Origin of the sequence: Flavobacterium sediminis, assembly GCF_003148385.1 — a bacterium.
GTDB lineage: Bacteria > Bacteroidota > Bacteroidia > Flavobacteriales > Flavobacteriaceae > Flavobacterium > Flavobacterium sediminis.
In genome coordinates this window covers 1671422-1786764 of the sequence record NZ_CP029463.1, presented here as the reverse complement: position 1 = coordinate 1786764, position 115343 = coordinate 1671422, and the positions used below count along the sequence as shown (strand labels likewise).

At 35.5% G+C, this 115343-nt stretch carries 100 protein-coding genes, 1 tRNA gene and 6 pseudogenes (1 of these 107 cut by a window edge); 41 read left to right on the top strand and 66 right to left on the bottom strand.

What is annotated here, in order from left to right; genetic code table 11:
- The 6 genes in view from DI487_RS08275 to DI487_RS16610 are tightly spaced (at most 27 nt apart) and all read right to left on the bottom strand, a layout consistent with a single transcriptional unit that may run on beyond the window.
- Nucleotides 1-170, bottom strand: partial view of an ABC transporter permease gene (locus tag DI487_RS08275; RefSeq protein ID WP_317046200.1) — the start only. Its footprint begins 2023 nt before the window's first position; 170 of the gene's 2193 nt are visible here — the first part of the coding sequence; the start codon lies at nucleotides 168-170; its stop codon lies off the left edge, out of view.
- A 27-nt stretch (nucleotides 171-197) separates the two neighbouring features.
- Nucleotides 198-992: a GIN domain-containing protein gene (locus DI487_RS08270; RefSeq protein ID WP_109569221.1), complete on the bottom strand. Its 795-nt coding sequence runs from the start codon at nucleotides 990-992 to the stop codon at nucleotides 198-200.
- 11 nt (nucleotides 993-1003) lie between these two features.
- A complete protein-coding gene (locus DI487_RS08265; protein ID WP_109569220.1) occupies nucleotides 1004-1705 on the bottom strand; it encodes an ABC transporter ATP-binding protein in 702 nt (233 codons plus the stop codon).
- Nucleotide 1706: 1 nt separating this feature from the next.
- Complete coding sequence (locus DI487_RS08260; RefSeq protein WP_109569219.1) at nucleotides 1707-3185, bottom strand: S41 family peptidase; 1479 nt, start codon at nucleotides 3183-3185, stop codon at nucleotides 1707-1709.
- Nucleotides 3186-3190: 5 nt separating this feature from the next.
- Nucleotides 3191-3718: an efflux RND transporter periplasmic adaptor subunit gene (locus DI487_RS16615; protein ID WP_317046199.1), complete on the bottom strand. Its 528-nt coding sequence runs from the start codon at nucleotides 3716-3718 to the stop codon at nucleotides 3191-3193.
- Nucleotides 3694-4434, bottom strand: coding sequence for an efflux RND transporter periplasmic adaptor subunit (locus DI487_RS16610; RefSeq protein WP_317046198.1), 741 nt, complete (start codon nucleotides 4432-4434; stop codon nucleotides 3694-3696). The genes DI487_RS16615 and DI487_RS16610 overlap by 25 nt, the downstream gene beginning before the upstream one ends.
- Nucleotides 4435-4576: 142 nt before the next feature.
- Here DI487_RS16610 and DI487_RS08250 point away from each other — a divergent pair, with 142 nt between their 5' ends.
- Together DI487_RS08250 and DI487_RS08245 are read left to right on the top strand one after the other, a co-directional pair.
- Nucleotides 4577-5923, top strand: coding sequence for a sigma-54-dependent transcriptional regulator (locus DI487_RS08250; protein WP_109570640.1), 1347 nt, complete (start codon nucleotides 4577-4579; stop codon nucleotides 5921-5923).
- Nucleotides 5916-7235, top strand: coding sequence for a sensor histidine kinase (locus DI487_RS08245; protein ID WP_109569218.1), 1320 nt, complete (start codon nucleotides 5916-5918; stop codon nucleotides 7233-7235). Before DI487_RS08250 ends, DI487_RS08245 begins: the two co-directional genes overlap by 8 nt.
- A 150-nt stretch (nucleotides 7236-7385) precedes the next feature.
- Here the strand turns inward: DI487_RS08245 and DI487_RS08240 are convergent, their stop codons facing one another.
- The 3 genes from DI487_RS08240 to trmB are packed head-to-tail and all read right to left on the bottom strand — an operon-like array spanning nucleotide 7386 to nucleotide 9019.
- On the bottom strand, nucleotides 7386-7715 hold the full coding sequence (locus DI487_RS08240) for an MGMT family protein (protein ID WP_109569217.1): 330 nt from the start codon (nucleotides 7713-7715) through the stop codon (nucleotides 7386-7388).
- A gap of 2 nt (nucleotides 7716-7717) precedes the next feature.
- Nucleotides 7718-8344 (bottom strand): LysE family transporter, encoded by a 627-nt coding sequence (locus tag DI487_RS08235; protein WP_109569216.1) that lies wholly within the window; start codon nucleotides 8342-8344, stop codon nucleotides 7718-7720.
- Entirely contained in the window at nucleotides 8345-9019 is a 675-nt protein-coding gene (trmB, locus tag DI487_RS08230; RefSeq protein ID WP_109569215.1) for a tRNA (guanosine(46)-N7)-methyltransferase TrmB, read from the bottom strand.
- Between the two features lie 145 nt (nucleotides 9020-9164).
- On the opposite strand from trmB, the gene DI487_RS08225 reads away from it, so the two are divergent.
- A complete protein-coding gene (locus DI487_RS08225) occupies nucleotides 9165-10220 on the top strand; it encodes a glycosyltransferase (RefSeq protein WP_109569214.1) in 1056 nt (351 codons plus the stop codon).
- Here DI487_RS08225 and DI487_RS08220 read toward each other — a convergent pair.
- Both DI487_RS08220 and DI487_RS08215 read right to left on the bottom strand, forming a co-directional pair.
- Entirely contained in the window at nucleotides 10203-11246 is a 1044-nt protein-coding gene (locus tag DI487_RS08220) for a sensor histidine kinase (protein WP_109569213.1), read from the bottom strand. The two genes, DI487_RS08225 and DI487_RS08220, sit on opposite strands and share 18 nt — an antisense overlap.
- Nucleotides 11246-11928, bottom strand: a pseudogene (locus tag DI487_RS08215) (response regulator transcription factor). Before DI487_RS08215 ends, DI487_RS08220 begins: the two are co-directional and overlap by 1 nt.
- Nucleotides 11929-12110: 182 nt before the next feature.
- On the opposite strand from DI487_RS08215, the gene DI487_RS08210 reads away from it, so the two are divergent.
- The 7 genes from DI487_RS08210 (at nucleotide 12111) to DI487_RS08180 (ending at nucleotide 21856) form a co-directional block, all read left to right on the top strand.
- The gene (locus DI487_RS08210) at nucleotides 12111-14870 is read left to right on the top strand and encodes a TonB-dependent receptor (protein WP_109569212.1); all 2760 of its coding nucleotides are present in this window, start codon (nucleotides 12111-12113) and stop codon (nucleotides 14868-14870) included.
- Between the two features lie 52 nt (nucleotides 14871-14922).
- The gene (locus DI487_RS08205) at nucleotides 14923-16131 is read left to right on the top strand and encodes a hypothetical protein (protein WP_245896315.1); all 1209 of its coding nucleotides are present in this window, start codon (nucleotides 14923-14925) and stop codon (nucleotides 16129-16131) included.
- A 109-nt stretch (nucleotides 16132-16240) separates the two neighbouring features.
- On the top strand, nucleotides 16241-16585 hold the full coding sequence (locus tag DI487_RS08200; RefSeq protein WP_109570638.1) for a T9SS type A sorting domain-containing protein: 345 nt from the start codon (nucleotides 16241-16243) through the stop codon (nucleotides 16583-16585).
- A 107-nt stretch (nucleotides 16586-16692) separates the two neighbouring features.
- On the top strand, nucleotides 16693-18348 hold the full coding sequence (locus DI487_RS08195; RefSeq protein ID WP_109569211.1) for a T9SS type A sorting domain-containing protein: 1656 nt from the start codon (nucleotides 16693-16695) through the stop codon (nucleotides 18346-18348).
- An 85-nt stretch (nucleotides 18349-18433) separates the two neighbouring features.
- Nucleotides 18434-19411: a hypothetical protein gene (locus DI487_RS08190; RefSeq protein ID WP_109569210.1), complete on the top strand. Its 978-nt coding sequence runs from the start codon at nucleotides 18434-18436 to the stop codon at nucleotides 19409-19411.
- Between the two features lie 11 nt (nucleotides 19412-19422).
- On the top strand, nucleotides 19423-20793 hold the full coding sequence (locus tag DI487_RS08185; RefSeq protein WP_109569209.1) for a M64 family metallopeptidase: 1371 nt from the start codon (nucleotides 19423-19425) through the stop codon (nucleotides 20791-20793).
- An 82-nt stretch (nucleotides 20794-20875) separates the two neighbouring features.
- The gene (locus DI487_RS08180) at nucleotides 20876-21856 is read left to right on the top strand and encodes a LuxE/PaaK family acyltransferase (protein ID WP_170108187.1); all 981 of its coding nucleotides are present in this window, start codon (nucleotides 20876-20878) and stop codon (nucleotides 21854-21856) included.
- A 2-nt stretch (nucleotides 21857-21858) separates the two neighbouring features.
- Here DI487_RS08180 and tyrS read toward each other — a convergent pair whose 3' ends face one another.
- A complete protein-coding gene (tyrS, locus tag DI487_RS08175) occupies nucleotides 21859-23163 on the bottom strand; it encodes a tyrosine--tRNA ligase (RefSeq protein ID WP_109569208.1) in 1305 nt (434 codons plus the stop codon).
- 125 nt (nucleotides 23164-23288) lie between these two features.
- On the opposite strand from tyrS, the gene DI487_RS08170 reads away from it, so the two are divergent.
- A complete protein-coding gene (locus DI487_RS08170; RefSeq protein ID WP_109569207.1) occupies nucleotides 23289-24290 on the top strand; it encodes an NAD-dependent epimerase/dehydratase family protein in 1002 nt (333 codons plus the stop codon).
- On the opposite strand, the gene DI487_RS08165 is transcribed toward DI487_RS08170, so the two are convergent.
- From DI487_RS08165 to DI487_RS08155, 3 genes are read right to left on the bottom strand one after another with little or no spacing between them, the layout of a single operon-like run.
- Nucleotides 24262-24714 (bottom strand): DUF4296 domain-containing protein, encoded by a 453-nt coding sequence (locus DI487_RS08165; RefSeq protein ID WP_109569206.1) that lies wholly within the window; start codon nucleotides 24712-24714, stop codon nucleotides 24262-24264. The two genes, DI487_RS08170 and DI487_RS08165, sit on opposite strands and share 29 nt — an antisense overlap.
- Nucleotide 24715: 1 nt before the next feature.
- Nucleotides 24716-26059 carry a dihydroorotase gene (locus DI487_RS08160; protein ID WP_109569205.1) on the bottom strand — a complete coding sequence of 448 codons (1344 nt, stop codon included), beginning with the start codon at nucleotides 26057-26059 and terminating at the stop codon, nucleotides 24716-24718.
- On the bottom strand, nucleotides 26059-26781 hold the full coding sequence (locus tag DI487_RS08155; protein WP_109569204.1) for a polyprenol monophosphomannose synthase: 723 nt from the start codon (nucleotides 26779-26781) through the stop codon (nucleotides 26059-26061). The genes DI487_RS08160 and DI487_RS08155 overlap by 1 nt, the downstream gene beginning before the upstream one ends.
- 143 nt (nucleotides 26782-26924) lie before the next feature.
- Here DI487_RS08155 and DI487_RS08150 point away from each other — a divergent pair.
- Both DI487_RS08150 and DI487_RS08145 read left to right on the top strand, forming a co-directional pair.
- Nucleotides 26925-27458: pseudogene (locus DI487_RS08150) on the top strand (DUF4271 domain-containing protein); the annotation flags it as partial.
- A gap of 102 nt (nucleotides 27459-27560) precedes the next feature.
- The gene (locus DI487_RS08145; protein WP_109570636.1) at nucleotides 27561-28310 is read left to right on the top strand and encodes a uroporphyrinogen-III synthase; all 750 of its coding nucleotides are present in this window, start codon (nucleotides 27561-27563) and stop codon (nucleotides 28308-28310) included.
- A 92-nt stretch (nucleotides 28311-28402) separates the two neighbouring features.
- On the opposite strand, the gene pckA is transcribed toward DI487_RS08145, so the two are convergent.
- Nucleotides 28403-30031, bottom strand: coding sequence for a phosphoenolpyruvate carboxykinase (ATP) (gene pckA / locus DI487_RS08140; protein ID WP_109569203.1), 1629 nt, complete (start codon nucleotides 30029-30031; stop codon nucleotides 28403-28405).
- 64 nt (nucleotides 30032-30095) lie between these two features.
- Entirely contained in the window at nucleotides 30096-30485 is a 390-nt protein-coding gene (locus DI487_RS08135; protein ID WP_109569202.1) for a DUF423 domain-containing protein, read from the bottom strand.
- 130 nt (nucleotides 30486-30615) lie between these two features.
- On the opposite strand from DI487_RS08135, the pseudogene DI487_RS08130 reads away from it, so the two are divergent.
- Nucleotides 30616-31987, top strand: a pseudogene (locus tag DI487_RS08130) (saccharopine dehydrogenase family protein).
- A 103-nt stretch (nucleotides 31988-32090) separates the two neighbouring features.
- A complete protein-coding gene (locus DI487_RS08125; protein ID WP_109569201.1) occupies nucleotides 32091-32561 on the top strand; it encodes an Lrp/AsnC family transcriptional regulator in 471 nt (156 codons plus the stop codon).
- Nucleotides 32562-32630: 69 nt separating this feature from the next.
- Here DI487_RS08125 and DI487_RS08120 read toward each other — a convergent pair whose 3' ends face one another.
- From DI487_RS08120 to DI487_RS08100, 5 genes are all read right to left on the bottom strand, one after another.
- Complete coding sequence (locus DI487_RS08120) at nucleotides 32631-33326, bottom strand: zinc metallopeptidase (RefSeq protein WP_109569200.1); 696 nt, start codon at nucleotides 33324-33326, stop codon at nucleotides 32631-32633.
- 169 nt (nucleotides 33327-33495) lie between these two features.
- Nucleotides 33496-34125: a hypothetical protein gene (locus DI487_RS08115; RefSeq protein ID WP_109569199.1), complete on the bottom strand. Its 630-nt coding sequence runs from the start codon at nucleotides 34123-34125 to the stop codon at nucleotides 33496-33498.
- A gap of 303 nt (nucleotides 34126-34428) precedes the next feature.
- Nucleotides 34429-34740: a hypothetical protein gene (locus tag DI487_RS08110; protein WP_109569198.1), complete on the bottom strand. Its 312-nt coding sequence runs from the start codon at nucleotides 34738-34740 to the stop codon at nucleotides 34429-34431.
- A gap of 80 nt (nucleotides 34741-34820) precedes the next feature.
- The gene (locus DI487_RS08105) at nucleotides 34821-35096 is read right to left on the bottom strand and encodes a hypothetical protein (RefSeq protein ID WP_146193403.1); all 276 of its coding nucleotides are present in this window, start codon (nucleotides 35094-35096) and stop codon (nucleotides 34821-34823) included.
- Nucleotides 35097-35204: 108 nt separating this feature from the next.
- On the bottom strand, nucleotides 35205-38294 hold the full coding sequence (locus DI487_RS08100) for a leucine--tRNA ligase (RefSeq protein WP_109569196.1): 3090 nt from the start codon (nucleotides 38292-38294) through the stop codon (nucleotides 35205-35207).
- 188 nt (nucleotides 38295-38482) lie between these two features.
- Here DI487_RS08100 and DI487_RS08095 point away from each other — a divergent pair, with 188 nt between their 5' ends.
- The 9 genes from DI487_RS08095 (at nucleotide 38483) to DI487_RS08055 (ending at nucleotide 44874) form a co-directional block, all read left to right on the top strand.
- Nucleotides 38483-39358 carry a cell division protein FtsX gene (locus DI487_RS08095; protein ID WP_109569195.1) on the top strand — a complete coding sequence of 292 codons (876 nt, stop codon included), beginning with the start codon at nucleotides 38483-38485 and terminating at the stop codon, nucleotides 39356-39358.
- Between the two features lie 18 nt (nucleotides 39359-39376).
- Nucleotides 39377-39619 (top strand): DUF3098 domain-containing protein, encoded by a 243-nt coding sequence (locus DI487_RS08090; protein WP_109569194.1) that lies wholly within the window; start codon nucleotides 39377-39379, stop codon nucleotides 39617-39619.
- 63 nt (nucleotides 39620-39682) lie between these two features.
- Nucleotides 39683-40471: an undecaprenyl-diphosphate phosphatase gene (locus DI487_RS08085; RefSeq protein WP_109569193.1), complete on the top strand. Its 789-nt coding sequence runs from the start codon at nucleotides 39683-39685 to the stop codon at nucleotides 40469-40471.
- Nucleotides 40471-41169, top strand: coding sequence for a tRNA pseudouridine(55) synthase TruB (gene truB / locus DI487_RS08080; RefSeq protein WP_109569192.1), 699 nt, complete (start codon nucleotides 40471-40473; stop codon nucleotides 41167-41169). Before DI487_RS08085 ends, truB begins: the two co-directional genes overlap by 1 nt.
- Nucleotides 41159-41779 carry a YiiX/YebB-like N1pC/P60 family cysteine hydrolase gene (locus DI487_RS08075; RefSeq protein ID WP_109569191.1) on the top strand — a complete coding sequence of 207 codons (621 nt, stop codon included), beginning with the start codon at nucleotides 41159-41161 and terminating at the stop codon, nucleotides 41777-41779. Before truB ends, DI487_RS08075 begins: the two co-directional genes overlap by 11 nt.
- 132 nt (nucleotides 41780-41911) lie before the next feature.
- Nucleotides 41912-42724 (top strand): hypothetical protein, encoded by an 813-nt coding sequence (locus DI487_RS08070; RefSeq protein WP_109569190.1) that lies wholly within the window; start codon nucleotides 41912-41914, stop codon nucleotides 42722-42724.
- A gap of 29 nt (nucleotides 42725-42753) precedes the next feature.
- Nucleotides 42754-43194 carry a hypothetical protein gene (locus DI487_RS08065; RefSeq protein WP_109569189.1) on the top strand — a complete coding sequence of 147 codons (441 nt, stop codon included), beginning with the start codon at nucleotides 42754-42756 and terminating at the stop codon, nucleotides 43192-43194.
- Between the two features lie 203 nt (nucleotides 43195-43397).
- Entirely contained in the window at nucleotides 43398-43721 is a 324-nt protein-coding gene (locus tag DI487_RS08060) for a hypothetical protein (RefSeq protein WP_109569188.1), read from the top strand.
- A 163-nt stretch (nucleotides 43722-43884) separates the two neighbouring features.
- Nucleotides 43885-44874, top strand: a complete 990-nt coding sequence (locus DI487_RS08055) for a phosphatase PAP2 family protein (protein ID WP_109569187.1) — start codon at nucleotides 43885-43887, stop codon at nucleotides 44872-44874.
- Here the strand turns inward: DI487_RS08055 and DI487_RS16735 are convergent.
- The 7 genes and pseudogenes from DI487_RS16735 to DI487_RS08025 all read right to left on the bottom strand — a co-directional run.
- Nucleotides 44861-45052, bottom strand: a pseudogene (locus DI487_RS16735) (IS1/IS1595 family N-terminal zinc-binding domain-containing protein); the annotation flags it as partial. The gene DI487_RS08055 and the pseudogene DI487_RS16735 overlap by 14 nt on opposite strands.
- 389 nt (nucleotides 45053-45441) lie before the next feature.
- The gene (locus DI487_RS08045) at nucleotides 45442-45885 is read right to left on the bottom strand and encodes a hypothetical protein (RefSeq protein ID WP_109569186.1); all 444 of its coding nucleotides are present in this window, start codon (nucleotides 45883-45885) and stop codon (nucleotides 45442-45444) included.
- Nucleotides 45886-45894: 9 nt separating this feature from the next.
- On the bottom strand, nucleotides 45895-46245 hold the full coding sequence (locus tag DI487_RS08040) for a DUF4844 domain-containing protein (RefSeq protein WP_109569185.1): 351 nt from the start codon (nucleotides 46243-46245) through the stop codon (nucleotides 45895-45897).
- The gene (locus tag DI487_RS08035; protein ID WP_109569184.1) at nucleotides 46245-49820 is read right to left on the bottom strand and encodes a DUF6443 domain-containing protein; all 3576 of its coding nucleotides are present in this window, start codon (nucleotides 49818-49820) and stop codon (nucleotides 46245-46247) included. Before DI487_RS08035 ends, DI487_RS08040 begins: the two co-directional genes overlap by 1 nt.
- 12 nt (nucleotides 49821-49832) lie before the next feature.
- Nucleotides 49833-53453 carry an RHS repeat domain-containing protein gene (locus DI487_RS08030; protein ID WP_170108186.1) on the bottom strand — a complete coding sequence of 1207 codons (3621 nt, stop codon included), beginning with the start codon at nucleotides 53451-53453 and terminating at the stop codon, nucleotides 49833-49835.
- A 46-nt stretch (nucleotides 53454-53499) separates the two neighbouring features.
- The gene (locus tag DI487_RS16310; RefSeq protein WP_245896313.1) at nucleotides 53500-53778 is read right to left on the bottom strand and encodes a T9SS type A sorting domain-containing protein; all 279 of its coding nucleotides are present in this window, start codon (nucleotides 53776-53778) and stop codon (nucleotides 53500-53502) included.
- Entirely contained in the window at nucleotides 53772-55133 is a 1362-nt protein-coding gene (locus DI487_RS08025; protein WP_245896311.1) for a T9SS C-terminal target domain-containing protein, read from the bottom strand. Before DI487_RS08025 ends, DI487_RS16310 begins: the two co-directional genes overlap by 7 nt.
- A gap of 564 nt (nucleotides 55134-55697) precedes the next feature.
- Between DI487_RS08025 and DI487_RS08020 the strand changes: the two genes are divergently transcribed.
- Nucleotides 55698-57134 carry a T9SS type A sorting domain-containing protein gene (locus DI487_RS08020; protein ID WP_109569182.1) on the top strand — a complete coding sequence of 479 codons (1437 nt, stop codon included), beginning with the start codon at nucleotides 55698-55700 and terminating at the stop codon, nucleotides 57132-57134.
- Between the two features lie 122 nt (nucleotides 57135-57256).
- Here DI487_RS08020 and DI487_RS08015 read toward each other — a convergent pair whose 3' ends face one another.
- Nucleotides 57257-57868 carry a thioredoxin family protein gene (locus tag DI487_RS08015; protein WP_109569181.1) on the bottom strand — a complete coding sequence of 204 codons (612 nt, stop codon included), beginning with the start codon at nucleotides 57866-57868 and terminating at the stop codon, nucleotides 57257-57259.
- 63 nt (nucleotides 57869-57931) lie between these two features.
- Here DI487_RS08015 and DI487_RS08010 point away from each other — a divergent pair, with 63 nt between their 5' ends.
- The 8 genes and pseudogenes from DI487_RS08010 to DI487_RS07975 all read left to right on the top strand — a co-directional run bounded on the left by DI487_RS08010 (nucleotide 57932) and on the right by DI487_RS07975 (nucleotide 68904).
- Nucleotides 57932-58726: a patatin-like phospholipase family protein gene (locus DI487_RS08010; RefSeq protein ID WP_109569180.1), complete on the top strand. Its 795-nt coding sequence runs from the start codon at nucleotides 57932-57934 to the stop codon at nucleotides 58724-58726.
- An 81-nt stretch (nucleotides 58727-58807) separates the two neighbouring features.
- Nucleotides 58808-59515, top strand: coding sequence for a UMP kinase (pyrH, locus tag DI487_RS08005; protein WP_109569179.1), 708 nt, complete (start codon nucleotides 58808-58810; stop codon nucleotides 59513-59515).
- Between the two features lie 33 nt (nucleotides 59516-59548).
- Nucleotides 59549-60112, top strand: a complete 564-nt coding sequence (frr, locus tag DI487_RS08000) for a ribosome recycling factor (RefSeq protein WP_109569178.1) — start codon at nucleotides 59549-59551, stop codon at nucleotides 60110-60112.
- Between the two features lie 71 nt (nucleotides 60113-60183).
- On the top strand, nucleotides 60184-62667 hold the full coding sequence (locus tag DI487_RS07995; protein WP_109569177.1) for a DUF5686 family protein: 2484 nt from the start codon (nucleotides 60184-60186) through the stop codon (nucleotides 62665-62667).
- A 100-nt stretch (nucleotides 62668-62767) separates the two neighbouring features.
- Nucleotides 62768-65178 (top strand): annotated as a pseudogene (locus tag DI487_RS07990) (efflux RND transporter permease subunit).
- A 90-nt stretch (nucleotides 65179-65268) separates the two neighbouring features.
- Entirely contained in the window at nucleotides 65269-66702 is a 1434-nt protein-coding gene (gene asnS, locus DI487_RS07985; RefSeq protein ID WP_109569176.1) for an asparagine--tRNA ligase, read from the top strand.
- Between the two features lie 82 nt (nucleotides 66703-66784).
- Entirely contained in the window at nucleotides 66785-68251 is a 1467-nt protein-coding gene (rpoN, locus tag DI487_RS07980) for an RNA polymerase factor sigma-54 (RefSeq protein WP_109569175.1), read from the top strand.
- Between the two features lie 41 nt (nucleotides 68252-68292).
- Nucleotides 68293-68904: a hypothetical protein gene (locus DI487_RS07975; RefSeq protein ID WP_109569174.1), complete on the top strand. Its 612-nt coding sequence runs from the start codon at nucleotides 68293-68295 to the stop codon at nucleotides 68902-68904.
- Here the strand turns inward: DI487_RS07975 and DI487_RS07970 are convergent.
- From DI487_RS07970 to DI487_RS07930, 9 genes are all read right to left on the bottom strand, one after another.
- Nucleotides 68899-69603, bottom strand: coding sequence for a porin family protein (locus DI487_RS07970; protein ID WP_109569173.1), 705 nt, complete (start codon nucleotides 69601-69603; stop codon nucleotides 68899-68901). The two genes, DI487_RS07975 and DI487_RS07970, sit on opposite strands and share 6 nt — an antisense overlap.
- 94 nt (nucleotides 69604-69697) lie before the next feature.
- Complete coding sequence (locus DI487_RS07965) at nucleotides 69698-70174, bottom strand: ExbD/TolR family protein (protein ID WP_109569172.1); 477 nt, start codon at nucleotides 70172-70174, stop codon at nucleotides 69698-69700.
- A 20-nt stretch (nucleotides 70175-70194) separates the two neighbouring features.
- On the bottom strand, nucleotides 70195-70806 hold the full coding sequence (locus DI487_RS07960; protein ID WP_109569171.1) for an ExbD/TolR family protein: 612 nt from the start codon (nucleotides 70804-70806) through the stop codon (nucleotides 70195-70197).
- A gap of 2 nt (nucleotides 70807-70808) precedes the next feature.
- Nucleotides 70809-71222: a hypothetical protein gene (locus DI487_RS07955; protein WP_109569170.1), complete on the bottom strand. Its 414-nt coding sequence runs from the start codon at nucleotides 71220-71222 to the stop codon at nucleotides 70809-70811.
- A 29-nt stretch (nucleotides 71223-71251) separates the two neighbouring features.
- A complete protein-coding gene (locus DI487_RS07950; protein WP_109569169.1) occupies nucleotides 71252-72061 on the bottom strand; it encodes a MotA/TolQ/ExbB proton channel family protein in 810 nt (269 codons plus the stop codon).
- Between the two features lie 75 nt (nucleotides 72062-72136).
- A tRNA-Ser gene (locus DI487_RS07945) sits at nucleotides 72137-72227 on the bottom strand.
- Nucleotides 72228-72303: 76 nt separating this feature from the next.
- Nucleotides 72304-73341, bottom strand: a complete 1038-nt coding sequence (locus DI487_RS07940; protein ID WP_245896559.1) for an asparaginase — start codon at nucleotides 73339-73341, stop codon at nucleotides 72304-72306.
- Nucleotides 73316-74461, bottom strand: coding sequence for a 1-acyl-sn-glycerol-3-phosphate acyltransferase (locus DI487_RS07935; protein ID WP_109569167.1), 1146 nt, complete (start codon nucleotides 74459-74461; stop codon nucleotides 73316-73318). The genes DI487_RS07940 and DI487_RS07935 overlap by 26 nt, the downstream gene beginning before the upstream one ends.
- A gap of 59 nt (nucleotides 74462-74520) precedes the next feature.
- Nucleotides 74521-75288 carry a TatD family hydrolase gene (locus DI487_RS07930; protein WP_109569166.1) on the bottom strand — a complete coding sequence of 256 codons (768 nt, stop codon included), beginning with the start codon at nucleotides 75286-75288 and terminating at the stop codon, nucleotides 74521-74523.
- Nucleotides 75289-75402: 114 nt separating this feature from the next.
- On the opposite strand from DI487_RS07930, the gene DI487_RS07925 reads away from it, so the two are divergent.
- Together DI487_RS07925 and DI487_RS07920 are read left to right on the top strand one after the other, a co-directional pair.
- Nucleotides 75403-75840: a retropepsin-like aspartic protease gene (locus DI487_RS07925; RefSeq protein ID WP_109569165.1), complete on the top strand. Its 438-nt coding sequence runs from the start codon at nucleotides 75403-75405 to the stop codon at nucleotides 75838-75840.
- Nucleotides 75841-75901: 61 nt separating this feature from the next.
- Entirely contained in the window at nucleotides 75902-76903 is a 1002-nt protein-coding gene (locus tag DI487_RS07920) for a hypothetical protein (RefSeq protein ID WP_109569164.1), read from the top strand.
- Nucleotides 76904-76975: 72 nt separating this feature from the next.
- Here DI487_RS07920 and DI487_RS07915 read toward each other — a convergent pair whose 3' ends face one another.
- Nucleotides 76976-77932 (bottom strand): NAD-dependent epimerase/dehydratase family protein, encoded by a 957-nt coding sequence (locus tag DI487_RS07915; protein WP_109569163.1) that lies wholly within the window; start codon nucleotides 77930-77932, stop codon nucleotides 76976-76978.
- Nucleotides 77933-78156: 224 nt separating this feature from the next.
- Here DI487_RS07915 and DI487_RS07910 point away from each other — a divergent pair, with 224 nt between their 5' ends.
- The 3 genes from DI487_RS07910 to mfd all read left to right on the top strand — a co-directional run bounded on the left by DI487_RS07910 (nucleotide 78157) and on the right by mfd (nucleotide 84519).
- The gene (locus DI487_RS07910) at nucleotides 78157-78765 is read left to right on the top strand and encodes a hypothetical protein (RefSeq protein WP_109569162.1); all 609 of its coding nucleotides are present in this window, start codon (nucleotides 78157-78159) and stop codon (nucleotides 78763-78765) included.
- Between the two features lie 30 nt (nucleotides 78766-78795).
- A complete protein-coding gene (locus DI487_RS07905) occupies nucleotides 78796-81081 on the top strand; it encodes a hypothetical protein (protein WP_109569161.1) in 2286 nt (761 codons plus the stop codon).
- Nucleotides 81082-81219: 138 nt separating this feature from the next.
- Entirely contained in the window at nucleotides 81220-84519 is a 3300-nt protein-coding gene (mfd, locus tag DI487_RS07900; RefSeq protein ID WP_245896564.1) for a transcription-repair coupling factor, read from the top strand.
- A 51-nt stretch (nucleotides 84520-84570) separates the two neighbouring features.
- Here the strand turns inward: mfd and DI487_RS07895 are convergent, their stop codons facing one another.
- The 13 genes from DI487_RS07895 to DI487_RS07835 all read right to left on the bottom strand — a co-directional run bounded on the left by DI487_RS07895 (nucleotide 84571) and on the right by DI487_RS07835 (nucleotide 98617).
- On the bottom strand, nucleotides 84571-85218 hold the full coding sequence (locus tag DI487_RS07895) for a hypothetical protein (RefSeq protein ID WP_109569159.1): 648 nt from the start codon (nucleotides 85216-85218) through the stop codon (nucleotides 84571-84573).
- A 64-nt stretch (nucleotides 85219-85282) separates the two neighbouring features.
- Nucleotides 85283-85684, bottom strand: a complete 402-nt coding sequence (locus DI487_RS07890) for a hypothetical protein (RefSeq protein WP_146193402.1) — start codon at nucleotides 85682-85684, stop codon at nucleotides 85283-85285.
- 339 nt (nucleotides 85685-86023) lie between these two features.
- Entirely contained in the window at nucleotides 86024-88090 is a 2067-nt protein-coding gene (locus DI487_RS07885; RefSeq protein ID WP_109569157.1) for a M48 family metallopeptidase, read from the bottom strand.
- Nucleotides 88091-88456: 366 nt separating this feature from the next.
- Nucleotides 88457-88918: a hypothetical protein gene (locus DI487_RS07880; protein ID WP_146193400.1), complete on the bottom strand. Its 462-nt coding sequence runs from the start codon at nucleotides 88916-88918 to the stop codon at nucleotides 88457-88459.
- Nucleotides 88919-89094: 176 nt separating this feature from the next.
- A complete protein-coding gene (locus tag DI487_RS07875; protein WP_109569155.1) occupies nucleotides 89095-89670 on the bottom strand; it encodes a hypothetical protein in 576 nt (191 codons plus the stop codon).
- Between the two features lie 42 nt (nucleotides 89671-89712).
- Nucleotides 89713-90291, bottom strand: coding sequence for a hypothetical protein (locus tag DI487_RS07870; protein WP_146193398.1), 579 nt, complete (start codon nucleotides 90289-90291; stop codon nucleotides 89713-89715).
- 12 nt (nucleotides 90292-90303) lie between these two features.
- Nucleotides 90304-91902, bottom strand: a complete 1599-nt coding sequence (locus tag DI487_RS07865; protein WP_109569153.1) for a hypothetical protein — start codon at nucleotides 91900-91902, stop codon at nucleotides 90304-90306.
- A 378-nt stretch (nucleotides 91903-92280) separates the two neighbouring features.
- Complete coding sequence (locus DI487_RS07860) at nucleotides 92281-93504, bottom strand: murein hydrolase activator EnvC family protein (RefSeq protein ID WP_109569152.1); 1224 nt, start codon at nucleotides 93502-93504, stop codon at nucleotides 92281-92283.
- A gap of 21 nt (nucleotides 93505-93525) precedes the next feature.
- The gene (locus DI487_RS07855; RefSeq protein WP_109569151.1) at nucleotides 93526-94302 is read right to left on the bottom strand and encodes a DUF4292 domain-containing protein; all 777 of its coding nucleotides are present in this window, start codon (nucleotides 94300-94302) and stop codon (nucleotides 93526-93528) included.
- Nucleotides 94299-95645 carry a tetratricopeptide repeat protein gene (locus tag DI487_RS07850; RefSeq protein WP_109569150.1) on the bottom strand — a complete coding sequence of 449 codons (1347 nt, stop codon included), beginning with the start codon at nucleotides 95643-95645 and terminating at the stop codon, nucleotides 94299-94301. Before DI487_RS07850 ends, DI487_RS07855 begins: the two co-directional genes overlap by 4 nt.
- Nucleotides 95645-96655, bottom strand: coding sequence for a sugar phosphate nucleotidyltransferase (locus DI487_RS07845; RefSeq protein ID WP_109569149.1), 1011 nt, complete (start codon nucleotides 96653-96655; stop codon nucleotides 95645-95647). The genes DI487_RS07850 and DI487_RS07845 overlap by 1 nt, the downstream gene beginning before the upstream one ends.
- A 69-nt stretch (nucleotides 96656-96724) precedes the next feature.
- Nucleotides 96725-97159, bottom strand: a complete 435-nt coding sequence (gene dut / locus DI487_RS07840) for a dUTP diphosphatase (RefSeq protein WP_109569148.1) — start codon at nucleotides 97157-97159, stop codon at nucleotides 96725-96727.
- Between the two features lie 3 nt (nucleotides 97160-97162).
- Nucleotides 97163-98617 carry an oligosaccharide flippase family protein gene (locus tag DI487_RS07835; protein ID WP_109569147.1) on the bottom strand — a complete coding sequence of 485 codons (1455 nt, stop codon included), beginning with the start codon at nucleotides 98615-98617 and terminating at the stop codon, nucleotides 97163-97165.
- Nucleotides 98618-98767: 150 nt separating this feature from the next.
- On the opposite strand from DI487_RS07835, the gene DI487_RS07830 reads away from it, so the two are divergent.
- Complete coding sequence (locus DI487_RS07830) at nucleotides 98768-100849, top strand: prolyl oligopeptidase family serine peptidase (RefSeq protein WP_109569146.1); 2082 nt, start codon at nucleotides 98768-98770, stop codon at nucleotides 100847-100849.
- Nucleotides 100850-100904: 55 nt separating this feature from the next.
- On the opposite strand, the gene atpG is transcribed toward DI487_RS07830, so the two are convergent.
- The 13 genes and pseudogenes from atpG to DI487_RS07760 all read right to left on the bottom strand — a co-directional run bounded on the left by atpG (nucleotide 100905) and on the right by DI487_RS07760 (nucleotide 112301).
- Complete coding sequence (atpG, locus tag DI487_RS07825) at nucleotides 100905-101762, bottom strand: ATP synthase F1 subunit gamma (protein WP_109569145.1); 858 nt, start codon at nucleotides 101760-101762, stop codon at nucleotides 100905-100907.
- Between the two features lie 76 nt (nucleotides 101763-101838).
- Nucleotides 101839-103413 (bottom strand): F0F1 ATP synthase subunit alpha, encoded by a 1575-nt coding sequence (gene atpA, locus DI487_RS07820; RefSeq protein WP_109569144.1) that lies wholly within the window; start codon nucleotides 103411-103413, stop codon nucleotides 101839-101841.
- Between the two features lie 34 nt (nucleotides 103414-103447).
- Nucleotides 103448-103885: a hypothetical protein gene (locus DI487_RS07815; protein ID WP_109569143.1), complete on the bottom strand. Its 438-nt coding sequence runs from the start codon at nucleotides 103883-103885 to the stop codon at nucleotides 103448-103450.
- 22 nt (nucleotides 103886-103907) lie between these two features.
- The gene (gene atpH, locus DI487_RS07810; RefSeq protein WP_109569142.1) at nucleotides 103908-104441 is read right to left on the bottom strand and encodes an ATP synthase F1 subunit delta; all 534 of its coding nucleotides are present in this window, start codon (nucleotides 104439-104441) and stop codon (nucleotides 103908-103910) included.
- A 2-nt stretch (nucleotides 104442-104443) separates the two neighbouring features.
- A complete protein-coding gene (locus tag DI487_RS07805) occupies nucleotides 104444-104944 on the bottom strand; it encodes a F0F1 ATP synthase subunit B (RefSeq protein ID WP_109569141.1) in 501 nt (166 codons plus the stop codon).
- Nucleotides 104945-105036: 92 nt separating this feature from the next.
- A complete protein-coding gene (locus DI487_RS07800) occupies nucleotides 105037-105231 on the bottom strand; it encodes an ATP synthase F0 subunit C (RefSeq protein ID WP_014165720.1) in 195 nt (64 codons plus the stop codon).
- A gap of 39 nt (nucleotides 105232-105270) precedes the next feature.
- Complete coding sequence (atpB, locus tag DI487_RS07795) at nucleotides 105271-106470, bottom strand: F0F1 ATP synthase subunit A (protein ID WP_109569140.1); 1200 nt, start codon at nucleotides 106468-106470, stop codon at nucleotides 105271-105273.
- A 491-nt stretch (nucleotides 106471-106961) separates the two neighbouring features.
- Nucleotides 106962-107183, bottom strand: a complete 222-nt coding sequence (locus DI487_RS07785) for an AtpZ/AtpI family protein (RefSeq protein WP_109569138.1) — start codon at nucleotides 107181-107183, stop codon at nucleotides 106962-106964.
- The gene (locus DI487_RS07780; protein ID WP_109569137.1) at nucleotides 107158-107550 is read right to left on the bottom strand and encodes a bactofilin family protein; all 393 of its coding nucleotides are present in this window, start codon (nucleotides 107548-107550) and stop codon (nucleotides 107158-107160) included. Before DI487_RS07780 ends, DI487_RS07785 begins: the two co-directional genes overlap by 26 nt.
- Before the next feature lie 26 nt (nucleotides 107551-107576).
- On the bottom strand, nucleotides 107577-110195 hold the full coding sequence (gene porW / locus DI487_RS07775) for a type IX secretion system periplasmic lipoprotein PorW/SprE (RefSeq protein WP_245896558.1): 2619 nt from the start codon (nucleotides 110193-110195) through the stop codon (nucleotides 107577-107579).
- Nucleotides 110196-110300: 105 nt separating this feature from the next.
- Complete coding sequence (locus DI487_RS07770) at nucleotides 110301-110966, bottom strand: aspartate kinase (RefSeq protein ID WP_109569136.1); 666 nt, start codon at nucleotides 110964-110966, stop codon at nucleotides 110301-110303.
- Between the two features lie 67 nt (nucleotides 110967-111033).
- On the bottom strand, nucleotides 111034-111393 hold the full coding sequence (locus tag DI487_RS07765; RefSeq protein WP_109569135.1) for a YraN family protein: 360 nt from the start codon (nucleotides 111391-111393) through the stop codon (nucleotides 111034-111036).
- 9 nt (nucleotides 111394-111402) lie between these two features.
- Nucleotides 111403-112301: pseudogene (locus DI487_RS07760) on the bottom strand (S66 peptidase family protein).
- Between the two features lie 182 nt (nucleotides 112302-112483).
- Between DI487_RS07760 and metG the strand changes: the two are divergent.
- Nucleotides 112484-114541, top strand: a complete 2058-nt coding sequence (metG, locus tag DI487_RS07755) for a methionine--tRNA ligase (protein ID WP_109569134.1) — start codon at nucleotides 112484-112486, stop codon at nucleotides 114539-114541.
- Between the two features lie 29 nt (nucleotides 114542-114570).
- Nucleotides 114571-115089 carry a ferritin gene (locus tag DI487_RS07750; RefSeq protein ID WP_109569133.1) on the top strand — a complete coding sequence of 173 codons (519 nt, stop codon included), beginning with the start codon at nucleotides 114571-114573 and terminating at the stop codon, nucleotides 115087-115089.
- The last annotated feature ends 254 nt before the right edge of the window (nucleotides 115090-115343 follow it).

Here is a 115343-nt window from a genome sequence, read left to right as displayed (position 1 = left end):
ACCTTTTCTTTTTCAGGATTCCAGGCGTCATAACTTTTTTCGTCATTATAATATAAAAGCGAAAAAACAAGTGCGGCAATACCGATACTCAATCCTAGAATATTAAGTATAGTAAATAACTTGTTGTTCTTGATGTGATAATAAAAAATATGTAACCAGTTGTTAAGCATAACTGTTCGTTTTTTGATGGATGATTATTATTTTTTAGTAACTGAGCCTGATGAGCTTTCTTTAATACGTATCTTATCCGGATCTCCGTAATAGATAATATCGGCACTGGATGATGCTTCTGCTTCTAACAATGCTGTTGCATGTATCATTACGTCGGCTGAACTATTTGCTTTTACATAAGCTTCTTTAGCTTCTAAATTTTTCAGATCGCAATCAGAAGAACTGCTACTTCCTACTTTTACTGTAGCTGCTTTTCCGGACACTTTTACGTCTGCTGAACTACTGGATTCTACTAATAGCATCGGAGTGTTTACCTGAATATCACAATCAGCACTGGATGAATTATCTATCGTTATTTTGTCGGCTTCAAAACTTCCTTCAATGCTACTCGACGAACTGCTTTTTAAGGTCACTTCTTTTGCCTTGTTCGTATTTAGAAGTTTGACTTCTGCGGAAGTACTGGTTGTAATTTCGTTTAAAAACGGACCGGAGATCTCAACTTTTAGAACCTCAAATGACACTCCGTTATTCCAATTTCTACCGCTTTTACTTTTTTTCTTTTTAGTATTTTTAAAATATTCTGTTGTATCAATATAAACCTTGAGCACACCGTTTTCAGTTTCTGTTTTTACGCAAGCTATTTTTTGAGCATCATCGGCATATACTTTAACTGATTGAATAGTACTGAATGTATAAAACACTTCAATAGTATTGGACACTTTTAATTTTGAAAAAGATTCCACCTGACGATTCTCTGAAACCTGAGCTCTAAGCATCAAGCTCATTAAACCAACCACTAAATAAATTATGATTCTGTACATGATCTCATTTTTTAAGAAATTAATATGTCTACTTTTTTGTTATTATTTTTCTCGGAAATAATCATTCCGTCTTTCATCACAATTGTTTTTTGTGAAAAAGAAGCATCATAATCAGAATGCGTTACCATTAAAATTGTAGCTCCCTGAGCATGCAGATCCGTTAATAACTCCATCACTTCATTTCCGTTCTTAGAGTCCAGATTTCCGGTAGGTTCATCGGCCAAAATGATTTTAGGCTCATTGATCAGAGCACGGGCTACCGCCACACGTTGCTGCTGTCCGCCGGATAATTGCTGAGGAAAATGTTTCAATCGGTGTGCAATGCCTAAACGTTCAGCAATTGCCTCTACTTTTTGTTTGCGCTGAGCTGCCGGAACATCATTATAAATAAGTGGTAATTCGATGTTATCAAAAACAGAAAGTTCGTCTATCAAATTGAAATTCTGAAAAATAAATCCGATGTTTTGTTTTCTCACTTTAGCTCTTTCCTGTTCTTTAAGGACAATCATTTCTTGCTCTAATAAAATGTAATGTCCTTCATCAGCGCTATCCAGCAGACCTACAATATTCAATAAAGTAGATTTACCGCTTCCTGAAGGCCCCATAATGGTTACAAATTGGCCTTGTTCTAATTGAAAAGAAACGTTATTCAATGCTTTTGTTTCCACTTCTTCTGTTCGGAAGGTTTTTGAAAGGTTTTTAATTTGTATCATATTATTCGTTTTTTGATTGATGTTGCTTTATGCTCTCTTCTACAAATTTTATCCATTGGTAATCCGGTATGGATTTATCAATATAATAATCGGGCTGAATTCCTTTTTCATCAATGGTCATGTCAGGAATTCGCATACTTCTCGACAAACAGTATCCCAGCTCAAACTCATCACAGGGAGAATTTATAAAATACATATTAGATATGTCTAAGACCCCGAGTGTTGTTGTTCCGAACAATTTTACTTTTTTACTTTGCTTAGCCGCTAATAAAAATTGTTCTGTTGTACTTCCGTTACCGTTATTTATTATAATTCCCACATTTTCAGGGTAAGGATAAACGGTGTCAAATTCTTTTATACTGACTACCTTATTATCGTCATTTAAATTGACAAAGTGACCTCTCGACTTCTCTAATTCATCGTATGCGCTTTTTGCCCATTTTTTATCTTCTTCATCAAAACCATACTTAGGATCATTGATAAAATCAAGCATTCTTTTGTTGTTCAGTTCTGTTGAATAGAATTCAACTCCTACTGTGCGAATCGGGTTGGTATACAACAAAGGTAAAATTTCAGCAAAACTTCCGTCGCTTCCTCCTCCATTGTTTCTCACATCGATGATGAGGTTTTCTGTTTCCTGTATTTTGTCTTTGTTTTTAAGGATTACACTGTCAATTGCTTTTTTGTATGATGCACTAAAGGAAGGTATTCTTAAAAATAGTGTATGATCGTCTAAGGCCTCAAGGTAAGGTTCTTTTGCCTGTAACGCCCTAAAATGTTCCTTGATCTCATGATCTTCTTCAAAAAGAGGTTTTTCTCTTTTTAATAAAAATCTATTTCCGAGTTGCAGGTGATTTTTCCCTATCAGTTTCACTTCTGAAAAAGGCATCTCGGACTTATCTCTCATATAAAACACGCCTTCTTTTTCTGAAAATCTCAGTTTTATTTCACCTCTTTTCCAGGTTTCTGCTGTCGTTGTAATAATAAATCCTATATAAGAATCTCCTTTTTTTTGTATCCCTATAGTGTAAGGGTCTGTGAACCATATCCCTTCGTAATCGGCTTCTTTTTTAGATTGTATCTTATTTTCAAATGCTAGTATTTTCTTCTCAGCTATCGTTTCCCAATTTTCACTTACTGATTTTGTTTGAGGCTCATTATCAGAATCACCTGCCATACTCCTTTTAGGTTTTATGGCTATATGCCCCGAACGGAAAAATGTCATCCATTCGTATAACAATTTCGTACATTCGACTTTGGTGGTTGCTTTCTTAATTTTCAAAAGCATTTGTTCACAATGCTTTTCATAGGCTTCTTTTCCTTTTCTGTCAACGGCATACTGGAAACCGGCATCATTTTTTTCAAAAGTATTTTTGACCCATTCATAATTTGATTCGCAATTACAATCTTGCGCCTGAACGGTTATTGCAAGTAATAAAACTATTGTGGTTAAAAATTTTGGTTTACGTAAAAAATTCATTCTGCTTATTTTTCTAAATTTAACACTTCAATCTCTTTATAATCCTGATAACCTGAAGTGATCACTTTATCTCCCGGCTTAAGTCCTTCCAATACTTCGTAATATAAAGGATTTTCTTTGCCTAATTTAATTGTTCTTCGTTCTGCCTTATTTTCTCCGGTTACTACAAATATCCATTTTCCTGAAGTTTCATTATAAAAACTACCTTTAGGCAAAACAGTTGTTTTTGTTTTTCCGGATAATACCAACCGAACTCCGAAGCTCAATCCTTGTCTCAGATCTAAGTTTTCTTGCTCCGGCAACTGTAATTCTACTTTGAATCGACCGTTTACAATTTCAGGAATAACCTTATCTACTATAACCTGAATTTTCTTACCGTTAAAATCTATACTCCCTTGCTGATCCTTTTTTATTTTACTGAGGTAAAACTCATCTACATCCGCTACTAATTTATACCCTTTCATCACATCAATTTTTCCTAAAACCTGCCCTTGAGTGTAACTCTGTCCTAAAACCGGCTCAAAAGAGGACAATCTTCCTGATAGCGGGCTAAGACTAAAAAATTCTTTTTATTATCCCGTAAAACGGCTAAGCTCTTTTCCATGGTAGTGATAGACTGGTTCAATTGTCCTATCTGAATAGTATTGGCTTGCTTTTCTTTGGCAACACTCTGTTTAATGATATTCATACGCTCTTTCTGAAAACGAAAGTTTTCCTGTGTCTTCTCCCAATCGTTCTTGGCAAGAATTTCCTGTTCGTATAACTTTTTATCTAAATCATATTGATTTTTAGCATCCTGATAATCATGTTCTATACCGATCAGGTCTTTAGACAAACTTAATTCCTGATTTCTCAGATCAAGCTTAGCTTTATTGAGGTTATTGATCTGCTCAATAATGGCCGTTTCCTGCTGCATGTAGTTCAATTCAGTATTCGGGTTATACAAGCGAGCCAAAGGCTGCCCTTTTTGAACAAAATCTCCGTTTTCTACAAAAATTTCCTGAACTGAACCTCCTTCTACAATATTTACTAAAATAGAATTCAAGGGTTCCGTCAAAGCCTGAAATACCATAAAATCTTCAAAATAATCATCTTGAACGGTTTTAATGGAAATCTCCCCTTTTTTTACGGTATAGCTTTTCTTTTTAGTAAAAGAGGCATACACTATGAATGTCAGGATTAAAATAATAATTCCTGCTATGGCTAGTTGCTTTTTTTTGTTATTTTTACGACTGATGATAGTGTCCATATATTGTTTTTAACTGAATATAAAGGAATTTTGTGCCAGAAACTTATATTTAACAAAAACACTGAAAACCAATATTTTACAAAGTAATTGTTTTACCCTACTGTTCATAAATGAACACTAAATGTCCGAAACCGTACAGCAGATGAAAAAGATACAAGCCAACATAGTAGTAATTGACGATCAAGAAGATATTCTTTTTGCAGCAAAAATGCTGTTGAAGAAACATTTTGAAACTATCATTACGCTTAACAATCCTAAAGACAGTATCAAAGTATTATCTGAAAACAAGATCGATGTTGTATTGTTAGACATGAATTATCGCATTGGTTACGAAGACGGAAAAGAAGGTATTTATTTTTTAAAAGAGATTTTACTCTTATCCCCTGCAACTAAAGTGGTTTTGATGACCGCTTTCGGTCATGTGGAAACCGCTGTAGAAGCCTTAAAGTTAGGTGCTTTTGATTACATCCTAAAACCCTGGGACAATTCAAAACTAGTTGAAGTTGTTAAAAAAGGAGTTACGCAAAGCAGAAAAGAAGTTAAAAGTACGGTATCCCAATCTGTAAATAATTTTTTCATTGGACAATCCAATGCCATTGTAAAAGCATACGATCTGGCGCAAAAAGTTGCCAAAACCGATGCTAACATCTTAATCTTAGGTGAAAACGGAACCGGAAAATATGTTTTGGCTCATTACATTCACCAACAATCTAACCGCAAAGATCAGGCTTTTATACATGTGGATCTTGGGTCTTTAAATGAAAACATTTTTGAGAGCGAATTGTTCGGCTATGCCAAAGGCGCCTTTACCGATGCCAAGAATGATACTGCCGGGCGATTTGAATTGGCCGAAAACGGCACGATCTTTTTGGATGAAATAGGGAATGTTCCTTTAACGTTACAGGCTAAACTATTGCAGGCAATACAAACTAAAACCATTACCCGCTTAGGAGAAGCCAAACCACGAAAACTAAACGTCCGGATTATTGCGGCTACTAACCTGGATTTAAAGACAGAAGTACAGCACAAGAATTTCAGGGAAGATCTTTTTTACCGGCTAAATACAATGCAGATCACATTACCTTCATTACGGGAACGAAGTGATGATCTAGTTGACCTTGCTAATTTCTTACTGGAAAAACTAAGCGCTAAATACGATAAGTACAACCTTCTATTTGATGAAAAAGCATTGGCACAAATTAAAAAGCATGCCTGGTTCGGAAACATCCGTGAAATGGAAAATCGAATTGAACGTGCTGTGATTCTTTGTGAAAATGAAAGTATTACAGTTGCTGATCTGGACTTAGAATCGATAGAGGTTTTTGAGACTGAAAAAGATGAGATCCAACTTTCCGATATTGAAAAGATCAGTATTGAAAAAGTATTGCAAAAACATCAGTTTAACATCAGTAAGTCGGCAGAAGAGCTTGGCTTGTCGAGAGCCGCTTTATACCGAAGAATGGAAAAATACCAGATTAAAAATGATTAAACGATTTGACATTTTCATTCGTTTGCTTTTGGTCTTGCTTTGTTTAGCAGGCAGTTTCTTTTTGTTTCAAAAAGAATACCATTACACTGCATTACTGTTCCTTATTATTGCTCTCGGGTTATTTTTAGAATTATTATCTTTTATCAGTTCTATCTTTGAATTTTATGACAAAACCATTTTGTCTATTCTGAACAAAGATTTTTCAGCCGATTTTAAAAGTAAAAAATACCAGGGATTCTATACTAATTTATTTGTCCTGTACGAACAATTAAAGTCTTCTCAAAAAGAGCAAATCACAAAAGACACCATTTATCATTCTATTTTTAACACCATTGAAACCGGAGTACTCATCTTAGAAAAAAAAGAATCCGATTGGCAGGTCACTTTAATGAATGATTATTTTTCTCATCATTTTAAAGCTCCTAAAGTTTCTAAATGGAGTTACCTCAACCAATATCTTCCGGCATTGTGTGAAATTATTGAAGAGCATCATTTTTCTGATTTTAAGACTCCCTTGCAAATACGTGTGGACAAACAGGATTACCAGACATTCATTTTACAAACAGCTCAAAGCAAGATCTATAACAAAGAGTATTATATTGTTTTGCTGGATTCTATTCAAAAGGTAATTGAGAAGAAAGAAAAAGAAGCCTGGATCAACCTGATGAAGGTGATTTCACACGAGTTAATGAACTCACTGACTCCTATTCATGCTTTAGCACAAAACTTACAGGAAACAACCTTGCAAGACACCCTTTCCCAAGAAGATATCAGTGACATTAAAGAAAGTGTTGGCACAATCAGCAACAGGACTCGTCATTTGCAACAGTTTGTTGAAAATTATCGCAAACTGGCGGCTTTACCTTCGCCTAAAAAGGAAAAGATTGCGCTACAAGAATTATTGAAGAACAGTCTTCAAATTATGCAGCCGCTACTTAAAAAAGAGCAAATCGCCGTCTCTAACGAAATTGGCTTTGATCGCTGGATTTCGGTTGACAGACAACAACTGGAACAGGTTTTGATCAATTTACTAACGAACAGCATTTATGCCCTTGCTGATAAAACAAACAAACAAATTACACTCTCGGGTGAAGTAAAAGAGAAAAGACTGTTCATTTACATTACCGATACCGGAAAAGGAATTGAAAAGGAAATTGAAGACAAAATCTTTTTACCGTTTTTTACCACTCGTAAAGAAGGAGCCGGAATTGGTTTAACACTTTCAAAAAATATCATTGAAGCTCACGGTGGTTACCTTACGTTTGAAAGCAATGAAAATGAGACTAAATTTACAATCTGTCTTTTGGAATAAACTGTTTTCTACTTATTGAAACTACCCAAAAGAAGAAATTCATGATCCGTATTATGTGATTTTCTCATGACGTTCGAAATGACCATTTGCACCTCTTTCGTTCAACATATTTTTTGTAGTCATTTGTTTTCTTCGAAAATCAGGAACTCATTACAGATCCGGTTCCCAAAAATGTTTGTCAAAATCTACAATTTTATTGTTCACTACTTTTATTCCTTCAGACTCTAATAGTTGCTGCATCAGATTAGTTCCTTCAAAATGATGTTTGCCGGTAAGCATTCCGTTCCGGTTTACTACTCTATGAGCCGGAACATCGTCCATACCATGAGAAGCATTCATTGCATAGCCTACCATTCTGGAAGATTGTGGCGAACCGATAGTTCTGGCAATTGCGCCATAAGAAGTTACTTTCCCGTAAGGAATCTGACGAACAATCTCGTAAACCTTTTCAAAAAAGCTTAATTCTTTTGGCTTTGCCATTTTTAAGAAAGTATTTTAATAAGAGAGGTTATAGCGACTATCCCTGTGACAATAGCTATAAAAAAATTAATATTCTTTGAAAGTAACGTTACCTTATGTTCTATTTTTTTAAAGAATACGGCATAGATATAGAAAATCGCAAAAGTTCCGATACTGGCTGCTAAAGAAAAGCTGATGATCTCAAGAATAGAGAAATGGAACAAATCTTTTGAAGCCAACATTAATCCCATTACAGCATAATACGGAACAGCAAACATGTTTAAGGATGACAACGTTACCCCGAATAAAAAGCGGTTGCGTTTGTCCTTTACTTCCACATTAATATTTTCTTTCTTTTTTGCTTTAATGCCATTATAAATGAAAAAGAACGTCAGTAAAATAAAAATAACCGTTCCAAATTTTTTCAACATTTCCGTCACATGTGGGTTGGTATCCAGAAATTTAGCAAAATAGGTTCCGACAAAGCTTTGAAAAAAAACAATTACTACTGAGCCTAAGGCAAATAGCAGCGCTTGTTTTTTGCTTTCCTCCACGCTCAAACGGGCAATGGTCATGTTCAACATTCCGGGGGCAACAATTCCTATTGCTGCAATTACAAATCCTGCTAAAAAAGCTATTACCAACTCCATCTATTTCAGTTTAAATTTAATATAGGTTATCGGTTTATTCTGTTCCAAATACTGACTTTCATAAAAAGTTTGAATTCCGGTTACTTCAGCCGGAGCGCCTTCGTTCCTGTAAATATTATGATTTGCATACAAAACCTCATGTCCTTCACCGTGTAATAATCCCAAAGTATATCCATGCATGAATTCGCTATCGGTTTTCAGATGCATGATTCCATCCGGTTTCAATATTCTTTTATAGCGTTGCAAGAACTCTGTATTGGTCATCCGATGCTTAGTTCGCTTGTATTTAATTTGCGGATCCGGAAAAGTGATCCATATTTCATCTACTTCATTCTCAGCAAAACAATGGTCAATCAGTTCAATTTGAGTACGAAGAAAGCCTACATTATGAATGCTATCTTCTACGGCCGTTTTTGCACCACGCCAAAAACGTGCTCCCTTTATATCGACGCCGATAAAATTTTTATCCGGAAACAATTGGGCTAAACCAACAGAATATTCTCCTTTTCCACAACCCAATTCTAAAACAATCGGATTATCATTCTTGAAAAAGTCGGTTCTCCATTTCCCTTTATAAGGTAAATTTCCTGAAACCACCTCATCCCGAGTCGGTTGTACTACATTGTCAAATGTTTCGTTTTCTCTAAAGCGTTTTAGTTTGTTTTTACTCCCCACAAGAAAAAATTTAATTTTTTGGTAAAATTAAGGAAATATGAGAAACCACAAATTATTTTTACTTTACAACTTGAAAAAGAATACCTTTACCTGTAGTTCAGATTCATTATGAATATAGCAGCTACACAAAACTAAGTTGATTCTATTGGAAACAAAAAAGAAAATTTTAGTTGCTCCTTTAAACTGGGGATTAGGTCATGCTACCCGTTGTATACCTATCATTAAAGCACTGCAAAGTAACGGATTTGAACCGATAATCGCATCTGACGGTGTAGCCTTGTCTTTACTACAAAAAGAATTTCCTGAATTATTACATTTAGAGCTTCCTTCTTACAATATTCGCTATGCGGAAAAAGGGAAAAATTTTAAATGGAAAATGTTAGCTCAGGTTCCGCAAATTGTTTCTGCCATCCAGAACGAAAGAGACACAGTAGCCAAGTGGGTTGAAGAATATGGAATAAACGGCATTATTTCAGATAACAGATTAGGAGTACATCACAAAAGGATCCCCTCTGTTTTTATAACCCATCAATTAACCGTTTTAACCGGATCAACTTCCTGGATTACGACCAAATTACATCATTTTTATATCAAAAAATTTAATGAATGCTGGATCCCTGATGTTGCCGGAACACCAAACTTAACGGGAAAACTGGGACATTTAAGCAATACTTCTTTAAAACATTTACGTTATATAGGTCCGCTTAGTCGTTTACACAAACGAGTTGTGGAACCAAAGTATGATGTTATGGTTATTCTTTCAGGACCTGAACCACAAAGAACCTTTCTGGAAGAAAAGCTACAACTTGAATTCAAAGATTATAATAAACCGGTACTCTTTATTAAAGGTCGCATTGAAAAGGAACAATCTATTCATATAGAAAAGAACATTACGTACTATAATTTCATGAATAGTGAGCAACTGGAACTTGCTTTTAATCAAAGTGACAAAATCGTATGTCGTTCAGGTTATACTACAGTAATGGATTTAGCTCAACTGGGTAAAAAAGCTTTTTTCATCCCGACTCCCGGACAATACGAACAAGAGTATTTGGCAAAGAAATATAAAGCTGAAGGGATTGCTCCAAGTTGTAAACAAGAAAAATTCACCGTAGATAAAATAGAAAAAATCCCCTTATACAGAGGATTACAAAATTTTTCAACGACTATTAGTTGGACTGAATTATTTCGCCTTTTCTAAGGTAAATGAAAATTCTGAGCCAACACCAAATTCACTTTCTACATAGATCTTTTCATTATGTCCTTCTATGATGTGCTTTACGATGGCCAGACCTAAACCGGAACCTCCTTCGCTTCTTGCCCCGCTTTTATCAACACGATAGAAGCGCTCAAACAATCTGGAAATATGGTGTTTTTCAATTCCTTCCCCATTATCTGTAATTCGGATAATTGCTTTATTACTCACAAGATCTTCAATACTCACCTCTGTCGTTCCTCCTTCTTTCCCGTATTTTATAGAATTTACCACTAAGTTAGTGATGACTTGTTGGATTTTTTCCTGATCAGCAATAACTTTAATCGGATGTTTATAATGAGTATCAAAGGTAAGCGTGATGTGTTTTTTAGCAGCGCGCATTTCAAGCAAATCAAAAACATTCTGAATCACTTCAATGATATTGAATTCAGAAAGATTTAAGTTCAAATCTCCTGTTTCTAATTTAGTGATCATATCTAAATCTTTCACAATATAGATCAACCTTTCAACTCCTTTTTCCGCTCGCTGTAAATATTTCTTGCGAATGTTCTTGTCATCCATAGCCCCGTCAAGTAAGGTCAGTAAATATCCCTGTACGGTAAACAAAGGCGTTTTTAGTTCATGAGAAACGTTGCCCAGAAATTCCCTTCGGTATTCTTCTCTGATCTTTAAGGTTTCAATCTCCAGTTTTTTATCACGTGCAAATTTCTGAACTTCTTTTGTCAATGTAGCCATATCTGTTGTTACTGGCTGATTGCGAAAAGAGACATTCTCTAATAATGATACATCATCATATATTTTTTTCACTCTTCTGTAAATAAAGTGCTCCACTCTGAATTGCAGTACAAAAAAGGAAAAAATAAAAAGCATTATAGCATATAATACAATATACCATAAACTCACTTTTAAAAAGTAGTAATTAAAGATGTATAATACACCAAAAGAAAATAAAGTTATGTAAGTTGAGGATTTAAGAGCGAATTTGTATGATTTCTTAAAATTAACTGTCATTAAAATTCAATTTTATAACCTACTCCTTTAATGGTCTTAAAGAAATCGTCTCCTATTTTTTCTCTTAGTTTTCTGATATGAACATCAATAGTTCTACCACCAACAACCACTTCGTTACCCCAGACTTTATCCAGAATCTCTTCGCGGGTAAAAACTTTACCCGGTTTAGTTGCTAATAAATAAAACAATTCAAATTCTTTACGGGCAGAACAATCTCTTCATCCTGACGAATGATCTTATATTCTTCTCTGTTAATTTCTATATCCCCAACTTTAATTATATCACTTGCCTGATCTTCATTTTTAAGCCTTCTTAACAATGCCTTAACTTTACTGATAAGAACTTTAGGCTTAATAGGCTTTGCAATATAGTCATCAGCACCGGCATCAAACCCAGCTACCTGAGAATAATCTTCTGAACGGGCAGTTAAAAAAGTAATGATGGTATTTTGTAATTCAGGGAATTTCCTGATATTTTCACAAGCTTCGATACCATCCATCTCAGGCATCATAACATCCATAATAATCAAATGAGGAAGTTCTTTTCTCGCTAAGACTATAGCTTCTTTACCGTTTGAAGCTGTAACTATTTGATATCCTTCCTGGGTTAAATTATACCCCACAATTTCTAGAATATCCGGTTCGTCATCTACCAGTAAAATCTTGATGTCTTTTTTCTTCATTTCTTGAGAATACATAATGTTACTGCTTGTAAAGGTAAAGATAATATAAAAAGTTTAATTGACTTAACAATTATTTAATCACTTTACATTTTGCTAACACCTTGAACACTATTTTATAACAAGTAGTTAACATTTCGATAATCTAACCGCCTTTCCTTTGCCCCAAAATAATAACACAACAAATGAAATTTAAATTAATATTATTACTGTCATTCTTTTCCCTATTAGGGTTCTCGCAAACCGGAACCGTTTCAGGTACTATTCTGGACAAAGAATATAATGACGAACCATTACCTTTTGCTAATGTGTCTGTTAAAGGAACAAGTAAAGGCGCCTCTACTGACGAAAACGGGAAATACACTATTAACAATTTAGAACCGGGCAACTATACTTTGGTAATCGGTTATGTAGGTTACGAAACTAAAGAAATTCCTTTTACACTAAGTGCAGGTGAGACAAAAGTTATCAACGAAACTTTAGCCGCAAGCGGTGTACAATTAAAAGATATTGTAGTTCAGGCTACTGTAAGCAAAGAAAAAGAGACCGCTCTTTTGATGGAACAACAAAAAGCTATTGAAATGAAACAGGCTATTGGAGCCGAAGAGCTTTCCAGAAAAGGAGTTAGTGATGCCACTGCTGCCGTTACTAAAACCACAGGAGTTTCTAAACAAGAAGGCGTAAAAAATGTTTTCGTAAGAGGTTTAGGTGACCGTTATAACTCTACATCTTTAAATGGCTTACCACTACCTTCTGAAGATCCGCGATATAAGAATATAGCTTTAAGTTTTTTTACAACAGATATTATTAAAAACATTAATGTAAATAAAACTTTCAGTGCCGACTTAAACGGAGATGTTGCCGGAGCAAATATTGACATTGCCTCAAAAGAATTAGAAAAAAGTAAAGTTTTCAGCATTTCTGCTGGAACAGGTTTTAACACTAATGCTCTGAACAACCAACTTTTAGTTGCTGATGGTTATAACTATTTCGGTTTTTTAGAAAATGGTAAAGAAGCTCCTATCAACTCTTTAAACTCAAATGCGTTTGACACTAAATTTAAACCTTTAGAAAAAAATAATGTTATTAATACGAACTTCTCTTTAAGTGGTGGTGGAAAAATTCATTTTTCAGATACTAAGAGCTTATCTTTATTTGCCGTTGTTTTATCAACCAGCGACTTCTCTTATAGATCAGGAAAAACAGGCTCTGTAAATTCAACAGGAGGCTCAATACAGAATTTAGCTTTTAAAAGAACTGACTATTCAGCAACACAAACCGCTTTAGGAAACATTAAATACAAATTCGGTTCTGGAAGAAGTATTGCCATAAACTCTTTATATATCCACGACAACAAGCAATTTGTTGGTGATTTTACTGGTTTTTCCAGAAGCGTAAATGACAATAGTGATGCTACAAATTCTTTTATCAGAAGACAACAGCTAAACAACAATAACTTATTTGTTAATCAAATTTTATTCGACTACGAATTCTCTACTAAGTTCAGCTTAAATATAAGTACTGGTTACAACATGATTAGAGGTTCTGAACCGGATCGTAAAACCAACTCATATGATTTCATTAATGGTCAATATGTTGTAGCGACCAACTCTTCTGTATTAAACCATCGTTATTTTTCAACATTAGATGAAAATGATTATTCTGCAAAGGCTGAAGGAAAATATACTCTTAACCCTGATAGTGAATTGAAACAAGTAATAACTGTTGGCGGAAATATCAGAAAAACAGAAAGAGATTTCAGTGCAATCCAGTTCAACTATAACTTCTTTACAAATACTAATATTGTAGACATTGATAATCCAGATGCTGTTTTTAATCAAGAAAATTTAGATAACGGAGTATATGACCTAAGAACAGGTAGAGGATATGGGAGCAACGCTTTTGTACCGTACACTTATAATGTAACCAGAGATAATTATGCTGGTTATGCTCAGATTTTATACCCTTTCAACGAAAAATTAACAGTACAAGCTGGTGCCCGTTTTGAGTCAATTCAACAAAAAATCAATTGGGATACTAACATTTCAAGTAGTGTAAACGATTTAACTGTTAATCCGGCTGAAATCAATAAAACTTACATACTCCCTAGTTTAAATGCAAAATATTCTTTAAACGAGAAAAATGCTATCCGTTTAGCTGCTAGCCAGACTTACACTATGCCACAATTTAAAGAAAATGCACCATTCTTATACGAAGATGTAACATTTAATGAATTCGGTAATCCTGATCTAGTTCCGTCAACTAACATTAATTTTGATTTAAAATACGACTGGTACATTGCTAATGGTGAACTATTCTCAATAGGAGGTTTTTACAAAAACATTCAAGATCCTATCAACAGAATCAGGGTCGCTTCTGCTGCAAATGAGTTCTCTTTCGTAAATACAGGAACTGCATTTGCTACAGGGGTTGAAGTAGAACTACGCAAAAACATCATTAAATCTGAAAGTGAAGTTAGAAACAACAACTTATCATTCGGCTTGAACGCATCCTATTTATATTCAGAACAAAAATTAGTTGATACTGACAAAGATCGCTTAACCGTTCTGTTTACTAACAGTAAAAGTAAGTTAGAAGGAGCTACTCCTTTGTTGATTAATTCTGACTTAAGTTATAATTTTAAAACAAATGAAAATGACTTAACCTCAACTTTGGTATTCAACTATTTCTATGATAAAGTTTACTCTATCGGAACTTCAGACAACCAAAACATCATTGAAAAAACAGTTCCAACCTTAGACTTTGTCAACAAATTTACATTTAAAGACAAAAAACTCACTATGAATTTAGGTGTTAAAAACATTTTAAACCCTAGGTTCAGATTTACTCAAGAGACTACAGACGGTACAACAACGACGGAATCATTAGTTCAAAGCTACAGAAAAGGACTGTTTGTAACTTTTGGTTTGAACTGGAATTTATAAAAAGAAAACTTAAAAACAAATTATCTATTATCTAACTATTAAATTTTAAATTATGAACACAATCAAAAAAACACTTTGGTTAGCATTAATTACAGCTTCATTAGCTGCTTGTAGCAGTGATGATAATTCTACTCCTACTACAAACTTAGATGGGAAAATCACATCATTAAACGATCCTGATTATGACGCTGCCAGCTTAAAAGGCAATGTTGAAGGAAACATTACTTTAGCAGCTGGAGAATACATCCTAGATGGTGCTTTAATTGTTAAAAGCGGATACACCTTAACAATCAACCCAGGTGCTACTATCAAAGCAAGACCAGGAGGAACAGACGTTTATTTGGCTGTTGAACAAGGTGCTAAAATAGATGCTGAAGGAACATCTGCTCAACCTATCTTGTTCACTTCAAATTCAGGAAATCCAAGATCTGGTGACTGGGGAGGTGTATTATTAATGGGTTATGCTCCAATCAGTGGCGGCGGTACTGCTGTAACAGAAGTTGTCGATTTCATTTATGGTGGTAACAATGCAAATGATAATTCAGGAACTTTAAAATATGTTACAGTTGAATATACTGGTGCTCGTATCAACGGAGATAAAGAATTCAACGGATTTACTTTCTACGGTGTAGGTAATGGTACAATTGTGGATAACATCGCTTCAATGTATGGTGATGACGATGCTATTGAGTTCTTCGGAGGAACAGTTGAAGTAACTAATTTATTAGTAGTAAATGCTAAAGACGATATGATTGACTGGACTCAAGGTTTCCAAGGTTCAATTGATAACGCTTACGCTATCAGAGAATTCGGTTTCAACGACGTTACTTCTGACCCAAGAGGTATTGAAGCTGATGGTAACTTAGATGGTTTATCTCCAAACCAATCGGGTCAGTCAAACCCTACTATCTCTAACTTAACTATTGTTTCTAATTCAGTGGTAGAATTAAGTGACATTGTTAAAATAAGAAGAGGAAGTGGTGTTACAATTACTAACGCTTTATTCTCTTTAGGAAGTAATGCCGTTGCTCCTGGTGATTTTATCGATCTAACTGACGGAGCTGGTTATGCAGCTGACAATTTAGTTTCTATTTCAGGTAATGCTACAGGTTCTAGCTTAGACATTAACGATATTAAATATGATGCTACAGAAACTCCAACAGACATTCCTGCTGTACAAGGAGCTACAATCAATGTAACTGCTGGAACTACAGGTGGTGCTGATACTACAGCTTTTGATTGGACAGGATATTCTTTCTAACATTTTTTATACATAAAAAAGTTAAAAATCCCTCAAAATTGAGGGATTTTTTTTTGGCATGTATTTTGTAAAAATATTTTTTGTAACTTTATACCGTAATTTTATGCCAATGACAAAAAAATACTTTTATCTTATCCTTTTTATACTTTTCTTTTCTTTGGGTTCTCAGGCACAGGAAAACAAAAGCTATACTGACAATGGCACAAAACAAGAACAGCCTGCTATTGACGGGTTATCTATATATCCAAACCCTACTAATACCGGAAAGATTTATATCACTTCTAAATCTTCTGTAGAAAAAAGAATTGAAATTTTTAACGTTTTAGGTAAAAAAGTATTAGATGTTGTTTTGACCTCTAAAGAAGTTAATGTGAGTAGTTTAGCACCGGGCGTTTATATTATAAAAGTAAAAGAAGGCGATGCCTCAGCCACCAGAAAATTGATCATCAATTAGTTTAACAGTCTTTACTATTTATTATTATTAACTATTTTTTTACATTGTGTAGTTGTTAACTACCTTTATTTGTTAATATCTTTGTATCGAATTAAATTCTTATAAAAATGAAAAAACTTTACTTGTTATCTATTTTATTCATTTCAACTTTGTCTTTCGGACAAAATCTAGCTGTAAATGGAGGTTTTGAAAACTGGACAGGAGGAGTTGTTGATAGTTGGACTACTATTGACCCTTACATAACCGTTGAAGAAGAATTAGCTTTCTTTACTGAAGGCTCAAAATCTGCTAAATTCACAGTAACAACCCAAACTCAGGCTGATACTGATTTCCGCCAAACAATAAACGTTGTTGCAGGTACCACTTATGATGTTTCATTTGACGTTTATCAATTAGACAATGAATCAAGAGCAAGATTATATGTAGATGGCTATTTAAACTATAGTGATGACACTCTATTAAACCAATGGCAAACTGTAACTAATACTTATACTGCTGCAACTACAGGAACAATTGAAATAGGATTACGTTTTTATGACACATCAGCTAACTGGACTGGTGCTGGATCAATTATGTACATTGATAACTTCCAATTTGTAGCTCAATCAACTCCTAGTATCGCAATTACTAATCCAGTTGACGGTTCATCTACCATCAATACTGACGTTAATATTGACCTTAGTATTCAAAATTTTAATGTTGCTACTGCCGGGAATGGTGATGGACATATCAGTTACACTGTTGACGGAGGTGCAGCAATAATGAAATATGATGTTACTCCTATTGCCTTAACAGGTCTATCTGTTGGGTCACATACAGTTTATGCAGAATTAGTTGATGACTCAGATGTTGCAATTATTCCTGCCGCTAACGCTACAGTCACTTTTGACGTAGTTGCTTTAAATGTTGTTACTGATTTGGCAGCGATGAGAGCTGATGTCATTGCAAATGGAGCAGGAAGCTATTACCAAATTTCTTCTAATCCGGTTATCTCTTATTCAAGAAGCAGCAGAAATCAAAAATACGTTCAAGATGCCTCTGCAGGAGTTTTAATTGACGACAATGATGGTATTATGCCTTACAATGACGGAACAGGTTCCGGACCGGTTCAGGGTGATGCTTTATCCGGATTACAAGGATATACTGTTGACTATAACGGAGTTCTTGAATTTATCCCTATAGCAACAGCAACAGTTGCTTCTTCAGGAAACAGTATTACACCACAGGTTGTTACTGCATCTGACATTACAAGCAACATAGAGGCTTACGAAAGTGAATTAGTTCAGATCAACTCTGCTACTTTTGCAGATGGCGACGGTACTGCTACTTTTGCTTCAGGTGCTAACTATATCGCTAATGACGGTACAGATATTACTTTCAGAACAATGTTCTCTGAGGCTAATTACATCGGAACTGTTATACCTACTACTCCGCAAACACTTGTTGTTTTAGTAGCAGAATATAACGGAACAGCTCAGGTTGTTGCAAGAAACTTGGCTGATATGCCACTTGAAACTAGGTCTTTCGATGCTGTTGATGGTCTAACAATGTATCCTAATCCTGTTTCAGGAGCTACTCTATACATCAATACTACTGCTAATACTTCAAAACAAGTACAAGTATACGATGTTTTAGGAAAGCAAGTTATCAACGCTACAGTCTCAAACAACACTTTAAACGTTGCTAACTTAAATTCAGGTATTTACATTGTAAAGATCACTGAAGAAGGAAAAACAGCTACCAGAAAATTGATCGTAAGATAATTTTTTAAATATCACAAAATAAGGAAAAGCCGTTAACAATGTTAACGGCTTTTTTTATTACCTTTATGTAAGCAAATTCGTTCTTATGAAAACAACACATCATCTCACAATCGTTTTTATGTTATCATTAGTAGTGGTAACAAATGCCCAAAACGTACAATCAGATGCATTAGCAACCAGTGGCGGTCTGAATGCAGGAACAACAACCTCAATTGGAGGAAATACTTTTTATGGATATAACAGCGGAAATAACAATCAAGTATACGGTAATGGCTTTAACAATACTTTCGTTGGTCATAGTTCCACCGTTACAACTGGAGGTCATTCAAACACTTGTATTGGAAATAATACTTCAGGACTTGCAGGTAACTACAATATATTTTTAGGAGCTTCTTCAGGAACACAAAATAGTGGTGACTCTAATATCTTTATTGGCTCTTCATCAGGAGGATATTTTGAAGGAAATGAAAACATTTTTATTGGAAGAAACACAGGATTTGAAGGAAGTGGCTCAAAAAATATATATATAGGAAACTACTTAGGAGAAGAATCAACAGAGCAAAACACTTTAAGAATCGACAACTTTAACCAAACCACATCATTAATCTGGGGTGATTTTGCTGAGGAGCAATTAAAATTCAATGGTAAAGTCGGTATCGGATATGGCTTTGGCAATTACCCGACAACTACCGGCACCGCAGATGTTTCCTCCTATAACCTTTTTGTGAACGGAGGTATCCTCACAGAAGAAGTCCGGGTCACATTACAAAGTACTTGGGCTGATTATGTCTTTAAAGAAGGTTATAAATTACCCTCTTTAGAAGAAGTGGAAAAGCACATTCAAGAAAAAGGTCATTTAATAAATGTTCCCAGTGCCGAAGAGATAGAAACAAACGGTATTGAATTAGGCGAAATGACTAAAATTCAACAAGAAAAAATTGAAGAACTTACTTTGTATCTTATCAAACAAAAAAAAGTTAACGAAGAGCAAGAAAAGGAAATTAAAGAATTAAAGAACCTCGTTCAGTCCTTATTACAGAAAGTGCAAGATTCCAACGAATAAAGCCTAAGAATATGAAAAATATCGCACTTATATTCCTTATGCTTTTTCTAACAAAAGTGAACAGCCAGGTTACACTGGAAACCTTTTATGAAACGAGCGATTCTCAGATAAACATCTTTATCGTTTCTCAGGGCTATGATAATGCTCACATGAGTGAATTCAACTCTTTTGTTAACGGTTTACTGAATAAACTTTGGTCTACAGTTCCTTTTAATGAATTTCAAAGCAATTTCAGAATAATATTGGTCAGAGACATAGCTACCACAAATGGTTTCCCAAGAGCCTTTAATCAATTTGACCCTCCTACATTATGTAGCGGTGGTAGTGTTAGCGGTGCAGAAGATTATGATACATTTAAAACCAGAATGGATAATCTGATTACTAACTACATTCCCGACTATGATGATAAATCATACCTCATAGCTGTTTTTAATAATGATTATTATACCGGTGGTGGTGGAGAATATGTTTTTGCAACAGAAAACTGCTACGGTTCTTATATGTATAATGTGATCATACACGAGTTCGGACATTCCTTCGGACTTTTAGGTGATGAATATGGTCCGACTACAGCTAGTGTAGACCCAAATGATTTTCCTCTTTTTCACAACAGGAATATTACCAATCTCTCTACACCTGAGGACATTCCCTGGAAATACCTCATCGCTCCGTCAACACCGATCCCGACATGTTCGTATGGCTCAAGCTGTTTCTATACAGTAACCGGCTTATATGAAAGCGCAAATTATACTAACATAGGTTGGTACAGACCCAAAAATAATTGTAAGATGAGAACTGTAACCCAATCCTTTTGTCCTACATGCCGGGATTTATTAAGAGAAACGATCATTAAACATTTATGCCCGACCAACTCAACTATTTCGGAAGATTTTATAAGCAGACACCAATATTTGATGCATTGGAGAAAAGCCAGTGAAAGCTTATCTTCAACCTCCACGATCGGAAATAAAATCAGCGTCACTTTTTTATCTCAGAATGAAATCTTGTTAACGCCCGGTTTTGAAGCTGTTAATGGAAGTGATTTCGCCGCTAAAGTTGGAGATTGTAGCTCTATTGACCTTCAAAACGAATATAAGATCCAACATAAAAAATTCCGCACGATCGAACAAGCTCCTGAAAATACTATTTCAGATTTACAAACGGAAATATATCCTAATCCATTTTCGGGCAATACATTATTCTTTAAAACAACCACTAATAGCTCCAAACAAATCCTAATATATGACATGTTAGGTAAACCAATCATTAACACCACTACGGAAAACAATTTCATAAATGTGACTAATCTGGCTTCCGGAGTTTATCTTGTAAAGATCATTGAAGCAGAAAAAACGGCTACCAAAAAATTAATAGTGGAATAATTTCCTTTTAAAAATACAGTATAAAAAAACGCCAACTAAAAGTTGGTACTTTTTTATTTCATAGCTTTGCAAAAAAATTGATTTGGTTTCATCTCACGACATATTTACTATTTCCGGAAAGAAAGATTTTGAAAAAATCACGATGAAAGTTTTTCGTTACCAATACGAAAACAATTCTGTATATCAAAAATTCTGTAACCTGATCAGAAAAGATCCTACTAACGTAAAAACTATTGAAGCCATTCCGTTTTTACCCATTCAGCTTTTCAAAAGTCATGATGTTTTAAGCTCATCAGACTCTATTCAACAGATATTTACCAGTAGTGGCACAACCGGTATGCAAACCAGTCGACATTTAGTTACTGATATTTCTCTATATGAAGAAAGTTACCGCAAAGGTTTTACTGAATTTTACGGAAATATTGAAAACTACTGTGTCTTAGCACTACTCCCTTCTTATTTAGAACGTGAAGGCTCCTCTTTGATCTATATGGTTGAGGATCTAATTAAACTAAGTAATCATCCCGATTCCGGCTTTTACCTGCACAATTATGACGAATTGATCGCAAAACTGGAAGATCTGGATAATTCCGGACAAAATGTATTATTGATAGGTGTAACGTATGCTCTCTTGGATTTAATTGAAAAACATCCGTTTCAACTAAACAATACCATTATCATGGAAACCGGTGGTATGAAAGGCAAAAGAAAAGAAATCATCCGTGAAGAGTTACATTCCATCCTTTGCAAAGGGTTCGGTGTATCTGCCATCCATTCCGAATATGGTATGACCGAATTGTTGTCTCAAGCTTATTCCTTAGGAAATGGCATATTTGAATGCCCTCCTTGGATGCAAATCCTTATTCGTGATACTGAAGACGCCTTAACCCTTATCCCCGAAGGAAAAACCGGAGGAATCAACGTAATTGATCTGGCTAATATTAATTCATGTAGTTTTATTGCTACTCAGGATTTGGGAAAAAAATATCCCAACCATTCTTTCGAAGTGTTGGGACGTTTTGATAATTCTGATATCAGAGGCTGTAATTTAATGGTCTTATAAAATTACTTCACTCTGATCACATAATAATTTTTCTTTCCTTTTTGAAGCAATACAAATTGATCGTTGATGAGATCTTCTTTTGTAATTACTTTATCCTCTCCTACTTTCGTTTTGTTTACCGAAATTGCATTTTGTTTCAATTCTCTTCGTGCTTCACCGTTAGAAGCTAAGAAATTGGTTTTGGCTGCCAAAGCTCCAATCATATCTAAACCGGCTTCTATTTCACTCATCGATAACTCAACCATTGGCACACCATCAAAAACTTCTAAAAAAGTTTTCTCATCTAACTTTTTTAACTCATCAATAGAATTACTAAATAAAGCATTTGAAGCCGCAATAGCATTATCTAAATCTTCTTGAGAATGTACAAACAACATCAATTCTTCTGCCAAACGTTTTTGCAACACACGTAAATGCGGTGCTTGCTGATGCTCCGCGATCAAAGCATCAATCGTTTCTTTATCTAAAAATGTAAAGATCTTAATGTATTTTTCAGCATCAACATCCGTTGTGTTTAACCAAAACTGATAAAATTTGTACGGTGACGTTTTTTCGGCATCTAACCATACATTTCCACCTTCACTTTTTCCGAATTTAGAACCATCTGCTTTCGTAATTAACGGACAAGTCATAGCAAAAGCTTTAGCTTGCTCGTCATTACCCACATTCATTCTGCGAATAATTTCCGTTCCGGTAGTAATATTACCCCATTGATCACTTCCTCCCATTTGTAATTTACATCCGTAGGTTTTGTGTAAATGGTAAAAATCGTAACCTTGGATCAACTGGTATGTGAATTCCGTAAAGCTCATTCCGTCTCCTACTTCTCCACTCAAACGTTTCTTTACCGAATCTTTTGCCATCATGTAGTTTACGGTAATACGCTTTCCAATATCACGGGCAAAAGCAATAAATGAAAACTCTTTCATCCAGTCGTAATTATTTACCAGAATCGGCGCATTGGCATCCGTTGCTTCAAAATCCAAAAAGCGAGACAAAACGCCTTTAATCCCTTCCACATTTTTATTCAATGTAGCTTCATCTAAAAGGTTTCTTTCATCTGATTTTCCTGAAGGATCACCAATCATTCCCGTTGCCCCACCTACTAATGCAATAGGTTTATGACCAAAATTGCGCAGGTGCTTTAACAAAATGATAGGCACCAAGCTTCCTATGTGTAAGGAATCCGAAGTAGGATCAAAACCAATATATGCTGTAGTAGATTCTTTTGTCAATTGCTCTTCAGTTCCGGGCATGATATCATGTACCAATCCTCTCCAACGTAATTCTTCTACTAAATTTTTCATCGTTTTACAATAATTTGCGCAAAGATAGTGGCTAAGTTCCAAAGTTTCAAAGTTTCAAACTTATAAAGTTGCATTTAATCTGATTTCTGTTACTCTCAAATCAAAGATTTCCCTATTTTTACATCATGATATTAGTAACAGGCGCAACAGGTTTGGTAGGCTCTCACCTACTTGTAAAACTGCTTCAGGAAAACGAAGCTGTGAAAGCCATTTACAGAAACAAAAAAAGTTTAGAAGCCGTTCAAAGAGTCTTTGTATATCATGATGCTTTGCCACTTTTTGAAAAGATCATTTGGGTAAAAGCTGATATCACTGATATTCCGAGTTTAAACAATACTTTTGAAAATGTTACTGAGGTTTATCATTGTGCTGCTCATATTTCTTTTGATCCCAAAGATGAAAACCTGCTTCGAAAAATAAACGAAGAAGGAACCGCTAATATTGTTAACTGTTGCATTGATTTCGGAGTTCGTAAAATTTGTCATGTTTCATCCATTGCCGCTTTAGGCGACCTGAAAGAGAACGAAACTGTAATTACTGAAGAAACGGAATGGAATACGGAATTTCCGCACAGTGATTATGCAATAACCAAATACGGTGCTGAAATGGAAGTATGGAGGGGCTATCAAGAAGGTTTAGAAGTCGTTATCGTTAATCCCGGAATTATTTTCGGTTATGGCTTTCCCGATAAAGGCAGCAGCCTGATTATAAAAAATATTAAGAAAGGGTTTCCGTTTTACTCAAAAGGTCTCGTTGCAATTGTTGCCGTAGCTGATGTAGTGGATTGTATGACCGCCTTAATGAAAAGTACTATTAACGGGGAACGCTATACCTTAGTTTCTGAAAATATTTCTCAGGAAGAACTATTTTATACACTTGCTGACCTACTAAAGGTTAAAAGGCCTTATGTGTATGCCAACAAGACTTTGACAGCGATTGGCTGGAGATTAGACTGGTTCTTGTCTTTTATTCTGGGCAAAAAGAGAATGTTTACCAAAACTATGGCTAAGTCTTCCCATAATACACACCAGTACGACAATAGTAAAATCAAACAAGCGCTTGGTTATGATTTTAAAACTATAAATGAAATTTTCACTTTTATTTCAAAGGAAGATTATTGTCGATAGTATCCCGATCTAAAAGACGATTTGTTTGCCTTCTCCTAGATTTAGTAGCAGAATCTTTCTTTTTAACGCTTGAATTTTTTTCCAACGGATCAGACGATTCACCCTCTTCTGGAATCTGGCTATTGATACGATCCAATACCGATTGATACATTTGTTTGTATTTACGAGCATCAGAAGCATAATAACGCTGGTTCTGGTAAAATGTAACACTGTCTATCTGATATTTCTCAAATAAATAAGCCTTTGTATCAACCCCGTTTTCTCTTAATGTTTTAGGACTAAAACTTTCTGTCGCCTGTAAGATAGCTAAATCGTATAAGATATTCTTCATCTGCTCTTCATCTAATAAGCGATCCGGCTTAGGAACCGGGTTAGAGTTACAAGCTATAATTAAAAAAGCACTCAGAATAATTATCTTTTTCATATTATTCTCTTTCAAACAATAATCGCTGTCCTACTTTAACGTCTTTCACTTTACCATTTGCATATACTAAAGCTCCATTCACAAAAGTATGGGTCACTCTTGATTTAAAATTAACGCCTTCAAAAGGAGACCAGCCACATTTATACAGAATATTTTCTTTCTTAACAACCCAAGGCAAATGAGCATTTACAATAACCAAGTCGGCATGATATCCTTCCCTGATAAATCCTCTTTTCTCGATCTTAAATATCTTTGCCGGATTGTGGCACATCTTTTCTACTATCTTTTCTACTGAGATCTTCCCTTTTACATGCTTTTCAAACATCGCTATCAAAGCATGTTGAACCAGTGGTCCTCCGGAAGGACAACTCGTGTACGGATTCATTTTTTCCTCTAAAGTATGCGGTGCATGATCTGTAGCGATAACATCAATCCTGTCGTCTAATAGTGCTTCCCACAATGCTTCCCTGTCGGATTCCGTTTTTACTGCCGGATTCCATTTGATCAGACTTCCTTTGGTATCATAATCTTTATCGGTAAACCAAAGATGGTGTACACAAGCCTCAGCGGTGATCTGTTTTTCCTCTAAAGGAATCTTATTGGTAAACAGACTCATTTCTTTTGCTGTAGACAAGTGGAAAACATGTAAACGAGCCCCTGTTTTTTTTGCTAATTCAATTGCTTTTGAAGACGAAATATAACAAGCTTCAGCACTTCGTATCAAAGGATGGCACTTCATCGGGATTTCATCGCCGTACTCGGCTTTGTAACGTTCCAGATTTGTTTTTATAGTTCCTTCATCTTCACAATGTACTGCAATCAGCATTTTAGTAGATGAGAATATTTTTTCTAAAACTTCCTGGTTATCGACCAACATATTACCGGTTGATGAACCTAAAAACAATTTGATCCCGGCAACATTTCGGGGATTTGTTTTTAAAACTTCTTTCAGGTTATCATTGGTTCCTCCCATCATAAAGGAATAATTCGCATAAGAAGTCTCGGCGGCAATCTCGTACTTTTGTTCTAAAAGTTCCTGAGTAACGGCATTCGGTATCGTATTCGGTTGTTCAATATACGATGTAATACCTCCGGCAACAGCAGCCCGACTCTCACTGGCAATATTTCCTTTGTGTGTCAAGCCCGGCTCTCTAAAATGTACCTGATCATCAATAACTCCCGGAATTAAATAATTCCCTTCGGCATCTACAATGATACAATCCGAAGATTTAGGGCTGATCTTCTCAGCTATTTCTTTAATAAAACCATTTTCTACTAAAACGTCGCCTTCAAAAATTTGGCCTTCATTTACAATTTTAGCATTTTTGATTAAATAAGTTCGCATTATATGGTGTTCAGTAATTTTTTTATCCTTAATAATATAACTCCAAAAATAGCCTCTCTGATGATCGAACCACTCATTTTGGATTGTCCTTTAGTCCGATCCGTAAAAATGATCGGAACTTCAACTAACCTCAGTCCTTTTACAAAGGCTCTGTATTTCATCTCTATCTGAAACGCATAGCCAATAAATTTTATTTTATCAAGTCCAATATTCTCTAACGCGTTTCGCTTATAGCATATAAAACCGGCTGTAGCATCATGAATCTTCATTCCTGTAATGATTCGCACATAAACCGAGGCGAAATAAGATAGTAATACTCTCGACAAAGGCCAGTTCACTACATTAACTCCTGTTGAATAACGCGAACCAATAGCGACATCCGCTCCGTCCTCACATGCTTTCAGCAATCTCGGCAAATCAGCAGGATTATGGGAAAAATCGGCATCCATTTCAAATATATAATTGTATTGATTGCTCAAAGCCCATTTAAATCCGTGTACGTAGGCTGTTCCTAATCCTGATTTCTTTTGCCTGATTTCAACAAATATCCTGCCATCATACTCTTGTTGCAAAGTTAATACCTTTTGTGCAGTTCCGTCAGGAGAATTGTCGTCCACTATTAAAACATGAAAAAAATCATCCAGAACCATAACCGCTCTAATGATGTTTTCTATGTTTTCAATTTCGTTATACGTGGGAATAACGACAAGTCCTTTTGGCATTCTGTTAAAATTTGGATACAAAAATACGCTATTTATCGACTTTATATCTTAATTATTTTATAATAATAGTCATGATAGTATTTTTTGTAATTTTGCGCTATGCACAAAATCTTCTTTACCGAGAGAATCATAGGTTTAAATGACTGGGCAACCATTCTTTTTCTGGTAGCTTTTGTAGCCATTGCTATCAATCGAAATATTTTCGGGGGCGCTTCAGTGAATTTCTTCGATTGGCTGTTTCAGACAAATATACTAAGATTTACAAAGAATCCTCTAATATAAGAAGCGGATTTACAGTATCTCTGTTCTTTGTACAAATGATTTCTTTTTCTTTCTTTATTTTACTCCTGTTAGCGCAGTTTTACGCAAAAGAAAAACACAATGCAATATTATACATTCAGATTTTTACTTTCCTGACCGTTTTTATTCTATGCAAATATCTGATTGAAAAAATAATTGCCACTTCTTTTAAAATTGAAGAATTTGCCGAACAGTTCAATTTGCTGAAAGTTACATACAGAACTTACATAGGACTCTTGCTATTACCTATTAATATTATCTTATTTTACAATGCTGTTAACAGTAATGCTGTCTATATCATACTCATATTATTAATCATAGCTTTTTCATCGATCACTTATCTGATAACTTTAAAAACATACCAAAGTTTAGTGTCTCGTAAAATATTCTATTTTATTTTATATCTTTGCACCTTTGAAATTGCCCCTATTATTTCATGTATTATTGGATTACAAAAAATTGAACATCTTATGTCAAATTTGAAAGTGAAAACAATTTTGGTTTCACAACCAGAGCCTAAAGTTGAAAATTCTCCTTATTTTGAACTTCAGAACAAACTAAAAGTTAGAGTAGACTTCAGACCTTTTATCCACGTAGAAGGCGTAAGCGCAAAAGAAGTTAGGGCTCAAAAAATTGACTTGAGTAAATTTACGGCTATCATTTTAACCAGTCGTAATTCTGTAGATCACTTTTTTAGGGTTGCCGAAGAAATGCGTTTTAAAGTACCGGAAGACCTGAAGTACTTTTGCCAATCAGAAGCTGTAGCATACTATTTACAACGTTATGTGGTATACCGCAAAAGAAAAATTTATGTAGGACAAAAAGAATTCTCAGATCTTGCTCCTTTAATTAAAAAATACAAAGACGAGAAGTTCTTATTACCTAATACCGACCAACTTAATTCTGATGTACCGCAAACATTAGACGCTTTAAAAGTAGACTGGACACAGGGTATCTTCTATCGCACGGTAATGAGTGACCTATCGGATCTGAAAGACGTTTATTATGATGTTTTAGTGTTCTTTAGCCCAACCGGGATCAAGTCTTTATTCAAGAACTTCCCTGACTTTCAACAGAACAATACCAGAATTGCCGTTTTCGGCGTTACCACTCAAAAAGAGGCTTTAGATCGAGGCTTACGCGTAGACATTATGGCTCCGACTCCCGAGATCCCTTCAATGACAGGTGCTTTAGAAAAATATATTTTAGAAGTAAACAAAGGAAAATAGGTCTTAAGATCTATTTTCTTTAGCTATTATACAATATAAAAAAAGGGTTTCTAATTATTAGAAACCCTTTTTCAATTTACACTTTTATCTAATTAACCCAATTGCGGCCCGGCAGCCACAAGTGATTTTCCTTCTTCGTTATCGGTATATTGTACAAAGTTCTTAATGAATTTTGCTGCCAGATCTTTCGCTTTTTCTTCCCACTCAGAAGCAGCTGCATAGGTATTTCTAGGATCTAAAATAGCAGTATCTACATTTTCCAAAGCTTTAGGCACTTCGAAGTTAAAGATCGGCACAATATGTGTTTCTGCTTTTTCTATAGAACCATCTAAAATTCTATCTATAATTGCTCGGGTATCTTTAATTGAAATACGTTTTCCTGTCCCGTTCCATCCGGTATTCACCATGTAAGCTGTTGCATTATGCTCTTCCATCTTCTTCACCAACTCTTCTCCGTACTTTGTCGGATGCAAGCTTAAAAATGCTTTTCCGAAACAAGCTGAAAAAGTAGGTTCCGGTTGTGTAACACCTCTTTCTGTACCTGCTAACTTAGCCGTAAAACCAGATAAGAAATAATATTTTGTTTGCTCCGGTGTTAATTTTGAAACCGGTGGCATTACTCCGAAAGCATCTGCCGTAAGGAAAATCACTTTAGTAGCGTGTCCTGCTTTAGAAACCGGTTTCACGATATTTTCAATATGATCAATAGGATAAGAAACTCTCGTGTTCTCGGTAACGGAACCATCTGTAAAATCAATCTTACCGTTAGCATCAACCGTTACATTCTCTAACAAAGCATCTTTGCGAATAGCATTATAGATATCAGGCTCATTCTCTTTGCTTAAGTTAATGGTCTTTGCATAGCACCCGCCTTCAAAATTAAAAACACCGTCATTATCCCATCCGTGCTCATCGTCTCCGATCAATTCGCGTTTCGGATCAGTTGACAATGTTGTCTTTCCAGTCCCTGACAAACCAAAAAACACTGCCACATCATCGTCTTTACCTTTATTGGCAGAACAGTGCATTGAAGCAATTCCCTGAAGTGGCAAATAGTAATTCATCATCGAAAACATTCCCTTTTTCATTTCACCGCCATACCATGTTCCTCCGATCAATTGCATTTTTTCAGTCAAATTGAACGCTACAAATACTTCTGAATTAAGATTGTATTTTGCATAATCCATGAAAGATGTCTTAGAGGCATTTACCACCACAAAATCAGGCTCACCGAAATTCTCTAATTCTTCTTTTGACGGTCTGATAAACATATTGGTCACAAAATGAGCCTGCCAAGGCACTTCCATGATAAAACGCACTTTTAAACGAGAATTTTCATTAGCTCCGCAAAACGCATCAACGACATACAGTTTCTTTCCGGATAACTGTTCTACGGAAACCTCTTTCAAAGCGTTCCACGTATCTTGTGAAATAGGCTTATTATCATTTACTGCTTTATCAGATGTCCACCATACAGTATCTTTTGTAACATCATCCTTTACTATATATTTATCTTTAGGCGAACGTCCGGTAAATTCTCCGGTCATCACATTAACAGCTCCCAGCTCAGTCAATTGTCCTTTTTCATACCCTTCTAATTGGTTATCCAATTCCGAATTGTATAAATAATCATAAGATGGATTGTAAACAATTTCTTCTACGTCTTTTATCCCGTATTTTTCCAGCGAAATCGTTTTCGCTAATTGTGTGTACTGCTCCATAAAATTAGTGTTATGTTGTTTATTTTAAAGTTGCAAAAGTATGAATTTAATTTTAACAGAGGCTTTAATTGCCGTTTTTTAACAAGGTTGCGTAAAGCAAATACCCCCAAGAAGCAATCATTAAAACTCCTCCTAAAGGCGTTACAGGCCCTAAAAATTTTGCTTTTATTCCTGTCATGGAAGAAGTTGACAATACATAAATAGAACCTGAAAAAAAGACTACACCGATTGCTGCTAAATAAAACACGATCACTTTATCGCTTACTGCAAGATTCTGAAACTGACTTACGAATAATAAAAAGAGAGCGTGATACATTTGGTATCGGACTCCGGTTTCAAAAGAAGCTAACTGCTCTAAAGACAAAAACTTTTTTAATCCATGAGCTCCTAAAGCTCCTAAAACAATTGCTAAAAGCCCGATTACAATGGCAAAGCCTAAGATTTTCTTCTCCATGTATTAAAATTTTAGACAAATGTATTAAAATAAAATTTGTTAAATAATGATATCTATCAGGAATTTAATTTTAAAAAATATAACATTTTAGTATATTCGTGTGATATTTTACACAACAAACAAACTAAACATGAAAAATATATTGGTTATCGGTGCGGGGCGCTCTGCTTCTTCACTTATACAATACCTTTTAAATAAATCTGAACCTGAGGGTTTAAGCATTACTATAGCCGACTTATCAGAAGAACTGGCTCGTAAGAAAGTAGGTAGTCATAAAAATGCCAGAGCTATTGCTTTTGATATTTTTAACGAAAAGCAACGTCAGGAAGAAATTACAAGAGCCACTATTGTTGTTTCAATGCTTCCGGCTCATTTACATTTGGAAGTAGCTAAAGACTGTTTAAAAATAGGTCGAAATATGGTTACGGCATCCTATATCAGTCCGGCCATGCAGGATCTGGATCATGAGGTTAAAGAAAAAGGACTGATCTTCATGAATGAAATAGGGCTTGATCCGGGAATAGATCACATGAGTGCTATGAAAGTCATCAATGAGATCACCGACCAAGGTGGAAAAATGATCCTTTTTGAATCTTTTTGTGGCGGACTCGTAGCTCCGGAAAGTGATAATAATCTCTGGAATTACAAATTTACCTGGAATCCCGAAATGTCGTTTTAGCAGGACAAGGCGGAACTGCCAAGTTCATACAGGAAGGCACTTATAAATATATCCCTTATAACAAACTGTTCCGAAGAACAGAATTTCTGGAAGTCGAAGGCTTCGGACGATTTGAGGCTTATGCCAACAGAGATTCGCTAAAATACCGCAGTGTATATGGCTTAGACAATGCTTTAACTGTATATCGCGGAACGATCAGAAGAGTCGGTTATTCGCGAGCATGGGATATTTTAGTTCAACTCGGAATGACTGATGATTCATACATCATGGAGAATTCTGAAAACATGTCTTATCGTGAATTCACCAATTCTTTCTTGCCCTATCACCCGACTGATACGGTAGAAATAAAATTGCGCCATGCACAAAAAATCGATCAGGACGATATCATCTGGGACAAACTACTCGAATTAGACCTTTTTAACTCCGAAAAAAAAGTCGGGTTAAAAAATGCTACTCCGGCTCAGATCTTAGAGAAGATCCTTTCGGAAAAATGGACCTTAAAACAGGAGGACAAAGACATGATCGTTATGTACCATAAATTCGGTTATGAATCTGAAGACGGTGAGAAAAAACAAATTGACGCTACTATGGTTTGTATCGGTGATGACCAAACCTACACTGCTATGGCTAAAACCGTAGGGCTACCGGTAGCTATTGCTACTTTAAAAATATTAAACGGAGAAATTAAAACTCCCGGGTTCAGATCCCGATTCGTAAAGAGGTATACGAACCTATTTTAAAAGAATTGGAAGAGTATGGTGTTGTATTTAAAGAAGTTGAAGTTCCTTATTTAGGATACAACCCTTACAATGTAAGCAGTTAGTTCTTGCTTACTTCACTATAATTTAATCCCATTTAGTATCTATTTGGGATTTTTTGTTTTATATTTATAGTATATTTTTAATTTCACATGAAAAATGTAACTTATGAAAGTTAATCAGTTACAAATCGAAATTGACGGCATTGACAAAGAGATCTTACGAGACCTAATGGAAGACGCTCGCAAACCGATCCTGCAAATTGCAAACAAGATCGGTATTTCCGGTGCTGCTATCCACCAACGTTTACGCAAACTGGAGCAAGCCGGTGTAATCTCCGGTTCTAAATTTGTAGTCGATACCAAAGTTTTAGGTTACAGTACTATGGCATTCGTAGGCGTGTATTTAGAAAGAGCTTCCAGTAATTCGGAAGCAGTGCGGGAATTGCGAAAGATCCCTGAAGTTTTAGAATGCCACTATACGACCGGAAACTGGAGTATCTTAATTAAGATCATTTGTAAAGACAACGAACATTTAATGCAGTTGCTCAACAAAAAGATCCAGTCCATCAAAGGTGTTTCCAGAACAGAAACTTTTATTTCGTTAGAACAACAGATTGACCGACAGATCCAATTGTGACCACAACGGTTGAAACATAAAAAAGCCCCGACATTTTTAATGTTCGGGCTTTTTACTATTTTTATCTTACTAATTTCTGTTACCAAAAACCTGATAAGCCCAATACAATAAAGAAGCTATAGCTCCGATAGCAGCGACCAAATAAGTTCGTGCTGCCCATTTCAAAGCATCTTCAGCTCCGGAATATTCTTGCTGGCTCAACATATTCTTACTTTTCAGCCAAGCTAAGGCTCTGTTACTCGCATCGTATTCGACCGGCAAGGTAATCAATGAAAAGGCTGTTGCAATCGCCATCATGATCAATCCGATCACTGCAATATAAAATCCGTATCCTGTCTTTGATGCGGCACCCAAAATAAGTCCTCCGATCACTAACCATTGTGACAAGGATGAAGATATCTGTACAACAGGAACTAATTTAGAACGCATTTCTAACCATTGATATGCTTTAGCATGTTGCACGGCATGTCCGCACTCGTGAGCAGCAACAGCGGCAGCGGCAGCATTTCTCTGATTATAAACCGCTTCACTCAGATTCACTGTTTTATCAGCCGGATTGTAATGATCGGTTAAACGACCTGCCGTTGAAATTACTTTCACATCATAAATCCCGTTATCGTGAAGCATTTTCTCAGCGATCTCTGCTCCGCTCATGCCATTTCGCAAATGTACTTTTGAATAGTATTCAAACTTACTCTTCAATTGGTTACTTACTAACCAGCTCACTAAGGCTATACCTCCTATTAATATATAATATCCTAACATAATTTTCTTTTTTCTTTACTATATCAAATTTTAAACCAAAATCTACAAATGTCAGTTTGACAGTTTGTTTTACCTGTTATACGTATTTTTCAAAAAAAGTTACACCTTACCATAAAAAAAGCACGTGAATTACGTGCTTTTAATTGTTCTTAACTTATAACTAACTACTTCAGGACGCTTGTTTCAACTCCTTTACTTTTTTCATTTCATTAAACAGTTCTCTTCTTAGTTTTTGTTCCCGCTCAATACTGGATCTTCTGAAAGCCTCGTATTCATCTTCTAAATTACTCAAGATGGTTTTAGAACTTTTGGTAATCTCATTAGCTCTCATGAACTTCAACACAAAAAATCCTATTACTAATAAACTGGCAAAGAACAATGCCCAAAGTGAACTTACATATACATATTTATTAATTGACATTCCTAAAAAACCTATTGACTGTTTGTCATTGCGTAGTTTTGAAGTTTCCACTTGTAAACTTTTCAAACTTTCATCTAATGCACTGATCTCACTGTCTTTTGTTTTGATCTCTTTCTGAAAATCGGAACGCACTTGATCCGACAGATTTAAAAACGATTCGAGTTCGCTTTTAAAACGGGACATTACCTGTTTGTCGATCACTTTATAATCTTTGTAATTTAAAGATTGATCTAACACAGTATGTATCTGGCTCTCTAACTTTGCCTGAGCCTGTGTGTGCTCAGTAAAAATATTTCCTTTAATTTCTCCTGAAAAGGCTACTTTAGGAGACAAGCAAATTGTAACAACGAAAATAAGTGCGTAGCTAAATTTTTTCATAGAACGGCGATTTTTTGGGGGCGGTTAGTAAAAAAATAAGTTCTAAAAAAGAACTTACATTTATCTATAAATCAAATTACTCATCTAATGTAAAAAAAAAAAATTAAACCACCATGTTTTTTTCACCTAAATTAAAGATTTATAACATATTACGCATTATTTCTAAAGAAATAAACAAATTCTGCTGTAATCCCAGACTCCCGAAAACCTAAAAACAATATTTATTTGAAAAATACAGGTTCAACAATCTTATGATAGATATTTTATCCTGTAAAATAAATATAGACAGATTCTTTTTCTGGATTACTGAATGACTAGCCCAAGTATAAAGCGATTATTTCCTATTTCCTTAACGGTATTATGAACATCTGCATAATCTGACTTCCATTTTCCGTTTGTGAAAGCAAATTCATACGCAATGTTCAGTCTTAATTTAAACGTTTTATTTCTCCATGCATAAAATGAAGCTGAAGGACCAACATAAAATATCTGATTGCGCAACGAAATATGTCCACTATTATTCATCGGATCTAAGTCATTCAGGTTAATCACATTATTAGCAGCATACACGTCTACATTATTTCCTGTTGCACTTAGGTTCAAACCTGTGGTCAAGGCAATATTTTCCGTTTTAATCAGATTGTAATGAACTCTTAAACGTACGTTTACTCCCAGTAACTTACTTTTGGTATTGTTTACTCTATTCGTAGAATACAGAAAACCGAACTCGATATCCCCGAAAACTGTTCGCCGAATATATTGGCTCCTAATAAAAATTCAGGCATTGTTTCCTTAATGTCAGCCGCACCGGAAGCTCTTAGTTTATCGTTCAGCTTAAATGAATTGACCTGCATACCAATTCCCCAATAGAAATCTAATTTAGGACTTTTTGTGATTTTAACGGAATCTGCTTCCTGCGAAAAAGCAAAAAAGGAACTCGTCAGAACCAGTAGTGTAATTATTTTATTCATCTCTGATGGATTTTGAAATTCAATAACTTCGAAAATAAAAAATCCCAATGACTTAACAAAAGCAATTGGGATTTCTTTAAAACTTGTCGTATTATTTTACATCAATTATTATCCGACTATATTGATAATTTTACCCGGAACGATAATTACTTTTTTAGGTTCACGTCCTTGTAATTGTCCCTGTGTTCTTTCATCTGCCATAATTATCTCTTTAATCTGCTCTTCAGACAAATCCAAAGGCAATTCCACTTTAAAACGCATTTTTCCGTTGAAAGACACCGGATATTCTTTAGCGCTTTCAACCAAATAACTCGCTTCAAACTTCGGATAGGCAACAGTAGCTACCGAACCTTCGTGTCCTAAAGCACTCCATAATTCCTCAGCAATATGTGGTGCATAAGGCGAGATCAAAACGGCTAACGGTTCCAGAATAGCTCTGTGGTGGCATTTTTGTTGTGCCAATTCGTTTACACAGATCATAAACTGAGAAACCGAGGTGTTGAATGAGAAATTCTCGATATCTTCCGTTGCTTTTTTGATGGTTTTATGCAACGATTTGTACATGTCTTTTGTTGGTTCTTCGTCTGTAACGTTCAAACCGTTGTCGTCAAAATACAAACGCCATAGTTTTTTTAAGAAACCATACACTCCGGTAATACCAGCCGTGTTCCAAGGTTTTGCTTGTTCCAATGGTCCTAAGAACATTTCATACAAACGCAAGGTATCGGCACCGTATTCTTCACAAATATCATCCGGATTAACTACGTTGTATTTCGATTTCGACATTTTTTCGACTTCGCGACCAACGATGTATTTTCTGTCTTCTAATATAAATTCTGCATTTGCATAGTCTTTATATAAAGGATGCGTTTTGAATTTTTCAATATCTAATTCAGATGTAACATCGTTAATACATGATAAATCAACATGAATTGGGTATTTAACTAAGCAAATACCTAATGTATCCTTATTTTCAATTAATAATTCTTTTTGTTTTTTTGATACGTTGTTAAATATTGTTTTTTCAAAATCGTCTAATTCTTCATTAAACAATATAACATCAAAACTTTCAGCTATGGTTTTTTTATCATATTCATCTAAACCTTTTCTTTCAGAAATTATATTTTTTGAAATCAAAATATGATTTTCAATTTCTAAATCAGTTAAATCCCAATTAACAATTTCTGTTTTATTTTTATCAATATACTTTACTTCTATTATTTTACCTGAAACTCTATACACAAAAGCCGAATTCCCCAAAATCATTCCCTGATTGATCAGTTTTTTGAAGGGCTCTTCTGTTGGTGCAAAACCTCTGTCTTTTAAAAATTTATTCCAAAAACGAGAATACAATAAATGTCCGGTGGCATGTTCGCTACCTCCTATATATAAATCTACATTTTCCCAATATTTTAAAGCTGCTTCGCTGGCAAATTCGTTCTTGTTATGTGCATCCATGTAACGCATCCAATACCAAGAACTTCCTGCCCAACCCGGCATGGTATTCAATTCTAACGGGAACACTTTCACGTTATCTATCAACTCATTACTAACCACTGAACACTGCTCAATATCCCAAGCCCACTCGGTTGCATTTCCTAATGGCGGCTGACCGTCTTCTGTTGGTAAGTATTTTTCAACTTCCGGTAAACGAATCGGCAAATGTTTCGCCTCGATCATTTTTGGTAACCCATTTACATAATACACCGGGAAGGGTTCACCCCAATACCGCTGACGAGAGAAAACCGCATCGCGCAAACGGTAGTTTACTTTTGCCTTTCCGGCACCGATATTTTCTAAAGCTTCAATCGCTTTTTTCGTTCCTTCTTTATACCCTAAACCGTTTAAAAAATCAGAATTAACCAATTCAAAACCTTCTTTGGCAGCAAAAGCCGCTTCTGAAATGTCTTGATTGAAAATATTTTTGATCTCCGGCATGCCATTCGTTCCTTTAAAAAAATTGGCAAACGCATAATCGCGTTCGTCACCGCAAGGAACCGCCATAACGGCTCCGGTTCCGTAACCTGCTAACACATAATCACCGATCCAGATCGGAATCGGTTCTTTCGTAATCGGATGTTCGGCATACGCTCCGGTAAACACACCCGAAATGGTTTTTACATCGGCCATACGCTCTCTTTCCGAACGTTTTGCAGTAGCTTCAATATACGCTTCCACGGCTTCTTTTTGCTCCGGAGTAGTAATTTGAGCCACCAATTCGTGTTCCGGTGCCAATGTCATAAACGTAACACCGAAAATAGTATCAGGACGTGTGGTGAAAACTTCAATAGTTGCTGGTTGTTGGTTGTTGGTTGTTGGTATTACTTTAAAAGTAACCGATGCACCAACTGATTTTCCGATCCAATTGCGTTGGCTTTCTTTCAAACTTTCAGTCCAATCAATGGTTTCTAAACCTTGTAACAAACGTTCGGCATACGCTGAAATTCGCATCGACCATTGCGTCATTTTTTTACGAATTACCGGATGACCGCCACGCTCTGAAACACCGTTTACGATTTCGTCATTGGCTAAAACGGTTCCTAAAGCCGGACACCAGTTCACTTCAGTTTCCGCCAAATAGGTTAATCTATATTGTAATAAGATCTGTTCTTTTTCATCAGCTGTAAAAGCATTCCATTCTGTTGCAGAAAAAGCCGGAATACCATCCGCACAAACCGCATCCACAGCAGTATTACCGTTTTGTTCAAATTCCTGAACTAAAGTTGCAATGCTTTCTGCTTTATCGGACTTGTTGTTGTACCAAGATTCAAACAACTGAATAAAGATCCATTGCGTCCATTTGTAATACTCCGGATCGGAAGTGCGCACTTCTCTGTCCCAATCAAATGAAAAACCGATTTTATCTAACTGCTCGCGATAGCGTTTGATGTTGGTTTCGGTTGTAATGGCTGGATGCTGTCCGGTTTGAATCGCATATTGTTCGGCAGGTAATCCAAACGAATCGTATCCTTGCGGGTGCAACACGTTAAACCCTTGATGACGTTTGTAACGCGCCACAATATCAGAAGCAATGTATCCCAGCGGATGCCCAACGTGTAAGCCGGCTCCCGAAGGATAAGGAAACATATCTAATACATAATATTTAGGTTTATCGGAATCATTAGAGGCTGCAAATGTTTTATGCTCTGCCCAGTAGTTGCGCCATTTGGCTTCGATCTCGTTGTGAAGGTATTTCATTCAGCTAATTAGTTATCGGTTTACACTTATCAGTTTACAGTAGCTCCGTGAAAACTGCGACTGTAAACTATCGGCTAAAAATTTAGCTGCAAATTTACATTTTATAATACTAAAGTTAAAACTTTGTTGTTATATTCTGTATATACCAAAATTCTTTTTTACTTTTACCGCATAATTTAAAGGAAACTATGGCTTCATCTTTTGAAAACTATCAAAAAAGGCGTTTAATTTCATCTTATTTTTCTGTGATCTTGAGTATTTTTTTAGTACTCTTTTTACTAGGAACTTTAGGCCTTTTTGTGATTAATTCAAAAAAGATTACCAATGACTTTAAAGAAAATATCCCGATGACTGTCTTTTTTATGAATGAGGCTAATGACAGTATCCTGAATGCTTTTGACACGGAATTAAAAAATTCTCTTTTTATCAAGGAGTATGCTTTTGTACAAAAGGACAGTGCGGCTAAAAACAATGTAGATATTGTGGGTAAGGATTTTATGGAATTCTTAGGTTTTAATCCGCTGCAAAACTCATTTGACATCAACCTTAAAGGGGATTATGTTATAGCAGACAGTATCAAAAAGATAGAAACGGGGTTTAAGAAGAACGAATACGTTTCAGAAATTATCTATGATAAGCAATTGGTTGATCTGGTTAATGACAATATTAAAAGGATCAGTTTTTATATGTTGATCGCCAGCGGTTTCTTAGCCGCTATTGCCATGTTGTTAATCAACAGCTCGTTACGCTTGTCTATTTATTCGCATCGTTTTACGATCAAGACCATGCAGATGGTAGGGGCTACTAAAGCTTTTATTCGCAAACCTTTCATCTGGCGCGGCATCAAGCTGGGGCTGGTAGGTTCCCTACTTGCGATTATTGCGCTATATATATTGGTAACTTATGTCGATAAATATTTTCCGAGTTTAGGTATTGCTAAGGATTATGCTTCATTGGGCATTGTTTTCGGCGGTGTTCTTTCAATAGGCATTGTCATTACTGCCATTAGCACATTCTTTGCGACGCAACGTTTCCTGAACCTGAGAACTGACGACCTTTATTAATTTTTAAGATCCGGAATAATGAAAGATAATCCTACACACAAAGAAGATTTTTTATTTGGCAAAACTAACTATATTGTTCTGTTAATCGGTTTAGCCATGATTGCTTTAGGCTTTTTACTTATGAGCGGTGGCGGCAGTGATGATCCGAATGTTTTCAGTGAAGAAATCTTCAATTTCAGAAGAATCCGCTTAGCACCTACTGTAGTTTTAGCAGGTTTTGGTGTTGTTATTTATTCCATTTTTAAAAAAGATAAAAAGTAATTGGTGATCCATAAGTAATACTAAGTCTCCACTTTTTACTATTTAATTTTCACGAAGATCATTATGGATATACTTCAGGCGATTATTTTAGCTATTATTGAAGGAATTACTGAATTTTTACCGGTTTCTTCTACCGGACACATGATCGTAGCTTCTTCTTTTTTTGGTATTGCTCACGACGATTTTACCAAATTATTCACTATCGTTATTCAATTGGGAACTATTTTATCAGTAGTTGTTCTGTATTTCAAACGCTTTTTCCAAAGTTTGGATTTCTATTATAAATTATTCGTTGCTTTTCTTCCGGCAGTTTTTTTCGGATTGTTGCTGAATGACTTTATCGACGGTTTATTGGAAAACCCGATAACGGTTGCTGTTTCACTGATCATAGGCGGTTTTATTTTATTAAAAGTAGACGATTGGTTCGGCGGTCACGATGACGGAACGGAAATCTCTTATCTGACGGCTTTAAAGATCGGTTTGTTCCAGTGTTTGGCAATGATCCCGGGTGTGTCACGAAGCGGAGCCAGTATCGCAGGCGGTATGACACAAAAATTATCGCGTACGACTGCTGCCGAATTCTCATTTTTCTTAGCTATCCCTACAATGTTAGGCGCAACGGTAAAAAAATCATACGATTATTACAAAGCCGGATTTGAATTGACACAGGATCAGACGTATTTACTCATCATCGGAAATGTAGTGGGTTTCATTGTAGCGATGATCGCTATTAAATCGTTTATCGGCTTTTTACAAAAACATGGTTTTAAATTGTTTGGTTATTATCGTATTATTGCGGGAGCGATTATTCTAATTATCCATTTTTTTGTTAAACCGTTAATCATTATCTAATGCAGGCAGAGGACTTTACGGAAGGAAAAGTACTTTTGATCGACAAACCGCTTACCTGGAGCTCGTTCCAGGCAGTGAATAAACTGAAATACGTTTTAAAACGAAAGTTCAATTTGTCCAAACGTTTTAAAATAGGACATGCCGGAACTTTAGATCCCCTAGCGACCGGATTGCTTATTATCTGCACCGGAAAGTTTACCAAAAAGATCAACGAGATACAGGCTCAGGAGAAGGAATATACCGGAACGATCCTTTTGGGAGCCACAACGCCTTCTTACGACTTAGAGACCGAAGTAGATCAAACCTTTCCTACAGAACATATTACTGAGGTATTGCTTCAGGAAACTTTACCGCAATTCACCGGAGAGATACTGCAAAAACCACCTGTTTTTTCGGCTATTAAAAAAGACGGAAAGCGTTTGTATGAACACGCTCGTGCCGGTGAAGAAGTGGAAATTGAAGCCCGAAAAACTACGATTTACGAATTTGAATTGACTCGCATTGCCTTACCGGAAGTTGATTTCAGAGTAAAATGCAGCAAAGGAACCTATATTCGTTCACTGGCTCACGATTTCGGAAAAGCCTTGCTTTCCGGAGGGCATTTGACAGCACTTCGACGAACTAAAATCGGCACTTATGATGTTGCTGATGCAATCAGTCCGAATGAATTTGAAGAAAAGATCAACCATGAAGACTAAATGTTTCACCCTGTTTTTTTTATTAAGTTTTGCGGGTTTTTCGCAGAACAAGATTGAACTGCAGAATGGTGATCTTATTTTTCAATCCATGCATTGCGGACCGCTTTGTGATGCGATCAATCAAGTTACTGAAGGTTATCACGGAATTGATTTTAATCACATGGGAATAGTTGTCATCAAGGAAGGAAACATTTACGTTTTAGAAGCTTCCGGTACAGCCGTAAAACTCACACCTTACGAGACTTTTATCTCATATACCGATTTACCGATGTATGTAGGCCGATTAAAGAAACGCTACCGAAAATTAATCCCGTCAGCCATTGCTTTTGGTTTACAACAACTCGGCGTTCCTTATGACGACGAATATTTGTATGACAACAATAAATATTATTGTTCAGAACTCATCTACGATTGCTTCTTAAAAGCGTATGGAAAGCCTTTGTTCTCTTTATTTCCTATGACCTTTAAAGCTCCCGGCTCACAGGACTACTTCGCTGTCTGGGAAGCCTACTATCAAAAACTTCATGTTGCAATACCTGAAGGGCAACCGGGTTGTAATCCCGGCGGGATCTCCACTTCCAGAAAAATCAGGATACTGGGTATTTTGTAATTTCCACTTCATTTACGGAAATCCGTAAAAAATAAAACCTTTTACTATTTAGTTTTGAGTAGAATAATTACTAGAGAACAATCTTTATTGTTTGTTTTATGAACATAAAATTCAATACTCAAAAGACTATAAATGAAAAAAACAATTACTCTTACCATCTGCCTTATCTCTATTTTAATGCAGTCTCAGGTTCAAACTAAAAAACTAAAAGCAGTCCAAATAATTGAACCTCAAACGTTCTATTTAAACGGCGGAACTAAATCCGTACTTGGTGGAAATTCTAGAATTGGGTTTAAAATTGATTTACCTCCTAATACATTAGAATGGTATTACGCATTCACAACCGAACCAAATGAAAACAAAGAACAAAACATACAACTAGAAAATCAACTACGTTTAATTTTAGCTACTACAAGTGTTTCAAACAGCCTCGTAAGTTTAATAAAGATACCTAAAGGAATAGGATTAATTGATATTTACTTAACAGACAGAAAAGGCTATGATATCTTTTTTGAAAAAGACTTTTGGGGAATCTGGAAATATAAATCACCTAATCATAATATAGAAGGATCTGTTACAAGCGCAAAAGACGGAAAAGTAAAAATAGATGATATAAGACAAGGAACTCATTTCCTTGTCATAAGAAACACTTCATCACATGAAGGCATAAATGTTAAATTAGAAGTTGTTGCTATTATCGAAGAAACAATTACAGATATGAATATCTGGGACAAAAAAAATAAAGATTTAATTTTTAATCGTTTAAAACACGACATTAGAAAATCATTTCCATTTTATAGTAACAAAAAAATAGAAGAAATTTCAATTTGTATGATGGCTAAATTAACATCCGAATTAAAACCTTCTGATTTGAACTTAATGGCTGAATACGAACTAAAGTCATTAACTCAAAAATATTTCTCCGATTGCCAAACTCGTAATTAATTCTATAGATACCTAAAAACTTAAAAATTATGAATACTTATTATGTTTTGATCCTATTGATACTTTTTTCAACCTCCTCATGTAATCAAAATAGACAAAAAACACCTGAAGAATTAAAAATGGAATTAAAAATCCAAGAATCAAGAAACCCACATCAATATCTTAAATTAGAATCCATTAAATTAAATAGAAATCAAATAAAAAAGGGTGGTTTATTTTCAAGAGCAAAATATGATGGTTTTTTAATCAGTGGTATAATCAAAAATTCTGCTACATTGGCAAAATATAAGGATTTAAGATTAACTGTTGAATACTTTTCAAAAACTAATACTTTACTACAAAGTAAAACGTATACACTATACGAATATTATGAACCGAACTCATCAAAAGATTTTCAATTAAAAGTTTATCCTCCAGACACAATGCAAAATTATAATATAACGCTTTTTGATGCAGCTCCTACATATTAATTTCAATACTATTACTTTCCCTCAATCTTTTTTTGAGCTTTATCTCAGAAATACTTTTCTTTTCTACAGAAAATTTTGAAATTCGCCGGTTTTCTCTAAATTTACCATCGGAATTTTTCTAAAAAAGGAGTTCAGAAACCATAAAACGAGGCGGAACCGAAAAGCCAGATGAGTAGGGTAAACATTTAACATTAAAACAATTAATGGCTGCTATTAAAAACATTGAAGGTCTCTCTACAGATGACATCAACCGAGAACTAAGCAGAGGGGCTAAATTTGTAGTTTTTCAATATTGCTTTTCGATCCTTATCATGACCTTTAAACGAGGAAGTGATGTTTATTTTATTAAAGCGGATGAATCTACGGTTAAACACAGTATCGGTTACACGCTTCTTACGTTGTTCTTTGGCTGGTGGGGTATTCCTTGGGGGCCCATTTACAGCATCGGATCATTGTATACTAACCTGTCTGGCGGTAAAGATATTACTCAGGAAGTTCTGAATTCAATAAATGCTCAGAATTCTTAAATAATTTCTCTGTTAAAAATCGGGTACCTAAAAAAGATATCCGATTTTTATACTTCTTATTCAAAAGTCCTGTTTGTTCTCCCAGACGTTATTGTTCTTTTTTAATCAATTGGTTCTGCAAATTTTCACTATATTTAAAGGTAGTTTTTAATGCTTTTCCGGTATGAACACACTTGATCTCTTTTTTAAAAACAACATCATCCCCCTTGTTATTCTTTTAACATCCGGAAGCTCTTTATCGCAGGAAATCAACCTTTCGCAAAATTATGTCATTAACGACAGTATAACTTATACTTATACACAACCTCATTTTTTTGAGTTGTTTAAATATTTGCCGAAAGATCTCTACGAATTCGGAAAATATACGGTTCAAAAAGAAAATCTTTTATGGACAAGTGCCGCTGTAGGAAGTACTTTGGTATTGCTTCCGCTGGATCAAAATCTTACAGACAACGCACAGGAAATCGGCAAATCTCTAAACTTATATGAAGATGTGAGATACACTCGTGTTCTGGGAATCGAATTGATCCCGAAAGACATTAACGGAGCTATTTATTATTTGGGCAACAGTCTGACTCCGATGCTGCTAAGCGGAAGTTTTTATGTAGCGGGAAAAATAAATAATGATTACCGGGCATTAAACGTATCCAGTGAGTTGGTTGAAGTCGTGATGGCTTCAGGAATAAGCACACAAATTCTAAAAAGAATTACCGGGAGACAAAGTCCGAGTGCCGCAATTAAAAGCGGAAATCCGGGAGGTCATTGGACCCCTTTTCCCAGCTTTAAAGCGTATCAATCAAACACCCCTAACTATGATGCGATGCCTTCCGGCCACATGACCACTTTTATCGCCTCTCTTACTCTAATCGCTGTAAATTATCCGGAGATAAAATGGATACGCCCTGTAGGCTATTCTTTAGCCGGAATAATGGGTTTTCAAATGATGAGCACCCGTGTTCATTGGGCTTCTGACTATCCTTTTGCTCTTTTAATGGGCTATGTTATCGGAAAAAATGCAGCAAACCGCAGAATTAAAAAAACAGTTCATAAAAATACGGTCGGTATCAACTCTACCGAATCAAAATTTAAAATGGATTTTAGCTTTTTGTATACCTCTGAGTACAAAACTGCCGGAATTACAATTTTGTTTTAGTGTTTGAATTATAAGCTTGATATGAATAATTTTCTATAAAACGATGACAGCAGGTTTTACAATAATATTGCTGTTTATTGTTTTTTGTTCTCCCGTTTTTAATAACCTTTTTCTCTTTACATTTTGGACAATTTATAGTATCACTAACTTTGAAACACAAGGTGGCATTTTTACTCATTTTAGTTCATTTAAGGCAATATTAGAATAAAAAAGATGAGCAGTATTGCTCATCTTTAAATTATTTTCTTCTATTATTTATTCTATTTCAATAGGTTATAATTCTGAAATTTTATATCACTAAATTTGAAACACTACCACTACCATAGCCCAACAAAAACAAGATTCTGTTCCTCTTTACGAGTATAAACCAAAATGGTTTTTAAACCATATTAAAGATTCTGTAAAAGCCAGAGAGGATTTAAAAAAGGCTATTGAACTACAGAAAAAACAACAGGAACTACAACAACAAAAAAATAAGCCTAAACCTAAAATTTCTAAGTATAACGAGCTGGCGATATTGGACAAAAAAATAACCCCACGTTTTTAATACGTGGGGTTTACTTATTTTTAAACTAGCTCTTTATCTATAAAGAATTGTTTTAAATCTGTTTTAAATTTCTCCTTATCAAAATCTTTTATCTTTTTAGGAAGTTGATCTAAATTATCTAAACTTTCTAGTATTTTATTAGCAAGTAATTCTTTGTTCTCTTGTTCTGATAATTCTTTTAAGTCTTCATAATCATATTTTAAAGTATAAGTAAATAACTTGTCTTCTACAACTTTTATACCATCAGTAACATATTCTTTAAAATCAGTGTATTTCGGCTTTTTATTTGGATAAAATTTTTCAAACTCAGAAGATACACAGATTATTCCTAAAATGATTTCGTTTAGATCTTTACCATAAGTTTTGTTATTTAAAAAAAATGATAATTCTCTAAAAAGATCATGAATAATATAAGTTTTATCTTCTACGCCTATAGAAGTATTGACGCTTGTACCTATTTTCATTTCTTTACTTTAAAATTTAAAACCATATAGCCATTCGTTTAAAGCCCCTCCAGAAGTTTCCAGTTCAATAGCATCCATTATTTTTTCAAAAAAATTGGCTATATACTCTTTATCTTCTGTATCCAAATTATATTTATTGAACATTGTAAGACATTCAGATATTAATTTCTGGTATTCCTGTTCACTGATATTTTTATCTTGCGTATTTTCAATAAATGTATCAATTGTATTATTTAGCTCTTTAATTAATTCTTCTTCATTTTCTTTACAACTGAGACCTGTATAAAAATCATTTGAGATAAATTTTGGTTCAGATTTAAGAGCTTCTAATCTTACTATTTTATTAAGCTTTTCTTGCATTATCTAAAAATTTTATTGCCTGGTGGTAAGTGTCCGTTTTGTAAAAAATAATTGTAAATTTTTGATTTTTCAGCAATTTTAATTTGTAATTGAGAACCTGAAAATTCATTAACTTGTTGCACCCTGTTAGCTTCTAAATAAGATTCTGAATATCTACCAGCAGGATTTGTTGTTTCCCCATACTTCCAAACATCACCAGTATTTAAATTCATTGTTCCACTAGAACAAGAATAACAAGGATATGAACCGGATGTTGTTGCTCTTAAAGAATATTGTGTTCCGTCCGGACCTGGGTCACGTTCCATTATTTTTTGTATTTCGTAAGTTGCTTTTGCTACAGTAGCAGCAACAAGTCCTGTAACTAAAACAGGTGGTATTGCAACATCATCACCAACTCCAACTACTGTAACATCGTCAGCCAGTAATACTCCTGCTGTACCTAATGTAGCCATCATTATTCCTCCTGAATGATCTGTTGGGGCATCAGCTAAAGCACTTTCAGCCATATCAGCAGACATCTTTATAGTTCCATTTTCTTTAAAGAAACCATGGTCTCCCAATTCAACACTTTCTCCGGTAGAGGCTGTATATGAATAACCAACTTCTCTATATTGAGCTTCACTACCATATAATTCTGTTGCAGATGCTTGATCAGTAACTCTACTATCATAAATCATAGATCCTGATGCTGTTCTAACCCAATCATCCGCTTGCATTCCATCAGGATCAACGAAGTACATCGGGTTATTGTAAGCGTAGTTATACGGTGTCCATCTTCTTGATTGTTCCGCTAACGGGTCAATGTTCATCCAACGTCCTAAAGCAGGGTCATAATTTCTCGCTTGGTAATCGTAGAAGTTTAAACCGAGTTCATCTTGTAATTCCTTACCGTTATACTTATACTTATACACCGATTCCACTGTTGTAGTTGGTCCTTTTAATACTACGGCTCCTGCTGTTCCTTTTTGATACAACAACTCATCACTATTGTAATTAGCATGTTTTAATCCAAAAGGATAGTAATGGTTCTCTTCCATGATCTTAAGGGTACTAGTTGCCGGATCTATTCCATAACTCAACCTGATGTTCCCTAAATGATCGGTGTAGTTGAACACATAATTATAGGCAAAGCCACAACTGCTCAAAAAACCACAAGTTTCCGTGACGTTCACATAACCCTCTACATGCGGGAAAAACTTCAATACGTTGTCCACGTATTGAAAACCGCCTTGTAAATAGGTCGTCTGTGCTGTTTCACTTCCTAAATAGTCCAGTACACTTTTCATCACTTTGGTTCCTAAAGCATCATAAAGATATACGATTTTTGCACTGGTTCCAAATGTAATTTCTACCGGAAGGTTTAAATGATTGTACGTGATATTGGTTATACCTTTGTGGGTGTCACTGATCATGTTGCCGTTGGCATCATACGCATAATCATCATCCGGATCATATATCCCGTTACTATCATCCTTGAAACCCGATGGCATATTGGTACTGTCGAATACTTTTAACAATTGGTTACCGGTATCGTTATTGGAATACGTATAAGTCAGGTTGTCTATTTCCTGTTCTGACTGGGTACCGTCGGTATCGCGGTCTCCGTTTCGAACCAAGGTTTTTATGTTACCGTTCTTATCGTAACTTACTTGTTCTTTGTAGTTGTTAAAAACGGCTGTCGCTTCCGGTTTAAGATAATCTGCATTGGTCAATCGGTTTAAGTCGTCATACGAATAGTTGTATTTTCGCAAGACATTATCATTTGCCGTTCGCCAATAGGTAGCCGAGATGTTTCCGTTATATAAAGCATCCGGTGCCGCATCATGGATCGCCAGAGAAGCATAGTCGTTATAATCGATCTTAAAGTTAAACAGATCATTGCCTGTCATAATATTATTAACATCATTAATATTTGTCAACCAACCTCTGATGTTGTAGGTATAGTCTACCGTTTGTAAAGCGGTTGCTCCCGTAACGTCTGTACCGCCAACATTTTTGCTGATCAATTGCCCCAATTCGTCATAGGTATTTTTGCTGATCAATTGTTCGGCAGTCTGGTCAATCTGCTGTTTGTGCAGCAATAAACGGCCTTGGTCGGTATAGGTATACATATCTTTTACGGTAACTACCGCTGCATTGGCATCGTATTGGTGGGTTGTCAGGGTATAGTCCACCTGTCCTGCCCAGTCCAGTTTGGTATCTACCTGGGTATAACCGCCTAAATGATTGGCGGTATAGGTTCGCACCGGGCGGTATCTGTCATCGTATAGGGTATAGGAAGTCTCTGTGGTAGAGCTACCCGGCGTGTCTAAAACCCGTACCCATGTTCCGGTGGGTAATCCTTTGACATTAGTCGCCAATGTTTGCCCTTCTACGTCATTAGGTAAAGTAGGAGCTCCGGCAAAGGTATAATCGTCGTAATAATTCTCTGTTAAAACTTCATTTTGTGACATTGTAAACGGATTATTGCCGCTGTTGATACTGCTTTGATTGGTGTATCGGGTATTCGCATCGACCGTCATTTGTTTCCATCCGGTTTTGGTCACTCGCCCGAATACATCGTATTCCGTAATCAACCAACCTACATCGGTTCCTCCGTAAGGCGTAAATGCCGGTCCGGTTGCTACAGGTCGATCCAGTTTGTCATAAATAATAAATTCCCATTGCTTACCGGGTAATTTTTTTTCTACCAAGCGATTGCGACTATCGTATTTGTATTGGTAAAATAATGCATCAATATCCGGCCAATTAATTGACTGAGAAGGTTCTGATAAAGGCGGCATAACATACGTCAGATTTTTAAATTGGTCGTATACATAATACGTTTCATAAGCCTGACCGTTGTTATAGGTTCTTTTTAAAATGACTTTCCCTTCTTTATCTTTGAATTCTTCCGTAGTATGATTGAGCCCGGAAACCCAGTTTTCATCTTTAACGATTGTTTTATACAGTTGTTTTTCTCCGTAGTATCCCGAATCATGAATAGAAATTTCATATAACTCCTTATTACTATCCCATGTAGCCGTAGCGTAATAAAACCTTACCTGATCTGCTGATAAATTGGTTTGATAATCGTATTTAATTTCCTTTCCGCTATTCATTGCCCAAGGATCTCCGGGAGCTGCCTGTTTTAATACGCGGCTCAAAGGGGAAGGCTCCAGTTCTTTTTCGCTATAAGGATTCGTTGTTGCTTCAAAATTAAGATTTCCTGTGGTTGACGGATCCGGGTTAGAATAGAAATTCAACACATCGATTTGCGCTGAACTGCTATAATCTAAACTCGGAGTACTGTTAACATACGGTAAAAATTCTTTTACTTGCCTGCCAAAGCCATCGTATTCTATATGTGTAATGATATCTTTACCACTATTGGATTGCTTGTGTGCTATTTGTTGAACAGGACGTCCCAATCCGTCATAATAGGTTAGTTGCACCGCTGCCTCATTTGGCTCCGGATTGCTTAACGGTGTTATACTGGCTTGTTTATAAGCCGTGGTTTTTATATAATTCTGATTCTGGCTCTGTCCTAAAGCAAGAACAGGAATAGCTAACAATAAATAGAATATCTTTTTCATCTTTATCTTGCTTTAGTTTTTATAATGGTATTCGTTTTCATTTAAGATGTTGCCATCTTTGTCTTTGACATATTGCAGTCTTCCGAAACTATCATAATGGTAGGTTGTTGTATTGCCTTTGGGATCGGTAATGGTACTTATCCCTACAAGTGGTTTATACGTATAAGTGGTTACCATGGCATTAACCAGAGCAGGGTCGGTTCGTAAGGCATTTAAATCATTTAATAATGTACTTTCACTAATACTATTTAGATCCGAATTAACTTGAATATTAGTAATAAGCAAGATAGGGATGTTAGAATATTGTATATTCTCTATTATGGCAACAGGTTGAGTATTCCCATATCCCCAAATCATAGAAGTATATTCTCCTAACTTATTATGGTATTGTAATATATTACCTTTGTAATCTCTTAAATCAATGATAGATTCCTCTTCTAATGTTCCTATTCCATCACCTTTTAAAGTAGAATAACTTTTAGGAAGATATAAATTTGTACTATCTACATAAGGATCTATCCATAAACCATCGTAAGTAAAGTAAGTTGTACCATCCTGAAAATTTCCAAAATTAATTTGTTTTAATCCCATTAAAGATCCGTCTTTAAAGTCTTCCTCTTTTAATGGCGTACCTATAATATTCAAATCTATTAAGTTTTGATCCCCGATTTCATGTGCATAACTATATTTAGTTTCCAATAAATTTCCTCCCGATGATGAAGTCGTTTGATTAGTTACCTCTAAATTCTCTGAGTTATTATAAAAAAAATTCTGTTGTATAACAATGTTTCCAGAATTAAAATATGTTGTTGTCTTTTTATTTTCCAATACAATTTTTGAATCATATTTTATAGGATTAATAGAAAACATATATAACCCATGATAATTCTGTATATCTGCTTGTGTCATCGAAGATCCAGGTAAATACTTTAAATAAATTAGAAACTGTTCTGTAATATCATTTGAATTATAAAGATGCATTTTTAAAAAATCGGTCTTAAGACTCTTTAAAACGTTATCTGGATTTACTACATCTTCCTTAGTAATTTGAGTATATATGTATTCTTCTGTATATTTTTGTTGTCCATTATTATCAAAATACTCCTTTTTCAAAAGCTTTCCAAATAGTTGATTATCTAAACTTCCGAAAAAATTTCTCTCTGGAAAAGGATAAATATCATACCCCTTTCTTTCGATAAACCCTGCTGCAGTCTTTACATAACCATTCCCATTATCAGTATTTGCTAAAAAAGGTGAAAATAATGAGTATGTTGTATTACTGTTTCCAGGAGCATAATCATTAGGTTCATCAGAAGGTCCTGTAATAGAATTTACTTCTGTACGATTATCTACATTGTTAAAATAATATTTTACAGAGTAAGACTTATTAGTATCTTCAAAATTTATAAATTTTTCCATCACATTAGGATAAATTATCTCTCTTCCTTTATTATCCACACGATGCCCTATATTATGAGTTGAAAACCGTACCATTTTGGCATATATTGTATGATTATATAATCCTGCCTGTTCCCATTTCTCTTTAGAATAATGGTGATCAAAATGATAATAATCATAATAAGCTCTCCTTTCCGCTGCATCATAGTAATCATAAGTATTATTTTCAATATCATTTTGTCTATCATAGGAATTATTCAAATTCCAGTTTGAAATATAAGCCAGAGAAGGTTTATACAAAAGTGTCCCGCTACTTGAATTTACATCATCAAATTTATCATAAAAATACTGAACCTTTTTAGCTGAAACACCTGTCGCCGCATAATAACGTAGTTCATTCACCCTAACTCCTGGACCTAAAGCTTTTTTATTAATTAACTTTGGATCAAAATAAGTATTATTTTCATACTCTATTTCCAATTCACCTCCAGTCGGAAAACCAATTTTTTTCAGTGTTCCTATTTTTGGTGAATTTAAATTAACAAATCTATCGCCATTTCCATTTACAGTATAATAAGGAACATTCGGTATGTCATAACATATCTTATTACCTGTAGTGTCATTTGGATCAATATAAACTGTAGGAAATGACGGATAAGGATTCGTTATTGGTTGATAACCTAAGTAATATCCAAAAATATCTTGGTATTGAACATAACTACGAGGAGGCAATAAACCTTCATTATTATATGTAAAAGAATAACTCTTTTCATTTGTACTATCATCAATACTACTCAAAAACATTCTATAATCTTCGTGTCCTCCATCTAAGTCTGCATAAGAATAGGTTTTTAAAAGATCAAATGATTTTATTAATTCCTGATCCCTATGCCAAAGTTCAATCTTGTCAAGGTTTAATCCTCCCGTCTTTAAATCAGGTCTAAAAGTAGAATAATAAAATTTAACCTTTTGATTTTCATACGATATTTCAGATATGGAATATCCTTCAATATGAGTATCTAATCGTCCTATAGCATAAGAAGGTAAAGTTGGGGATAAATTGTATTTTAGTCCAGTATATTCACCATCATGTATTCTGGGAACCTGCTTTTGGTATAGATATTCATTAGCAATGTATTGAAAATTTATAACTTTATTGTCAGGGAGTTTAATAGTTTTTATTTTCCAGTTGTTAACCATAGTATTATATGTTTTCCACTGAAAAATTCTACTATTATTTTGACCAAAAAAATTATGATAATATTCTTCAATCACATCAGCATCAATAAAATCAAAATTCTCAAAAATATAAACAATTCCTTTCTTATCGGTTATTTCAAACTTTGTTATAACTGCCTCTTCTTGATCTCTTTTTTGTCCATTAGGTGAATAGTTCTTCCTCTTATCATAAAATTGAACAAAATCTGTATAATATTTAATCTTAATCCCTGTATCATCTATGGGAACAGCTTCAAAATAAGATGGATTCATATATCCTGCTGATCCACCGTCAATATTAAAATAGGCTGCCTTTCTTTTAAAAACAAAAGAAAAATCCAAATCGCCTATTACACACCTAAAAATATCCGGTTCAGTATCTACATTAAAAGTCGGAGTACTATTAACTTCATCTGATTCAGCCCAAAATTCAAATTTCTTTATCTCGATTAAACTACCTATCTCACTTAAAATATTCGAAAAACGCCTTTCAGGGAAAAAATTAATATACCAAGTTCCCAAAGTTGCACTAAGACTTCCTCTATAGGTTCCATATGATGTATTAATAGCTTTTAAAAAATTTATATCATATGAGCCATAACTTATATCTTGTCCTGATCCCACAAAATTAGCTTGATTATCACAGAACCTCTGATTATAATGATTATAAAGTCCAATTTCATCTGCCACATCCTTTACAACTCGTGTAATAGAACCTCCTGCATTTAAATGCCAATCAATTCCTATTTCATTAGAAATATCATCTAAATGTACTCCACTTGTTGAGTACTGCAATGTTATTGGAATATTGATATATTTATCTTCAATAGTATGAAAATTAACATTCAAACCAAATCTCCCTGTCAAAGGGTCTACACTACCCTCTGTAGAATAATTATGAAAAGTATAATTGTTAGGCTTATTTATGGTTTTATTTACAAAATCGCTATAATCGACAGAGTTATCTCTATTATTCTGAGCTTTAATAAAATTTGAGTACAATACTAAAATTAACATTAAGCAATTGTATATTATTCTATAATTCATAATTTTAAAATCTCTTTTATTTCTTAATTACTTTAACACCTCCGGTTTCGGTATCGGTTTTTATTTCTACTACGTAGATCCCGGTTGGTAGGTTGGTCAAATCTACCGGTATCGTTTTTTCGCCTTTGATCTCCGTACGGCTGATTGTTCTTCCGCTTAAATCGTATAAAGTTGCTGTTCCTTTGCTGTAGTCAAAGCTTACAATTACATTGGTAAAATATTCCGTCGGGTTCGGTACCGCTTCCAGGTCAATGCGGGCTTTCTCTTCCTTGTCCTTGTCTTTGAGCTTTACCACCCAAAAGTCATTACCGCCTTTGGCTGTCTTTTTGTCTTTTGAGGCAGTGCCGTTTGAGGTACCTGCCAAAAGATACCCCCATCGCGGGTTTCCAGCAAGCGTTTCATCACCTCATCGCCTTTGCTTCCTACCGTTTGACTCCAAAGTTCCTCTCCGTTAGGCTTGATCTTTAAAGCAATATAATCGTTGATCCCTTCTTTGTCTTTCCTGATGGTTTTAACAGGTGTTTTTTGTCCGCTTTTGTCCGCTTCACTCTGGGCGTAACCGCCAATGATAAACGTACCGTCTTTGTTCTCTACCAGTGAGGTTAAGATATCGGCTTTACCATAGTTATACGTTTGTTGCCATTCGATCTCACCCGACTCATCGAGCTTTAACACCCAGAAATCGGTTCCTTCACGGTTGGTCTTTGATTTGGAATACGTCGCTCCGGAATTGGAGTTCCCGCCTAACAGGTAACCGCCATCCCGGGTAGGGATCAAAGCATTCAGATTATCGTCCTTTTCTCCTCCGTAGGCTCTTTGCCAGTCGATCTCGCCCTGCGCATCGAGCTTCACGATCCAGTAATCTCCCAAACCGTAGTTCTCTTCTGTTTTATCGCCCGATGCCGGAGAATTGGAATAACCTCCCAAAATATAACCGCCGTCTCTCGTCGGTTGAATGCTGCGCAATTCGTCCACATATTTTCCGCCGATGGTTCTTTGCCATTCGATCGTTCCGGCTTCGCTGAGTTTTACGACCCAAAAGTCCAGATTCCCTCGCGAGTCTTCTGATTTACCATACAAATCGGGAGTTTGTCCTTCCGGAGTTATCGTTTTATTGGAAGAGGAAGTTCCGCCTAAGATATAGCCGTTGTCTTTGGTCTGGGCAATGCTTAAAAGCTTTTCCATTCCGCTGCCGCCAATGGTTCTTTGCCACAGTTGTTGGCCTTTAGCATTGAGCTTGATGATCCAGAAGTCTTCTTTACCTTTGCTGTTTTCGGTTTTGTCGGAACCTTTATCGGAAGCGGAAGTACCGCCGAGGATAAATCCCCCGTCACCGGTAAGGGCTATGCTTTGCAACAGGTCTTCTTTGTTGCCGCCAAAGCTCTTTTGCCAGTCCAAATTGCCGTGCTCGTCCATCTTCCAGACCCAGTAATCCAGATCGCCTTTGTTCTTTTCGTCTTTGTTGCCGTTTTTTCCGGAAACCGAACTTCCGGCCAGGATAAATCCGTAATCAGGCGTCGGTATGGCATCGTATAAGTATTCGGCATGTTTGCCTCCATAGGTCTTTTCCCATAGGATATCCTGCGCTGAAGCGATGGCAGGAATCAATAATGCAGGGAAAATAGCGGTTAAGCGTAATTTTATTCGCATTGCATTTTATTTGTAATTAAATATGGATAAATGTATGTTTTTTTTGTAATACGAAAAGGCAAATAGTTGTTTTTACGGTTTTTTCAGTTTTAACCGGATATTTTCAGATTTTTGAAGGTTTTTAAGATTTTATATCTATTAATTTTCTTTAAATTGTAATTTTTATCTAAAAAAATGTAACGGACAAAAAATTAACACAGTGTCAAAATTGTACTCAAAATTGTTTTTTCGGCATTTTGTGTCAATTTTTTTGATAGATTTTTTTTGACACAACAATTGTGGCATTTCTTTTTAAACTATTTTTTTGCCACAAAAAGTGTGATTTTTTTTCTAATGTGATTTTTTTGAACACAAAAGTTGTAGCAAATTTTTCGTAATAGTTTTTTGGCTACGGTTTTTATGAACCAAAACTTTTCTCTTTTTTACATCATTTTCAACACATCAAAAAATCAGTTCAAAACTCACTATGTTCAATTGAATACAAAATAAAGACTCCCAACAACTTGTTGGGCTTACTTTGCTTTCATAAAACAAAATTTACGATAGTAATCTTTAAAAATAATTATGAGAAAAACAATACTTTTTATCTTGTTACTATGTTCTTTTACCCTTTTAGGACAGACTCAAATAGGGCAAACGATCTACGGTGAAAATGCAAATGACCTGCTCAGCCAAGTCTCATTATCTACAGACGGAACGATCATGGCGGTAGGCACTCCGGATAGTAACAATTTAACCGGCTATGTAAAAGTCTATCAAAGGAACGGAAACAACTGGCAACAGATCGGACAAAAACTGGAAGGAGGCAACCCAAATGAACAATTCGGAAATTCTCTTTCTTTATCAGCAGACGGAACAATTTTAGCCGTAGGATCAATAGCTTATTCAACCAATATTTTGTATGTAGGAAAGGTAAGTATCTATCAATTTTCAGGAGGCAATTGGACAGCAATAGGTCAGGATATAACAGGGAGTTCTGCGTATGAATACTTAGGCGCTTCTATAGCCTTATCTGACGATGGCAGTATTTTAGCCATCGGAGCTCCTTCAAATAGCAGTACAGTCCCTAGCTACACTGTTACGTATCAATATAACGGGTATAGCTGGATACAAATGGGACAGATCCTTTATGAAGAAGGAATCAGCGATTATAACGGAAAAAGTGTTGCGCTCTCTGCTGACGGAACAATACTAGCAAGCGGAGCTCATTACAATGACGGAGGAGGTGCTAACTCCGGACATGTCAGAATTTATAGTTTTAACGGTCTTAGCTGGCAACAACTCGGTACCGATATAAACGGAGAATACGATTATAACTATTTCGGATACAGCCTTTCCTTGTCTGCTGATGGAACTATTGCCGCTATAGGGGCTCCTGAAGGAGGAGGGTACGGGTATGTAAAAACCTTTCAGTACAACGGAAACGACTGGCAACAAATGGGACAAAAAATAGAAGGCGATGTATTTTATGGTTCTTTCGGAGGCTCTGTAAGCCTTTCTCATGACGGAACTTTCCTTAGTTCCGGCTCTTATCTCGGTACTGTCGGAGGGTATGAGTATGTACGAGCCTATCATTATAACGGTTCTATTTGGGAACAACTAGGTAATGATATTACAGCTGACACCAATCTTGACCGTATCGGTTGGTGTGTTTCCCTTTCAGGTAACGGCTCTTCTCTCGCTGTTAGCGCACCCAGAAACGATGCAAACGGAACGGACTCCGGACAGGTTAAAGTATATGATCTGACAACAGTTTTAGCTTCAGAAACTTTTATACTTAACTCTTTCACGCTTTACCCTAATCCTGTAGAAAACCTTATAAACATTAATTTTCAAAACGACCTCTCTTTTGTTCAAGCTACTATCTATAACCAATCCGGTCAACTGATCCAAACACCGCAATCGCTGCCTGTTAATGTCAGTGATCTTGCTTCCGGCACTTATTTCATAGAAATTGTTACCCATGAGGGTAAAGAAATACGACGATTTGTAAAAAAGTAAAATTGGCAAAACAACTTTCACTAATTTTTCTGTACTACCCTAAGCCCCACAACAAAAACTAAGAACAAAGCCGATACTTAGATTAAGTATCGGCTTTAAAAAAACAGTAGTAATTTCAATTTCTATTCCACTAATACGTTTTGTTCTATTAAAGCTAAAAGTTCTCTTTGAGTTGTTTCACCTTTATCTTTTAAATACCATTTTTGCAATTCTACTTTAATCGGTTCGTCCACTACTCCGTGTTCCGCTTTATAATCTGCGATCATTTTTCGAGCTGGTTCAGGTCTTGGACCCCAACTGCCAATTACTTCTTCCGCATCCGCATCCCATAAGATCACTTTTGGGATCGCCTTGCCTCCGTTGGTCAAAAACAGGTTCATCAGATCGTCATGATCGTCCCGTAAAACGATCTTTAATACAACTTTATCGGTTGCCTCTGCTGTTTTATTCAAAACAGGAAGTATCTGTGCCGCGTCGCCGCACCAACCTTCTGCTAATACTAACCAAGTTATCGTTTTAGGCAGCGCATTCAATTGCTCCTGCACTTCCGGCAAAACAGCCAAAGTCTTATCCAGACGGTTCATACGGGTTTCATTCAATTGCGTATAGCCCAGTAAAGCTTCACTTTGAGTATGTCCGGTAACCTTTCCATCTGCTAAAAGAGTTGCTATGTGTTCTCTATATTCCGGATAGCTAAAACTATCTTGTAAAGCATTTTTTATACTATTTTTCATATTCCTGACATTTTTGGCAAATTTAATTCTATTTTTGAATACTCTTTGTTAGTTTGGTTACAAATGGATGTTAAAACAAAAACTATCGGCATTACATTATCCGGCGGCGGTTCTAAAGGAATTGCGCACGCGGGTGCCTTACAATTTTTAGAAGAACAAAAAATTAAACCTACAGTAATGTCGGGAACCAGTGCCGGTGCCATCATTGCTGCTATGTATGCCTTTGGGAAAACTCCGAAAGATATCCTGAATTTCTTTCAATCTATTTATCTATTTCACTGGAAACATTTTACTTTGAAAAAACCGGGCATAATTGATTCCGAATCTTTTCAATTGTATTTTAATGAGATCTTCGGGGATACTAAGATCGGAGATCTGCCGATCCCTGTTAAAATTACAGCTACCGATCTTGTAAAAGGAAAGCTTAAAATTTTCAGCGAGCATACAAAAGTGACAGATGCTGTTTTGGCTTCCGCCTCTTTTCCCGGAGTACTGTCTCCTTACAAAGTTAACGGAAAATTGTATAGTGACGGTGGTATCCTGAACCACTTTCCGACAGACCTTCTGCAAGGGAATTGTGAAAGTATCATCGGCATTTATGTAAGCCCGATACACAATATTGAAGAAAAGGAACTTAATTCCATCAAATCTGTAACAACACGTGCATTTGAGTTGCTTTCCGGTCATGCCAATTATCAAAAGTTCAATCTTTGTGATTGGGTCATAGAACCGAAAGCTTTAGCTGATTTCGGTACTTTTGAGACCAGTAAAAGTAAAATGAGCACCATTTTTGATATCGGATATGAAGAGGCTAAAAAATCATACGAGGAAATACTAAAAAAGGAGCAATTGTCTTGACATGCTTTCCGTGTTATTCGCATACATTTTTTGAGTATATTGTAAATTTGTTTAAGTTTGCACCACTAAAGGAACAACACAATGAAATATAAAAGAATTCTTCTGAAATTGAGTGGAGAAGCTCTTATGGGCGACAGGCAATATGGTATTGACCCTAAACGTTTAGCAGAATATGCTGAAGAGATTAAAACGATCCACGACAAAGGGGTTGAAATTGCCATAGTAATAGGAGGAGGAAATATTTTCAGAGGTGTTGCCGGAGCCAGCAATGGTATGGATCGCGTACAAGGTGATTATATGGGCATGCTTGCAACAGTTATTAACGGTATGGCCCTGCAAGGCGCTTTAGAAGAAGCCGGAATGCAAACTCGTTTGCAAACTGCCTTAAAGATTGAAGCTATTGCGGAACCGTATATCAAAAGACGTGCTACGCGACATCTGGAAAAAGGAAGAATCGTTATTTTTGGTGCCGGAACCGGAAATCCTTATTTTACAACTGATACAGCTGCTGTTTTAAGAGGTATCGAGATCAATGCTGATGTTATCTTAAAAGGAACGCGTGTTGACGGTGTTTACACCGCAGATCCGGAAAAAGATCAAAATGCCGTAAAATTTGATTTTATTTCTTTTAACGATGTAATTGCAAAAGGATTGAATGTAATGGACACTACTGCTTTTACCCTTAGTCAGGAAAATGAATTACCTATCATTGTATTTGACATGAATAAGTTCGGTAATTTATTAAAAGTGTGTGAAGGCGAAATTGTAGGAACAACTGTTACTATATAATTTTACTAAAAAACAAATTATAAAAATTAAGCCATGACAGAAGAGATCAATTTAATTATAGACACGGCAAAAGAATCTATGGACGGTTCTATTGCTCACTTAGAAAAAGAATTTTTAAACATCAGAGCCGGTAAAGCCACACCTCAAATGTTAGGCAGTGTATTTGTTGAATACTACGGTTCTCAAACTCCTTTATCTCAGGTGGCTAATGTTAGTGCTCCAGATGCAAGGACGTTGACAGTTACTCCTTGGGAAAAATCAATGCTTCAGACCATTGAAAAAGCAATTATGATTGCTAATTTGGGATTAAACCCTATGAACAACGGAGAGAACATTATCATTAATATTCCGGCCTTAACGGAAGAAAGACGTAAGGACTTGGTTAAACAGGCTAAAACCGAAGCGGAAGATGCTAAGATCAGTATTCGTAATGCCCGTAAAGACGCTAATAACGACATCAAAAAAGAAGAAAAAGAAGGAACTTCTGAAGATATTTGTAAAAAAGCTGAAGAAGATATTCAGAAATTAACAGACTCTTACATTAAAAAGATAGATGATCTATTGGTTCACAAAGAAGCTGAAATCATGAAAGTATAAATTTTAAGTCCCGATTAACAATCGGGATTTTTATTTTGAATACCTTTGCATTGAAATCGATAATTCAATCAATGCCGAAAAAGCTTTTTGTACTCTTTCTGTTTTTTACTGCGCAACTTTCTATCAGTCAAACCTTCATCAAAGGACAGATTATAGATTTTGACACAACTATTCCTATTGCTTTTGCAACAATAAATTATAACGGCAACACGTTCAGTGCCGACTGGGAAGGTAAATTTTCACTCTATGTCAATGAATTTGACAAACCTCTCGTTATCAATTACAAAGGGTATTATGAAAAATATGCTTATCCTCAGAACAATAACAAATTCTGGATCATTAAGCTTACTGAGAATGAGAACGCTGTTCAAAAAGAGATCTATTCTGAGCACGAAGTGGACCAGATCATTAAAAAGGTTATTGAGAACAAATCCAAAAACGATCCGGAACTGGCTTTAAAAAGTTTTGAATATAAGAACTACGAACATTTATTGGTTACGGCTAATCCGGATAGTATTTCTGAAAAGATAGACAGCATCGTCAAAAAGAACATTTTCGGCAAACGCAAAATAAAATTAGATTCATCCAATTATAAGTTTAAGAATTTCGTCAAAGAACAACACATTTACCAGACTGAGAAGGTAAACCTTATCCAGCATAATGACCAAGGGACAAAAGAAACAGTTCTGGGAGCTCGTATGGCCGGACTGAAAAAACCGCTTTACGAATTTTTAGGGCTAAAACTCGTTTCTTATTCCGTATATGAAAATCCTTTTGAGATATTGGAAATACCGGTTCAGAATCCTCTGTCAAAATTCGGGCGTATCCTATACTCTTTCCACATGGTGGATTCCGTACAGATTAACAACCGAAAAACATACCGTATTTATTTCCAACCGAAAAAATTAAAATCCAATCATTTAAGAGGATTACTATTTGTAGATGCTGAAAATTTTGGTATTGCTCAGGCTTATTTCCGGATTTACGGAATGGTCAACATTGATGCCACCTATACTTTTGATTATCTGAAATCACATAAAATCTGGTTTCCGAAAAAGCGAACCTTTAATGTTACCAAAGGTAGTAGCAACTACGATCTGAAACTTTTCGGAGAGACTATAGAGTTCAACTCCAGTCTGGAAACCGGAATCAGTCAAAATGCTTCTGACCGGATCTATCTTCGTCTGGAATCTACCCCGATGGAGATCAAACTGGACAACGATTTTACCATTTCGTCTCCTCAGATCATGATCGATGTCCCCGAAAAAAGCTTATCACAGAAAGATTCTTTTTGGAAAAAATATCAGAAAGACACTCTGGATGTCCGAAAACATCGCACCTATGTTTCACTGGACAGTATTTCAAATGCCGAAAATATTGAATACAAGATCTTCCTCGGCAAAAAGATCATCAACGGTTATTTCCCGGTCAGCATCGTCGATCTGGATCTGAGAAGTCTTGTAAAATTCAACAACTATGAAGGTTTCCGCTTAGGTTTGGGAGGAGTTACTAACCCTAAGTTATCCGAAAAATACAAAGTAGCTTTTTACGGAGCCTATGGTTTAAAGGACGAAAAGTTTAAATTTGGCATCACCCCTTCTTATCTTACAGACGAAGAAACTGAGACTTGGGTCAGTGCTTCATATAGCGAAGACCTCTGTGAGATCGCTCAAACCAGCTTCGCTACCGATTCGCACCGCTTTAAAATTTACGATCCCCGACCTATTAACATCTCTACTTTTTACAAGAATAAAATGGCTTCTGTATTTGCTGAAAGTAAATTCATTCCTAAAGCAGATACCTATTTTTCATTTTCCAGAAATGATATCACCCCACTGTTCTTTTATGAATTCCTGAATAACGGAAAAACATACAGTCAGTATACTATAACCGCAGCACAGTTTGCCATTCAGTGGAATCCTTTCAGTGAATACATGCAAACACCCGATGGAAAGATCGAAATTGAAAAGCGGCATCCTAAATTTTCATTTCAGGTCACTCAGGCATTACCGAACGTATTAGCCAATGATTTTACATTTACCAAGTTTGATTTTAAAACGTTCTACGAACTCCCTTATTTATCAGGGCAAAAAAGTTCTCTTTTATTCCAGACCGGTTGGGCATTAGGCGATGTTCCTATTACACATCTATACAACCTGCAACCTAACAACCTGAACCGAGATGCTATTTTACAACGGATCACGTTTGCCGGCAAGAATAGTTTTGAAACTATGTATTTCAATGAGTTTTTTTCAAACCGATATGCTTCTTTACAACTCCGGCATACTTTCAACAAAATACGCTTAGGCTATAGTTTTACCCCTGAATTCAGTGTCGTTACCCGTATGGCATGGGGTGGCACTAATAAGCAGAACGAACATATCGGTATTCCTTATAAATCATTGAGTAAAGGATTTTTTGAAAGCGGGGTCGAGGCCAATAAACTCTTCAAAGGCATCGGTATTTCAGCTTTTTTCCGTTATGGACCAAACCAATTAGCCCATTTTGATGACAATTTAGCGCTTAAAATTTCTTATCATCTGGATTTGTTCTGACCGAAACGCGTTAAGGCCTTTAAATTTATCTTAATTCTTTGCATTGTAACCTAACTATTTAAGCAAGAATACTTACCTTTGCGCTTCAATTTTTTTTACAATGTTTAAGTGGTTAAACACCAGTTTTTGGGATTTTATAGCACGCAAGATTCTGCGAAACAGAATTGCACTTATTATTGCTTTGGCAGCGTTTACTGTTTTCATGGCTTCGCAATGGAAATACATGCGCTTTACCTATACAGAAGCCAACTTGTTGCCGGATCATCACGAAGTCAATAAACAATACAATGCTTTTCTGGATAAATTCGGTGAAGAAGGGAACCTGATCGTCATCGGATTCAAGGATTCTACCTTTTTCAATACTAAAAATCTAAAACTTTGGGAAGATTTTATTGCAGACATCAAAAAAGATAAAGCAGTAGAACTAACGCTTTCTATTGAAGACTTAAAAGTGTTAGCCAAAGATACCGCTGCCCAAAAGTTCAAATTGGTTCCGTTCATCAATTCAAAAGATGTTACTGACAGCTACTTAAAAAAGAAAGAAAAAGAATTGTTCAATAACCTACCTTTTTATGAAGGTATGCTATTTAACAAAGAAAGCGGTGCCGTACGCTTTGCTATCTATATGGACAAAGATGTAGTAAATACTGCTGCCCGTAAAACATTCATCAATAAATACCTGAACGAAGAAAAAATTGAAGCTTTTGAAAAAGCATCAGGAATTGATCTTAAAGTTTCCGGAATGCCTTATATCAGAACTTTGAACTCACAGCATATTATAGATGAAATAGGACTGTTTGTAGGCGCTGCATTAGGTATTACCTCTTTACTTTTCTTTTTCTTCTTCAGAAGTTTCCGGGCTACTTTACTTTCCATGGTCATTGTAACCATAGGTGTTATGTGGTCCTTCGGTACACTGGGGCTTTTAAACTACGAGATCACTATTTTAACGGCTATTATCCCCCGCTGATTATCGTTATCGGTATTCCGAACTGTATCTTCCTGATCAACAAATACCAACAGGAGATCAAAAAACACGGTAACAAAGCAAAATCATTACAGCGTGTGATCTCTAAAGTAGGAAATGCTACTTTAATGACAAACTTAACCACTGCTGCCGGTTTTGCTACTTTTATTGTAACGGATAGTGAACTGTTAAAAGAATTCGGTACTGTTGCTTCATTGAATATTTTATTTCTGTTTTTACTTTGCCTGATCATCATTCCGATTGCGTACAGCTACATGCCTATTCCTAAGGAAAAACATCTGGCTCACTTAGGCAAAAATTACATGAAATCATTCATTCAATGGATTGAAAACACAATACGCAAACATTCTGTTGCCATCTTTGCGACCGCCATTGTATTACTGGTTTTAGGGATCATCGGGATCTATAAGATAAAAATATCCGGAAGTTTAATTGAAGATATGCCTAAAAAGACTGCTTTCTTTAAAGATATCGTGTTTTACGAAAAAGAATTTGACGGCGTAATGCCTTTAGAGATCATGATCGACACCAAACGCCCGAAAGGTGCTTTAAAATCAAGTACTCTAAGACGAATTGAAGAGTTACAAGAAGCGATCAATGAAGTTCCTGAACTGTCAAAACCGATCTCTATTGTAAATTTGGTAAAATATGCCAAACAGACCTATTATAACGGAAATCCGGAATTTTATGAATTACCGACCCGTCAGGAAGAAACCTTTATTTTATCCTACATCAAAAACTCTACTAAAAAAGAGAATGAGAACATGCTGAAAAGCTACATTGACAGTACCGGGCAATATGCACGGGTAACTACTTTTATGCGCGATATCGGCACGGATAAAATGGCCAAGATCGAAGAACGTTTACAAGAAAAGATCGACAAACTTTTCCCAAATGAACGCTACACTGTTACCATGACCGGAAAGGCTTATGTATTTGAAAAAGGGACTCACTATCTGGTACACAATCTGGTACTGTCCTTACTATTTGCCATTTTCCTGATCTCAATGTTAATGGCCTACTTATTCCGCTCGTTCAAAATGATCATTATTTCATTATTGCCTAATATTTTACCGTTAATAATGACTGCCGGTTTAATGGGATTCTTAGGAGTACCGATCAAGCCTTCAACAATACTTGTCTTCAGTATTGCCTTTGGTATTTCCGTTGACGATACTATTCACTTTTTAGCAAAATACCGTCAGGAATTAAAAGCGAACAACTGGCGCATTAAGCGTTCTGTTTATGCTACGGTAAAAGAAGCTGGGATCAGCATGTTTTATACATCAGTCGTGTTATTCTTCGGATTTTCGGTATTTACACTATCCAGTTTCGGCGGAACCGTTGCCCTTGGTAGTCTGGTAGCCATGACGTTATTGTTTGCCATGATGGCTAATCTGATCTTACTACCCGCTCTTTTACTCTCTTTAGAAAAGTCTGTAGCCAATAAAGAAGAGTTTCCGGAACCAACGATCAACATTTTAGCAGAAGACACAGAAGAGGATAGTGCTCAAAGACAATAAAGTTTATATTTGCATAAATTTAATATAGGTAAAAAGCCTTACTTATAACAGAAATTCATCAGACAAATAAAGATTAAAACAATAAGACAGATGAAACATATAAAAGTTGTAGACCTACTAAACAATACAAAAACATTGCAGGAAGTAACTGCTAAGGGTTGGGTTAGAACCTTTAGAAACAATCAGTTTATTGCTTTAAATGACGGTTCTACCATTCAAAATATCCAATGCGTAGTCGATTTTGAGAACACTTCAGAAGAAACCTTACGACGCATTACAACCGGAGCTGCTGTTGCAGTAACCGGAACATTACAGGAAAGCCAGGGTAAAGGTCAAAAAGTAGAGATTCAGGTAACCAAATTAGAAATTTTAGGCGATAGTGATGCTGAAAAATATCCTATACAGCCTAAAAAACACTCTTTGGAATTTTTACGTGAAAATGCTCACCTCAGAGTTCGCACCAATGCTTTCGGAGCCATTATGCGTGTTCGTTCTGCCCTATCTTTTGCGGTTCATCAATATTTTCAAGAAAGAGGTTTTTTCTATGTGAACACTCCTATTATAACAGGTTCTGATGCTGAAGGTGCCGGTGAAATGTTCCGTGTAACTGCCTTACCGTTTGACGGAACGCCAAGAGACGAAGAAGGAAAAGTAGACTTTAAAAAAGATTTCTTCGGTAAAGAAACGAATTTAACGGTTTCCGGACAGTTAGAGGCTGAAACCTATGCTATGGCATTAGGTCAGGTATACACTTTCGGGCCGACATTTCGCGCAGAGAATTCAAACACTTCCCGTCACCTAGCTGAGTTCTGGATGATCGAACCTGAAGTTGCTTTTAATGATCTGGACGCTAATATGGATCTGGCAGAAGATTTTATTAAATATGTGGTTCGCTATGCCGTTGAAAAATGTGCCGACGATTTACAATTCTTAGAACAACGCCTAGCCGATGAGGAAAAACAAAAGCCTCAGGCTGAACGTAGTGAAATGAGCTTGTTAGAAAAACTAAATTTTGTTCTGGAAAATAACTTTAAACGTGTTTCGTATACAGAAGCTATTGATATTTTAAAAAGCTCTACTCCGAACAAAAAGAAGAAATTTCAATATTTAATCGATGAATGGGGTGCTGACTTACAAAGCGAACACGAACGCTACTTGGTTGAAAAACACTTTAAATGTCCGGTAATCTTATTTGATTATCCGGCGAAGATCAAAGCATTCTACATGCGTTTGAACGAAGATGAAAAGACCGTTCGCGCTATGGATATCTTATTCCCGGGCATCGGTGAGATCGTAGGCGGGTCTCAGAGAGAAGAGCGTTATGATGTTTTGATCGAAAAAATGAAAGCCTTAAACATCCCTGAAGAAGAAATGTGGTGGTATTTAGACACCCGTCGCTTTGGTTCTGCCATTCACTCAGGCTTTGGTTTAGGTTTTGAGCGATTGGTTCTTTTTGTTACCGGAATGACAAACATTCGCGATGTAATTCCATTCCCGAGAACACCTCAAAACGCAGAATTTTAATCAAAAATTTAGCATAATTAAGTTTAGTTGTTTAACTTTATATAGTGTAAACGGCTAAACTTTTTTTAATTATAATTCGTTTATGTTAAAACAAAATCTTCAGTTAAAACTTTCGCAGAAACTTTCGCCACAGCAAATTCAATTGATGAAATTGATTCAATTGCCTACACAAGCTTTTGAACAACGGTTACAGGAAGAATTGGTCGAAAATCCGGCCTTGGAAAACGGCAAAGAAGAAAATGTGGATTATGATGACTATAATGATTCTTCTGATGACGATTATGATGATTATGACAACGAAAGAATTGAAGCGGAAGACATTAACATAGACGAGTATCTGAGCAACGACGAAACACCTGACTATAAATACCAGACAAACAATTATAGCGATGACGACGAAGAACGCAGCATGCCATTTGTCGCAGGTGTTACTTTTCATCAGGACTTGCTGAACCAATTGAATACTTTTATCTTAACGGATGAAGAAAAGAATATTGCTGAATTTCTGGTGGGCAGTATTGATGACACCGGTTATTTGAGAAGGACAATCACAGATGTAGTAGATGATCTGGCTTTCACACAGGGTATTTATACTGACGAAGCAATCGTTGAGCACATTCTTCTGCATGTCGTACAAGAGTTAGAACCGGCCGGTGTTGCCGCCCGTGATCTGCAGGAATGTTTACTGTTACAGCTTAAACATAAAACACCGACAGATTCCATTGCTTTAGCTATTGATATTTTAGAGAACCAATTTGATGCTTTTACCAAAAAGCATTATGAGAAACTGATCCAGAAATACGAGGTTTCCAAAGAACAATTGCGTAAAGCAATCGACGAGATCGAAAAACTAAACCCGAAGCCGGGCGGTGCTTATGATGGCAATCAAAAACCTATAGAGCATGTGGTTCCCGATTTTACGATACGAATTGTAGACGGCGAACTGGAATTAAGCCTTAACGGACGAAATGCTCCTGAACTACATGTTTCCAGAGATTATCAGGAAATGTTACAAAGTTATAAGGATTCGAATGAAAAATCATCGACCCAGAAAGATGCTGTTCAATTCATCAAACAAAAGTTAGATTCTGCCAAATGGTTCATTGACGCCATAAAACAACGCCAGGAAACCTTGTTTGTAACTATGAATACCATTATGCATTATCAGGAAGAATATTTCCTTGACGGCGATGAAACGAAGTTAAAACCGATGATCTTAAAAGATATTGCTGATATGGTTGGACTTGATATTTCGACCGTTTCACGCGTTGCAAATAGTAAATATGTTGAAACTCCTTACGGAACCAAACTCATTAAAGATTTCTTTAGTGAAGCCATGAAAAATACGGAAGGTGAAGACGTTTCAACTATAGAGATCAAAAGGATCTTGCAGAATGTCATTGAAGAAGAAGACAAGCGAAAACCACTACCCGATGATAAATTAGCCGAAATTTTAAAAGAAAAAGGTTACCCGATCGCCCGAAGGACTGTTGCAAAATACAGGGAACAACTGGACATTCCGGTGGCCAGATTACGCAAGAAGATCTAAATCAAATTTACTCAAACGGGAACTGCAATAAAGATAGCGCTATGAAAATAAAACAATTTTTACCTTTTTTTTCTTACATCTTTCATCCGATCTTTATTCCTCTGTATGGCTCTGTTTTTTATTTTCTGACCTATCAGAATATGCTTCCTCCGAATAGCATTTATATGATTTTGATACAGATCAGCATCATTACACTGATGTTGCCTATGGCTCTTTATTTTCTATTAATATCACTAGGATTAGTTCGTTCTTTCACAGAAGCCAATATAAAAGAAAGGCGTATACCGCTTTCCATTCAGGCTATCTTGTTTTTCATCTTATTAAAGTTCAGTATCACGATTGAAAACCTGTCGGAACTTTATTTATTCTTTTTAGGTGGTTTCTTTAGTACCGTATTAGCCCTCATTGCTATTATGGCTAATTATAAAGCAAGTTTACACATGATCGGCATAACTTCATTGGCTACGTTCGTATATTACCTTTCGGTCAACTACCAGCTTCCTTATATCAATATGGTCGCTACCTGTTTTATCTGCGTAGGTCTTGTAGCTTCTTCCCGCTTGTACATGAAATCACACAGCCCGAATGAATTGATTATAGGTAGTCTTTTCGGAATTGTTCCACAAGTTTTGTTATGGCATTTCTGGCTATAAGATATAAAACATAAAGCCTACATTAAAAGAGCTCAATTTTAAATCCTGATTATCTAATTGTGTATTTTTAAAGATAGGGGTCAGCCCATAATAAACATACATATTAATGGTATTGTATCCTACACTTATATAAGGGCCTAATTGCCATTTACTTACATCACTATTATTTTTGACTTTATAATTCGCAACAGCTGATTGGAAATCAGATTTGCTTCCCAGTAGGTAACTCGCTTTAAAACCGGTATAAATACGCCAGAACTTATGGTTCAAAGGAGCGGCATTTCTCCAACGGATCTCCAAAGGAATATCTAAATAATGCAGAATTAATTTATTCTTATCATAACTATTTTCAATCGCATAAGTTGCCGGATCTCCGTCCTGTACCTGAATATTATGTTTGATATTGTTATAAGAATAGCCTACTCCAAGCGCAACTGACCACTTTCGGTCTTTTGTAAAAGGCATATCGCGCATAGCTCCTAATGTTATACCGGTAGAAAAAGAATATTGCTTGTATCCTGCCGGTTTATTTTGCATCAAATTATATGTGATCGAAACATAAAATTGATCTTCTCTGAACAAAGAGTCTATAACTTTATAAGGTTCTTTCAACTCTGTCTTAGGTTCAGTTTCTTGAGCCGTAATAAACGAGCAACAGAAAAAAAAGATCAAAAACGAAAAAGTGAACCGTAACTTCATTTGCTTATTTTTTGCTAAGTTAAGACGAAAAAACTAAACAGCATAAAAAAAGGCACGCCTGTAAGCATGCCTTTTATATTTGGTAAAGTTAAAATTATTCTCCAACCGGATTACCCGATGTTGTTGTATAATTAACTTTTAATTGATCTACTTTACGTAATTCTGTTTTGATATCCTGAACAAGACCCATTTTTACTTCTTTATCTATTTTCAAAGAAGCCGTTAAATATTTCTCATCTTCAGAGTTTCTTGAAGCTCTTTCTGTCATTACGAAATTCCTGATATCGTTCACAGAAGAGATCTTATCATTTAACTGAATACGATCTGATGAACCCAAACCTGATCTGTAATTTGCTTTAGGTTTACCGGCATAAATATACATTACGTATTGTTTTTTATGCAATTTAGCTGTTTGATCTGCTTTCGGCAAACGATTTTCAATCTTCAAATCGCTATCTTTCATAGTTGTAGCAGTCATGAAGAAGAACAAAAGCATAAATACAATATCCGGCAACGATGCTGTAGATATCGCAGGTAGTGAGCCTGATTTTTTCTTTTTAAATTTAGACATACTTTCTAAAATTTAAAGGATTAATAGTTCTTTTTCGGTTCTGCTTCAGAAAGACGCATTGGATACATATTCTGAATTTTTTCCACTTTTGGTTTTAAGTCATCAACTAAACCTTCAACCGCTTTAGAAGCCGGATCGTTATAAACATACTCCATTTCTCTGTATGTTTTCCCATATCTTTTCATAGCTTCTCTGTCTCTTAAGAAATAATAAGCAGCCACTAACTCATTTTGCACGGCAATATAAGTTTCATAAGTAGTCTGTCCGTCATTCATTAAAGAGATCACTGCTTCATCAGGGTCGTCAGAAGACTGCGGGTTTCCTTTTCCTTTACAATACGAACAATTCCCTTCCCCGTTATTATCTAAGAAATCGATTGCCGCTTGTCTTAGTTGTTTAATATTCATCAATTGCTCGTTCACTAACAACTGATTGTCTTTATTAACTAAAACACGCATAATGTTTCTCTCATTGATCGGCGGAGCCGGCGGGTTTTCTTCATATCTAGGCAAAAGACGGTTGATCCCCTGGTCCACTCCGATGGTAGTTGTAACCAAGAAGAAAATCAAAAGCAGGAAAGCAATATCTGCCATGGAACCGGCATTTACCTCTGGTGCTTCTCTTTTTGCCATAATTATTTTTTAATTTTATTAAAACCAGTCCACAACATTGTTCCGACAGCAACAATTGCTAAAAGATAAAATGTATTCAAACCGGTACTTACTAGTTTAGATGTCGTTCCTGATACTACTCCACTGTTTGTTTTAACTTCAGAACTATCTGCTAACACAAAAGAGATAACCACCACAGCCAAGAATAAACCAACTGAAACAAGTGTTTTCTTAAGTGTCTCTTTTTTAGAAAAGAGATTTTTAACTACATATATCACTACTACAGCAACACAGGCAGCAAAAATAAAATACGATACGTTAATTAGAGGAGATATCCACGCGCTGTCTTTGTCTTCTGAAGCCAAGATTCCACCAAGGAATACAAGACTCAAAACACTTATTATAACAGCTATTATTTTTACAATTTTATGTAACATATCAATGAATGTTAAGGTAAAATGAGTTATTATTTTTTACTGTAATCTGATAAGATATCGATTAAGCTGATAGAAGCATCTTCCATATCATTTACGATTGAATCGATTTTAGCAATGATATAGTTATAGAATACTTGAAGAATAATCGCAACGATCAAACCGAATACAGTTGTCAATAACGCTACTTTAATACCACCTGCTACTAAAGACGGCTCCATTGATCCTGCTGATTCAATTTGGTCAAACGCCTCAATCATACCGATTACCGTACCCATGAACCCTAACATCGGAGCAAGAGCGATAAACAATGAAATCCAAGAAACGTTTTTCTCTAATTGTCCCATTTGTACACCACCGTAAGCTACGATAGATTTTTCAGCTGAGTCCAAACCGTGAGAATAACGATCTAAACCTTGATAGAAGATAGACGCTACAGGACCGGCAGTATTTCTAGCTACTTCTTTAGCAGCTTCAACACCTCCAGAGTTCAAAGCACCTTCAACTTCTGAAACTAATTTTTTAGTATTTGTTGTAGAAAGATTCAAATAGATGATTCTTTCGATAGCAATAGCTAAACCTAAAATCAAACAGATTAATACGATTCCCATGAAGCCAGGTCCACCCTCAATAAATCTTTTCTTCAACTCTTGAGTAAATGTTACATTCTCAACAGTCTGATCGTCTGTCGCTTCTTCAACAACTGCTGCTTCTTCAGTTGTAGCTGCAGCTTCCTGTACTTGTTCCGTTGCAGGCGCTTCTGTTGCTGTAGAATCTTGAGCTTGAACATTTCCAAAAGTCATAAGCCCTGTGATTGCCAAAATAGAAAATAATCTTTTCATCGCTTTTGTTCTTAAAATTTAATTAGTTAATTGGGTTTAAAAGTATAAAATATTTATTTAATTTAAAATTATTTCTGGCAGAGAGGAAGGGATTCGAACCCTCGATGCCCTTTTGGAGCATACACACTTTCCAGGCGTGCGCCTTCGACCACTCGGCCACCTCTCTTTCAAAATTACATTTTGATTTCAAGGACGCTAAATAACGTAAAATTTCTCATCTATGAAAATTTTAACTTCTTTTTTTAATACATTTCGCCTCTTAACGAGGTTTCAAATATGGTTTTAAAAACATCTGTAGCTATTTTTTGACCTAACAAATACATTAGTTTTGTAACAGCCGCTTCCGTTGTTATATTATGTCCTGAAATAACCCCTATATTCTTCAGTTGCGTACTGGTTTCATATTGTCCCATCGTCACGGAACCTCCGCTACATTGTGTAACATTAATAACGCAGATATTCTTTTTTATTGCCTTCTCTATTTCTTCAACAAACCAATCCTCTGATGGTGCATTACCGGAACCGTATGTTTCCAGCACAATTCCTTTTAGCCCCTGAATGTTAAAAATCGCCGACAGTACTTCTCTGTTCATCCCCGGAAACAACTTGACAATGATGACATTATCATCAAAAGTTTTATTTACTTTCAACTTCTTGTTCCCCGTCTTTTTTAAAAGGATATCCTTATTTACTTTTAAATGAACTCCTGATTCTGCTAATTCAGGAAAATTAGGCGATGTAAAAGCATTAAAATGTTCTGCGCTTATCTTTGTAGTTCTGTTTCCGCGGTATAATTTGTATTCAAAATACAGGCACACTTCCTGAATCACCGATTTTCCTTTTTCCTGTAACGAAGCTATCTGAATTGCCGTGATCAGGTTTTCTTTGGCATCAGTACGCAAATCTCCGATAGGCAACTGCGATCCTGTAAAAATCACCGGTTTTCCTAAGTTTTCCAACATAAAACTCAATGCTGAGGCACTATATGACATGGTATCCGAACCGTGTAACACGACAAAACCATCAAAATCAGAATAATGTTCTTCTATGATCGTGGCTAGTTTTTTCCAATGTTGCAAGCTCATATTAGAAGAATCGATAGGTTCTTTAAAGGAAACCGTATCTATTTCGCAATCCAATAATTTAAGCTCAGGAATATTTTTAAGTAGTTTTTTAAAATCAAACGCTTTGAGAGCACCGGTATCGCTGTCTTTTACCATACCAATTGTCCCTCCGGTATAAATAAGTAATATTTTAGCTTTCAAAACCTGCATTCTCATACCTCATTTTATTTACAACCGGATTAGCATACATTGCCAGGAAACCTTTTCGAAGTGTATCATTGTCTGCATCTATTCGCATTTCTAATCTGCGCTCAAACAATTGCTTTTCTTTTTCTGAATATTGATCACTGAAAAACTGCGTTTCATTTAACAGGTCATACGCAATAAAATTAGTCGGCCATAATTTGTATGATTGCAAAATAGAATCATCAATAACCTGCGCCAGTGCCTGAATTTGTTTATTTACGTTTTCATTTTCAGCTTTGATATTTTCCAGTTCACGATCCAAAACATCTCCTACATGAATATGGATTCGCTTCTTCTGCCCTATAATTCCGCTGATCAGGTTAACAAAATCTTCATTTTTTTCTTTCACATACACCTCATCTTTAGCTTGCGCCAATAATTGCGGCATTTTCAAAGCATCAGTAGGGTCATATTCATAAGAAATAGAAACCGGAACTATTCTCAATTTTCTGAAATAATCCATACAATTCTCTTTTCCGGCTGCCATAGCGATCATCTTCAATACCCCTTGATGTGTTGCGTCATTTCCGTCCTTAGTTCTGCCTTCTTTTTGTGCTACCCAAACCGAACGGTTCTCTTTTGCTAAAAGCTGGTAGATATATTCAGAGATCACTTTGGAGCTCTGTAACAGTTCTCTGGGAGGAAGATTTCTTTTTACTAAAAAATTCCTGTTTAACCGGGAAAGTTTTAGTAAAATATCTTTCTGAACCAGATTATCTCCTATTGCTGAAGCCGTCATGACCAATCCATGATCAAACAATGAAACATTCAACAAAGATGTATCTAAGATTATGTCTCTGTGATTAGAAATAAAAAGATAAGAAGTATTGGGTTCTAATTTTTCAAAACCGGATGTTGTTAAGCCGTCTGAACTTTTTTGCAGTACCTTTTGAATGGATTCGTAAACAAAATTTACCTGAAAATCACGAATAGAATGCGTTCTCTTTAATTGTTCCTGCCAAATTTCGTCTCCGACATCAGGGTAGGTAAAGTTCATCATTGCCTTCATCATAGGATGATTGATAACGGAACGTAAAGCTTCATTTACTTCTGAATCATAATAAGGACGAATGGCATCAAATTTTGTCATAATAATAAAAACAAAGCACAAAAAAACGAAAAAAATAATTAACTCCGTTTATCAATTCGTTAAATTCCAAAAACAGCCTTTGCGTTTTGAGTTGTTACTTCAGCAACTTCCTGAGGGGAAACGGTATAAATATGAGCTAGTTTTTCTGCAATCAAAGGAATATAACTGCTCTCATTTCTTTTTCCTCTATAGGGAACGGGAGCTAGATAAGGAGCATCTGTTTCTAAAACAATGTTTTTCAGATCTATTTCATGTAAAAACTGGTCAATCTTACCATTTTTAAATGTCACAACCCCTCCGATCCCTAATTTCATATTACAGTCTACTGCCCTGATCGCTTGTTCTTTATTTCCGGTAAAACAATGAAATATCCCTGACAAACTTTCTCCTTTTTCCTCTTCTAAGATCTCAAAAACCTCATCAAATGCATCTCTACAATGAATATTAATAGGTAATTGGTGTTTTTTTGCCAATTTTATCTGATATTGAAAAGCTTCTTGTTGTTGTTTTAAAAAGGTTTTATCCCAATACAAATCAATTCCTATTTCGCCTACGGCATAAAATGTTCTTGAAGCCAGTTCTTTTTCTACAAAAGCTAACTCTTCTGAATAATTTTCTTTTACGTGGGTAGGGTGTAATCCCATCATCAAAAATACATTTTCCGGATACTCTTTTGCTACAGCATACATTTCTGCCGAATAGGACGAATCAATAGAAGGCACAAACATTTTAGTCACTCCTGCATTCAGAGCTCTCTGCATCATTGCTGCTCTGTCTTCTTTAAAATCTTCCGAATATAAATGGGTATGGGTATCTATTAACATCATTCTTATACTTTTCTTTTCCGGCGCAAATTTACAAAGATAAAACCAAGTTTACCCCACTCTAATATTAAGACTTTCTTCACTTTTTAAAAATGAAAAAATCACTATGTTTGACCCATGGAAGATTTACAAGACTTTTTAAAAGAAAATAAATATAAAAAAGTCCGTTTTAAAGTTTTAAAAACCCAACACTTATTAGTTAAAGCTAAAATAAACGGAATCAGTGGTATTTTTATTTTAGATACCGGTGCGAGCAACAGTTGTGTAGGCTTTGAAGGAATTGAAAAATTCAAACTAAGATCAGAAGAATCGGAAACCAAAGCCTCAGGAGCCGGCGCTACCGGAATGAATACATTACTCGCCAAGAACAATATTTTACAAGCCGGCAGGTGGAAAGATAAAAAACTGCACCTTATTGTTTTTGACATGAGTCATGTAAACAATGCTCTTGAGCAATACAAAATAAAACCTGTAGACGGAATCATAGGAGCCGACATTCTTTTAAAAGGCAAAGCCATTATCGATTACTACAATCACTTACTGTTTTTGAAGTAAGCTTTAAGAAAATACGCAACCTTTTTTGTTTTTCCTCATCTAATAAGAAAAACAAAATGCTATGAAAAAGATTTTTAAATTAAACCGTACAGCGCAATTAATTGCCTTTTCAGCGCTTCTTTCACTAACAGTCAGTTGTAGCGATGATGACTCAACAGACACCAACCAGAATATCCCGACAGCTCAGGAATTCAGCTCTGTAAGAGAAGATGCTTTGCTTTCCATCACACAAGATTTCCAATTCGACGCTTCTGACGGATACGTTAATTTAACTTCTGAAAAAGGGGTTTTTCTTACTATAAACACTAATTGTTTAACCCTTAACGGCAATCCGGTTAGCGGAACCATAGATCTGGAATACGTTGAGATCTTCAGCGGCGGAAACATGATCGTTACCAACAAACCTACTATGGGCTTAATGAATGACGGAAATAAATCATTATTACTTTCCGGCGGTGAATTTTACATTAATGCAACTCAAAACGGACAAACATTAGAACTTAGCTGTCCTATTACCATAAACATCCCTACTTCTTTGACAAATCCGGGAGGCGATCCTAATATGACATTATGGGATGGTACAATTGACGAAAACGGAAACCTTACTTGGGATGAACAAGAAGATACAACCGGTAATCAAAATATTTTCATAGAAGGCCAAGGAGATACAGCTACTTATTATGCGTATTTTGATTCTTTTGGCTGGACCAATGTGGATCAGTTTTACAGCGATCCTAATCCTAAAACAACGATACTTGCTTCCGTTCCAAACGGATATGACAACCAGAACTCCGCTATTTATCTGCATTATGACGGAAAAGGAAATGCTCTGGCATTATTAGATACTTATGATCCTGTTACCGGATTATTCTCGGAACATTACGGACAAATTCCTATCGGATTAGATTGTCACATCATTTTTACTACAGAAAGTAACGGTCAATGGCGTTACGCCATTAAAGAGGTTACTATTGAAGCTAATGCAGTTTACAATTTCACTTTATCGGAAACTGTTTTAGGTACTGAACAAGAATTAATTGATGCTATAGATGCTCTGCCTTAAAAAAACTGAAATAATTTCGGATTAATTATACTTTACTTTTAATGCAAAAAAAGCGGTCAAATGACCGCTTTTTTATTCTGTATAAATATTATTCTTTAACTGGGTAAACATTTCTGTCGTCATCGATTCAATATCAAAATCATTTTGCCACCCCCAGTCTTTTCTGGCAGCAGAATCATCTATACTCGCCGGCCAACTATCTGCTATTTTTTGTCTGAAATCAGGTTCATAGTCAATAACAAAATCAGGATAATGCTTTTGGATCTCTTCCGCAATTTGTTTTGGTGTAAAACTCATAGCTGCTAAATTATACGACGACCGGATCTTTATCTGATCAACCGGAGCCTGCATAATTCCGATAGTAGCTTTAATCGCATCATCCATATACATCATCGGCAATTCTGAGTTTTCAGATAAAAAGCTGGTGAACTGTCCCTCCGCCATCGCTTTATGGTAAATATCCACAGCATAATCTGTTGTTCCTCCTCCCGGTTCCGTACTCCAACTGATCAAGCCCGGATAACGTATACTTCTTACATCAACACCATATTGTGCATGGTAATACTCGCACCATCTTTCCCCGCATTGTTTTGAAATCCCGTAAACAGTTGTCGGTTCCATAATGGTGTATTGAGGTGTATGATGTTTCGGTGTAGTTGGTCCGAAAACAGCAATACTGGAAGGCCAGAAAACCTTCTGGATTTTCCCGGCTTTAGCCAAATTTAAAACATGAAATAAAGAATTCATATTCAAATCCCAGGCAAATGCCGGATTCTTCTCTGCTGTTGCCGAAAGTAATGCAGCCATCAAATAAACATCTGTAATCTCATATTCCTCTACCAAATGTTCAATCTGATTGTAATCCAGCGCATTAACTACTTCAAAAATTCCGTTATTCACCACATCATTATTCAGTTTCCTGATATCAGAAGCCACTACATTTTCCACTCCGAATGTTTCACGTAATTTTGCCGTGAGTTCAGTCCCTATCTGACCACATGCTCCAATGATAAGAATTTTAGTTTTCATTTAGCTAAATTTGCAAACAAATATAGTCCATTTAGAAATATGTTTTTCATTGTCGTTTAAAATATTTTCACAAAAAAAGGCTAATTTGTATTATATTTTCAAAACAACGGCTTAAAAATAAATATTCAATAATTTACAACTCAAACTCAGCCAATTTGTTAAGAATTCCTTTTAATCGAAAACCATTAATCAAACATTTGTATTTTTGCTTAAATTCATGAAGCATGAAAAAACTATCAATCGTTTTATTATTTATAGCAAATTTTCTTTTTTTAACCAATTGCCAGAACTTCTCAGACAAAAGAGAATCTGCCCAAAAAGAACAGGCTAAAAAAGACTCTATTTTTACTTCCATTTCTAAAAAATGGCATTTTGATTTCCCTTCTGCAAAGCCGGAAGTAAACCAAGCTATGACCGATTGGAATCAATGGGTACAGTTCAAACAAGAGCTACAACAAAAACCCAAAACTTCTTTACTAGCCTTTCAGATGAAAGTTAAAAATGTATCTGCTAAATCCGATAGCCTGCATCTTACGGTTCCGGATGATTTTAACAACCCTCAGGTAAGAAGCAGACTGATAACCCTTGATACTAAGATCAAATCACTTGACACTTATATCCATTTACAAAGCATTCCTGAAAAAAAGGTTTTAACTCTTATTTCTGAGATCAATGAAGAGATCAAAGGCGTATATACCCAGATGGATGAAGTTGTTATCAAAAAAGCGATCCCAAAAGAAATTGGTGAAGAAGAAATGCTAAGAGCTCTTGACACAACTCGAAATGCTAACTTTGACAAGATGCAGGATGCCATGCAAAAAACTGAAGATTAATTTGTTACTTTTACACAATAATGTGACAGGATGAAAAAAACACAACTCTTAGTGTTATTAGGACTATGGTCAATCGTAGCTAATAGCCAAAATATCATTTTTGAAGACAATGCTTCTAATTATTCCGGTAGTTGGACAAATGGTAGTAATTCAGGAACCGGATTCACAGCTTGGGATCTATGGACACAGAACACTGACGCTTCTAATTTTGCGGGACATTTTTTAGCTAGCTCAGTAAGTAACGGATTCGGTGATATTGATACAAGCGGCTCTTCTTTCGGAATGTATGGAAACCCAAGCGGTTTAAATGTTCAGGCCAATGCTCAGCGTTTTTTGAACAATACCGGTTCTCCGGCAGTAAGCGGAAGAGAATATTTGCTTCCCGGGCAATCTTTTTCTATTGATCTGGCAATTGCTTACAGAAACGGCTATAAAGGCATCGATCTGATGGATCAAAATTATACAATTCTATACAATTTCAACGTGGGCAATGATCTGTACAGCACTACTGATTCTTCAGATTTAGGGTGGGCTTACGACCAGAATTCCGTTTTTAAACTTACTGTCCATCAATTTGATACCAATACGTACGAGGTTGTGATTACACGAGGAACGGATACTTATTCTTCAGGTTCAAGAACCGGACAATTTTCAGGTTTTAAACTTTATGTAGGCAATACAACCGACGGAAATGCCTTGAACAATTTATACTTCAACACTTTAAAAGTGGAGGAATGTGCCATGGTTACAACTTGGGACGGCTCTACCTGGGACAGAGGAATTCCTTCCGCTAAAAAACAGGTTGTTTTTTCCGGAAATTATGCAGCAACTTCAGATCTTACTGCTTGTTCCGTTCAGGTAACTAATAATGCTACTGTCACAGTAAATAGCGGCATAACCATTACTACCGAAAATGAAGTTCTTGTGGATAGTGGTGCTGATTTCATTTTTGAGAACGATGCAGCTCTTCTTCAAAACAATGAGCTCGCTGTCAATACCGGAAACGTCACCTACAAAAGAGATTCTTCGCCTATGCGTATCTACGAATATACCTATTGGGGATCGCCGGTTAGCGGACAGGTCTTACATACCTTTTCTCCCCTTACTTTATCTGATAAATTCTTTTCTTTTAATTCGACGATCAATAACTGGGTTGGTGAAAATCAAAACAATATTATGACTCCGGGAAAAGGATATGCGATCAGGGCTCCGCAAGGTTATAATTCCACGCCGCAAACTTTTAACGGTGAATTTATAGGGACGGCTAATAATGGTGATTATACTTTTTCACTTGTTGACCACAGTATTGCCGGAGCGTATAATTTTGTCGGAAACCCTTATCCTTCTGCCATTAGTGTCGCTTCATTGATTGACAATTCCACTGTTGGTACTTTATATTTCTGGACACATAATACCGCTATAAACGGCGGACAATTTACTTCGGATGATTATGCTGCAAGAACCAAATTCATTGGAACGGCTGCTGCTTCCGGAGGAACAGCTCCCGGAGCTTATGTTTCAGCAGGACAAGGTTTCTTTGTTTCTTCCAATGCATCTACTACCCTTACTTTTACGAATGCTATGAGAGTATCCGGCAATAATTCTCAGTTCTACAGAAATGTTAGCAGTTGTGCAGATCCCAGTCTTTATTTTTATTGGTTAAACTTAACCAATACGGGCGGAGCATTTAAACAAATTGCTGTCGGATATCTGGAATGTGCCACCAATGGTTATGATAACGGTTTAGACGGTATCCATTCAGCCGGACAATATATCAGTTTCTATTCTATTATCCCGAGTTATAATTTAGCCATTCAATCAAGGGCTTACCCTTGGGATATAAATGACAGTATCCCTTTAGGTTATGTTTCTAACATAACCGGAAACACTACTTTTCAGATTGAATTTGATCACGGAGATACTTTTTTTGATGATAAAGACATTTTTCTTGAAGATACGGAAACCAACACTTATCACAACCTGAAAACAGGTCCTTACAGCTTCAACACTAACGAAGGAACCTATAACAATCGTTTTATTTTACATTACCTGAACAATGCTTTAGGCACTCCTTCTTTTAATTCTGAAAATTCGGTTATGCTATTGAACCATTCTGATTCTTTAGAAATTTATTCTCAAGACAGCTCTATTCAGGAAATCCTTGTTTTTGATGTTAGCGGACGAACTATTCTGCAAGAAAACACAATACATTCCGGACGTTATAATCTACCAAAAAATGTAGCTCAGGAACAAGTGATCTTTATTAAAGTTACTTTAGAAAATGGTGTAATCGTTAATAAAAAATACATATTTTAACTTTTATTTGACAAAACTTAACCATCGACTAACTCCAATTAGTGCGATGGTTTTTTTATTTTTGTACCTCTTATAATTAATGTTTTGAGCAAAACCGATATTTTACATTTATACGAAAAGAGCGGAACGGTTTCTGCTATTAATGAAGCACTTACCAATCGAAGAAAAATAGATGTGACCGGACTTACCGGATCTTCTCTTTCGTTTGTCCTTACCGCTTTATTTCGCAAAAGCGAACTACCTTTTCTATTACTCTTCAATGACAAAGAAGAAGCGGCCTATTATTTGAACGATCTAGAAACACTGATCAATAAAGACGATGTGTTGTTTTATCCGGGTTCTTACCGTAGGCCTTATCAAATTGAAGAGACGGATAATGCCAATGTATTGCTTCGTGCTGAAGTTCTGAACCGGATCAATTCCCGTAAAAAGCCGGCCATCATCGTTTCGTATGCTGAGGCTGTTTTTGAAAAAGTGGTAACCCGAAAGGAATTGGAAAAAAATACGCTCAAAATTCAGACCGGTGAAAATTTATCTATTGATTTCATAAATGAAACCTTATTTGAGTACAACTTTAAGCGTGTTGATTTTGTAACGGAACCCGGTGAGTTTTCTGTTCGAGGGGGAATTGTCGATGTTTTTTCTTTTTCTAATGATAATCCCTATCGTATAGAGTTCTTTGGTGATGAAGTAGACAGCATCAGGACATTTGATGTGGAAACCCAACTTTCCGTTGAAAAGCTAAAGAAGATCAGCATTATCCCTAATGTTGAAAACAAATTGCTACAAGAGAACAGGGAAAGTTTTTTAGAATACATCCATGAAAAAACAGTATTAATCGTTCAAAACACTGAGTTTTTAGGCCATCAGCTCGATAAGTTATTTACTAAAGCTAATGAAGCATTTGAAAAACTATCAACTGATATTAAACACGCCACACCGGAAGAATTATTTGTTAATCAAAGTTCTTTTCTGAAAAGAGCTTTGGATTTTTCAGTTATAGAATTAGATAAAAAACCAGTTTTTAAAACGGATAGGTCTTTTACGTTTCATACTTTACCTCAACCGTCATTCAACAAACAGTTTGACCTGTTATTGAATAACCTGAATGAGAATCACTTCAACGGTTATACCAATTATCTATGTTGTTCTAATGAAAATCAGGCTTCTCGTTTTCATGATATTTTTGAAAGTATAGACGAGCAGCAACATGAAAACAATCGCAAACAATATAAAACCATTGTACTCCCTTTATACCAAGGGTTCATAGATGAAGAAAACCGGATTGTTTGTTATACAGATCATCAAATCTTTGAACGGTATCACAAATTCAACATTAAAAACGGTTATTCCAAAAAGCAAACCATCACGCTAAAAGAGTTGACCTCACTTTCTGTCGGGGATTACGTAACACATATAGATCACGGGATCGGGAAGTTCGGCGGACTGCAAAAAATTCAGGTTGAAGGTAAAACTCAGGAAGCTATCAAACTGGTTTATGCCGACAATGATATTGTCTATGTAAGTATTCATTCTTTACATAAGATATCTAAATATAACGGAAAAGACGGAGCGCCGCCCAAGATTTACAAACTGGGTAGTAACGCCTGGAAAACCCTAAAGCAAAAAACCAAAGCCCGGGTTAAACATATTGCTTTCAATCTTATTCAGTTGTATGCTAAAAGACGTTTGGACAAGGGTTTTCAGTATGCTCCTGATAGTTATTTACAGAAAGAATTAGAAAGTTCCTTTATTTATGAGGATACTCCGGATCAAATAAAAGCTACTGCCGATGTAAAGACCGACATGGAAAGTGAAAGACCAATGGATCGGTTGGTTTGCGGAGATGTAGGTTTCGGAAAAACAGAAGTTGCCATAAGGGCTGCTTTTAAAGCCGTTGATAATGGAAAACAGGTTGCTATTTTAGTTCCTACTACTATTTTAGCTTATCAACATTACCGTACTTTCTCAGAACGGTTAAAAGACATGCCGGTTACAGTTAGCTACCTGAATCGTTTCAGAAGTGCCAAACAAAAATCAGAGACTTTAAAAGGCTTAGAAGAAGGCAAAGTAGATATTATTATCGGGACACACCAACTGGTGAATAAAAATGTGAAATTTAAAAACTTAGGCTTATTAATCATTGATGAGGAACAAAAATTCGGTGTAAATGTAAAAGACAAATTAAAAACGATCGCTACTAATGTTGATACCTTAACCTTAACAGCAACACCTATTCCGCGAACGCTTCAGTTCTCATTAATGGCTGCCAGAGATTTATCGGTTATTACTACTCCGCCGCCTAATCGTTATCCTATAGAAACGCAAGTGGTTCGGTTTAATGAAGAAATCATACGCGACGCTGTTTCGTATGAGATCCAAAGAGGCGGACAAGTTTATTTCATTCACAATAGGGTTGAAAACATCAAAGAAGTTGCCGGTATGATCCAGCGATTGGTTCCGGGAGCTAAGGTTGGCATAGGTCACGGTCAAATGGAGGGCAAAAAGCTAGAAGAACTAATGCTCGCTTTTATGGAAGGTGATTTTGACGTTTTGGTAGCCACAACCATTATTGAAAGCGGCCTAGATGTTCCTAATGCGAATACTATCTTTATTAACAATGCAAATAATTTCGGTCTTTCTGACCTGCATCAGATGCGAGGGCGAGTTGGTCGAAGCAATAAAAAGGCTTTTTGTTATTTTATCACTCCTCCTTATTCGGCAATGACCGATGAAGCCCGTAAACGTATACAAGCTTTAGAGCAATTCAGTGAATTAGGAAGTGGTTTTAACATTGCCATGAAAGATCTTGAAATTCGTGGTGCTGGTGATCTTCTGGGTGGTGAGCAAAGCGGTTTTATCAACGAGATCGGTTTTGATACCTACCAAAAAATAATGAATGAAGCTATTGAAGAGCTTAAAGAAAATGAATTTAAAGATCTGTATGAAGCTGAAAACGACATTGAGACCAAAGAGTTTGTAAAAGAAATTCAGATCGATTCTGATTTTGAATTGTTATTTCCCGATGAGTATATCAATAATATCACAGAGCGTTTAAATCTCTATAATGAACTAAGCAATATTAAGACTGAAGCTGAACTTGAGGTTTTTGAACAACAGCTATCGGATCGTTTCGGTTCGTTACCTAAACCGGCCGTTGCTTTACTCAATAGTGTTCGGATTAAATGGAAAGCCACTGCAATGGGTATTGAAAAGCTGGTTTTAAAACAAGGTAAAATGGTAGGTTATTTTATCAGTGACCAGCAAAGTGATTTTTATCAAAGCAACCGTTTTATGAAAGTGTTACAGTTTGCCCAACAAAATGGCAACATCTGTAAAATAAAAGAAAAACAAACCAAAAACGGTTTGCGCCTTCTTTTGACTTTTGATCATGTAAAAAGTATTAATAAAGCATTAGAATTATTAAAAGCTTTTTAACCTTTATAATATAAGTGAATGACAAAGGTTTTTTCTGAAAAAACCTTTGTCTCAACTTTCAAAGAAAGGACATTTTTTTATTCTTAAATCTTTGCTTTCTTTTAAATTCAGCACCTTGTTTATTGTATTATCTTCTTTATTTGTTTTGTCCTCTTTTTTATATTCAATCAATTCAAAACCGTAATTTGCTTTTTTGTTTTCAAACCGGATAATGCTTCCATTGAATTGCTTGGTGTTAAAAATGCAAGGTTGTATATACCATGGCAACTCTTCAGTAACGTAAACGGCAATATTATTGTCTTCTGAGACATATTTAATTGCTTTAAATCCTAAAATTTTCTTCTCGATCTGCGTTTTTTTAAACGTTACTTTATCATATTTAAAGTTTTCCTGATTATCAAGTTTATAACTAACGACTCCGTTCTGATAATTTATAAAGATATTTTCGTCTCCACTTACATTTGATACAATCCCGTCATTATTTAAACTCTCCGTCGTTTTAAGAAAACATACTTTGCTAGTAGATACAAAATTATAGACCAACCCACCTAAAAAATAATCTCCTATTTGGGACTTGCTATCTATTTTTAACTCCTTGCTTAAGTTACTAATCATTTTATATTTAGCACTATAATACGAAGTTGTTTCATTCGTAAAACCAACGAACAGATATACTATTACCAATAATAACCCTTTCATTTCTAAAAAATATTTTCTTATAAAAATTAAGTGGGAATGAACTTCCCACTTAACTTCTTACTAATTAATTAAATATATTGGCATTATTTAAGTCATCGATAAACTTATCATCAAACTCTCCTGTTTGTAATACCGGATCCTTTAAATCGGTTTGTACATATACAATTTTTCCTTTGGGATCAGTTGCTGCCGAAGCTCTGAATGTTTGAGTTCCTGAACAGTTTCCGGACATTGTAACAGTACCGTGAATTGAATTCACTCTCGGAGGGATAATATCGTAATCTACTGTTATATCATAATCTACAACACAGCCCCCGCTTAATGTTATAGAACCTTTAATATTTTTTGTTTTTTTCAGAATTGTAGAAAGTTCTGAATCATGCTTTGGATTTACTCCATTGTTAGCCATCATCAAGCTTGATGAGAAAAGGAAAAGTAGAGCTGGGATAAAAAATAATTTTTTCATAAAATAAATGTTTGATTGTTACTATTATAAAACAAACCGGGACTAAATAAATAAAAGCATTTGCAATTCTTTTTTACCTATCTTGTATATGATAATTACTTCCTTTTTCTAATTAAAGACCTTACGTTGGCCGAACGTTGAAGTTTTAAATAAAAACAAGTAAATATTTCATGCAAAAACTAATAAATAAATAAAGTACTACACTTTGTTTGTTTCAAATATATAACACTATTGTGTTAAATCGTATACATTTTTTATGTAAATTATGTTAAATTTTATATTTAACAATATAAAAAATCTGTCATTATAAAAGACTTTTAAGCGTTAGTGTATCCAGACTTAACATAAACTTTCCTGATACTTCAGTATAGTACTCCAACTTTTCTTTTCGACTCTGCCACAGCTTACAATAGCATTTTCCAGCTGTCCCATGATCACATTTATTTTATTATTTTCAAATAATCTGCCATAAGCCTCTTCCATTTTACCTTTTTCAAAAATGGCTTTTTTCAATTCATCTGACGAATTAATATTTGGCAGTACTACAAAGGGAAAATTATCAAATTCTTCAACTTTAGCGTTTATTCCTTTAACATGCGCTTTGATCTCGTTTGATAAATCATCTACTATTTGTTGTGTTACCTGTCCCATTTGTTGCAATCTGTTAATTTCACTCAGCACAAACTTTCTAACACCTAACAGATGTCTATAGAAATCAACAATTTTTTGGTGTTGCTCATAATATTCTAATAGTAGTTTCTCTTTTCCTGCTTGTTTTGCCTGACCATAAAAGAAACTGACAAAATCTTTATCCCAGTTTACAAAGTTTTCATTAAACATTCTTTCCCTATCACTTAGAAGGATGTCGTATACTGTTTGTATTGTTTTTTTAGTGTACTTTACATCCTTATAAAGAATTTCTTTCTGCTTGGTAGTACCGGAAGCTATTTCGTTGCATTGTTTCATCAGAGCTTCTGTTTCTTTTACCGGAACCATCAATCTTTTTATTTCTTCCTTTAATTCGGTAAGGGTCGTTTTCTTTTCTTGGTTTTCCAAGTCATTAAATGACGGAATGCTAATAAATCGGTTTAAAAAAGTTTCTTCGTAGAGTGAATCAAACTGATTGTCTTGATTTTCAGTTTCTAAGAAAGAATCAAATTCTTCTGTGGTTGCAAAAACATTTGGTTTTTTTCCCAAGTATTGGTTGTACACTAATAATGTCAACTGTTCCTGCAATTTTTCTTTATCATCAAACAATACCCAAGCCGGTCGACCATCTGTATCTGATTTTATAAAAGGAGATTTAGCATTCGCCTCTCTCAGGTTACTTGGCGGATGCGTGGCGTACATACTTACTTTTGCATTTTCATGACCGGAAAAATATTTTATATTCCCGAATTCATCTGAAGGCAATTTTTGTTTTTTGTCATCAAGTCCGCTTTTTACCAGAGCTGTATCGTTATGGTTGTATAAGTTAGCAGAGTATATATTATTTTTGGAAGCATGGTAAGCCGAATCTATAATTGCATTCCAATTTGTAAATCCGTGTTCCAGTTTCCATAATGCCGAAACAATAGATTCGCTTCCGGCTACTTTTACGGCTACTTTGTCAGCATTGAATTCCATTTCCAGTGACAAAAGAGAATTCATCCTGTTCAACAAAAGGTAAAAAAGTTTCAGGATATTTCTGATGATCCATATCAGTGGCGTTATGATCCAGGCGGCAAATGAAAGCCGAATATCTGAGCTTCTCCATTGGTCCAGAAAATCATCCCAACTGTCTCTGTTATAAATCATATCGTGAATTATAGTATTTGCACTGTGGATATAGCTTCCTATTTTCATACTTCTTTGGGAAAAGTGTCCGAATTCGTGAGCAATCACGGCTTTGAACTCGCTAACGTTCAACGTACTGACTAGACCGAGACCAATGGTTAGCTCTTTTCTCGTCGGAAAGAACAAACTCAACCACACATTTGTATACGAAACATAGGCATTCACATCTGGGTCTATAAAAATATTCTTGGGCTTCGGGGCATTTGCTTCTTTACAGATAAATTCTATAAAACTATACAACTGCGGATATTTTTCTTTTGATAATTTGATCCGGTTTTCCGGTTTTACATTTTTTAATTTAAAAATAAACTTAAAGGTAAAGATCAGCAACATGACTGATCCGGCAATAGCTCCTACCTTCATTAAAATAGTCAATTTATTTATCCTTCCCACATCATAGGTTATTGCCCAATAAACCAGATAGCATAAGGCTGTAACCAAGGAAATGTATAATATGAAAAAGAAAAAAATGGAAAAAATGGCTAATGTTGCTTTTAACATATAGCTCTTAGGTAGCTTAACCAGGTCCTTAGGCACATCTTTAGGTGCTGAAACAAAAGCAGTATTCATAAAAATTTATTTACACCGAATTTATCAAATTCCTTATGAAAAACAAAAAGTCCCGAAAATAAATTCGGGACCAGATGTTCTTAAAAAAAGAAAATTACTGCTATTAACCATTACAAATATACAACCTTAAATGTTAAATAAATGATTTTTAATTATTAATTTCCTTTTAAAAACGATTTTATTTCACAAAAAACAAAAAGTCCCGAAAGGATTTCGGGACTAGATGTTCTTGATAAGAAATAAAAATTACTGCTATTAACCATCACAAATATACGGCAGACTAAACCTAACTCGGATACAGAAAAAATGTATATTTTGTTAAAGTTTTTAGAAGTTTTTCCTTTATTCTGTTTTTAAGCCTAAAAACTATTGTCGCGTCAATATCAGATCTACTTTAGGTAAAAACATAGGAATATCTAACTGGTCATTGTAAGGACATGGTCCGTCCAATGTAAAATACTCTCCATAACTAAAGTTCTTATAGAGTATCTCGTTAGGGTTATTATCATATCTTACTAAAGTAAAATCAGCACTATTATTGCAATGATATTCCTTGTCTGTAAAACCAAAATAGAACTCCCTACCATATATTGTATGACCAAATATTAGATAATCATCAAAATTAGCAAAAGAAGATTCATCATAAATCACTTGATTTGTAGCTAAGTCGGTTACTTTTAGTTTACCTACAACCCTGTCTCTAAACTCATATTCTCCATTTGGAAAAGTCATTAAATGTTGTTCAAACAACACAAAAGTAAAAGTGTATTTTTTATTATCGGCTGTTCCTTCCCATGTTCCCAACCAAAACGGAAATTCGTTGTCCAAATCTTTTAAATAAGCACCGTTGGGTAATCTAATGTTCTATAAGGGACAACAGTAGTTACTGTCTGACACTGTACATTCAAACTAATTAATAGTAAAGCGAGGATTTTAAATAGTATTTTCATCTTTACTTTTTTAAACGTTGGTTCTGAATTAATCCTCAAAACCAACGTTCTAAATTACTGTCTTGTTAATACAAAATCTTGAGTGGGCAAAAACATGGGAATATCTGATCGATTAGTATAAGGGCAATCTTCCATCAAAAAAAACTGATTATACTCAAAAGCAGTATATATAATTTCATTAGTATTGGATCCATTCCTAAGTAATGTAAAATTTATAGAATTATTACAATGACTTTCACTATCTGTAAAAGAAAAAACATAGCCAATATTATTCCCATAGGCAAGTAACTCTATTTTATAATCATCAAAATTCGTCACGGCTAAATCATTATACAACTCCTGACCTGTGATTAAATCTATAACTCTAAATTTACCTACAAGTTTATCAATGTAATAATATCTTTCCGAAGAAAATGTTGTAAGGTGATGTAGAAATACCGTAAACTGAAATGTATATTCTTTATTATTAGTTGTACCTTTCCATGTGTCTTCCCAAAAAGGCAGTACATTATCTATATCCTTTAAATAGCCTCCTGTATTAGGCTCTTCTAATGAGCTTAAAGGCAAGGTTTGACAATTTGCATAAAATGCAAATAACACAAAACAAAATGTTCTTAATAGTGTTTTCATATCGCTATTTTCCTTACAAAACCAAATTTTTATTCCCTAAAACTATTGTCGCGTCAACATCAGATCTACTTTAGGTAAAAACATGGGAATATCTAACTGGTCGGTATAGGAACAATCCCAATACCAATATTCATCATAACTAAAGTTCTTATAGAGTATCTGGTTAGGGTTATTATCATATCTTACTAAAGTAAAGTCAGCACTATTGTTGCAATGGTTCTCTTTATCATAAAAACCAAAATAGAACTCCCTTCCGTATATTACATTCCCTTTTATTATATAATCATCAAAATTAGCAAAAGAAGATTCATCATAAATCACTTGATTTGTAGCTAAGTCGGTTACTTTTAGTTTACCTACAACTTTGTCCTTAAATTCATATTCTCCATTTGGGAAAGTGATTAAATGTTGTTCAAACAACACAAAAGTAAAAGTGTATTTTTTATTATCGGCTGTTCCTTCCCATGTTCCCAACCAAAACGGAAATTCGTTGTCCAAATCTTTTAAATAAGCACCGTTGGGGTAATCTAATGTTCTATAAGGGACAACAGTAGTTACTGTCTGACACTGTACATTCAAACTAATTAATAGTAAAGTGAGGATTTTAAATAGTGTTTTCATAATTATTATGTTTTAATCGCATGGTGTTTCTTCTATTGTTAGCCCAAAAAAAGTATTTTTTAGTGTTTTTTGAGTCCATGCTATAGTATAATTGTTAATATCAGAAGTGTCTTCATTTTCCACCTGCCCTTCAAATAAAGCTACCTTATTATCAAGTTGCATTTTTTTAAGGGCTTTTAAAAACATCTTTTGTAATTGTTCTTTTCTAGCACTTAACGTAGAATATTCTCTTAGAATTTCTTTGGCTTTATCTTCATAACCTTCTTTCCAACCTCTTAAAAAAGTTTTTGTCTCTTCACTTAAAGCACCTATTGGTTCAGCAATAGTAATGGCAAATATACCTTCATTTGAAATCATTATAACAAATGCATTTTCAGGAGTATTTCCATTAGCGTTTTGACAAGTCCCTAACAATTGCTTTAAATCACCGGGTGAAAGCATTTTAATTTGGGCATCAAAAGTGTTACCATTGGTATCTGTCTCTGGCTTGTTATTATGTACATGCGTTCCATTCATAGATCCTGGAAGAATTTTCAAATGGTTCGTCCCATCAGCTACTCCGTCAACATACTGTTTTACCCCGTTAATTTCCTGTTCGCAAAAACCGGTTTCATGGTCTAAATTAAACTTTTCCGGTGTATTTAAGGCTTTAAATTTTTGTTTATATGCCGCACTGCCCGTGCCGGCTTTTATTCTGTCGCAAGGTGTTTCGGGCTCTTCTGCCGGCTCTGTTGCCGGACTGGATATGATATCACTGTCGCCGCAACCTTTGCAGGTATCGCCTATATCTGTATTGTTGCCACTATCAGAGCTATCTCCTGTTGTGCTTGTACCTCCGGCACTACCGCCTACGCCGCCCGAGGTCTCTACTCCGGTTGTGGTGGTGGTGCTTCCGCTGCTGCCATCTGTTCCGTCATCGTAGTAATTCCAGGTACACTCGTTGGAGACCAATACCCATTCTTCCGTGTAGAGTTCGCCACCTGTGTTGTCGCCCTGGTGAGCCGGTACAACTTCCAATGACCATATTTCTACACAACTGTATTCCAGCACCATTTTATTTAACTCGCCGCTGTTGAAGACCGAAGTGTCAAAATCTATCGGATAATAACGGGTCGTTGTGTTGTTCAGTGTTGTTTGAGACACAGCATTGTATTCATCCTTTGAAAAACCGTATTCCACAATATACGCATCGTAACTCCCGTCGGAACGCGACGATAGCAAGAGGTTTTCCAAATGGGAAGTGACCAAACTGTCCCGCGTAAGCGGAAAGTTATAGGAATGTTTCCCGGTTGTGGTGTCTTCCACGTATTTCACATAAGCGGTGTTTACGGAAAAGCCGTAGGTTGAATTGTAAAGGATTCGGGAAGTACCTATCGGTGTTCCCGTTCCGGTGGCTTGTGCTTTGGTTTGCCCTGCAATCTTTTGTAATTCGTCCATAACCTTAGCATTGGACAGGATCTGTTCACTATCCAGAACCCGAATGTCAAAACGGGAGGTTGTCAGATTGTAGTTTGTTGTACTTTCCTCATAGTCTTTCTCACAGTTGGTCAACAGCAGCACTAAGAGTCCCGATAAACTTAAGAGCAGTCTTTTCTTTCGTTTTAATTTCATTTAATAAACATTATACCTTTTTATTTCTCACTATGACGGCTGAAAAGGGTTTATGATCCGTTTGGGACAATTAATACCTCTACACTGTACTTTTTTACTGTACAGGAAAAGAACAAAATGTTGATAGGGGAATCGGGATCAAATGTATAGCATTGTTCTTATAACTCGGATACAGGAAAAATGTACATTTTGTTAAAATTTAATATTTTATCTGTACGAGACGTAAAAAATCCACAAAAACAAAAAGTCCCGAAAGATTTCGGGACTAAATGTTCTTGATAAGAAATAAAATTACTGCTATTAACCGTAACAAATATAGCGCCTATATTTGTTAACTTGGATACAGAAAAAATGTATATTTTGTTAAAGTTTTAGAATTTACAAATTAGAGAGCCACTGCTCAGGGTTTAATGTGGTTGTATTTTGCAGAACTAAAAATTTAATCACTGCTTTTCCACTGGAATCGGTTACTATATGCCCTATGGTTTGTTTGATACTTACCTTATCTCCTACTGATACGTTTACACTGTCGAGGTTTTGATAGATCGTAATAAAATCTCCGTGACGGATAAACACCGCTTTTTTGGTTCCCTGAACCACCTGAACCTGTAATACTTCGCCATCAAAAACGGCTCGGGCTGTTGAACCCGGCAAAGCAGCTATTTCAATTCCACTGTTTAAGTGTGTTACATTTTTATGAATAGGATCCTGATAATTTCCGTAACGCAATTGGATGTATCCTTTTTCAACCGGCCATGGCAGTCTTCCTTTATTTGCTTTAAAATTGTCTGAAACTATTTTCCCTTCCGGCGTTAAAATGAATTTACTGCTTCCTCCTGTATTTTTAACTCCGGTTTTTGCAGCCGTTTTTTTGTTGGCTGCTGCAATGGCTTCTGCGATCAGTTTCTTAATTTTAGCATCTATCGCTTTTTTCTCTTTTTCCTTTTTTGAAATTTCGGCAGCGTATTTTTTCTTGTTTTTCTGAAGGTCTTTGGCTAATTTTTCCTGTTCTTTCTTTTGTTTCTCCAGTTCGGCTTTTTCTGCTTCACTTTCTGCCAAAACTTTTTCTTTCTGCTTTTTACTGCTTTCCAATTTTTGTTTTGCCTCTGCTAACTTTTCTTGTTTTTCTATAATTTCATCTCCCTGCATTTTTCTAAAGTTAGCATATTGCTTCATATATTGAATACGCTTATAGGCTTGTAAAAAGCTATCAGAGGACAGAATGAACATAATCCGGCTTTTTTCGTTTCTGCTTTTATACGATTTAACGATCATCTTAGCGTAGTCTTCCTTTAAAACCTTTAATTCTCTGTTCAGCTTATTGATCTCAAGTTGCGTCAGATAAATATCATCTTCGAGCAATCTTTTTTGTCTGGCTGTGGTACTGATAAGTTTTTCACTTAATCGAATTCGTGCTTTTTGTTCTTCAATTTGACTTAAAACCGATTTTTCTTTTTTCTTTTCCGTTTGCAACAGTTCTTTAAAAGCCGCGATCTCTTTTTGAATCTGAATCTTTTGCTGCTCTAATTGTTTTTGTTCTTTTGACTGGGCAAAAGTAACGATGGAATAGAAAAATACTAAAAGCGCTAAAATACGGTTCATTCAACTTTGTTAATTCGATTACTAATTGTTTATCGTTACTCGTTCATATCCGTTAGGGATGGAGAAGGGAAAATTCAAATCTTCGTCAAAGGTAACATTCTTATAGGTTAAATCAATATTTATAATCTCATCCTGTTGGGCAGCAATAGCGATTTCATTGGGTAGAAAAAGGCTTCCGGTCTTACTATGTGACGGATATTCCACCGTTAAGGCTCTGTTTTTACTTTTTTGAAGGATGGTTTCTTTCTTTACTAAGAAATTAGCGGCTTCAAAGTAAAATTCCTTTTCAATATCCTCTTGCTTCTTTTCTGAAAGTTTGTATAAATTATCCTGAATCTGAGCAATATATTTCGCTTTTGTTAAATCGTCAATAGCTTTCCCTAAAAATAGGTTTTGCAATTTTTTGAAATCCAGATCCGTTCCCAACCAGTTGCTGAGCAATTGAAAATCTCCTTTAAAATAGGTTCCGTTTATTTTTTCAAAATATTGCACTTCTGTCGGTGTGATTAATGCTTTTGCCATTGGGATACCGATAAATTTTACATTAACCCATATTACCTGATCTTTTTTAATCCGGATGTCCGCTGAAACACTTTGCGATTGTTTATCGTCACGATATTTTGCATTGGCTCTGATATTTATTGTTTTAAAATCGGAAGGCAATGCATAATGTTGCTGAATCACTTTAGAAGCTGCCAAGTCTTCTTCAGCCGCCGATTCGGCAACTGCTTTTTTAGCTTTACAGGAAACTAATAGGCTTATCAGGGCAAAAACCCATATTATTTTTTTAATCATCATTTTTGACTTTTTAAACTCTCGGCTTTGGAAAGATACTGTTTACTTTGTTTCTCGTCTCCCAATTCCCGGTAAGACTCGCCTAATAAGTAATTAAAATAAAATTCCTGATCCGGATCATCTACTACAAATTCTAAGCCATTTTTTAAAAAATCAATCGCTTGCTTGTATTCTCCTAAATTAAAATGAGCCAAGCCGGCATAATAATACAATTTTGGCTGTGCCGGAAAGGTGTCAATAAAAATTTCTGCTTTAACCGCTAATGCTTCATAATTCTTTGCATTTGCTAAATTGTCCAGTAACAGTGAAATACTTTCCCAGTCATTCGGATCGTGCATTAATGCTTTTTCCAGAAACAATGAGGTTTTCTCGTAATTCTTTTTGTTGAAATAAAATTTGGCTACTTCTTTTGAAACATTAATGGTTTTATCTTCTGAGAGTAAATCGACTGCTTGATCTAGTTGGACATCGTATTGCGTTGCATTGGCAGAGAAGATTAAAAACTCATTTAACAATCTGTGTTTTAACTTGATATCTATCTCTTTGCTTTTTAAAACCTTTAGCATGGAATCGGCGGCTTTTTCACCGTCATTCTCATTTAGATAAAATTTAAACAAACTTATTTGTGCCCATTCCGAATCGGGAATTTCTTTTGCCAACTGTTTGGCCACTTCAATTGCCTTTTCTTCCTGATTCATTTGTGAATAGTAAAGCATGAGGTCTAAATAAGATTGTTCGTTTTTCGGATTTTCCGCAATAGCTTTTCTTAGCTTTGATTCTAAAGATCCGTCATTCTGCGCTGACTCTTCTGTTAGTTTTCGTTTATAGAATTCCATAGTCTGACTCAGAACCGAAGTCTTTTGCATATCTTCCAACAGCTTTAAAGCTTCTTCATGCTGACCGGTATATACATAAAGAGACACCAGATCTTCTTTCATATTCTCATCAAATTCAATGAGTTTTTTTACAATGGTAATTGATTTCGGATATTCTTTTGTTGTATAATATACATCATACAGACCGTTCCAGTACCAACGTTCATTAGGGTTGAGATCAACTGCTTTTTGAAAGGCTATTTCAGCTTCAGCATATTTTTTTAAATCCAGATTGTTTTTACCTAATTCATAATATAATGCTGCATTATCAGGATCAGAATCGATACATTTTTCAATAGCAGTAATTGCTTTGTCATAATTTTCTATGGCTCGCTGCTTTACTGCTTCATAAAAATTATTTTCTAATTCGTCATTGACCATAGCAATATCATCAGGATTATCTTGTGCCAAAGCTGGCAGGACAAAACCGATAATTCCAATAAAAAGCGCTATTTTTCTAAATTGTTTCACTATTCTAATACGGAATAATCTCCGATGCTTACAGATGTAAATTCACCATCAAACTTAGCGTGATTTCCGATCATGGCATTGTCTAATTTAGCATTGACGATGACCGCATTGCTCTGTACCAAACTATTTTTAATTTGTGAATTGATCACTTTTGTTCCGTCGCCTAAGGAAACATTCGGTCCGATAGTGGCATTTTCCAATTCTACATTGTTCCCGATATAGCACGGCGGAATTATGGTTGCATTAATCATTTTAACTGATTGCGAAACTAAAATTTCTCCGTCTCTTTCTAAAAAGCTCAACATTCTGGAATTTGTATCAACCGTAACGTTCTTGTTTCCACAATCCATCCATTCTTCAACTTTTCCCGGAACAAACTTCATCCCTTTTTGTTTCATGTTCTCTAATGCATCCGTCAGTTGATATTCTCCTCCTTTTACAACGTCATTATCAATCAAGTATTGCAGTTCTGCTCGTAAAGTTTCTCCAGATTTAAAATAATAAATCCCGATTATCGCTAAGTCTGAAACAAACTCTTTCGGTTTTTCTACAAAATCAATGATCTCATTTTTATCGTTTAACTGCACCACTCCGAATGCACTCGGATCTTCTACCTGTTTTACCCAGATCACACTGTCTGCTGTTGTATCTAAAGAAAAATCAGCTCTGAACAATGTATCTGCATAAGCCACTACGATAGGTCCGTTCATACTTTCTTTAGCACATAAAATAGCATGTGCTGTTCCTAATGCTTCATTTTGATAGTAGATCGTTCCTCTTGTTCCTAAGCTTTTTGCTATTGCTACCAAATCTTCTTCTACGGCACTGCCAAAACTTTCATGAATGATAAAGGCTATTTCATCGATCGGTTGATCGATCACTTTGGCAATATCTTCCACTAAACGGTGCACAATGGGCTTACCTGCAATCGGAATTAAAGGTTTCGGAACTGTTAATGTATGTGGGCGAAGGCGTGACCCGCGTCCCGCCATTGGTACTATTATTTTCATGTTTTTACGTTCTTAACTTCAATATTTGTTATTCAAAGTTCAACATTCTAAATTTTGAATATTGAAATTCTACTTCACTCCGGTACTACCAAAACCTCCTGCACCTCTTGATGTTTCTGTTAATTCTTCCACTTCAATCCATTCGGCACGTTCGTGCTTAGCAATAACCAATTGAGCAATTCTTTCACCGTTTTCTATCGTGAAATCTTCATGGGATAAATTTACTAAAATTACGCCAATTTCACCACGATAATCCGCATCAACCGTTCCCGGCGAATTCAATACTGTAATTCCTTTTTTAGCTGCCAATCCGCTACGTGGTCTAACCTGAGCTTCATAACCGATAGGGAGCTCAATAAACAATCCGGTTTTAACTATAGCTCTTTCCAATGGTTTCAGTACTATCGGCTCATCTATCTGAGCACGTAAATCCATTCCGGCAGATGCTATGGTCTCATAATTCGGTAACGGGTGTTGTGATTTATTGATAATTTTAATTTGCATGTTCTATTTTCGTTTTATTAATTTCAACACTAATTCGCGTTCATTTCTATATACAAAATAAGCAAAAATGATTAAACTGATGATCCCGAAAATATAGGTTTGTCTCAATATCGGTACATAAAATGAAAAACCGCTTAAAACGATTGATAGCCCGAGATACATTCCTATTTTTTTCTTATCGTACGGAATAGGATATTGTTTTTGTCCTAATTTATAAGAAATCAACATCATAGTTCCATACGCCAATATGGTTGCAATTGCCGATCCCAGATAACTCATTTTAGGTATAAATAAGAAATTGAAGACTAAAGTTACAATTGCTCCTATTACCGATATATAGGCCCCTATCTTTGTTTTATCTATTAATTTATACCAAACAGAAAGGTTTGTATAAATCCCTAAGAAAAAATTAGCCATTACGATTATCGGAACAATATCCATCGCTGTCCAATACTCACTCTTAGGTACTAAGAAAATTTTTAAAACATCTGCAAAAACAATAACTCCTAATGCCATGAATGAACCGAAGATAACAAAATACTTGGTGATTTCGGCATAGGTTTGAGGAGCATTTTCATTTTTAGCATGACTAAAGAAAAAAGGTTCTATTCCCAGTGTATATGCTGTTCGGAACAAGACCATAAACATCCCTATTTTGTAACAGGCTGAATAGGCTCCGATATCAGACAAGCTGATATTCATCCACTCCAGCAAAATTTTATCGAAATGTTCGTTGATAGCAAAAGCTATACCCGCAATTAGAATAGGAAATCCGTAACGAAGCATCCTTTCCCATAATTGCTTGTCAAAATTCCAGTTCAGCTTAAAATAATCCGGAAGCAACACCAGTAGTGTGAACGAACTGGCAATCAGATTGGAAACAAAAATGTAACCTACCTGAAAATTTTCTGAATATATGGATTGAAAGAACGCACTATTAGCTGCTATTTCAGGCAAGATCACTAAGAAAAAGATATTCAACCCTAAATTAATTCCCACATTCGCAATTTTGATCACGGCATATTTTATCGGGCGGCTTTCGGCTCTTAATTTAGAAAACGGAATGATCACCAGAGCATCTAAAGCTAAAATTCCGATCGTATACGCAATATATTCAGTATTGATCCTTGTTATATTTGAAATACCTTGCTGAAACAACAATCCTAGAACTACAAAAAGCAAAGTAGAGCCTAACAAAGAGATCATAGAAGTGGAAACCACATCTTCTTTTTTTGCGTCGGAGTTATAAAACCTGAAAAAAGAAGTTTCCATTCCGTAGGAAAGTACCACATTGAAAAATACTAACCATGAGAAGATAATGGTAACTTCTCCCATTTTACTTTTATCCGTTAGGTAGTAAACATAAAGAGGAGTCAATATAACACTCATTATTCTCGGCACTACTGTTGCCAAGCCATAAATAGCGGTTTGCTTAAAAAGGTTTTTATATAAGCTCAAGTTTTATTTGTTTTTGCTACTACAAAAGTAATTATTTTGACGGTTAGAAAAATTAATCGGGAAGATTTACTCTGTTTCGTTTTAAAAAAACATTCTTATTCTAATTAAAATATAGTATTTTTCCGCTTTTGTATTTAAAAATCGTTTTTTATGAGACTTTTACCCCTGTTTTCATTCTTTTTATTGATCTCTTTCATTTCCCGATCTCAAACTTCACAAAAAGCACCGGGTGAGTTCTCAAGATTTGATTATCGCTATATTGACCAATATGTATGGCTAGAAAAAAACAATGATCCGGAAGTAAAGGAGTGGATTAATCAACAAAACGAAAAAACTCAAGAGGTACTTGAAAAGGCTGTTAAAGACAATAATTTTTTATTTAAAATAAAAGACTACCAATCGCTTTCAACCAACACGCTCCCTTCAAAACGGGGGAAATATTTTTATTCAAATTACAGACTGGACAAAGACAAGCCTGGTGTATTGCATTACCGAGAAAATCTTGATGATATGCCAAAAGAATTGGTTGATCCTTATAGTGTCTACAAAGACAATTCTGTTTTTATTTCAAATTATTCCCCTTCCAAAAACTCAAAATATCTGGCATACCAAGTAAGTGTTGACGGAAGTGACAGGCATGAAATCCGATTTGTTAATATTCCCAAACAGGAATATCTGGAAGATGTTCTTAAGGATGTTAAATTCTCTAATTTAACCTGGAACTTCGATGAGGGTATTTTCTACAAAAAAAATGCTAACATCAATAAAGTAGCTAAGGACTCTACATTTCAATTGTTTTTTCATCGAATAGGCGAAAAACAAGATCAAGATCAGTTAATCCTTGATACAACCGATAAGGAAAGTACATTTGATTATACGAGAAAAGGAAGTAAATTATTTATCATTGAGACCAATAAAGAAGAAAGTTTAAAGAACTATTATTACATCAATCTAAGTAATTCTACAGACTTTACACTTGTTCCTTTTCTTAAAGAAGACTCAAATAATTTTGAATTTGTAAACTTCAAGAATGACAGTATTTATTATATCAATAATAAATATCCTTGGGGAAGTCTAAGCAAATTCTCTATCCGCAATCCTTCTGTTCAAACAACTGTTATCCCTCAATATTACAATCATTTATTACTGGACTCTTACTTTACAAAAGACTATATTATTTGCAAATACAAACACGAAGGGAATTACTATATCAACGTTAACGACTACAACGGAAAACTGATCCGTAAATTTGAAGCGCCTTACAGCATGAACCTTAACATTCGTTTCTTTGATAGTAAAACCAACGAGTTGTATGTCACTTTTTATTCGTACACTATCTCTTATCTGAATTACAAATTAAATATTGACACAGGTAAAAGCAATGTCTATTACAACAGTTATATACGACCTAAACCAACATTATTCCCGTTTGATTATTTTGAAACTAAGAACATAACCTATAAAAGCAGAGACAATAAAAACATTCCTATAACTATTATTTACAAAAAGGGAATTGAACTAAACGGGCAAAACCCAACACTTTTAGAAGCTTACGGTGGATTCGGGATCATCAGTTCCCCAAAATATGACGTTGGTCTTTTACATTTTTTAGAAAAAGGTGGTGTTTATGCCTATGCTGAAATAAGAGGCGGAGGAGACAAAGGAATAAGTTGGCATAAGAACGGTCGAAAAGATAAAAAAATGAATACTTTTAACGATTTTATCGATGCTGCTGAATTTTTAATTTCAAGCGGTTATACTTCTTCTGAAAAACTTGCTATTTCCGGGACTTCTCATGGCGGACTTGTTGTTGGGGTTGCATTAACCCAGCGTCCGGAACTGTTTAAAGTTGCAGTTCCGAAAGTAGGGGCTTATGACATGCTCAGATTTGATGAATATACTATTGGCGTTAGACATTTAGACGAATTCGGTGATCCGAATGTTAAAGAAGATTTCGATTATTTAAAAGCCTACTCTCCTCTTCATAATATAAAAGATGATGTTAACTATCCTATTACATTAATCATTACCAGCGAAAATGATGACAGAGTACCTCCTATTCACTCTTATAAATTTGCAGCAAAACTCCAAGAAAGGCAGGCTCAAAAGAATCCTGTATATTTAATGGTAAAAGAAAAGGCCGGGCACTATGGTAAAATTGCTAATTATACCGACCGAGTAAAACAAGAAGCTGAATTTTATAGTTTTATCTGGGAAACATTAACTAAATAAGAAAGAGCCAAACATAAATGTTTGGCTCTTTCTTTAAAATCTTCTTTATCAAATATTATCCGTTTAACGCTTCTGCACCACCTACAATCTCTAAGATCTCTCCTGTAATTGCAGCCTGACGTGCTTTGTTATACGTTAATTTCAATTGGTTACGCAATGCTGTTGCATTATCTGTAGCTTTATGCATTGCTGTCATACGAGCGCCGTGCTCAGCAGCAAATGAATCGCGAACAGATTTATATAATTGTGTCTCTAATGATTTAGGAATCAATGTTGACACGATTTCTTCTTTAGAAGGTTCAAAAATGTAATCAGAAGCTATCGCTTCACCTTCGGCAATCGGTGCCAATGGTAAAAACTGTTCTGTTTTTACAATTTGAGTAGCGGCATTTTTGAAATTGTTGTATACAATTTCAATTTTATCATACTCAGCTGCTACAAACTTATCCATTAATACCTGAGCAATATCAGCTACTTTATCAAATGTTAAATCGTCAAAAACAGAACTATAATTAGCAAGTATCGTATTGGTTTTGCTTAAAATATCGTTTCCTTTTTTACCGATAGAAACCACGTCAACTTGCTTTCCTTGGTAAAAGTTCACTCTGTTTTTTACTTCTTTAATCACATTGGCATTAAAAGCTCCACAAAGACCTCTGTTAGAAGTTACAGCAACAATTAAAACCTTGTTTACTTCTCTTTGTTCAGCAAAAGCTCCACCGGTATTTCCCTCTAATGTAGCACTTAAATTTTGTAATAATTCCGTTAATTTCTCAGCATAAGGACGCATAGCTGTAATAGCATCTTGCGCTTTCTTTAATTTAGCTGCAGAAACCATTTTCATCGCTGATGTAATCTGCATCGTTGACTGAACGGAACTGATTCTATTTCTAATTTCCTTTAAGTTTGCCATTCTTTTTAGGTATTTGGTTAAGGGGAAAAGGCAATAGGTTCTCTAACCTACTACCATTCTCCTTTTACCTATTCTATTAATATTTTGCTGAAATTTCTTTTGCTACTTTTTCTAATACATCAGTGATCGTATCATCAAATTTACCTGCTTTTAAAGCATCTAATGTATCACGGTGCTTAGCTCCTAAGTATGCTAAGAAATCTTTTTCAAATTCTTTTACTTTATCAACCGGAACATTTCTCAATAAGTTTTTAGAACCGGCATAGATAATTGCAACCTGATCTTCTACAGTATACGGATCGTTTACTGATTGTTTTAAGATCTCTACGTTACGTTTACCTTTTTCAATTACATTCATTGTTGCAGCATCCAAATCAGAACCGAACTTCGCGAAAGCTTCAAGCTCACGATATTGTGCCTGGTCTAATTTTAATGTACCTGCTACTTTTTTCATTGATTTAATTTGAGCCGAACCTCCTACACGAGATACAGAGATACCTACGTTAATTGCAGGGCGAACACCTGAATTGAACAAGTCTGACTCTAAGAAAATCTGACCGTCAGTAATCGAAATTACGTTAGTCGGAATATAAGCAGAAACGTCACCTGCTTGTGTTTCAATGATTGGTAACGCCGTTAACGAACCACCACCTTTAACGATCGGTTTTAATGATTCCGGTAAGTCATTCATTGTTTTAGCGATTTCATCATCTGCAATCACTTTAGCAGCACGCTCTAATAATCTTGAGTGTAAGTAGAATACGTCTCCCGGATAAGCTTCACGTCCCGGTGGTCTTCTTAATAACAAAGACACCTCACGATATGCCACCGCTTGTTTAGACAAATCATCATAAACAATTAAAGCCGGACGACCTGTATCACGGAAATACTCACCGATAGCAGCACCGGCAAAAGGAGCGTAAACTTGCATTGGAGCAGGGTCAGAAGCATTAGCAGCAACAATAACTGTATAAGCCATTGCACCTTTATCTTCTAAAGTTTTAGCGATAGCTGCAACTGTAGATGCTTTTTGTCCTACTGCAACATATATACAGAATACCGGTTTTCCGGCATCATAAAATTCTTTTTGATTTAAGATCGTATCGATACAAACTGTAGTTTTACCAGTTTGACGGTCACCGATTACCAACTCACGTTGTCCTCTACCTACAGGAATCATGGCATCAACTGCTTTAATACCTGTTTGTAACGGTTCGTTTACCGGTTGACGGAAAATAACTCCCGGAGCTTTACGCTCAAGCGGCATTTCATATAAATCTCCGCCAATAGGACCTTTACCGTCGATTGGGAAACCTAAAGTGTCTACTACACGTCCTACCATTTGCTCTCCTACTTTAAGAGATGCGATACGTTGTGTTCTTTTTACAGTTGAACCTTCTTTAATACCTGTTGAAGGACCTAACAATACTACCCCAACATTATCTTCTTCTAAGTTCAATACGATTGCTTCTAATCCGTTTTCGAATTGAACCAACTCACCGTATTGAGCATTAGACAATCCATAAACACGAGCAATACCGTCACCCACCTGAAGTACTGTTCCAACTTCTTCTAAAGTAGCACCAGATTCAAAACCTGATAGTTGCTTTTTTAATATTGCTGATATTTCAGCAGGTTTAATTTCAGCCATAATATTTAATTATTTCATTTTCAATTAAAAACTTTTAGTAAATCTTTAATTTTAATGTTTCATTATTATACTTGTTAATAAATTTATCTAATTTTTCTTCATCAATACTTCCGTCTTCAGATACTAATTCAGATTTATTGATGGCTTTAGCAATTTCTTTACTGCTCAAATCCGTAAACAGTTCCTTTCCGGACTCTAAGAATCTAACCGTAACAACATATTTTTTAAGAGTAGCCGGATAATTATGTCCTCCCGGTTGGCTTCTGGCAGGGTTGGGAACTTCATACGACGTACTTAAAAAAGAAACAAATTCTTCTCCGCCTAATGTAGACAACGTCATTGTTGACCCTTCATTTTCATATTTATAAACTTCAACACCGTCAATCAAAACGTTCCCTTTTTTAAATTTTACTTTTTGAGAAAAACTCAAAACAGAGAAAGATAACAATAAGAGTATTAAAACTTTTTTCATCGAAATTAATTCCTTTTGTTTATTAATTACTAAACTCTCTTTTTAATTGTAGCAACCTGTTTGCTACAGATGCATTGTATTGTTGATCCCCAATTCGCAATACAAACCCTCCGATAATTGCAGGATCTACTACATTGGTTAAATTTACTTTTTTAGATGTAAAAGTTGCTATTTTCGCCAACACTTTATCTTCCAATGCTGCATCTAACGGAACTGCTGTAGTCACAACGGCATTTTCAATGCCATTGGCTTCATTATATAGCTCTTGGTATTGATCACCTATTGAAGCTAAAATCCCAAATCTTTTATTTTCAAGCAATAACTGGAACAAGGCTTTAGTTTCCGGTTGAGCACTTGCAAAAACTTCAACCAAAGCATTACGTTTAGTTTGAACATTTACAATCGGGCTTTCCAAGAACAATTTCAATTCTTTAGATTCCTTTACAGCCGAAACGATAGTGTTCATATCAGCCAAAACTTTTTCAGAATTGTTATTTCCCTGAGCTATATCAAGTATTGCTTTCGCATAGCGAATAGCGGCTCTACTTCCTGCCATAATTAATTCAATTTAGCGTCATCTAACATTTTCTCAACCAATTTTGATTGTGTTTCTTTGCTAGATAATTCTTCTTTCAATAATTTTTCTGCAATTTCAATAGACAATGTTGAAACTTGAGCTTTGATCTCAGCCATAGCTGCATTTTTCTCAGTTTCAATTGTTGCTTTAGCCTGAGCTATCATTTTATCTCCTTGTACTTTCGCTTCGTCTTTAGCATCAGTAATCATCTTGTCTTTGATTTCACGAGCTTCTTTTAGCATGTTATCTCTTTCTACACGAGCTTCAGCCAATAATTTCTCATTATCCGCTTTTAGGTTTGCCAAATCTTTTTTAGCATTTTCTGCTGCCATTAAAGCATTTTCAATACCTTCTTCACGAGCTGCCAAAGCTGCTAAAATCGGTTTCCAAGCAAATTTTGCCAATAACACAATCAAGATTACCAGAATAATTGCTTGCCAGAAAAACAAACCGTATGAAAAATCATTAATTAACTTATCCATTTTATATCAATAATATTTAAGTGTCTTCTAAAATCTGTTTAACAAAACAAGACCTGCAACCAACCGTTGCAGGTTCTTTGTTTTTCTTTTAATTAAGCTCCTAAGATTAAAGCACCAAATGCTAAACCTTCCAATAATGCACCGATGATAATCATCGCAGTTTGGATTTTTCCAGCAGCTTCCGGTTGACGAGCAATAGCGTCCATTGCAGAACCACCGATTTTACCTAAACCTAAACCAGCTCCGATTACGATTAAACCAGCACCTACTAAATTTGGAATTGTCATAATAATTGATTTATATAATTAAACAAAATTCTTTCTAAATTAAACAATAGCATTATCGTGATCTCCTAATTCATCTACCGAATGGTGTTCATCATGATGATGATCCTGAACTGCCATACCGATAAATAAAGACGATAACATCGTAAAGATAAACGCCTGAAGGAATGCCACTAACAACTCTATAATCGAAATAAACAACGTTAAAGCCATTGATGTTCCTATAGCACCGCCGGTTGACAACTGCTCTTTCATTAAGAACACAATTGCAATTAACCCCATAACTACTGTGTGTCCGGCCGTAATGTTTGCAAAAAGACGAATCATCAATGAGAACGGTTTCGTAAACATTCCCAACACCTCGATCGGCATCAAAACAATTTTCATCGGAACAGGCACTCCCGGCATCCAGAAGATGTGTCCCCAATAATCTTTATTAGCACTAAATTGTGTAATAAGAAATGTAAACAATGCCAAACATAAGGTTACTGTAATATTCCCTGTTACATTGATCCCTAACGGAGTCAATCCGATCAAATTCAACAACCAGATCAGGAAGAACACAGTCAACAAATAAGGCATGAATTTTTTATATTTTTTCTCCCCGATATTCGGACGAGCTATTTCATCTCTAACGTAGATTACCAATGGCTCTAAAACACGATTAAATCCTTTTGGTAAATTATTGTGGCTTGTTTTGTAGGTTTTCGCCAATGAAGTAAACATAACGAATAACAAAACTGCAGTTAAAAACAATGAGAATACATTTTTTGTAATAGAGAAATCCAATGGTCTCTCATTAGTAGGGTGATGATGTTCATCATATTGAATTGTACCTTCAGCATCCGTTTTGTAAACTTTACTATGATACAATTTATAGAACTGACCTCCTTTTTCCACTACTTTTTCTCCGTGATGAAATTCAGAAGCAGAAAAAACTTTTAATCCGTTATCTAATAAGATCACCGGTAATCCGAAACCATAATGCTTTCCTTCTTCCTCATCAGAGAAGAAAATAAAATAGTAATCATCTTTTAAGTGATGTTCAATATGTTCATTGACGATCTCTTTAGAAGATTTTGCTTCTTCACCATGCGTTTCTCCGTGGTCAACGTGATCAGCATGAACTTCATTAGTTTCAACTTTTGTACTATCAACTGTATCAGAAGCTAACACATTTGTAGTCGTAAAAACCAGCATTAGTGCGGCTAAAATCGAAAGTGGTTTTTTCAGAATCACCATATTCTCTTATTTATATAACTTTTATGGTTCTTAAAAATTTTTGCAAAAGTACAACTTTAATTAAAAATCCAAGTTAGAATACATGTTTTTTTTGCTGATTTGTTATACAAATTCATTTTACCTCATTTTTATTCAGCAAAACTACTGTAAAATAGACATCTACGAGCATAAAAGAGAAAAAAATGAGAATAAAAACCATCTTATCTGAAAACGTTTGCGTAATTCCGGAAATAAGACTTGTGTAAAATACGTATACAAGAATGTTTTTAACAGTAAGTGTGATTAGAGCGAAAAAGCCCAATTGGTCTGACTTTTTTTGATAAAAAACAGCTCCGAGCAATACCAGAAAAGTGAGAAATGATTCTACCAGAAATATACTCTTAACAAAAGAGGCTTTTTCGGGAAAAAAATCAAAAAATAAAAAGGCAATATCCACTATTAAGATGATTAAACAGGGATATAAAATTTTAAACAAAAAATTATTTTTTCGTTCAATCTTCATCTTCTCTACTGATTTGTTGTACTTTCTTTATAACCTGATATAAAGCCAAAAACACTCCGAAGAGTGTTAATACTGGTTTAAGGTATGCTGTTCTATAATATTCATCTGCTTTAGCTCCTAAAATCGAAAAAACAAAAATAACCACTCCCATTTGCGTTGGAATCGTTACAAAATACAACCATTTACTAGGCTGATTTTTCTTTTGTTTCATTTGCAACAGACTTTAACTGGTTCTTCATGGTGCAGGTCGCTTCAAATACGGCTCCCGGTTCTACTGCTAATTTACCTACAGTTACTTCTCCATTGATCGAAGCTTTTGATTTCACGGTTAACAATTCTGTTGCGATCAGTTTTCCGGTGAACTTACCTTCAATATCCACATTTTTGCATTTAACATCTCCCTGCACTTCACCTGAAGGACCGACCACTAATTTTCCGGTTGATGTATAGTTCCCGACAAGAACACCGTCCAGCCTAAAATCGGCTTTTGATTCAATGTCACCTCTTATCACTGTTCCTTCAACAATTCTGTTTGTTTTACCCAGAACATTGTCGTTATTTTTTGCTTTATCAAACATGGTTTATAGATTTTGGGGGTTCTTTTTTATTCTTTATGCTCCTGCAACCATTCGGCAAATGCTTTTTTGATCTGAATTACTGTATAATCTTCCGAAGAGATACAATAAGCCTCATCTTTAATTTTATATTCTTTATAATCTCGCAATAAACTTAAAACTGATTTTGCCGTTTGTTTTGACTGAAGGCCGTGCAAGATAACAAAATCGTTACCCATATCATAAATATCCACCGATAATTTTAAGTTACTATTTTGAGTATTATCTATATACTTCTTTACTGTCTGTAATAATTTTTCCTGAGATTTATCAGCAGGATATTTTACAGGGAAAATAATTTTCCAGCCTGACGCTTCTTCATCTTTTACGAATTTTAACTGTTCCAGTTTAGGAATATTTTTCTGAAGCAATGCCTCAGATTCTTTTCCTTCTTCTGTATTGGGATAAGTCAATGCTACAAAATTCAATCCTTTTTTATATTCCTCCAGACCAAAAAGTCTTCCTGAAACAACCGCCTTAAGCATTTCAAACTTCGGCAAGGCATCATCGCCCACATACTCATCTACTTTTTGAACCAAAGCAGGATAGCTTTCTCTTAATTTACCTTCCTGCACCTCATTATAAACCGATTTATAAACTGATTCAGGATTGTCTTCATCTGCTAAAACTTCCGTCGGGTTCTTAATGATCTCTGCATAACGGCTTTCCGGATATTCCGACAAGATCTGATCTTTCATCGTTGCTGCTTTAGCCGGATCTATAATTTCGTATATTTTGTACAAATTGTATTTTGCCGGAAGTATCAAACGTTCTTCAGGTTTGTTCTTAAGCAATGTTTCTAATCGATTAGCAGCCAACTTATATTCTTTGAATTTTTCTTTATAGATCAGCCCTAATTGGTAATATGCCATATTTCGCTCTTTGGCTATACTATCAATCACTTTACTATCTTCAGGAATTTGATCTAAATAATAAGCTACATTATAAAGCGGGTTTTCCGCGATAGAATCTTTTTGTTCTCCTTCATCGGTCAATTCTTCTTCGTCGTCTTTAAAACTTGTTTTATCTTTTGATGAAGACAATCTCCAGTTGTCTTTTAATTCTATTTTTCCCCACTTCTTTTGAAATTCTGTCTTCCCGTAACTTACTGTAACCGGATTGTAGAAATAGAAAGCACTTTGCCCGTTAGTGCTTCCTCCCGGAGGTAATAAGGATGCTGTCCCCAACACTTTGTCACTTGTGTTTTTTCTATTTCCTGACACATCAGAGTTTGCTACACTATTTGCTTTTATATTCGCCTCTTTTTCAGCTTGTTCCTTAGCTAACTTAGCCTTGATCTCATCTTGTACTTTAAGTTTTTCAATATAGCTTTCGTAATATCCTATTTTCTCTTTATCGGTTAAACTTACCACATGGAGTATGCTGTCATTACGAGTTGCAATATCTTCGTATAAAATAACATCCGCTAAATTGTCTCTCTTTTTCTTTATTTTTCGATATTCACGGGTACGCTCGTCTAAACGGGTCAACGTACTATCATAATACATTCCTGCCAATTTATACTCAGCATTTCTAAAATTGATCTCAGCGATATTGCGATAGTTAGAAGCACTTAAATAACGATCCTGCGAAAGTGTTCTCAAGGATTTATTATAGTATACTTTTGCTGTAGAATCTTTTTTGAAATTATCATAAAAAATCCCCATCTGATGGTTTAAAACATCTAAATAGGGTCTGTTTTCTCTGTCTGCTAAAAGTTTGTTGAACTTTTCAAGAAAAGCAATAGTATCTCCTTTTTCATAATCGAACTGCTTCGCTTGTTCAGCATGCGCATGAATTACATATTGACGAGGCGATTTACGTTTCATTTCTATGACTTCCTGAAAAGTTGCAAAAGCGCTGTCCTTATAATTCATCTTTTCATACAACTGTCCTAATATAAAAGTATAACGGGCTTTTTCTTCTTTGCTTTTTGTTTCATTTTTAGCCACCTTAACCGTTGTTATGGCGCTGTCAATTGCTTCTAAATTAATGTAAGCCTGAGTAAGCATAGCATTTGCGTCTGCTAAATCCTGTCCTTCAATCTTCTGACTTTCTAAGAGTTTCTTTAGGTTTTTTATTGCTAATTCTTCACTGTTTAAACGAATATTAACTTTTTCACGCCAAACTTTTGCATGATAGATCCTGTCGCTTTTAGGATATTTATACAGAATATAGTTTAAAGCTTCCAGTGCCGGAATAAAACGATTGTCATAGTATCGCGCTTTAGCCAAAAGCAGATATGCCTCATCCATTTGAGGGTTTCGCTCTGTTCCTCCGATATTCATAGAATGTTTCTGAACTGCTTTTACTGCTTTTTCTTCAGCACGTTCAAAATTAGCATTCTTAGTCTGACCGGGCAGAATATTCTGTTCTTTATCAGTTGTACGCTCAATAGGTAGAACTTCCCAAAAATTGTCCTGATATGTTGTTTTTAATTCTTCTAATCCGGCATCTAACGCTAAATTCCCGTTGTATAAAATATTATACTCGGTAGTTACAGCGTGGAAATTACGATTAATGAACTTGTCTTTCTTTACCGAACAGGCGACGATTAAAGACAATATTCCGATGAAGATTATATATGTAGATATGCTCTTGTTTTTCAAAATAAAAACGCTTTTAAACCTTTAACTCAATTCCTTTATTTTTAGTATAATGATTGGTAAAAATACGTTTCTTTTTGATATGTAAAAAAAAATCCCTTTTTTTTGTTATTCATTAACCACTTTTAAGCCTTTTATTACTTTAAAAGCGACATCTATTTGCTCGTCTCTCACAATGATCGTAAATTCATTTGTCGTAGAAATAACTTCATGAATAACAACTCCTTCCCAAGCTAAACGCTGAAAGATGTAATAATACACGCCGGGAACAGAAACATTTTCCTGAGGTAATTTTACCGAAATAGAAGACAGATTTTCAATTTTATGTGTTTGCTTCTCATTTTTAAAAATATTATCAACCAAATCAGCAACGGCTCTGCTAATAATAATATTGGTTTCATTTACTCCTCGTGATGACGTATAAAAGATATCCTGATTTTTATTGATTTCAGAGATCAGCTTTACCTGATTTTCTAATAAAGTTTCTGAAATTGCAAAAGCATAATCCACCAAAGACGAACGAACCGTTATTTCTCCCAGATTACGAAGTACTTTAGAAATTTTTAAATTGATCTTAAAATCCAATTCCTCAGACAACCTCTTAAGCGCCATAACAACAGCACCTTGCTTCACGTCTTTACCTAGTTCTTTCTCTAACTCCGGCATCATAACTCTAGCTAAGGATGTAAGGTTAATAATTCCCTGAGATAAGGAATTCAATAAAAAGGGCTTTGACTTGATGTAGTTTTCAACTACAGAAGAAATAGTTTTCATTTTGTTAGATTTGTTGTGTGCTTTCCACAAATATATAAAAAGAAAACAAATTGTTACAATTATAACTCTAAAAATAATAAAAAGCCTCTTTTATATGCTCAATGTTATAATTACCACTTTTCTTTGTGATCGCTATAATATCAAAGCGAACTTCCACATCTAAATCATTCTGTTCAATATATTGATTAACAGCTTTTACCAAAAGTTGTATCTTCTTTGGTTTTACAAAATCCTGTGGCAAACCAAATTCAATTGAGGAACGTGTTTTAACTTCGACAGCAACCAAAACAGAATCTTTTTGAGCAATAATATCAATTTCAGCCTTATCAAAAATCCAATTAGTTTCCAGAACAGCATAGCCTTGTTCTTCCAGAAATGCTACTGCTAATTCTTCCCCTAACTTCCCTAATTCATTGTGTTCAGCCATTGTAATATACTATTCCGAAAAGTCTAAAACTACTTCATCTTCTCTCACTTCCAACAAAACTTTTTCCCCTAAAATCAACGTTCTGTTATCCCTCTGATGTCCGACAGGAAAATCAAATGCAACCGGAATATTATATTCCTGAGCAATCGCTGTGATGATCTGTACGGCATTTTGGCCAAAAGGAATTTCATTATCATGCATATCCGTCATCCCTCCTACTATAAGGCCTCTTAATTTTTCAAAATAACCATTTCGCTTTAAATTATACATCATTCGATCCACATGATACAGGTATTCGTCCAAATCTTCTATGAACAAAATCTTATCTTTTGTATCGATAGATGAATCTGAACCCATCAAACTGTATAAAATAGACAGATTACCGCCCACTAGCTCTCCTTTAGCTTTTCCTGTAATATTATAAGGTAGTGAAGGTGTAGTATAATGTAACTTTTTACCAAATAATGCATCATGTAACGTTTCTTTTATCTCTTCCGGTGCTTTAGGAACTGTAAACGGCATGATCGAATGCAAAGACGCAATCCGTTCTTTATTCAATTGACTATGCAAAACCGTTACATCACTGAAACCCATAATCCATTTCGGATGTTTCTTAAATTTCGAAAAATCCAATGAATCAACTATCCTTACCGTACCATACCCGCCTCTTGCACACCAGATCGCTTTCACATTCTCATCGTCCATCTGTTGCTGAAAATCAGCAGCGCGCTCATCGTCTGTTCCTCCCAATTGACAACTATCCAATCCTATTGTATTCCCTAATCTGACATTTAAACCCAGGATTCTAACAATTCAATAGCAGGTTTAGCATCTTCAGGAAAAAATTTTCGCGCTGTACAGACAATAGCAACCGTGTCGCCTTTTTTTAAATAAGGAGGAATAATCATTTTCTTTTGTGAATAAGAATAAATTGAAATAATATATAAGATTACAAAATAGCTTTTCATCATATTCTGTAATAAACTTTACTCAAAAATACACAAAATCAAATCAAAAATTCGCTAATTCATCACTAATGAATTATTTTTGCAATCATTTCGATGCTTTTCGAAAACTAAATTTATTTTTTATGTCAGAAAATCCTAAGAGATATACCATAACGGCAGCCTTGCCTTATACTAACGGTCCTATTCACATCGGACATTTAGCCGGTGTTTATGTTCCGGCTGATATTTACGCGCGTTATCTTCGTTTGCAAGGAAAAGATGTTGCTTTTGTTTGCGGAAGTGACGAACACGGAGTTGCGATTTCCATGAAAGCAAAGAAAGAAGGAATCACTCCGCAACAAGTAATTGACAAGTACGACGGCATTATTCGTAAATCATTTGAAGAATTCGGAATTGCATTCGATAATTATTCCCGCACTTCTGCTAAGATACATCATGATACGGCTTCTGAATTTTTCAGAAAACTATATGATGACGGCAAGTTTATTGAAGAAACTACAGAACAATTATACGATGAAAAAGCAGATCAGTTTCTAGCCGATCGTTTTGTGATCGGAACTTGTCCGAAATGCGGAAACGAAGAAGCTTACGGCGATCAATGTGAAAAATGCGGTACTTCTTTAAATGCAACCGACTTAATTAATCCGAAATCGACCATTACCGGAACTAAACCGGTTTTAAAGTCTACCAAACACTGGTTTCTTCCGTTAAATGAATACGACAACTTTCTAAGAGAATGGATACTGGAAGGTCATAAAAACGATTGGAAACCTAATGTCTACGGGCAAGTAAAATCATGGGTTGATGGCGGATTAGAACCTCGCGCCGTAACTCGCGACTTGGATTGGGGAATTGACGTTCCGGTTGAAGGAGCCGAAGGAAAAAAACTATACGTTTGGTTTGATGCTCCTATCGGTTACATTTCGTCTACTAAAGAATGGGCTGCCAGAGAAGGAAAAGATTGGGAACCCTATTGGAAAGATCAAGATACTAAATTAGTGCACTTCATCGGAAAGGACAATATTGTTTTTCACTGCATTATTTTTCCGGTTATGCTAAAAGCAGAAGGAAGTTATATCTTACCTGACAATGTTCCGGCCAATGAGTTCCTGAATTTAGAAGGTAATAAATTGTCCACTTCAAAAAACTGGGCTGTATGGCTGCATGAATACTTAGAAGATTTTCCGGGCAAACAAGATGCTTTACGTTATACCTTAACCGCTAATGCTCCGGAAACAAAAGATAATGATTTCACATGGAAAGATTTCCAAGCCAGAAACAATAATGAATTAGCGGCTATTTTCGGAAACTTTATTAACCGTGTGGTGGTATTAACGCACAAATATTATAACGGAATTGTTCCTGCACCAAACGAATTAACAGAAGTTGACGAGCAAACTTTAACTGAACTAAAAGCCTATCCGGCGGTAATTACGTCTTCCATTGAGCGCTACCGTTTCAGAGAAGCTTTAGGTGAAATGATGAATGTAGCTCGCTTGGGAAATAAATATTTAGCTGATGAAGAACCATGGAAAATGGTTAAAGAAAATCCGGAACGTGTAAAAACGCAAATGTATGTAGCTTTGCAAATTGCTTCAGCTCTGGCTATTTTAGCAGAACCGTTTTTACCGTTTACTTCAAACAAGTTAAAAAACATCCTGAACATTCAATCTAACGCTTGGGATTTAGATTTTAGCCAATGGAACTTGGTTAAACCGGAACATGAAATCGGTAAGTCTGAAATTTTATTTGCTCAAATTGAGGATGCTGATATTCAAAAACAACTGGATAAACTTGAAGCTTCTAAAAAAGCAAATCAAATAGCCAATGCTAAGGCTGAACCGCAAAAAGAAACAGCTACTTTTGATGATTTCTCTAAAATGGATCTACGGGTAGGAACGATTCTTGAAGCCGAAAAGATGCCGAAAGCCAATAAACTTTTAGTATTAAAAGTAGATACAGGAATTGATATTCGAACCATAGTTTCCGGAATTGCAGAACATTTCACTCCGGAAGAAATTATCGGAAAACAGGTTACCGTTTTAGTAAATTTAGCCCCGAGAGCACTACGTGGTGTGGAAAGTGAGGGAATGATCTTAATGACCAATAACGCTGAAGGAAAATTAGTTTTCGTTAATCCTGACGCTGACGGTGTTATGAACGGAGCTACTATAAATTAATTTTTTTGTAACTTTAAAGAAAAGAAGTTATGCTATCTAAAAACATTGAAGACACATTAAATAAACAAATCAAAATTGAAGCTGAATCTTCTCAGATCTACTTGTCAATGGCTTGTTGGGCTGAGATTCAAGGTTTAGAAGGAGTTGCACAGTTCATGTATAACCAGTCTGATGAGGAGCGTTCCCACATGCTTAAACTGGTAAAATATGTCAATGAAAGAGGCGGACATGCTTTGGTCACTGATTTAAAAGCCCCGAAAACTAAATTCGGAACATTCAAAGAAATGTTCGAAGAATTATACCAGCACGAGCTTTTCGTTTCTAATTCCATTAACGAATTGGTCCACACTACCTTAAATGAAAAAGATTATGCCACGCATAATTTCCTGCAATGGTACGTTTCTGAACAGATTGAGGAAGAAGCTCAGGCCAAAACTATTCTGGATAAGATCAATTTAATTGGTGAAGACAGAGGCGGACTGTATTTGTTTGACAGAGATATTCAACAATTATCCGTTACCAGTTCAATTGCAATCAATTCTAAGTAATTTTTATTTAGAATATTTAAAAATAGTCATATCTTTGCTCTGATTATTATGATTTTATGAGCAAGGAAAAGGACAAAAAAAGTAAAAAGAAAAAACTTAAAAAGTTAAACATAAACGACATTAAAGTTGCTGAAAATTGCAAATCAAAATGTTGTGAAAAATATAAGAAAGGCGAAAACAAACGTTGTAAACGTTGCCCTATGTTTGATCTTTTGAAAAAAGCAGTATAAAAAAAAGAGACGATTAAATCGTCT

Bases quoted from the DNA above. Each gene is read 5' to 3' on its own strand.
- DI487_RS08040 (WP_109569185.1), bottom strand. From the start codon at position 46,245: ATGCAAGAAAAGCTTAATAAAATAGTAAGATTAGAAGCTCTTAAATCT.
- DI487_RS07815 (WP_109569143.1), bottom strand. From the start codon at position 103,885: ATGAAAAAAGTTTTAATACTCTTATTGTTATCTTTCTCTGTTTTGAGT.
- DI487_RS07895 (WP_109569159.1), bottom strand. From the start codon at position 85,218: ATGAAAGGGTTATTATTGGTAATAGTATATCTGTTCGTTGGTTTTACG.
- DI487_RS08185 (WP_109569209.1), top strand. From the start codon at position 19,423: ATGAAAAATATCGCACTTATATTCCTTATGCTTTTTCTAACAAAAGTG.
- DI487_RS07910 (WP_109569162.1), top strand. From the start codon at position 78,157: ATGAAAAAACTATCAATCGTTTTATTATTTATAGCAAATTTTCTTTTT.
- DI487_RS08205 (WP_245896315.1), top strand. From the start codon at position 14,923: ATGAACACAATCAAAAAAACACTTTGGTTAGCATTAATTACAGCTTCA.
- DI487_RS08125 (WP_109569201.1), top strand. From the start codon at position 32,091: ATGAAAGTTAATCAGTTACAAATCGAAATTGACGGCATTGACAAAGAG.
- DI487_RS08055 (WP_109569187.1), top strand. From the start codon at position 43,885: ATGAACACACTTGATCTCTTTTTTAAAAACAACATCATCCCCCTTGTT.
- DI487_RS07905 (WP_109569161.1), top strand. From the start codon at position 78,796: ATGAAAAAAACACAACTCTTAGTGTTATTAGGACTATGGTCAATCGTA.
- DI487_RS07750 (WP_109569133.1), top strand. From the start codon at position 114,571: ATGCTATCTAAAAACATTGAAGACACATTAAATAAACAAATCAAAATT.
- DI487_RS08020 (WP_109569182.1), top strand. From the start codon at position 55,698: ATGAGAAAAACAATACTTTTTATCTTGTTACTATGTTCTTTTACCCTT.
- DI487_RS07780 (WP_109569137.1), bottom strand. From the start codon at position 107,550: ATGTTTGATAAAGCAAAAAATAACGACAATGTTCTGGGTAAAACAAAC.
- DI487_RS08060 (WP_109569188.1), top strand. From the start codon at position 43,398: ATGGCTGCTATTAAAAACATTGAAGGTCTCTCTACAGATGACATCAAC.
- DI487_RS08155 (WP_109569204.1), bottom strand. From the start codon at position 26,781: ATGCCAAAAGGACTTGTCGTTATTCCCACGTATAACGAAATTGAAAAC.
- DI487_RS07785 (WP_109569138.1), bottom strand. From the start codon at position 107,183: ATGAAACAAAAGAAAAATCAGCCTAGTAAATGGTTGTATTTTGTAACG.
- dut (WP_109569148.1), bottom strand. From the start codon at position 97,159: ATGCAAATTAAAATTATCAATAAATCACAACACCCGTTACCGAATTAT.
- atpG (WP_109569145.1), bottom strand. From the start codon at position 101,762: ATGGCAAACTTAAAGGAAATTAGAAATAGAATCAGTTCCGTTCAGTCA.
- DI487_RS08245 (WP_109569218.1), top strand. From the start codon at position 5,916: ATGATTAAACGATTTGACATTTTCATTCGTTTGCTTTTGGTCTTGCTT.
- DI487_RS08095 (WP_109569195.1), top strand. From the start codon at position 38,483: ATGGCTTCATCTTTTGAAAACTATCAAAAAAGGCGTTTAATTTCATCT.
- DI487_RS08135 (WP_109569202.1), bottom strand. From the start codon at position 30,485: ATGGAGAAGAAAATCTTAGGCTTTGCCATTGTAATCGGGCTTTTAGCA.
- DI487_RS07925 (WP_109569165.1), top strand. From the start codon at position 75,403: ATGGAAGATTTACAAGACTTTTTAAAAGAAAATAAATATAAAAAAGTC.
- DI487_RS08190 (WP_109569210.1), top strand. From the start codon at position 18,434: ATGAAAACAACACATCATCTCACAATCGTTTTTATGTTATCATTAGTA.
- DI487_RS07860 (WP_109569152.1), bottom strand. From the start codon at position 93,504: ATGAACCGTATTTTAGCGCTTTTAGTATTTTTCTATTCCATCGTTACT.
- DI487_RS08105 (WP_146193403.1), bottom strand. From the start codon at position 35,096: ATGAATAAAATAATTACACTACTGGTTCTGACGAGTTCCTTTTTTGCT.
- DI487_RS08085 (WP_109569193.1), top strand. From the start codon at position 39,683: ATGGATATACTTCAGGCGATTATTTTAGCTATTATTGAAGGAATTACT.
- tyrS (WP_109569208.1), bottom strand. From the start codon at position 23,163: ATGAAAAATTTAGTAGAAGAATTACGTTGGAGAGGATTGGTACATGAT.
- DI487_RS08025 (WP_245896311.1), bottom strand. From the start codon at position 55,133: ATGCGAATAAAATTACGCTTAACCGCTATTTTCCCTGCATTATTGATT.
- DI487_RS07890 (WP_146193402.1), bottom strand. From the start codon at position 85,684: ATGAAAAAATTATTTTTTATCCCAGCTCTACTTTTCCTTTTCTCATCA.
- DI487_RS07970 (WP_109569173.1), bottom strand. From the start codon at position 69,603: ATGAAGTTACGGTTCACTTTTTCGTTTTTGATCTTTTTTTTCTGTTGC.
- asnS (WP_109569176.1), top strand. From the start codon at position 65,269: ATGAAACATATAAAAGTTGTAGACCTACTAAACAATACAAAAACATTG.
- DI487_RS07800 (WP_014165720.1), bottom strand. From the start codon at position 105,231: ATGACAATTCCAAATTTAGTAGGTGCTGGTTTAATCGTAATCGGAGCT.
- DI487_RS08065 (WP_109569189.1), top strand. From the start codon at position 42,754: ATGAATACTTATTATGTTTTGATCCTATTGATACTTTTTTCAACCTCC.
- DI487_RS07960 (WP_109569171.1), bottom strand. From the start codon at position 70,806: ATGGCAAAAAGAGAAGCACCAGAGGTAAATGCCGGTTCCATGGCAGAT.
- DI487_RS08015 (WP_109569181.1), bottom strand. From the start codon at position 57,868: ATGAAAAATAGTATAAAAAATGCTTTACAAGATAGTTTTAGCTATCCG.
- DI487_RS07875 (WP_109569155.1), bottom strand. From the start codon at position 89,670: ATGAAAACACTATTAAGAACATTTTGTTTTGTGTTATTTGCATTTTAT.
- DI487_RS07950 (WP_109569169.1), bottom strand. From the start codon at position 72,061: ATGAAAAGATTATTTTCTATTTTGGCAATCACAGGGCTTATGACTTTT.
- DI487_RS08030 (WP_170108186.1), bottom strand. From the start codon at position 53,453: ATGTTAATTTTAGTATTGTACTCAAATTTTATTAAAGCTCAGAATAAT.
- DI487_RS08260 (WP_109569219.1), bottom strand. From the start codon at position 3,185: ATGAATTTTTTACGTAAACCAAAATTTTTAACCACAATAGTTTTATTA.
- DI487_RS07770 (WP_109569136.1), bottom strand. From the start codon at position 110,966: ATGAAAACTATTTCTTCTGTAGTTGAAAACTACATCAAGTCAAAGCCC.
- DI487_RS08200 (WP_109570638.1), top strand. From the start codon at position 16,241: ATGACAAAAAAATACTTTTATCTTATCCTTTTTATACTTTTCTTTTCT.
- DI487_RS08075 (WP_109569191.1), top strand. From the start codon at position 41,159: ATGAAGACTAAATGTTTCACCCTGTTTTTTTTATTAAGTTTTGCGGGT.
- DI487_RS07915 (WP_109569163.1), bottom strand. From the start codon at position 77,932: ATGAAAACTAAAATTCTTATCATTGGAGCATGTGGTCAGATAGGGACT.
- pyrH (WP_109569179.1), top strand. From the start codon at position 58,808: ATGAAATATAAAAGAATTCTTCTGAAATTGAGTGGAGAAGCTCTTATG.
- DI487_RS16610 (WP_317046198.1), bottom strand. From the start codon at position 4,434: ATGGACACTATCATCAGTCGTAAAAATAACAAAAAAAAGCAACTAGCC.
- truB (WP_109569192.1), top strand. From the start codon at position 40,471: ATGCAGGCAGAGGACTTTACGGAAGGAAAAGTACTTTTGATCGACAAA.
- DI487_RS08220 (WP_109569213.1), bottom strand. From the start codon at position 11,246: ATGACAGTTAATTTTAAGAAATCATACAAATTCGCTCTTAAATCCTCA.
- DI487_RS08160 (WP_109569205.1), bottom strand. From the start codon at position 26,059: ATGCGAACTTATTTAATCAAAAATGCTAAAATTGTAAATGAAGGCCAA.
- DI487_RS07855 (WP_109569151.1), bottom strand. From the start codon at position 94,302: ATGATGATTAAAAAAATAATATGGGTTTTTGCCCTGATAAGCCTATTA.
- DI487_RS07865 (WP_109569153.1), bottom strand. From the start codon at position 91,902: ATGAAATTAAAACGAAAGAAAAGACTGCTCTTAAGTTTATCGGGACTC.
- atpH (WP_109569142.1), bottom strand. From the start codon at position 104,441: ATGGCAGGAAGTAGAGCCGCTATTCGCTATGCGAAAGCAATACTTGAT.
- DI487_RS08010 (WP_109569180.1), top strand. From the start codon at position 57,932: ATGGATGTTAAAACAAAAACTATCGGCATTACATTATCCGGCGGCGGT.
- DI487_RS07930 (WP_109569166.1), bottom strand. From the start codon at position 75,288: ATGATGTTAATAGATACCCATACCCATTTATATTCGGAAGATTTTAAA.
- DI487_RS08165 (WP_109569206.1), bottom strand. From the start codon at position 24,714: ATGAAAAAGATAATTATTCTGAGTGCTTTTTTAATTATAGCTTGTAAC.
- atpB (WP_109569140.1), bottom strand. From the start codon at position 106,470: ATGGTGATTCTGAAAAAACCACTTTCGATTTTAGCCGCACTAATGCTG.
- DI487_RS07870 (WP_146193398.1), bottom strand. From the start codon at position 90,291: ATGAAAACACTATTTAAAATCCTCACTTTACTATTAATTAGTTTGAAT.
- DI487_RS07940 (WP_245896559.1), bottom strand. From the start codon at position 73,341: ATGAGAATGCAGGTTTTGAAAGCTAAAATATTACTTATTTATACCGGA.
- atpA (WP_109569144.1), bottom strand. From the start codon at position 103,413: ATGGCTGAAATTAAACCTGCTGAAATATCAGCAATATTAAAAAAGCAA.
- DI487_RS08070 (WP_109569190.1), top strand. From the start codon at position 41,912: ATGAAAAAAACAATTACTCTTACCATCTGCCTTATCTCTATTTTAATG.
- DI487_RS08120 (WP_109569200.1), bottom strand. From the start codon at position 33,326: ATGTTAGGATATTATATATTAATAGGAGGTATAGCCTTAGTGAGCTGG.
- DI487_RS08235 (WP_109569216.1), bottom strand. From the start codon at position 8,344: ATGGAGTTGGTAATAGCTTTTTTAGCAGGATTTGTAATTGCAGCAATA.
- DI487_RS07935 (WP_109569167.1), bottom strand. From the start codon at position 74,461: ATGACAAAATTTGATGCCATTCGTCCTTATTATGATTCAGAAGTAAAT.
- DI487_RS07995 (WP_109569177.1), top strand. From the start codon at position 60,184: ATGCCGAAAAAGCTTTTTGTACTCTTTCTGTTTTTTACTGCGCAACTT.
- DI487_RS07920 (WP_109569164.1), top strand. From the start codon at position 75,902: ATGAAAAAGATTTTTAAATTAAACCGTACAGCGCAATTAATTGCCTTT.
- DI487_RS08115 (WP_109569199.1), bottom strand. From the start codon at position 34,125: ATGAAAAAATTTAGCTACGCACTTATTTTCGTTGTTACAATTTGCTTG.
- DI487_RS07955 (WP_109569170.1), bottom strand. From the start codon at position 71,222: ATGTTACATAAAATTGTAAAAATAATAGCTGTTATAATAAGTGTTTTG.
- DI487_RS08170 (WP_109569207.1), top strand. From the start codon at position 23,289: ATGATATTAGTAACAGGCGCAACAGGTTTGGTAGGCTCTCACCTACTT.
- rpoN (WP_109569175.1), top strand. From the start codon at position 66,785: ATGTTAAAACAAAATCTTCAGTTAAAACTTTCGCAGAAACTTTCGCCA.
- DI487_RS07765 (WP_109569135.1), bottom strand. From the start codon at position 111,393: ATGGCTGAACACAATGAATTAGGGAAGTTAGGGGAAGAATTAGCAGTA.
- DI487_RS07965 (WP_109569172.1), bottom strand. From the start codon at position 70,174: ATGTCTAAATTTAAAAAGAAAAAATCAGGCTCACTACCTGCGATATCT.
- DI487_RS08265 (WP_109569220.1), bottom strand. From the start codon at position 1,705: ATGATACAAATTAAAAACCTTTCAAAAACCTTCCGAACAGAAGAAGTG.
- DI487_RS07885 (WP_109569157.1), bottom strand. From the start codon at position 88,090: ATGAATACTGCTTTTGTTTCAGCACCTAAAGATGTGCCTAAGGACCTG.
- DI487_RS07805 (WP_109569141.1), bottom strand. From the start codon at position 104,944: ATGGATAAGTTAATTAATGATTTTTCATACGGTTTGTTTTTCTGGCAA.
- DI487_RS08195 (WP_109569211.1), top strand. From the start codon at position 16,693: ATGAAAAAACTTTACTTGTTATCTATTTTATTCATTTCAACTTTGTCT.
- pckA (WP_109569203.1), bottom strand. From the start codon at position 30,031: ATGGAGCAGTACACACAATTAGCGAAAACGATTTCGCTGGAAAAATAC.
- DI487_RS07845 (WP_109569149.1), bottom strand. From the start codon at position 96,655: ATGAAAATAATAGTACCAATGGCGGGACGCGGGTCACGCCTTCGCCCA.
- metG (WP_109569134.1), top strand. From the start codon at position 112,484: ATGTCAGAAAATCCTAAGAGATATACCATAACGGCAGCCTTGCCTTAT.
- DI487_RS08240 (WP_109569217.1), bottom strand. From the start codon at position 7,715: ATGGCAAAGCCAAAAGAATTAAGCTTTTTTGAAAAGGTTTACGAGATT.
- DI487_RS07830 (WP_109569146.1), top strand. From the start codon at position 98,768: ATGAGACTTTTACCCCTGTTTTCATTCTTTTTATTGATCTCTTTCATT.
- DI487_RS08250 (WP_109570640.1), top strand. From the start codon at position 4,577: ATGAAAAAGATACAAGCCAACATAGTAGTAATTGACGATCAAGAAGAT.
- DI487_RS08090 (WP_109569194.1), top strand. From the start codon at position 39,377: ATGAAAGATAATCCTACACACAAAGAAGATTTTTTATTTGGCAAAACT.
- frr (WP_109569178.1), top strand. From the start codon at position 59,549: ATGACAGAAGAGATCAATTTAATTATAGACACGGCAAAAGAATCTATG.
- DI487_RS08100 (WP_109569196.1), bottom strand. From the start codon at position 38,294: ATGAAATACCTTCACAACGAGATCGAAGCCAAATGGCGCAACTACTGG.
- DI487_RS08035 (WP_109569184.1), bottom strand. From the start codon at position 49,820: ATGAAAAAGATATTCTATTTATTGTTAGCTATTCCTGTTCTTGCTTTA.
- DI487_RS07975 (WP_109569174.1), top strand. From the start codon at position 68,293: ATGAAAATAAAACAATTTTTACCTTTTTTTTCTTACATCTTTCATCCG.
- DI487_RS08210 (WP_109569212.1), top strand. From the start codon at position 12,111: ATGAAATTTAAATTAATATTATTACTGTCATTCTTTTCCCTATTAGGG.
- DI487_RS08270 (WP_109569221.1), bottom strand. From the start codon at position 992: ATGTACAGAATCATAATTTATTTAGTGGTTGGTTTAATGAGCTTGATG.
- DI487_RS08045 (WP_109569186.1), bottom strand. From the start codon at position 45,885: ATGAAAATAGGTACAAGCGTCAATACTTCTATAGGCGTAGAAGATAAA.